This is a genomic window from Cognatundibacterium jejuense (assembly GCF_014284255.1).
GTDB lineage: Bacteria > Pseudomonadota > Gammaproteobacteria > Burkholderiales > Burkholderiaceae_D > Undibacterium > Undibacterium jejuense.
In genome coordinates this window covers 1-115,343 of record NZ_JACOFV010000008.1, presented here as the reverse complement: position 1 = coordinate 115,343, position 115,343 = coordinate 1, and the positions used below count along the sequence as shown (strand labels likewise).

Sequence of the window (115,343 nt, the reverse complement as noted above, 5' to 3'; positions counted from 1 at the left end):
ATTCACAGCTAAAGGTGGCAAAGTATTTTCAACTACCACCGGAAGTACATTTTCAACAGCGGGTACAGTTTCAGGCGTAACAGAATCAGCAACTGGCGGGCTCTTTGTTTTACTTTCTTGCTCAGTGCCAAACAAGCGTTGAAAAAATTGATTGAAGGGATTTGCCACGGGTGCCCTTTCTTTGCCACAGGTTGACATTACAAGGAATGAAATACGCTTAGCTACGTTGCAAAAGAATAGCAGCTTTACACCTGAACTGGATGGTTGTTTGATGACGAAATTTTAATAAAATATACTACAGGGAGTAATAAAAAATGCCCTTTATCTTCTCAGGATAACGGGGCATTTTTTGCTGATACTCCCCTTGGAGACGAGGCTATGGAAGGTATCAGGCGTTTTTCAGATACAGATCAAGTTCATCAAACCAGACTTGTTTTTGCTCATCAGAAACAAAAGCAGCTTCAAAGCTGTTGCGTGCCAGTTGCACTAATTCTGCTTTGCTCAAATCGAGCGCATCGGCGGTAGCGATGAAATTGGTATTCATGTAGCCACCAAAATACGCAGGATCATCCGAATTAATCGTTACACACAAACCATCGCGCAACATACGTGCCAGATTGTGTTCTCGTAAATCTTTAACCACGCATAACTTGAGGTTGGACAAAGGGCAGACCGTCAGCGGCATGCGGGTCTGCTGCAAGCGCTGCATCAATGCTGCATCTTCTTCAGCGCGTACACCGTGGTCGATACGTTCTACTTGCAAGACATCTAAGGCGCCATGAATATAGGCTGGTGGACCTTCTTCGCCGGCATGGGCAACCAGATGCAGACCCATGGCTTGCGCCAACGTAAATACGTGCGTGAATTTTTCTGGGGGATTGCCGACTTCGGCCGAGTCTAAGCCAACGCCTATCCAGACATCTGCATAGGCATCGCGCAAAGGCAGCGCCGCTTCCAGCGTGGCAATCGCGTCTTCTTCACTCAGATGACGCAGGAAGCACATAATCATGGTGCCAGAAAAGCCATGTTGTGCTTTGGCTTCACGCAAGGCACGTGCAATACCGGCAAATACGGTTGCTATCGCAATGCCACGCGCAGTATGCGTTTGTGGATCAAAAAATAACTCTACATGGCGTACCTGATCGGCCAAAGCACGTTGAATATAAGCGTGGGTCAAGTCAAAAAAATCCTGCTCGGTTTGCAGCACCGCTGCACCCGCATAATACAAATCCAAAAATGATTGCAAGTCAGCAAAATCGTAAGCCGCACGGACTTCTTCAACGCTGGCGTAGGGCAGGCTGACCTGGTTTTTTTTGGCCAGCTCGAACATCATCTCAGGTTCGAGTGATCCTTCGATGTGCAAATGGAGTTCCGCTTTTGGTAAGTGTTGAATGAAATCGTGCAAAGAGGTGCTCATAGTTTTACTTCACTTTTTATTGTTGGTGTTGAGATGGCAGAGAGTGTAGGGGGCTTCGCCCAGAGTTGCAATAATTGCGCAGCGACCGCAACGGCAATCACGCCGGGTTCCTTACCATTGATGCCATGAATACCTATCGGACACACCATTGATTCTAAATGTGCTTGGCTTATCCCACGTTCTTGCAGACGGTTTTCAAAGCGCGCCCGTTTGGTTTTGGAACCAATCAGGCCAAACCAGGCAACATCTGGTTGGCGCAAAATATGTTCACTGAGGATGAGGTCGAGCCCATGGTGATGCGTCATGACCAGAAAATACGCACCTTTATCAGCGTTGGCAATGACGGCTTCCGGGGTGTCGGTGGCTTCGGTACTGATGTTGGCAGGTAAGTCAGTCGGGAACAAATGGTCACGCTCATCAACCCAGGTGATGCGACAAGGCACTTGTTGCAAAATATTCACAAGAGCAGCGCCTACGTGGCCCGCACCAAACAGATATAAATGCGGTAAATTGGCTTGTTCTTGTTGAAAAGTCAGTAATTTGTTTTGCCAGTCTGCATAACTCCAGCAATCGACACGTTCCAGACAGAGACTCAGTGCACCGCCACAACACTGACCCAGACTGGGGCCCAATGACAGGTCTATATGTCGCGGTTCTTCATTGACCGTAGTAGCTTCTGCCAGCCACAAACGGGCGCTGGCGATGGCTTTCCATTCCAGATGGCCGCCGCCTATGGTGTCGTATTGATTATTGGCGGTGACTAGCATGCGCGTGCCTGCCCCGCGCGGGGTTGAACCCCGCACTGTCGTCACCGTGATTAAAACTGCCTTATCTGCCGGTGTCAGTCGACGCAAACTTTCCAGCCAATTCATGTTCGTATTCATAGTTATGGCAAGCCTTTTCGGGTAATGAACCCACGATAGCAGCTTGCCATGTCAGCGCCATATATGAACACTGATGCTGCGTATTTGACTAGCAATATTGCCTGTAACAATGAATGGCTGAAATGCGGGCTACTCGCTTATCGATTTAATGAAAATAGACGTTTTGTGCCATCGACGCGTCATATTGACCGAGAAATTCGTCGATTTCTTCGACGCTGGGTTCGCTCGCAATCAGTTGTGTGACGTCATGGCGAAAGTCGATTGCTCTCGCACCGGCAATAAACCATTCACGATGAACGGACTTATCGGTGATTTCGTAGCCGCCAAAGCGCAGGGCTTCGTGATCAGCGTCTGCGCCATACTCAACGACGCTGAAATTTTCGCTGTTGTAGATGAGATTCATTTTTGCATCCTTTCTGGCTTGAGGAAAAACTTCCCCGATTGAACCGGACATGGTGCTAACGGCAGCGGATTTCAAGTGTTATGCAACTAAACGGCACTAAAGAGCGATGGACGACTGGCATGTTTTCTTTCGTCTTGCCTGTAGTAACGGCAGAACCAGTGTCGGTCTTTAGTCTACAAGCAAATAAACGATACTTCCAGTAGCAACTGATCGTAAGGGGGAAGTTTTAAGGTCTGGCGTATGTTGTCCAGATGTTCCGTGCTGGCAACGCTGAGATACAGATGTTGTATTTTTTGCCTGAGTACCCGATTTAGGGTCACGCGCATGGTGAGATTACCAATGCAACAAAAACAACCGGGTGCAATCCGGTGCACGAAAACTTGTGGCGAAGTAGGAAGTAGAAAATTGCCCGATGGCAATCCTTCGAGAATTGCAGCAATCTTTGCATTAGCGGGCTGCGCAGCCAGAAAAGCGGCGCTTGCTTCTGCAATCACTGCTTCTCTTTGCGCGTAATCAGCCCCGCTGACGATGGTCAGCGGTAGGCGTTCAGACATGGACGTTGAAAACGGATGTATAAAGCGGACGTTTATTCGCCGCGCTTCGCGTATTTCACGGACTCAACACCCAATTGCTTCAATTTGCGATACAAGTGTGTGCGTTCCAGACCAGTTTTTTCCGCCACCCGTGTCATGCTGCCGCTTTCGCGATTCAGATGGTATTCGAAATATATTCTTTCGAAGGCATCTCTGGCTTCGCGCAGAGGTAAGTCAAATGACAAACTGGCAAATTGATTCACTGGCGCTGGCGCCGCTACCTGAGCCACGTTGAAAGAACGATTTTCAAAATTGCTGTTCGCTGATTGCAAGTTATGTGCATTGTTCACGTTGTTGCCGTGATCGCTGCTGATAACGCGCAACGGCGGTACTGCAGGACGATTTGTTTCCGGTGTCCGGGTCAAACCCTGCTGTACGGCTTTTAACAGTTTTTGTAAAGCGATAGGCTTTTCTAAAAAGTTCAGTGCACCAATACGAGTTGCTTCGACTGCAGTATCAATCGTGGCGTGACCTGACATCATAATGACAGGCATGGTCAGCAGACCATCGCGTTGCCATTCTTTGAGCAGCGTTACACCATCTGTGTCTGGCATCCAGATATCTAATAGCACCAGATCAGGTTTTGCTTCTTGACGCGCGAGACGTGCTTGCTGAGCATTTTCAGCAAGTTGAACCACATGCCCTTCATCTCCCAGGATTTCCGAAAGTAATTCCCGGATTCCCATTTCATCATCTACGACCAGAATATTTGCCATAAATTTACCCTATTACCGCCCCTATGATTTTACCTTTTTATACCTGCATCTTTCTGCGAAGATGTCAGGTGAATACCTGCACGCTCAAACTGCTTTTGATTCCGGTGCTAACTTTAACAGCAAAATCGCTACTTTTGCACCGTTTGTATCACTACGATTTTGAATATCAATTCTACCGCCATGTTCATCAATGATTTTTTTGACCATAGCCAGACCTAAACCTGTACCTTTTGGCTTCGATGTTGCATATGGTTCAAATGCTCTTGACAGAATTTTCTTGGAAAATCCCGGGCCATTATCAACGATAGACAATCTTACTGCTGACTGTACATCATTCCCTTTCGTGTTATACCGTACCACCTCGGTAATGACGTCGATACGCGGCGCAGCACCAGTATGCGGGTTGTCAGCCACTGCGTCTTGGGCATTTTGTAGCAAATTATGTATTACCTGCCGTAATTGTGTGGCATCCCCCATAATTTTTGGCAGATCAGGCGCCATATTGAGTCGTATGATATCGCGGTCGTCCCCAGCCAGATAAAGATGTAAAACTTCATCAATCAGACCACCCAGATTCAGTTCGGACAAAACGGCAGGCGGCGTCTTGGCGTAATCACGGAAATCATCGACCATGCGCTTCATTGATGCTACTTGATTGACGATGGTGGTGGTGCTCTTATTTAATATCGCGACGTCAGTCTCACTGAGCTTATCTTGCAATTTCATTTGCAAACGTTCTGCCGATAATTGGATAGGTGTCAGCGGATTTTTAATTTCATGCGCTAAACGCCGTGCCACTTCACCCCACGCAATCGACCGCTGAGCCGAAATAATATTGCTGATGTCATCGAACACGATCACATAGCCATTACCAGAACCTACCGGTAAGTGCGAGCCGCGCGCCAGTAAAGTGATGCTGGATTTTTCATCATTCGGCATGGCATCGAAGGCTGGTGCCTGTGTCGCGACGGCATCCGGGCGTGGAACTTCGATTTGTTGTTGCCAATGTTGTTCGTGTTCGTCTTTGCCGCCTGCTGCCGATTGTGCATGTTGTTCGGAAAAAGCCTTGTCAATTTCGGTCGCAAATTCAGTCATTCCGGCGATTTCACCAAGCGCTTTGCCGATTTCAGTCTCTAGGGGGCGTTGCAAAATACGTTCAACAGATTCATTGCAAGTGACCAGATGTCCGGCTTGATCTAATACCATCACACCTGCCGACATGTTTGCCAATACGGATTCCAGATAGGCTTTGGCGTTTTCCAGTTCATTGCGGTTTTTTTCTACTGCCGCACGCGCATCGAATAGTTGTCGCGTCATGGTATTAAATGACTGCGTCAGGCTGCCTAACTCATCGGAACTGGCAACGATAGGTCGTGGTGAGAAATTGCCCTCAGTGACCGCCTTCGTGCCTTCCGCCAGCAACAATAAGGGACGCGCCAGTTGTCCGGAGATCAGAAACGCGCTGGTAATCGCAGCAAAGATCGCCAGCAATAAGGTCAGCGTCAGCGTAAAGATGTACATGGTCTTTAAGCTGCCACGACCCAGAGAGCGGACTTGATATTCGCTCGAGGCGTTACGTAGCGCCTCGGCGTGCATGGCAATGTTGGCCGGTACTGGTTGTATCAATTGCAGGAAATAAGTTTCACGCTGCAGAGACAGGCCAGTATCGACGCCTTCAAGTTGTATCACGACGCGTGAGCGCAGGATTTTTTTGGGTTCCTGCGCTAATACCGGACGTTTGGCACCATTGGTGGCGGCGTCTGTTGCTACGTTATCTGTTCCTGTATCGCTGATTTGTTCATCGGTCGCTGCGTAGATACGCGAACTGCGCGCTTGCCTGATCATATCGGCGGTTGGTAACTCTGGCACTAAGCGATCAAAATTCTGGTTCGCAGCGGCGATCAGGCGGCCTCTGCTATTGACGATGCACGCTTCCTGAACGCCCGCACGTTCACGCAGGTGTGACAATTGCAAAGCAGATGAGCTTGACGGCGAGTTTAATTCGCTCGTCATATCACGGGCTTTGCTTTTCAAATCGGCCAGCAGGAAATCGAGTGCGCTTAACCCCAGATTTTTACCAGAATCGAGAGCCGATTCGACTTTGACGTCAAACCAGGATTCAATTGATTTGGATACAAACGTGACTGAAACCACGTAGATAACTGTGCCCGGCAAAATACCCACCAGCGCAAACAATAATACGAGACGAGTCATGAGTCGTGAGCCAAATTCACGATTGCGGAAGCGATTGAACAGCCGCCCTAACAAAGTGGCGATCAGGATCAGCAAAGCGAAAGCCACCAGGGCATTGGCGCCTAACAGCCAGCCATAGTAATGTTCAAAGCGCGTTGAATTGTCTGCGGCAGTAGTGAGTAAAAAAAGCAAGATGCTCATCAGAGCACCGCCAATAATTAAGGCATACCGCAAAAATTTTGTCACTTTTCTTCGACCTTGAAAGTAAAGCGTTTCCAGTCAGAGGAGAAGCGCCAGTCACTATCGTTGAGTGATGTAATCAGGAAGGTTTTAGGCAGATAGCTGAGATCCAGCTTTAGTTTGATGCCCACGTTATAAACTGCGCCGGGGGTCAGACTACCTTTTTCCGCCACAATCCAGCGCCGTGGCCGAAGCACTAAGGCTAGCGCGTCTTCTAGCGTCGGGAAGTTTTGCTGCAGCCCATTATTGATGGTTGCAGTGTAATTTCTGGTCCAGGGATTGTAGGCAATTCTGACGGTTTGCGTCGAACGTATGGTTTTTTCATCAAACCAATACCAACGCGGCCTGGTCATTTCTACTTCTGTTGTAAAAGACAGCGGAATTTCTTTTGAAATTGCATCGACCAGTCCGCGACTCAGTTCAAAGGAAAAACTTGCGGATATACGATAACCTTCATCCGTTGTTTCTAGTTTGGCAGCGGTCACTTCTGCTTCGGTCGCATGTACTGTGGGAGCAATGAGCATAGCCATTAATGCTAACAATAATGTCAGCATCAATTGGCGTAGCGGTGCGATCAGTCGAAGGAGCATGCAATCTAAAATATGTTCGGGAGTCACAAAATGGACTTTGGCGAAACTGATTCGTCGTTTGATGGGATGTCTTCACCATGCTTTAATGAAACAGTTTTGCATTAGTTCTAATGATAACGTGAAGCTCTCAATTTAGTTAGCTTTGCTCGGGTTTTTGGAACAAGGCGTAGAACAAACCGTCATGTTCGTTGTTTGCATCGGACGAATTGGCCATGGTTGGCAATAATTGTCCGGGGGCATCTAAGCGGATCGCGCCATGTTTTTCTACAAAAGCGGCGGCTTGTTTCTCAGACTCTTGCGGCCAAATTGAGCAGGTGACCATCAACATTTTTCCACCCGGAGCTAACATGCGCCACAGATTGTCAAGAATGCGCGATGACAACGCTGCCAATTGAGCGGTGTCTGTTTTGCGACGCAGCCAACGGCTGTCAGGGTGGCGACGTACCACGCCGGAGGCGGTACATGGCACATCAGCCAGAATCCGGTCGAAGGGTTTGTTGTCCCACCAACCGGAACGGGTCGCATCACCTTGCTTGATATCTGCGGTAAATTTCAGGCGTTGCAGATTTTCATTAATTCTTTGTATCCGTGCTGCGTCAATTTCGAGTGCCAGCAAATCTAAGTCCGCCAACTCCAAAAGATGGCAGGTCTTACCACCAGGTGCTGCACACGCATCCAATACTCGCATGCCTGCTTGCACGTCCAGTAACGGCCCGGCTAATTGTGCGGCCGCATCCTGTACCGATACCATACCTTCTTCAAAGCCGGGAATACTCGTCACTGGTATTGGCTTTGCTAAACGCACGGCATACGGCCCAATTTGCGTCGCTTCTATCTGTTCCGCAGCCAAACGCTCCAGATACGCTGCCGCGGTACTCAAGCGGCGGTTGACCCTTAGCGTTAATGGAGGAGCGTGATTGCCCGTGGTCAAAATTGCTTGCCAGTCTTCCGGGTAGGCGGCTTTGGTCTGATCTACCCACCATTGTGGATAATTCCAGACAGCAGCCGGCTGTTTCATAACCAGCTTTAATAATTCATCTTTTTCGCGCAAGAAGCGGCGTAAAACGGCATTCACCATACCTTTGGCGAACACCATATGCGGGCTGGACGTGGCGGCAGTCACTGCCTGGTCAACCACGACAAAATCTTCGTATGGTGCTGTTTCATCTTCTTTGTTGACCAATAAGGTCAGTGCACAACACAGCAAACCATATAACAGTGCTGGCTCCGGTGCTTTATTCGTCATCGCCTTAAGTAAGGCATCAACCCTGCCGACCTGACGCATCGTACGGTAAGAAATATCCTGAATCGCGCCGCGCGCTTGTGGCAGCGCATTGGTCTGGGTAAACACTTTCGCTAAAGCCTGTGGTAAGGCAGTCCCTTCCAGCACATAGGCAACCGCTTGTGCCGCGCCAATCAGACTAAACGCGAGTGAATCTGGTTTGAGTTCTATTGCCGGTGCTTCCGCAGTGGGCGCCGAAGCGTATCTAGCCGAGGCAGGCGCTGTTGTATGTGGAGCAACAGTTTTGTTGGCGGGTTTACCAAGGATTTTTCTTGAGCGTTCTTGCATATATGTTTTTTATTACCAATTTGATCCGGCAAGCGGTGAATGTGATAAATGCACTGCCGGTAAAGCGTTTCGGCCACCATTTATATTACGAATTGTAAATGCGCGGAGTGCTAGTGTACCAGTCAAACAGTTCGTACTGCCATTTCACACGGAGACTGTGCTGTAAAATTTCTTTTTTTGACAATAAAAACAGTCACCTGATGCGCGTTTCAGTGAGTTTCAATGAATATTACTTCAACTCGTCGCGCTAACCAGACGCTGTCAGACGGCTACCGACTCAGTCAAGACTGGGGTGAATCGCTGTATTTCTAGCCAAGTCCGAATATCGTCAAATACTTGGGTAGCGTCCAGTTCGTTCAATATTTCGTGATAAAAATCAGGATAAAAATGTGCAGTCACAAAATCACGACTTTGCTTGTCTTGCTGTTGATTGCATAGATTAAAAAACCGTTTGCTGCCTTCTGGATCTACCAAATGGTCGTCTAAGGCGACCAGCATTAATAGCGGAATCTGCAGATTCTTTGCATGCTGAAAACTGAAATCCATCGCAGATAACATACTATTCAATAATCGCGCACTGATTTTTGAATGGACCAGGCGGTCATTTTTGTAAGCGCTGATGACTTCGGCATCATGCGACAAATAGCGTGTTTTTAAACCATTTGGTATGCCGATGCCGGGAAATATTGCCGTGGCAAAACGCAATAAGCCACGTTGGAGGTCAGACATATAAATTGCCAGTGCTGGCGAGGATAGTATCAGTGCCCGCAGCGGCGCAATGGCAGCGACGGCAAAGCGCGCTGCAAACAAGCCACCCATGCTGTGGCCTAACAAAATGGGCGGTTCTGCTAACTGACGACGAAAATCATTAACGACCAAGGCGGCATCTCGCAACATCGCTGTATCATCTGGTACGTCGCCGGCATTGCCGCCAGATTTACCATGTCCGCGGTGGTCATAAGTGCGAACCACAAATCCCAGCGCATTAAAAAAACGCGCCACATGTGCATATCGTCCACAGTGTTCACCCAAACCATGCATGATGACCACGCCTTGCACCTTGTCTGAATTCAGCTTGGTCGCATTGTCCTTTGCTGTCACAGGCCAATCACGAACAAAGATAGGTGTTTCGTCGTCAGCGCAAAGCTCGAATTCAATCGTGTTTTCTATATGCGCGGTCACGGGTTAAACCCCCCACATCACTTCTCTTTGCATCTTGTTAGCAGCATGCAACATTTCCAATACAGGAAAAACGCGGGTCGCAAATGTAACGTGTTCTGGCTTTTCGTGTTCGTTGTCATCACCATTTTCATTGTGATGGGCGTTGACGTCACGACTGACTTCGTCAGAAATAGGATGAGCTTTACTGTCAGCGACAGCCGCTTCAATTTTTTCTATGGCGTGCGGCAATTCAGCTGGAGTAATGATGCCACGCTCTACGTCTTTTTCTAACAGTTCCAGAATGCGGCGAGCGTGTTCTTTATACATCGTTACTTCAGTTGCCGCTTTAGATTTAAACGTAATCAACATGTTCAGATTCCCTTGAGAAAAATTATCGAATTTTTATATACTGTTGCCGAAATCATTACGAAGCAGTGAAATTTAGCACCAACGCTTTAGACAATGATAATCCCAAATCGGACGATGCGGTGTTTCAGTTTGCGACGAATGAACTCATAAATGTTTCTATGATTTCCGGTGTCATTTTATTTTGAGGCCCAAGAACGATCACTTGATAGACCCAATTACCGCGGTTTAAAAATCGTGCCGCCATAACAACATCTGAACCACCGGCTTTGCCTTGTACTTCCAAGACCGCATTCGTTGCGCTTACTGGTTTGATGATACGACCCTGAATATTTTTTATCATACCGTTTTGCATCGCTGCCAGAACTTCTGTGGTTTTACTGACATCAGCGAGCTTGAGACTACCAACCGCAAAATTGAGTCCGCCGACATCGGTTGCCGTCATCGTCATTTTGACTGTAACGCCCGCAAGTTGAATATCCTGCGAGAAACTATCTGCTTTGCCAGGCATTAACACACTGAAGGGCGCATCATTGCTATGTATTTCACGCCAGTTAAATTGCGGGTTACAGGCAGATAACAGTAACGCTGATAAAAGTATCAACGCCGACATCCGTAGTTTTTTGATTGCCATAAATCTTCGCCAGAAATAGTTATTTTAAAACGCAAAGAAAAAACCTATCAGACAAGGACAATAACGATCGTCAATCAGAGATTTTTCAAGTCGATAGCATCAGATTTTTTTTAAAAGTATGGCGCTATACAAACACGACGAGTTTTTGATTAGCGCTATCTTCCTTGTTCTGTCTCTTAATTCAATGCTATCGAAACTTGTCTACACTAAGGTATCATAAGTTATTCTTGCAGCTTGCTTTTCGAGTCTCAGACCCGGAAGGCGTTGCTGATTTGCATTTTCTCATACTTAAACTGGTGCCATGATGTTGCCACGCCATTCTGTCTTAATTGCTCTGTTTTCTTTGACTTTGCTGAGTGCTTGCGAGCGTCTGGGTATTGCTGATCCTGCGAAAGAAGCGGAACAAAAAGAAGCCGATGCCCGCGCCACGGGAAGTGCTTGTCGTCATGCAGGGCGAGCGATCGAAGACTGCTATGCGTTAAATCCTGAAGCATCGAGGGCTGCAATCTATGCTGGCTGGAAAGAAATGAACGACTACATGCGCGACAATAAAATTGACGTCGTTAAACCAGAGTTGCCTGCGCATCCGGCGGCAGCCTCTGTACAGGAGGAGGACAGTGCTTCGGAATCAGCGTCGGCGTCCGCTTCTGCCTCTGCTAAATCTAAAAAATAAGTTCAGTCAATGTCATTCAATATCCGTCTGATGCGTGAATCGGATCTGATTGCAGTTCATGCAGTACAGGCCTTAGCGTATATTCCCGAAATGATAGAGTCGTTGCATATCCTCAAAGCGCGCTTGCATGCATCGCCAGAAACGGCATGGGTCGCCGAAAATAAAGATGGTATCGGTGCTTATCTGGTCGCTTATCCTTCTCAACGCGGCAAAATATCAGCTTTAGGCAGTGACTTCGATCTACCGTCGATACCTGATGCTTTGTACGTTCATGATGTTGCGGTTGCACCGCGAATGGCGGGACAGGGCGTCGCCGTGGCATTGGTTCAACGAGCATTGTCTTGCGCGCAGAGCAGAGATTTTCAATATGTATGTCTGGTTTCCGTGCAAGATAGCTTGTCGTTTTGGGAAAAGTTAGGATTTGCGGAGGATAAAGATCTCAGCCCTGAGCAGTCATCTTTATTGTTGACCTATTTCGGTCCGGCGTATTACTGCAGCAAAAAATTATCAAATTAATGCGGACAAGAAATCGCCCCGGCAGTGTTTTGCCAGGACTATTTGAACACAGTTCGTCAGTCAAAAAAAACAGATCTGATTACTCTTCAGTCTTGTCAGCTTTTTCGGATTTTTTTGCTTTATGTTTTTTGTAAATGATCTTTTTGCTCCCGCCCTCGCAGACGCCCACCACACGTAAAGAGGTTTCAGTGTCTTTGGAAATTACTTTGAGTGAGTAATCATTGACGTTTTTATGTTCGAGTTTGGCATTGATTTTATCCATAATGGCATCGCAAGAAGTCACCGCAGCTAATACTGAGGTACTGCTTAGCATCAGACTCAATAGCAGACTTGTTGTTAATACACGCTTGTTCATTTCGTCTTCTCCTTTTCATTGGATGGTTTGCTGCTGTTTAAAATAAGTTGGTGGTAAAACCGAATCATTTCCGCATAATTTTTGATGGAAATACGTTCATTGGTTCCGTGAAATCTTGGCAAATCTTCGCTGCCTGCGCGCACCGGTGAGAATTTGAAGATGTTCTCACTCAAACCTTCAAAATAGCGAGAATCCGTCGCCCCTAGCATCAAACCTGGCGCTACTATGGTGTTGGTAAAGGTCTCGCGAATCGTACGATTGATCGTTTCGTATGCTTTGCCAGTGGTCGGCGATACTTTGGATGGTTCGGAATTTCCCATCAGACTTTGAATATGGATTTTGGTATTGTCTATCGTGCTTTTGACGTGCGCCATCACACTCGCCTGTGTATCACCGGGCAGCGTTCTGAAGTTCACCGTTGCTTGAATATTTCCTGGTAATACATTGTCTTTGTTGCCTGCGTGTACCATCGTCAGCGCGGTTGTTGTACGCAACATAGCATTGGTACTGCCGCTTTTCTCCAGCTCATGCTGTAGCAAAGGACTGAACAACCACAAGTTGGACAAAACGACGCGATTGATACCGTGCATTTCAGGTGCGATGGTGTTGAACATATCCAACGCTACGCCACGTATATCAGCGGGTAACTGATGTTGCTCCAGTTTGCTTAGTGCCAGACTCATCATGCCTATGGCAGTTTGCTGCGGTGGCATAGAGGAATGCCCTGGTGTTGCATCCAGACTTAACTGAACGCTGGCATAACCTTTTTCAGCCACCCCAATTAGTGCTGCTGATTTGTCTAGTCCTTGCAAAATGCCTTCGGTCACCAGCATGCCTTCGTCCAGCACGTATTCAAATTGAATTTGACGTGACTTAAGCAGTTCGGCGACCGCTTTCGCGCCATGCAAACCACTGACTTCTTCATCATGTCCGAATGAAAGATAAACCGTTCTTTGTGGTTGATAGCCTGAAGCCAACAGCATTTCTACTGCCTCCAGGATGGCAAATAAATTGCCTTTGTCATCCCACGCCCCGCGACCCCAGATAAAGCCGTCTTGAATGTTGCCAGCAAATGGTAGTTGTTGCCATGAATGTTCGGTACCAGGTGCGATTGGTACCACGTCCTGATGTGCCATCAATAAAATCGGCTTTAAGCTTACGTCAGTCCCTTCCCATTTGTACAAAAGGCTGTTTGCACCTATAGTTTCACGCTTTAGTGCGGTGCGAATATGGAGGTACGATTGATCCATGAAAGCATGGAGCTTTTGGAATTCAGCAGCGTTTGCATTCTCATCGGTTTGACTGGAAATGGTGACGAAGCGCAGCGAATGTGCGAGACGATCTGCGGCTGCTTGCTCATCAATGGTAACCTGTGCGATTGATCTCACCTCGATTTGCTGCGAACGCTGTAGTAGCGTGTTGCCAGCTAAAACAATGATCAGCACTAATAAAATACTGGCGAGAAAGAAAAAAAAGCGTCTGATCATGGTACTTTCTTATCTGTGTAGGATGGCTGGGTTTTAGCAAACAAATCCAATACTGTCATAACCAAAGATTGGGCGAATTCGGGATGGCATTGCTTCACCTTTGTCGCACTGTATCTAAGCGAAAATTATGCCGGAGCGCTAACAGAATGCATGATTATGAAGATACTATTATTTTACAAACTTTACAATTTAAACAATAAAAGTCGTTGTTATTCAGAAATATTTAAGGCCATTTGCCATTTTGTTTGACGGATAGAAATGTTGACTATGAGATTAGCAGGAATACATGCCAGTCGTATCGCTAACGCGCTTGCCGTGGGCTTGGTTGTTGCAATTTTGTTGGCAGCAGCTGCTTTTATATGGACATTACGTACACAAGAAATTGGTAAATGGGAAAAGCAAACAGAAACCTTCAGTATTGTTCTAGCTGAAAACACCAGTCAGCAAATGGATTTTGCTTATACGGCCCTGAGTAATATTGCCGATCGTATTGAAGACAGATGGAGCATCAGTGCCGAATACTTATCGTCGCAACTTGGCTCGAATGATTTCCATCAGTACCTCAAGGATAAAGTCGCGTTATTTCCAGCCATCGAAGTTATTTCTGTGCTTGATGTCGATGGTAATGTGATTAGTACATCGAGAGAATTTCCGGCACCAACTTATAATCTGGGGGATCGCGATTATTTTCAGGTGCAGCGTAATAATGCAATGCAAAAAATTTATCTCAGTGACCCGGTGCACAGCAAAACCACGGGCCGTTGGATATTCTTTTTAAGCCATAGATTAACTGGCAGCGACGGTGAATTTATTGGTGCCGTCATCATGGGTATTTCACCTGACTTTTATTCTAATTTTTATCAAAAACTTAGCGTTGACGGACACGCAGCCATCAGTTTGATGCGTGATGACTTTATTTATCTTGCTAAATGGCCAGAAAGTGATACCGACATGGGGCGCACAAATCGAAAGGGCAGCGCCTACCATTTGCTCAATGATTTAAAGAGACGTTCCGGCGTCATCATCTCTGAAGCAGATACCCATACCGGTAATCAGACAATGGTTCGCCGTATGGAGGCGATCCAAGCACTGGACAAGTACCCGCTGATCGTGAATTTTTCAATCGATGAAGATTTGTATTTGTCAGATTGGTGGAAAATCAGTGTCGCTATCACAATCGTCACCGCCGCTGCTATCGCTGCCGTGCTGGCGGCGTTCCGTATATTAATTCAGCTATTTTTGCAGCGTGAAACAGATATGCGGGTGATGACCGAACTCAAACGCGAGGCGGATATTATTAATCGCAGTCAAACCGGCCTGTTGCAAAACTTGACCGAACAACAAGGCGCATTGAAAGAGTCTTCTGATCGTTTGCAGGCGATTTTTCAAAATGCGGTTGACGGTATTGTGATGATTGATGAGGAGGGTATCGTGGAAGCGATCAATCCAGCAGCTTCATTGATTTATGGTTATTCAGCTGACGATGTTGTAGGAAAAGATAATCAATTATTTTCTCCCAAAGGGCAAGCTGATTTATTGACGCTGGCCACTAACCAGCGCGAATTTTTAAAGACTGGGCGTCTGTTGCTTGAAACCGAGAGACGCAGAAAAAATGGCGAATTATTTCCGGCTGAGTTGGCTATGAGCGAATATCATCTGGGCGGAAAACAAAAACTCATCGTATTTGTGCGCGACATTTCTGATCGCCGCAAAATTGAACGCATGAAGAATGAATTTATTTCCACCGTCAGCCACGAACTTCGTACGCCACTGACTGCGATACGAGGCGCACTGGGTTTGTTGATGGGGGGCGCAATGGGCGCATTACCGGAAAAAATATTGCCGCTACTGACAATGGCACACAAAAATAGTACCAGCCTGACCCGCCTGATTAATGATTTACTCGATATTCAAAAAATTGAAGCCGGTAAAATGGACTTTTTGATGGAGCGCGTTAATCTCAGTGTTTTACTGCAAGCGGCAGTGCAAAATAATCAGGCCTTAGCCCAAGAACTTGGTGTTGGCTTGTACATTGCAGATGAGGACAATGCCGCCAAACTGACTGCGGTCAATGTGGATCAGGGGCGTTTTCAGCAAGTGATGGCAAACCTGATTTCTAATGCCTGCAAATATTCACCACAAGGTGGCGTAGTTAATTTGCGTGCCAGCAGATTGGGACAGGACACGGTTCGAATTTCGGTGGAAGATCAGGGCAGCGGAGTGCCAGATAGCTTCCGTGACAGGATTTTCCAAAAATTTTCTCAGGCTGATTCGTCAGATACGCGTGCGAAAGGCGGAACTGGCCTTGGCTTGGCAATTTCTAAAGTGATTATTCAACAAATGCAGGGAGATATCGACTTTTATAATCTCCCTGCAGATCAAGGTGGCGGCGCTATTTTTTATGTAGATCTGCCATTGTCGAACCAACAAGGTAGTATTAAATTAAGCCCAGATCCCGTGCTTTAACGCCATTGAACACGGTAGTCAATTGCTGATTGTTCAAACCGTAAATCCGCGAAAACAAGCCACCTAGCACGGCGCGATATTCATTCAATACCGGGAAATCGCGGTTTTGAAATAATTGGCCGGATGTTAGTTTAATCTGGTCGCCGAGGACTTGTCCGCCTTTGACGCCACCACCCATGACCCAATAGACACTACCGTGTCCGTGATCGGTGCCGCGCTTGCCGTTCTCGCGGAAGGTACGGCCGAATTCGCTGATCACGACCACTGTGGTGTCATGCCAGGCGTCGCCCATTTCTTCTTTATAAGCAGCCAGTCCGCGACCAAGTTCTTCAAATTTACCCGCCAATGCGCCTTTCGCACCGCCCTGGTCTACGTGCGTATCCCAACCACCAACATCGATAAAGCCGAGCGCATACTTTTCACGCATCATTTTTGCGATACGTTTGGCTTCCAGTGCAAAACCTTTGGTGGTGATCGCATCGCGATTCGCGGCATTCATTTCATCTTGCATTTCCATCGCGATATCCTGCCTTACTGCAAACCCTTCATTGACTTGCTGGGCTAAGCCGGTTTTGCCGTACATTTTTTGAATGATGTCGGTTTGGCGTGGATCGACGCTGGATTTGGACAAGTTACGCAAAGACGTATTGCCTACGCTGGCAGTGCCTTGCATGGAAATCGGCAATTGATCGGTGAATGCCATCGCCGGAATGCCTTTGCCACCATTGATTACGCTGGCTAAACGATTCATAAAGCCAGAATGGTAATTGCGCGACGTATTCAATGGTTGACCGAGTTCTATCGTATCCTGTGTTTCAAAATGGCTGCGGGTCAGGTCGTCGGTTCCTGCGAAAGGGATAAATGCGACTTCACCATTTTTGTACATGGGATAAATGGTGTCACGCAGTGCCGGATGGAGTCCCCAGTCGGCATTGAGCGCCAGTGCTGATTGCGGATTATCGCTGGGACGGGCAATCGCAATGTTGGGACGGGATTCGTAATAAAAACTGCTGGAAGTAGGTACCAGTAAATTACATGCGTCATAACCACCACGCAAAAAAACCAATAAAAATCGACTTTGCGTTGCTGGTTCTGCCAGCGCACTGGTGCAAAATCCCGTGGCTGGCAATGCAGTCATCGCCAGCATGGATTTAAGCAGGTCACGGCGGTTCATGATGGTTCCTTCAGACTGATAATTGAATGAAATTGAATAAAATTGAATGAAGTCGAATGAATTAGCGTCGCATCATTTCTGGTGAGGCGAGGAAAAAGATATTCCATTCGTTAGGATTCTTCGCTTGTAGCAAAGCGTCCCGGGTTTCTTTGCTAAAGGTATTACTCATGTTTTTGGCATACATAGAGCTGGCCAAAGCGGGTGCTGGTGGTTTTTCTGCTGGCGCCGGCTGATTCTCGATCTTAAACAGACCAGGCGTGCCGAATGCCATAGAGCGAGCAATATCAAAGCGCACACTCATCTGCCCCGGGCTTGCCCAGGCGCTTTCTTGCATAGAATAACCATCTGGCGTCTGATGACCATTGAAAGGCTGTCCCATCATATTGAGCCAGTTCAACATCGGACCAGTATTAACGATGGAATTACCGTCATAAGCAAGACGTACAACACCCACGACGTAATGCAGAGGATCTTTGAATTTGTGACCGAGCGAGGCGATAAATTCCGGCGAGTCAAACATGGTACGTAAAGTGATGGGGATATTGCCATCGCTTTGTAAAAAGCTCTTTGCCATGCTTTGAATCAGCGCATCGGATGGGTTGTCGGACACAAAGTAGGTCGCTAACTCTTTGCTGATGTAGCGTGCGGTAGCTGGCTGTCTGGTCAACATGCTCAACACTTCTTCCATCTCATTTAAGCCGCGGCCGTGAATGGTGGTACCTAAAAACTGCTTATCGCCAAAATCATGTCTTTGCGGATTGAACTCAAATAAACCTCGACGAACATAAAATTTGCTCAGCTCAGGTTTGATTTTCGGGGCATTGCCGTTGAGGTTGATACCGACACCTGTCAGCACCCGCGCCAACTCTTGCACATCCTTTTGTGTGTAGCCGCTATTAACGCCCATGGTATGCAACTCCATGATTTCACGCGCATAGTTTTCATTGATGTGGCCGCTGGCATTGTACTCATTGTCGAGGTAGCGCAGCATTGCAGGATGGTAAGCAGTGGCACGCAATAAATCGCGGAAATTACCTAAGGCGTAAGGACGAATTGCATTTTCTTCAAAGTCACCCAACATGGCGCGGATATTGTGTTTGCCGCTGTGAATATTGAAATGGTTCATCCAGAACCAGGTCATTTGTTCCTGTAACTGGTTGGGGGAATAAATGTCGCGCAACAATGAACGGGTTGCTGCTTCGCGTTGCAGGCGACTCAGTTCTTGCTGGTATTGCTTATTGAGACTGTCATCTACCCCTTTTTGCTGGTCAGCGGCAATCCGTTGTGCCTCCAGCTTGTGTATTAAATCCTCCAGCGAGGTTTGGGAAATCGTCATGGCGCTGATTTGCGTCTGGATCACGTTAGGTACGACGCTGCCACGGGAACGTAATTGCTGATCCAGATAACGGTCCATATTGACAGTTTGCAGTTGCTGGTCAGAAGAAAAGTTACTGCCGAAGGTCAGACGGTTCAATAATTGATTTGGATTGACATTGGCTTTGGTCAGCGTGTTACCAATGGGAGGCAATTCTTTAACGTAGTTGTTCTTTGCGCCCTGTTGCAACAAAGAAGAGGAACATGCACTTAGCAAACATATCAGCGTGGCACTGGCCAACCGTTGTATTGTTGTAGAGGTAAGCATGGGCTTTCTGTTCTCCGGTCACATTCAAAGAATATGAGGATACAACGAATTATCCCCAAAATAGATGACCGGAGCAGAAAGTGGCTGTGTATTTTTTTGTAAATGTGTAAGACTTTATTGAGCAGGCTGTAACGGCTTACGTGTCATCGCTACCGTTATCGCTACTATCATCGGACACGCTATCAAGCGCGGATGCTTGATTTTGACCCTGATCAAAATAACCTGGTATCAAGCCACCATCATTACTGTTATTCAGATTGTTGCCTGGGTTGATGTCACTGAAATTATTTCCCATTCCGTGACGCTCATTGCCACCCATCAGATGGCTGATACCCTCGTATAAAAACGCACCTGCGGCAACGCCTGCCGCTGCGGTGGCAACCGTGCCTAAGACGCTGCCAGTATTGCCACCAAAAAAGCTAGGAGATGCTGACTGAGCATATTGCACGGGCTGGGTGGATTGCACTGGCGCTGCCCCCATGGCCGGATACGCGGCTAATGGCGCCCCTGTGACGGAAGTCGTTGTAGAGGGATAATCGCTGGTGTTACCGATTGGCTGCACATTCAATGGCCGGCTGTGCGCGCTATTTCCCCAGCCACTGACGGCTGGATCCAGAAAGCTGGAATTTGAAGAACCGCCTGAACTCGCGCTGAGTGCTGCAACCAGTGCTTTTTGCTCACGCAAATCCGCTTGCAGGCTGGCAATTTGGCTATTGGCATTGGCCATTGCTTGATCCAGTAACAATGCGCGTTGTACCAATAAATAGCTCGCATCTGCTTGCTTGCTGACGGCAGCCGTGATCATTTCGAGCGCAACCGGGTCTTTATTGACACCCTGAACTTGTATTAATTGATCAAGAAAGTTCTGCAAAATCTGGATTTCCTGCGGGGACATGGTTTTCTCCTGAAGTGAGCGATGTGGCCTGTATCTGGTCATGGGAACACAGATTTCAATCCCGGCGTTGAACTGTGTGAAAAATTCTGTCTTTGAAAATCCAGGGCTGAAATTGAGGTTCATATTTGCTGCCTGATCTTGGGAATGCTGTAAAAGAGTGCGGGGCGCTATGTCCTAGCGTTCTTTCAACGCACGGCGGTATTGAATCGCTTCCGCCACGTGGGGTGCGCAAATGTGTTCGGAGGCAGCCAGATCGGCAATGGTGCGGGCAACCTTGAGCACCCGATGATAAGCGCGGGCTGACCAGTCGAATTTATTCATGGCGTGCTTGAGTATTTTTTCTGCTTCTGTATCGGGCTGGCACAGCGTATCAATCTCTGTTGTGCTGAGCAGATTATTGGCTTTGCCTTGTCTTTGCTGTTGGCGGTCAAAGGCGGCTTCTACACGAGCAAGAATGTGGATGCTTGGTTCGCCGCTGGCTTGTTTGAGCAAATCAGTTTGCGGTAATGCGGCAACCTGGATTTGTATATCGATGCGATCGAGCAAGGGACCAGAAATTTTATCTTGATAACGATTGATGATGTCTGGCGTGCAACGGCACTTACCATTGCTGTGTCCGAAATAGCCGCACGGGCACGGGTTCATGGCGGCGATCAGTTGAAAACGTGCCGGAAAATCCGCCTGCCGCGCCGCGCGTGAGATCGTGATATGCCCCGATTCCAATGGCTCACGTAAGACCTCTAATACTTTACGATCAAATTCTGGCAGTTCATCAAGGAACAGTACGCCACGATGGGCGAGAGAGATTTCACCGGGGCGAGGATTGCCTCCACTGTCAATTCCATTTATTAACCCGATTTCAATTTGCTAATGCCCGTGGTTGTTGCATAATATTACAATGAATTATCCGAATTATTTACAATAAATAAGGCGACTAAATTGAAAATTACATTAATTAAGACTACTGAATCAAAAAACGGTGTTCGCGATGTGATTTCTAATAGGCGCGTATGCACTGGATACGAAAAAATCCCAAATGGTGACTTCGTTCCCTATGAAGGAACACTTGAACGAGACTTCCTTGTATTGGCTAGTTTCGCCGCAAGAACTAAGAAGGTAACCGCCCAGCCTCTCAAGATTCAATACAAAGACGGTAATGGAGAAATCAGGCATTACACACCTGACTTTCTCGTTGAGTTTAATAAGGTGGGAAATAGGCGTGCTTGGACACCTTGCTTATACGAAATTAAGTATCGTGAAGAGCTAGAGGAGCGTTGGGAGCAATTGAGACCAAAATTTCAAGCGGCAGCGCAATTGTGTAAAGAGCGGAATTGGCGCTTTCGTATCGCAACCGATGATTTTATTCGGACGGACTATTTGAAGAATGTATACTTTCTCAAACGATACGTCGAATGGTCAGATTCAGAAAATATGTCTATTGTGCTGCTGGAAACAATGGATGCCTTAAAGATATCCACACCATCTGAACTACTTGCGGCGGCCTTCTGGAATAAGGATCGACGAATGGCTGCCGTAGGAGTTTTTTGGCATTTAATTTATGCTAAAAAGATAGGTGCCGATATAACAAATCCTTTAACAATGGAAACCCAAGTCTGGGCAATTGAGGAAGACGAAAATGACTAATCTTGCCTCAGGCGGTTTTTTCAAGGTTGAGGCTGGCGCTCTGTTCAGCTATCGTGGGCGCCCAGTACGAATAAGACGTGTTTTGTCATTAGACAGTGTCGTCGTACAGTCACTGGATACTGACGAGACGGAGCGAGTGGCCACTGAGGAATTAAGGCCAATAACTGAGGTCATGCCGCGAGAGCTTCAAAAACCAATAACCAATGATCTTGAGGACTATTCGGATAAAGATTGGGCCAAAGCAAAAGAGATCTATGATGTTATTGAGCCTTTGCTGATTGCTAATCGTACTCGCGCACAAGTGGAGCAAGCTGCAATCAGGGCGAAAGTCCATCCTGCGACAGTTTATGAGTGGATCAAATTGTATTCATCTAGCGGTCACATGTCTTCATTGGTACCAATGACACCTGGTCGAAAAAAAGGCATCAAACTAATTGATCCGGATGCTGAATTGATCATTGAGCAAGTAATTGAAGATATATATCTCGATAGTCAAAGACTCAATGCAGCAGAAATCATCGAGGCGGTCCGAGAAAAATGTCGTGACCAAAAAATAAAAATGCCTCACCCGAATACAATCCGAAATCGCCTTGCATCTCTACCTCAGGAAAAAGTATTGCGGGCGCAAGGATTTGTTGAGGATGCCAATAAAATATCTAAAGCGATATTAGGATCATTTCCAGGTGCTGATGGACCACTATCAGTAGTGCAGATTGACCATACACCACTGGATTTCATTGTAGTAGATGAGGAAACACGTGAGCCCTTGAAACGCCCATGGCTTACCTTGGCAGTTGATGTCTACTCAAGAATGATTGTTGGAATCTATATTTCACTGGATGCTCCGTCATACGTAGCCGTTGGTTGTTGCTTGTCAATGGCGATGCTTCCCAAAAAAGACTATCTGGCCAGTCTTGGGATAAGCGGACGCTGGCCAGTGTATGGAAAAATGCAGAAAGTTCATTGCGACAATGGGAAAGATTTTAAAGGGAAAAATTTAACACGTGCTTGCGATCAATACAGCATTAGCCTTCAATTGCGGCCAGTTAAAACTCCTCGTTATGGTGGCCACATAGAGAGGATGATTGGTAATGTAAATAGGGTAGTACATAAGTTGCCTGGAACGACGTTTGCAAAACCCGCTGATCGTAAAGGCTACGATTCGAAAAAGAAGGCCGCATTGACCTTAAAGGAAATAGAGACCCATATCGTTGAATGGATTGTGAATCAATATCATCAAAAGATTCATTCCGCACTCAATATGTCCCCGATAAGGAAATGGGAACTAGCAATTCTAGGCGATGATAAACACTTGGGGCATGGGCTACCATTAATACCTCCTGATCCTCAAAAGCTAGTGATCGACTTTTTGCCAATTACAATGCGAACGGTCCAGAATTATGGCATCCAAATTGGAACAGTGACCTATTACAGTGAGGTACTTAATCGCTGGATTAATGCTCTCAGTCCTGACGATCCAAAGAAAAAAAGGCTTTTTATTTGCAGAACGGATCCAAGACATCTGTCTAAAATATGGTTTTTTGACCCAGAAGCCAATCAGTACTTCGAAATCCCATATAGAAATCTGTCGAACCCTGACATAAGCCGTGCCGAATATACCGAGATCTCGCGTAAATTAAAGCAGGAAGGCCGCGAAAATATTGACGAAGACGTTATCTTTGAATCAATCAAGCGAAATCGTGAAAGAACTGAGCATGCGATCACGCAAACGATAAGTGTTAAGCGAGGGCGCCAGACGAATTCAAAAAAGACTAAAGAAAGAAAAGAAGCCTATACCGTTACTCTGAATAAAACTGAATCGAAAAACGTAGACGAAAGTCAAACTAAAAAGCGGCCAGAACCAAGAGATGAGTTAGACGATTTGTTTGATGCTCCAGTGGCGCCTATACGTAACGTTAGGATTAGTTCATGAGCTTAAATCATCATCTGTCTCCAGCTATATTAGATTACGTTGATCGGGCAAAAGTTGAGAGAATAACCTTCATTCGTAGAGATCACTTTTTGTCATACGACATGGGAGATGCACATCTACGTGAGTTGGAAGATTTGATCAACCATCCCAAAACCAACCGTATGCCCTGCAGGGCATTGATTGGAGATAGCCAAAGTGGGAAAACCACTCTTTTGAAAGAGTTCATCATAAGACATCCAATTTATATGGACTCAGCGAACAAAGAGATATGTCATGTTATTTCGGTTGAAATGCCGCCAGAGCCAGACGAAGGCCGGTTTTGGAGCGCAGTACTTCAGTCCATGCTCATCGTCCATAACCCTGCGGGGATTGTAGAAAAGCTTGAGGCTCAAGCGATGTCAGAATTATTCGACTTGGGAGTGAAAATGATCATTGTGGACGAGTTTCACAATATGCTTCATGGCACGGCTAGGTTACAACGACAGTTTTTAGCCGCATTAAAATCTATGGTTAACAGATTAGGAGTTGTTTTAGTCGTTGCTGGAACATCTGATGTTGCGAGGGCTTTGGCATCCGATAGTCAATTTCTTACCCGTTTCGAACAAATGGCCTTACCGCGATGGAAATTGAATCAACAATTTCGAAATTTACTTGCGACATTTGAATCCATTCTCCCTTTGGCTGAGCCATCTGATCTGGCGAGTAGGGAAAAGACGATAGCAATATTTAACGCTTCGGGTGGTGCAATTGGTGGCGTAAAGAAAATTATTACCCAGGCCGCCGTCAATGCGATTGAGTCAAATCTGGAATCGATTAGCTACACAATTCTCACTGATGCCATTCAATCGTTAAACGAGCGCTCAATGAGCAAGGCTTAGCATTATGTATGTGCCAAAGCGACTAGGACGGATCCCGGCAATAGGTCACGATGAACTGTTGTCATCCTTTTTGATTCGGCTTGCGCACAAACATAAATTAAACTTGCATACGTTTTGTAGCACTGTGCTTCCTGGTCATGAGATTTGGACGCGCGATATTGATCGTTGTTCTAACATGCAACTAGTTAACGATTTATCTCGTAAAACTGGTTTTGATGCTTCTGTCATCTTAGAAATGACACTTCGCCCATTCATGATGATCATGGATGGGCGAATTTGCCGAAATGGTATAAGCAGATGGATATTGCCGTTGGGTGTGTTTCATCGAACTCGGGGAGCATTCGGGCAACAGTATTGTAGTGAGTGTCTCGCAGAGAATGAACCTATTTGTCTCCGTGCCTGGCGACTCGCGTTTAATATTCAATGCCCGGTTCATAACCTCAGTCTCCGGGATTGCTGTCCAAGTTGCGGCGCTCCTTTCCATCCCCACCGGAACGGAAGCCTAATAAATCTCAAATGTCACGTTTGCAGCAATACGTTAATATCATCTGGATCTTCTTGCACTTGTGAAGGTGCTTTGAATTTTCAAAAAAAGATGCAGAATGCTTTGTATTCGGATTCATTGTCACTTCACGAATTCAATAGTTGGCATAGACTACTTTCAATAATTGCACGGAACGATCAATGCTTTGCAGGTGATCCTGGAGGATGGTTTCAGTGGCGACTACTGGCTAGGGTCAGGTTGTTCGAGTTTGCAACCACTTTAAAACAAAATTGGCCAGATTCGTTTTTCTTATGGGCGGAAACACATCGGCTTTCACAGGCAGGGCTCAATGATTTTGATATTGGTCCCGGATGGTTAAAAGATGCAGTAATGCTTCTTCCCGAAAGATATTCTCCGCCCCGTAAAGCAAGAAATAGCGATAGCAGAGCAAAAATACTTCAATATGTCCGTATGCCAAAAGGAGTAGCTAAATCTACCCTCAGGGAAAAAATTCTCCTTGATGAAGCATTTTCCGTAATTCATAAATGGAAATTCACACAGAGCGGTCGGAAGAAAGAGAGCGACCATTGAATATCCTTACAAATTCCGATAATCAAGATACTTCGCGACGATGCGGCGAGTGCGGAGAGAATATTGACAAGGCTCACCGTCTTCATAAAGGTACACCGATTTGCGGTACTTGTTATCCGAAAGTTTTTGTCAAAAAACGTTGCTCTAAATGCGGAAACTTCACTAAGGCGCATCGAAATGATGCGGTACCAATATGTAACTCTTGTATGATCAAGGGCAGGAAATGCTGCCGTTGTGGAAAATTGACACCTAGAGCTGGTCTTACTGTAAATGGCTTGGTAGCTTGTAATAGCTGCGCTCCACATTTCAGAGAAAAGAAAGAGTGCTCACGCTGTAATTCGCTAAGTTCAAGACTTTCTCGGATCACAGGCATTAGTGATGAACCAGTTTGTGAACCATGTCAACGCAAGCTTGCATTTGCTACTTGCTCACATTGTGGGAAGCATAGGAAACAGCATTTTTATCTTATGAATAAACGGCCGATATGTAAAAGTTGTTTGGATAACAGCTTGTCAGACCATATATGTCCTGATTGCGGATGCTGCGTAAATGGGGTTGGCTATGAAAGCTGTCTGCCATGTGCGTCTATACGTAGTTTGAAACTAAAAGGTAAATTTCTTTACACCGCTCTTAGTAAGCCAGCGGTTCAAGAAATACTTAGTCATTTCATGAGTTGGACTCAAAGACAGAAGCATATTGGGCCTATAAGTAAGAGATTTTCTGAGTATGCGCAATTTTTTACGCGATTGAACGAGACAGTTGAAGATTCAATTAATGATGCATTAATTAAGGAAAAATTTACTGCTGAAGAATTAAGGCGTTACGGATATCTGACGAAATTTTTGGCCGAAGAGGGATATCTCACTACATCAAGTCTTTTAAGAGAAGAATGGTCAGAAGAACGTAGAATCGAAGCTACCCTAGAAAAATGCGCAGATAAATCTTGGGGAGATCAAATTGGAAAATTCTATTTGTGGTTGCAGAAAAAAAATGAAAAGCAGCTTGCAAACCGGACGATCCGACTTTATATCCACGCAGCATGTAGCTTAATGGAGCATGCCAATGTTACCTGTGTGGAGAACCTCAGACTTCAGCATCTCAATGCGTACTTAAGAAAGTGCCCTGGGCAACGCGCTTCTTTGCATGCGTTTGTTTCATTTGTTCAAGTGAAATTCAAGGTTCCGCTTAAATTGACTGGCTCTCGGAAAAAGCCTGTCGATAAATTATATGCCTTAGACATCGCTGAATTGCTCGAGATGTCTAGCACTGACTTACCGTTCAAAGAATTTCAAGCGGTCTTGGTTAAATTACTGAGTATTCTCTTTGGAGTACCGTTAAAGCAAGTGTTGAGTATCGGTAAAAATGATCTAAGTTTACTTCCTCATTCTCAAAAAATTCGTCTAAACGAAAATTGGCTAGACCTGGATTCCAGACTTTTGCCAATCATCAGTAAATTTTTACTTATGAAAGTTTCCCTGTCGAATAATGAAATGAGACTATTCCCTGGTCGTGGTGCGATTGATTTTTTGTCAATTTCATCCTTGAACTACCGTCTATCAAAAGCCAGGAAATCGATACTTAAGACGTAGAGAGTTCAATAACCTCATCAATTGCCCCGAGAAGTTTTTCTGGGTCAAGCTGATTCTCTTCAAATTTATGAAAGGCTTTGGTCCAAAGCAGGTCACCTTGAAAGCCAGAAGACGAGTAGTTACTGAACCGCCCTTCTTTTGTAATGCAATGATTGAATAGCCGTTCTATAACTTTGAGCTCTAAAGTTTTACTTGCGGGAACGAAAACCAAAATTGCATATGTATCTGATTTGGATCGAGGCTCGATGTCCAACAAGTATATAAGATGCCCCTTTCGTTCAAGTTGAATCAGCCAAACTAACCGAGAACGAATAAAGGGATCGTACACTAATGACCATTTGTAGTAAATCGTGGCGTCCTTGTCTACTAAGGCACAGTAATTTCGACCTAACTTATTTATAGGACGAACAATCGCATGTTCCTGCCAGTCAGAAATTATATTATTTTTTTTCAAGGTGTTAAGGCAGAGCTCTAACGCCATGAAACGTTCAATAACTTGTTCACTGTCTTGAGAACTGAGACTCGCTTGTGGAAAAGTTCCTTTAGCGCCTTTGCTGCCAGTACTTGCGCGATTTCTTTCCGGTGATGATTGCTGGGCGCGCACTCCACCTGGATACTCCTGTATTTTTCTATACACGCGATTGATTTCAGGGAGACTGTCTCGCAACCAATTGACTGACAGCGATGGCAAATGCAGAATAGCCGCGCCAATTTCTGCGTCTTCGTCACCGATCAATTGAGTTACTGAGCGATGTTTTGCCTCCTTCTCTTGTGTAGAACCAGTTTCAGCATTGGGTTGCTCATTGGTATAAGTTGGAATGTACTTGGTTTCGGATACATGATTGATTTGGTATGGTAGAGATGGAAAGGTCGAGTCGGTAATTCGAAATGCGAAGAACCGGTCTTCTCTGCTTGATTTTCGATGAGAATTTTCCCCTCTTTTGGTTATCCACTTGCCTGCCAATTTTATTTGTATATCGTGGTCAGGAAAAGGAGGTAACGCCTTTATCCAGTGCGTACCCATCGGGTCACTACGCCATTGATTTACAACATCAATGCGAACTGATGTTGCTCGCATTGTCCCCACGTCAGTTCCTAGAAAAAGAGCGAGATAGCGAGCAGCAATTTCTGGAATGTTTTTATTGAGTTCAATTTCAAAGATATTTGAATCCAAATTTGGAAGCTTATAGTGCTTTGCAAGTGCAGCTACTGCGTCGTCAAACCGGTGCGAAAGTAACTCTCTTGCCAACTCAGAGCAAGGACAAAAATAAGCGCGGAAGATTTCATATGGGGGAATAAGTAGCTGCGTACCACACTTAGCGGTGACTCTCACCATGGGGGCTTTTGCAAAATTATGGAATGCGTCACTTACGTCTATTCCGCAAAATTGGTAGCTATGAGTTGGAATCCACATTTCTCGCTGGCTAGAAATGGTGTCTGTGGCAACAACCATGTCCCATAGTTCGTGTGCTCCAATTTCAAAGGATTCGGAAATGTCTTCTGGTACTCCCCCGATTTTTACTCGGTGTCCATCTTGCCAATATGTTCCAATCGCAAGTGATGGAATTGAGCCAGCAGACTCAACGAGAAACGTCAATTCCGGGAAGACAGATCCGTTTTTGGAGATACTTTTTGTAATGAACTCGCCGTGAGAGTTTAAATTCACTTCTGATAGCCAAATACCGACTCTGGGAGTGTGATGTTCGGATTTTGGATGGATATAGCTCCCAGCATAGTGGATTCGGTAAAGGCCTCCTCCTGAAGGAAATTTTTGAAAAAGGACATCTGATTCAACGGAAGCTTCATTTTCATCCATAAGGCAACATCCAAACGTAGACACTGATCAAAATACAAGGCTGGTTTTGTGGACTGCTATGAATTGAATTTATTGCATGCATCGTTAAAACGCTGCTAAAAATCAAGTTCATCAATAAAGCATACCGGATCTGTTTCATTCAGGGAATATAGTGAGTAAAAGTAAATAAATTTCTGCAACCAATGAGAATAGTTAAAAGTTATGAATTTTTTGATTCATAGCATTGTTTAATTGATAATTGTCTGTAAAAATTAACATCACCGACCAATAGCAGAACTTGATCAACAGATGTTTGATTTTAAAAGCTTAGCGACCATAACTTCATCAGATGCACCTGCAACACTTGCGGCATTATTTGAACAGCTTGACCGTAAGGCTACTCATACTAGTTTAAGGCCACCGCAGTTGTCGGCATTGGGTTCACTTGATACAAATTCAGAGATTCGCGATCTTGTTATAAAGATGAGCACCGGATCGGAGAAAACGTTTTTTGGCCTGGCTTATGCAGAAATGATGCGTCGTCGCTATATGCGCAAGCCTGTGGTCTATCTTTGTCCGACTACGCAATTGGTAGAACAAGTACTTCGGACAGCACATGCAATTGGAGTACCTGTTTCAACTTTTGCTCCCAAAGGCCTGCCATATGATGCTCTGCAAGGTGACTCTGAACTTCCCCGAGTTTTGGACTTCCGCTAGTTTAGTAGAAATTTCATAATGTCGAAACTAAGAAGGGAAAAATCCAAATGGGAAATAATCGCTACACAGCAGAACTCAAAGCAGAAGCAATTTAGCAGGTTATTGATCGCGGGCATGGTGTTGTGGCTGCTATCAAGCGACATGGCATTTTCGATAAAAGTGGTGATACGAATAAAAACTTGGATAAATTTTCTCAAGCTTCGTACGTACAACTGTCATTCGAATAAAGCCAGACCTGCTCTTCAGGTTTAGATCGAGTGAACTTTTTAGCTTTTCTGGCAACGACTAGTTGCAGCGTTAATTTGCTCATAATAATACTCAAAATCTATCTATTGAGTATCAATGTACTCAAATGGTCCTGTTTGTAGACTAATTTTTTTACCATTTAAGTGACAAAAGAAGAAATCCGATTAACGTTGTTTTATAGCGGTTTTTTGAGCAAAATCGCATAGGACGTTACCTATGTGCATTGGCATCAAATGAGCCGTTAATTGACAATGTAAATAAGCGAGTGATTAGCATTTCAAATAAGCCGCCAAATGACAACTGAAATAAGCCAGATATCGGTTTTATCCGGAATCTTTTCAAGCTCTATCTCCAACGGTCGCTGTCATTGCAAATCGCCTAAAAAAAATAATTGCTGCAGGCGAGTACGTAATAACATTTTGTGTCACTTGCTCAAAATTTCCGTGGACGTCACCACAAAGGAAGATCATCTAACGAGCCTTTTTCATTCATCATTAACCAAAATCCTTACGCACATTGGTTTGTTAGTAATTCATCGTATATTTCAAAAAAGCCCAGATCCTTCATGATTTTTCTTCAATAAACGCAATGCAATTTGCTCTTGCATCGTATAACGCGTGATGTCTTGGCAATCGGCTTCTTTCATAAAACTCATACCGCGAAATTTCATTGATTTGTTCAGCGACTAAACATGCGGCACACCATTCTGGGACGCAATAATCAAGCGCATCGGCAAACAAATCCCAGTCGGTCTGATAATCAAAACAGATGTTGACTCGTTGCCCAATCGGGCGCAATGATGATAGCCAATCTAACATTTTCGTTTGTAAATCCTTCGCTGAAAAAATGCACTGCGGGTATTTTCCAAGCAAAGGAATGACGGCTTCTCGAACAAAGGGTGAGCACGCATTTTCAGGGTAAGGAACTTCAGCATAGAACTCCTCTCCTTTCGCCGTCACCATACCGATGCTGATTAAATGCGTATCAATGAAATCTGTAAATTCAGTATCGATAAAAATATTTACCATCGCTTTTCTCAATCTAAAATATGCATTACGTCAAACCGATGCGATAACTAATACAAATCCGTGGAAGAACAAAATCATTGAAGAAATCTTTGTTCAAAATTACCTGCATCAATCAATAATAGTTCAAATGCTTTTGACGGCGAACTCAAATCTCAATAATCAAATTCGGATTGAAATTGACGTTTTCCGGTGTGCCACCTTTTGTCTGATAACCACACGGATTGCATACCATTCTGCATTGATCAATGCTGTAATCAAAGGACTCATGCATATGTCCATGTATCCAAAGGTCTGCTTTTGCAGCAAGAGCGTCTAAATTTGAAGCGTACGCCGCTGATACCAAGTCATTAGCGTAATATGTCGAGACCGATTTTATCGATGGTGCCATGTGACTCACCACTGAATTTTATTAAAAATAGTGTCTCACAATAGTTGTTTTATATTTAAAATAATCAAATAAAAAATAATAGAGAACCTCATATGCCCTCCAAAGATGACGTAACAGATATTTCCAATAAAAATATGCAGTTTTCTAAACTATTTACATATTTTCACGAAAAAACAGAACAATATACGACTGAAATTGATCGATTTTATGATGACCTCATAGGTTTTGAAAAAGCAATTGGCGAATCCAAACAAATTGGAAAAAACTTGGAAGGATATGCTCAATTTATCAAAATTCAATTGTCAAAAATATCTGATGTCGAGAACAGAATAGATTCAATTGTCAAAGTTGCCGGAGAAAATGCAGGAACTGTAGCTACGACGAAGGCGAAGGAAGTGGGAAAAGGCATCTTGCGAGATATTACAGATGCTGAAAAAACAGTTGATGTCGTTAACTTAAAACTAGAAAAACAAATAAATCGTATTTCAATACTTATGATTCTTTATCCTATTGTTTTAATTATTTTTACTGCCGGAGCTGCATATTTGACGCATTTATTTTATTTAGATCGTATAGTTAATCCGATCGATTTACAATATATCGAACAAGGTAAGGTCCAAGAAATTTTGATTACAAATGCGAATGCAAATGAAAAAAAAATTATCGAAACTATTTTAAAGCGTGGTACCCAATCGAATAGAAAAAGAGAAGACAAGAAATAAGGTTTGGAGAGTGTCAAAATTTAAGCACGTAAATATGATTGCTTTTGAAGTGTAATATAAACTGTCAATTCTATAAAATTAAATTGAGGGTGACCAGTCTTGTGACTTACCTATTTCACGCTCGATTTCTTTCTTTCTTTCAATTTTTATTTTTGAATTTCGTTCCAATCTCATTAAATATTCATTATCAAAATGAATGGTTAATTTCATTAGATGTTCAAAACTTGAGAATTTTAATACTTGAATTTTACTGCTAATTCCATTTGTGGGCGGAACCCAAACACATATTGACCCCTGAAAATTTTCTAGACCTTCGGTACCTGATGTTCCGGCAATTTCGTAAAGATCTTGAAGGTATCTTTTAAATCTTTTAAGACCTCCTCCATTGGTCATACTTTCTAGAAAGGTTGATATAAAATCCTCAGATTGCCATTCTTTGCATTTAATATTTGGAATTTCTTTGTTAAGAATCTTTGCAATTTGGGGTATATAGCGGCAAACAGTTATTTGAACTTGTGATTGGGGGGCAACCAATCCAGGTATAGTAATTTCTGTAAGCTCACCCCAAGCAGCACAATGCATAGCTTGTGACCGCGCCCGTAATGCCGAATTAGTTTCGCAAGCGTCCAATAATTTTACGCGTAATTTCTTTTCTCCTTCGGACGACAGTGCGTTTTCATTTGCTTTAAATTCAATAAGGGTAAATCTACTATTTGCAGCAATTAGGTAATCAGCTAGGGCTTGATCTTGCCCACATAGGGCCGTTCCAACAACATATGGTAAAACGTCGCCATTTTTATTTATTTCAAGAAATTTAGACTGAACTTGCCCTGAAAAAATCTGGATGATGTCTTGCTCCATGTCACGGATGAACTTATCGTTGCTAGTCATTTTTTATGTTTCGTAATTCATTTAAATTTTAGTTATGCGATTGTACGATCTACTGCGCTTAGAACTTTTTACGGATCAATCAATTTGCCCTCAATATCATTTAATGCTTTTTCCCAGACAAACTCGCTTTGCAGGCCTGCGTTAGGGTCATTGGTGAAACGAACTTGTTTATATTCACAACGATGAAATAATCTTTGCGCTAACGTTGCGTCAAGTAATCCTCCCAAAGTTACAAACACTAAAATCGCATATTTGTTATTTTTGTGTCGCTTTTCTATGTCAAATACATATTAAACGCAATCATCTTTCTTGATTTCTAGCAAACAAGTTTGGCGCGAACGCTGACTTGATGAATAGACAAACGCCCATGCGCTATAGGTCGTGTCATGTATATCGACGGGTGCACAAAAATTTCTATCTCAGCGCGAGCTCTGAATCTTCGTTTCGATCATTGATGAATGAATTCGACTAGATAGAAACGTGTCAGTTCCGAAATGAACACAGTAATATTTTTATTGTCGTATCTATAGATCGAGGTCTTTGTGCGTTAATCAAAAAATTGCTAACTCTTTGCAGATAGGCGATAGTCGCAGGTGGTATTTCTTGCTCGTTCGCAATTTTCCTTACATGCGCACGCAGGCTTCGAATGCTGACGGATCTTCCATCTCTAAAACTAAGGTTACGTAATATTCTATATAAAGTTGACGAACTTACATTCGTACGTCTCTTTGGGGGGATTAGGGGAAGTCCTTGTTCTGGAAGTCTCCGGTTCGGTGACAATCCGTAAAATTTATACAACCAAGTTACTACATGCAGAGGTACGGATGCAGTTACCTCTTCGTTAGAGTTTCCTAAATTTAATGTAATTTCGGCTGTGTTTTCATGCTCTAGAGTAGCAACTAGCCTAGCCTTTGCTATTTCTTCAAGATTTAATCCAGTCCATACAATTAAGTTACAAATTAATGCGCTCTGTTGATATTTTTCCTGACAATTTGTAATTGGTTTGCCCAATATATCATCAACTCTTGCGCCATCTGCCCCCCCCAATTTAGTAGTTTCTTTATTGTTGCTTAATGCAGTTATTTGAGGATTTAAAATTGGACTTGATGGCAATTTTATACCCCAAGATGGACTTCGGATCAAAAGGCCATGCTCAACTGCCCACTGGAAAAAATTTCCTGTAATCCGCTGAATTTGTACGACGCTTGGGTGAGAAAGGCCGCGCCCTCCGTCGTAAGAGGTATTTGAAAGCCACTCGAGAAAATTTTCGTAGCTTGAAGTTTTCATTTCTCCCAAAGTTTCTCCGGATTGAGCTAGCCAGTTACTCAGTCGACGCATCGAATTGGTATAGCTTCGCAAGGTATGAGGGGACAATGACTTTGTCGCGAGCCATTCATCCACTAGTTCTTCAAGATCACGTTGTTTGTCGCTCATATTTTTTGCTCCGAGTACATATTTCATTTGCAATTTAATCAAAGATTATTATAATAATCAAGTAAAAAATAAGGCGACAAAATGCGAACCTCATACGTAAGTAATCGGCAAAAACTTGGTCAATTCTTTACACCTGAAAGAATTACTGATTTTATAATCAGTTTTTTGGATGCAGATACAACGAGTATTTTGGAGTTGGGATGTGGGGAGGGGACGTTTGGCAAGTCTGCCTTAAGCCGATTTCCAAACATGAATTATGTCGGCGTTGAGTTAGACCGAAAATGGCACAAATTGGCGATTGGTAAAATTCCTGAAAAGTCCGTGCTTTTAGGAGATGCGTTATCTATGAGGACTTTTCGTAAGTTACAGCACTGCGCACCTTTTAGCGCAGCTATTGGAAATCCACCTTACACACGCCATATATTAAACAGCAATTCACTAAGCCAAATATACCGGGCATTTCCTTCTATAAGAACCATCCCTATAAACAAGTTGTCTCGTTTGGATCTTGCTTTTCTAGCTGCCAGTCTGTCGTTAATTCAACGAGGGGGAGTTCTAGCTTTTATTTTACCTAAGACATTTTTTTCTGATCCTGGGTTTCGCATGTTTCGCCAAGATTTAGTGAAGCGTTACCAGTGTGACTTTGTGGCCGAATTAGACTCTGCTACTTTTGAAGGGATAGAAGTCGATACTACCTTCCTATTATTGCGAAATCAGGCGCCTACCATTAACAATGTACGATTAGGGAAAGTGAACCTTGAAGGTGAGGTTGTAGCAGACCTATCAGTATCATTTTCAAGTGCTATTGATAGAATGGACTTCTCTCATTATAAATTGCTTCAAGAACTTAATTTAGCAGATGAATCTTCGATGCTACGACTAGCTGATGTTGTTCAAGACTTTCAGCGCGGGTCATTAAGTAAAATAGAATTCGTTAAAATGGGACGAGAACATTTTCATACGACAGATTTCCCATCGGATTTTGATGAAATAGATTTTGGAGATGCATCAGAGATTTCTGGGGTTCATGCTCGTGCCGGCGACATTCTAGTTCCTCGTGTTGGTTCTCGCTGTCTTCTTAGGCAAGCTATTGTTCAGAGGGGTGGTCGCTCCATAACAGACTGTATTTACCGAATTCGACCAAATGAAGGGTTTGCAGAAACTATTCTCCAATCATTGCAGCATGAAATTGGCCAGCGTTGGCGTCAAGCTCATGCTCGCGGTACGTGTGCAAAATATTTGACAGTTACGGACATAATGCAGATGCCTTTAATCACGTAGATTTAACTTAATATTCGCCAAGTTCAGCACCGTCGGCTTGAACAACAAAGAGATGCACTTTCCCTACTCCTTTGGTGCGTCCGGAAGATCTTTTGGGGTAGTCGTAACGGATGCCAACTTCTCTGTGGCAACCTGCAAACACAGCACAAGCAATAGCAGCCGGCTTAGTTCCAAGAGGAGATAGTTCAAAAACAACGCTGGGATTCCTAGTTGCTTCGTAAAGTTTTTGAATGATGTTAAAACATGAAAATGGGTTGTTCGCACCTGCGTAGAGGATATCATCGCGGCCAATATCGTCTAAAACGTGGCAATTCTCAATCAAAGAGTGGTTCTCCCAGACAGTTCGGTATGGAGGAACTCCAAATACGAGGTTGTAGTGTTTCCTATCTTCTGCTTCTGCATCAGCAATTAGATTTCTCAATCGACGTCCCTCAAAACCGAGAAAAACAGTAATCCATGCTTGACTTTTATTACCGCGATTTAAAGGCGTGAAACCAGGTATAGGGTGATGTTCCGCCTCGAATGAATCGCTGAGCACAAAATGTGGGGCATCGTTTTCATCTTCAGAGGGCTTAGTCTGATATTCTTCAGGTTCAGCGTATAAAAAGGAAAAGCAAACTTTTTTTCGTTGTGAAACATATGCCCTGATAATTAAGAGAATGTCAGGAAAATCTAAAGTCGTTGCGTCGAGGAGGACGTTTAGAGCAGGATAAGTTGCGACAACTTTTTCAAGTTGGTTTGGGCGAACAGTAAGATCATCAATATTGAGTATAAACGTTTTAGGATCGTAGGAAATTTTGCATGTTTTCCTTGCTAAGTATTTGGCTTCCTCAATTGTGAACTCCCCTCTTTGATCAAGTGGTTCAGCAATAAAAGCGACGTCGAAAAGATCACCGCATCTATCACGCACATAAGTGGACTGCATTTGGAATTCAATCATGTAAATAGGTCGTAATTTTTGCGTGAATCGTTTTCAGAATTTATCTCCCATTTTTCAGTATAAGACCTGAGTAAGTTCTGATATTCCATACCAGTTCCAAGAAAGATGGTATTTATCTCAACTGCAGTAAGCGCCAATTTACGTTTTTTACGATAGCTAATGCCAAAGTAGGGTGCATAAATAGGATTTGGAACATAGTCATTTTGTACGATATCGTAATCAACCTTATTTTTAGTGTCGTCTGTGCGGTATAAAACAGACCACATAAGTGCATCTTTAAGTAATAAGCTCACTTCATTCTTTAAACCTATGCTACCAGCGTCATCAATTGAAAAATGGTTTACTTCCGACTCTCCCTGACTTGGCCTGCGCTGAGCAGCCTCGAAAAGATGCCCAAGTCGCATAATCAATTTGTGTAAATTTTTGCCGTTTGCACCAGCTCTCTCTACTTCATTTAATAATTTTGTACTTACTTGCTTTGCCGCAAAAGCCTGAATTTCAGGGGACACAACCATTGGTACTAAGCTGTCCTTACGTAGCTCTGACTCTAAAAAAGCCTGATGACAGAGCTCCTGGAAATATCGCAGATTAGGACGAGTCATCCCGCAGTAACGACCAAATCCGCTATAAAGTAGATTTTCTCTATTGGGTAAACCTTTGTACAAGTACAGGATTGATCCATGCAGCGTGTTTTCTACCCAACCACCGTCTCTTTTTGTAAATTCGCTTCTTTCAGGACTACTAATGGACAACTCCAGCTGCTCAAGGATGTAACTGGTCTTCAACTTACCACGATGTAGAACAGATGCCGCTACAATACTGACAGTTGGATGAACTTTGTCGAAAAATATATCGGTCGTGATGTCATGAATACCCCTTTGTTTCAAGGCTAATTTAATTGTTTTCTCTAACCGATTTTTTAGCGCCGGATCGTTACAAGCGTGGGAAGCAATCTCGCTAACAGATGTTTGAGGAAAAATTTCCTTTACACGATTTAATACCGCTGATTTATATAGATCTTCATTTCTTTCTGGCAGAAATCTTGGGTCAAATAAAAATTCTCTTTTAAAGTTCGGAAACTGAATATCGAAGCCTTCATTACTGAGTCTGAGTAAAACAACTTCAGCTGCAAGTAATTCGAAATTCTTTCGACCACCCTTCAAAAGTTGTTCTTCGATATTTATAGTTCGGTAATCATGAGGATCTATAAGTTGTTCGTCAGTACTAGTAAAAAACTCAGAAATTGCATGCGAGCGAACAGAGAAACTAACGCAAAATAGTGTTTGAGGTTGTTTGATATAGTCGTTAATAATACGCTGCTGAGACGGTTGTAAATTTTCAAATTCATCTACAAAAATTCGATAAAAACTGTCTTTTAATCGCTTGTCCGCATTCAAAAATACTTCAAGAATATTATTTAAAACATCCTTAAATCCGAACATTAGTGGTCTTTCTAGTTTAGGATTTTGCACCCAAAGATCTAGAGCACTCCGTTCACTCTTAATATGGTTACGTAGCAAATCAAACGTCAAAATATCTTTTGGAAAATATGAACGCAGCGTATTTGGCAGGGCAACTTTCCGCAAGTCTAGGATGCCGCTCTCAAAATCAGCCATGGCCATACTTTCGACACAATCACATAATGCCTCCAGAACGCTGATGGTGAAGTAATGAGCGAAAGCTACATCCGCCTCGTCTCCGAGCCAAGCACTTTTAAGAAGCTTACAAAAACGAATATCTGGTTTCCAATATAAGCCAATGAACTCTAAAGCACTGTCAGGAATTAATTTCCTTTTACGACTAAAGGTGGTCGAATGGCATAGATACCGCATTAACATTGTTTTACCACACCCACGTCCACCCTCGATCTTGACCGCTTTTTTTTCTTTTAGAACCGGGGAACTACCAATGAAATGAGGGACAACAAACTGCCCCCAAACATCATCCGGAAGTAGCTCAGCTCTGTTTTTTAAAAAAGCTTCTGAATAGTGCTGGTTTTTCATTTATCTACTCCTTATGGGAGACCATTGACCTTTGTCACTCCAGTAAGCTTTAAGTGTATTGTTTGGGACTGACATCGAAGTTACTACTGTTAAACCTAGGTCAAATAATTTGACCGTATCGGAAATTCCTTTTTTCTTTAATACTCCGTCATAAAACTTTTTTACGTCGTCAACGCTGTTATAGGAGTCACGTCCCCACAAATTGCTATCGATTTTTGAAGCGGCAAAAAAATTATTTGCTGTTGATAATAATTCGCCGCAACGAAGCGTTATATATGGAAATTTGTCTTTTATTGATTTGAGTCCGTCCTCGTAAGCCATATAAGAGAGATAAATGAGCTTGAATTTTTTAGCCCAAGATTCAATATCATAATGATTGGCAAATTTTTCGAATTGTGAACCTGTTCCAACGAAATCGTCGATCATCACTAAATATTTAATTTTATCTGGGAGCGTGACAACATTTTCTGGTCTAACTGTCTTAATTTTGTTAACCAATCCAGAGTCACGTAAATCTCGGATTATTGCAGCACCAGACTTACCTGGTACTCGATCAAATTCTCCGTCTAAAGCGACGAATTTGATCGAGCCATTATCAGATGCACTGGATAGTGAATCGAGAAAATTTCTCATTGAAGATGATGTGTCGTAACCACACTCCTCCAATGCTGCTGGAAGTTCCATTTCCAGCAAATGTCTCAACATACTTTTGAGCATATCGTCAGAGCGGTAAATCATTGCGTCAAGCAAATGAGCCGCTAAATATTGTTCGCGCGTACTCTCAAAATTGTTGAGCCACGCTCTTAGCTGGAAATGTTTTATTCCGACAAGAATATTGTTCTTTATTAATAACTCAGTTTTTCTACATACTGAGTTGTAATATTCTGATCGTGAATCAGTAGGAACTTCAAAAGACATATTTAGACGCTCACCAATTTTGATGGGCGTTTGCTTTTTAAATAACAATCAAAAAAAAATATCATTATTTTTCGAATATTTAAGATCTAAGGTAAGAAGCGGACGTATTTTATTAAGGTTTTTAACGAGTGTCTCGAAAAATGATTTGGCTAAGATCTTTTGTTAAGAAAAAATTATACTTTAAATTAGCAGCTAAATTTTCATATTTACATGCTTTTTATGCAAATATATATACCAATTTTCTTCATCGTGCTCTCGTAGTCGTGCGATGACTTCTATAAAGGCTGCTTCATTGTGATGTACCATTGAAATTTACGTATTGCTAACGGCAAACGAGTGAATTATCCGTGTTTATTTGCATGAATCACAAACAAAGCAAATAGTATCTTTCAGTTCTCCTACTTAAGTTATTTATGACGAGTGTGTCTGTGGTTAACTAATAAAGCACCATTCAAGTGTGTATTGATATGGAGTTTTTTAATTTACTTAACCTAATTTTTGCAGGTTAAAAAAATGATCTTGTTTTTAGATTTTGATGGCGTTTTGCATCCAGAACCCTGCTATGAAGAGGCACAGCTATTCTCCTGTCTTCCTCGATTGGAAAATGTTTTAAGAGATTTCCCTGAAGTACAGATTGTTATTTCTAGTACATGGAGAGACAAACGCTCACTTATAGAACTTAAAGCATTCTTCTCAGAAGATATCGCTGACAGGATCATAGGTACTACACCAGCATGGAGAGAAATTCCAGAGATTATGGATACCATCGGGTATCAGCGGCATGCTGAAATTGAAGGTTGGTTGAGAAAGTCTTGTCGGCCTTGGATAAACTGGCTGGCGATTGATGATAAACCTTATCTTTTTAAACCGTTTCTAAAAAATCTAATTAAAACCAATTCCCCGACAGGCTTCGACGAACAAGCCGAAGGGCGATTGAGGAATTGTCTTTCAATATCCTCACGACCAATATAGGTTATTACCTTCATTGTTTGTAATTAAAAAAATGACGACGAACAACAGATAGACTGATGACTCATCGTGTCTGACGGTCAATCATCGCGCATCATCTTTTCGTGCACATGATGATGGTATCCGCAAAGTCCATCATTAAACTGGTCATCCTGTCGGAGTGCCTCTCCGCAGAGGTCACATTCCGTGTAAACAAGTTCTGCTTCGCACCATAAACAGTGTTGCTCGCCAATAATGAACGTATCGCGCTCGCATTCATTGCAGGTCTCGATACCAGGTTCTTCACCATCACGAGGATCGTAGTCATAGGCGTCATCGAGATTCTTAATCATCAATGGCCCGATGAGATCGGAATGGCTGCAGGCGACGCAGACGTACCTGAACGCGTCATCGTGCCCTTCAACACTTATACCGTTTTCTATATCTTCAGCATGAGGGCGTAGCAGCGACGAACTACAATCCTCACATTGGCATTCATCAAGCCAGTGCTGCATCAGATCAGGTACGCCAGCCTCTTTCCAGGCGGTGACACACTCCACTTTGGTATCCATAAAGAATGTGTGATGCTCAAGCATGATCAACCATGCTGCACCCAACAGTTCCGCAGGTTGTTCGTTCATCTGTGTCTGAACAAAATCACGCAATATCGGAAAAAGCTCGGCAACAAAGTCTGCAACCTCACCAAGCGTATTCGCTGGATGCAAGTGTTCCAGATGGTTGCGGCATTCTTGCAGTTTGTCGATCGTGGCCCAATCCATTTCAATGGCGAAACCTTCGAAGCGTTTTTTTATCGTTGCCACATCAATGGTTGTGCGTTTGAACTTTCCTACGGGCTGCCATTCAACTCCGCCATTTCCATCAGATTGGGGTAACACCTCGGGCGGGTTAAAGATGAGGGTGGTGGCATCCTCCGGATCATCGACTGACGTGGCAATCTTGTATTTAAATAAAAGTAAAACACCCGCAAATAAATTGCGTATGGCTGATAGAGCGCGAGCAGGGTCGCCGTTTTGTTCCGGTGCAAGGCGGCTGCGCTGAAAATCTTCAATTCCAAGACGAATTGATGTCAGTGCGTTTTCCTTTAATTTTTCTGCATCCAATGCTGGCATCGCCATTTCATATACTCCCTCTGTGCTAAATCCAAACAGTGCGCCTGCCTGGTTTTAATCAAATATTGATCTTCATTATTTTCAATGACTGCTTTCGCCGACGGATTCAAACGAGTCCTCTGAGTTTATCGTGTAAGAGACCGCCCTGACTTCTACTATCATTACATCATAAACGTCGATTTGAACATCAAACTTTGCTAGCTAGCTCAGTTCGCTGTGCGTGAGGGCGAAAACGGTCGGGGAGATCCGAGGGAGGGCGGAGCCCGTCCGAGAGTTCGCATCGCCGGGAAGCTATAAAAGCTGCTGGAGGGCTCACGGAGCTTGGCCCGAGCCTAGTGGGGGCGGATGATTTGGTAGCGAAGATCCTTGAAAGCAAATCCGGCCACAACCGTAAAAGTTGGTTCTCCGAATTACCCGTCGCTGCTCTTCGAAAGAAGGTCGACAGCATAACGATGGGCGATAAGTAGGCCCGACAAACCTTCCAAGACTCGCCTCCACAAATTCCGAAGGCGGTTCGCAATTCGTCGGAAAAGCCCATCTCTCTGCGAAGGAGGCGGGGTCGGGAGCGTTGTGTCGGGACTCGCAACAGGAACTTCCGCGGGAAGGGGATCTTGCAGCGCAATTCCGAAATCTTTTTCGGGCCAACCGTGAGTCGAATAATCTGTGAACTTGCCCTTGTATCCAATGGCGAGAAACACCAGCTTGTGCAAGAAGGTGGACGCTTTGTAGACGCCATCGAGTAGTTCCTGGTAACTCTTGTTCGAGCCATGCAGGTTTCCATGGGCCGCCTTGTTGCGCAGGTTTTTCCAATTGGTGATATCGTTGTCCGAGACCTTGCCTCTGTCGCGCAAGTCGAAGAGCTTGTCCGTGATCCGGCTATCTTTCCAGCCGCCGAGCGAGCCCTTGGCGCGGTTCTTAGCGGCTTCCGCGATGTCGAGGTCCTTGATCGCGCTCTGGATCACTTGCAAATCTGCGAGCATCGCAGGGTTTGGCTTTCCAAATTCCTTGAACTCATGCTGGACGACGCTCTCGATTGCCACGCAAATCAACAGGGCGATCGCATCCAACGATGCCTCGCCTAAGTTGTAGAGTGGATGCATCGCCTGCGAGATGAAGCTGAAATCGCCGTTCGGCTGGTCCTGCAATGAATATTTGAAATAGCAGTCCAATAGATGGTAAAAATCTTTGGCGAGGTCGCGGCGGTCCCTCAGCGGCTCGGGAAAGAGGCCCTTTTTCAATTCTCGCGGCTTCGCGATCTCGAAGGTCCGGACGCCGCCGTGAATGGTTTCGCTTACGAAAAATGTCACCACGCTTGCGGTCATGAACCTGATGGTTTCGATGATCTTGGTGGCGAATACTTGTGGCAGGGCACCTTCGATGGGCTCGGCAATGAGCTCAAAGCACTCTTCGGGCGCTTCGTGATGCCGGTATCGTATTTTCGCTCCGGCGGCTTGGCCGCTCGATCCGATGCCCTTGACCTCGTGCAACAGCCTTCCGTCTCTCTTGACCTCATGGTGCTCAAAAGCATTCGGTGGAAACTCGATTGCGCTCGTGAGAAGGATGTGGACGGTATCCTTCTGCCCTTCGGCTGAGGTCTGCTTCTTTATCCAATCGCATTTGAATTCGACGACGGAGTGCTCTCTGTGCTGCGCGACCTCGACTCTGACGTCATCGCAGGTCCATACCTCGCCCGTTGCTTCGACGGCGTGCAGGCTGTAGTAGTGGTCGTCTGGAAAGATCTGACCGGATTTTACTTTCTCGATGTTTATCAATCGCTCGATGAGGCTTTCGGTTGGGTCGCACGGTTGGAACAAGATGAAGCGCGACGAAATGCCGGAGCTGGCGCTCGCAATGATCGTCCCTGGGCCCGAGTATTTCTTCGGCGCGTCGACTCCGTTTTGTGTGAGCAAAATATCTTTGCAGTCGATGGCGATGGTGTCGACCAAGAAGGCTTTTCGGAATTCTTTGTTAGACAAAAGGGAAGGCATCGGCCGCTCCAGGTGGTCGAAATTTGTTGGCGATATTGTGGCCCAATAGGCGGAATCGATTGTCTTGACGACGATCGATTCTTATTCGAGGGACAAATTGGGGCGGCGCTTGTTTTTCAAAGGGGGGATGAAACTTATTTTGGATTTTTCGCCCAATGAAAAACCGGCATTGAGGGCTTCACTGCACTTAGCAAGTCCTAGACACGCTAACCAAGGTAGAAGCGGGGAGATAATCAAAAGACGGTGGAATTAATATTCGACACGAACATTACCCCTGAAATTACCAGAGAGATTGATCCTAGCAGACCATTGTGTGAAATTGATTGTTGCCAATCGCGTGATAAAATTTTTTGACAAAAATAATAGAAATTTTAATCACAAAATTATTGCAATATTTACATAAAAAGACTTCTTACTGTTTCTAAAAATCAAGTAAAATAATTTTTTATTAACAAATTTGAATACGGTACGGCATGTGCAAACCACGGTGGGCACGTTGTCATTCCAAACTTCGATACTTGGTGTATAAGAAGAGAATTATGACGGTAATTGATACTGATATATTTAGTGAGTTTGGCGAATTGGTTGAGTTCAATTCAGCACTACACAGAGATGATGTTGAGCTGTTACGTGCGCAAATCGTGCGAAAAGTTTTTTCACCGCATGTTCATGACGGCTACGTGATCGGCGTGGTCGAGACGGGTGTTGAGCGTTTCCATTGGCGTGGTGCGGAGCGCTACGCAACGACAACGGATTTGGTATTCATCAATCCGGACCAAATGCATACCGGCGGAGCAGCTGAGCGACATGGCGTCACCTATCGTAATATTTTCGTATCCACCGATGCAATGAAAAAGATAACAGGTTCTACTATTTACTTTCCTGAACCTGTTGTTCACGATCCAATGCTGGGCAAGCGCTTGAAACTTGCGCTTGACACACTTGCGAGAACTACAGAGCCACTTGCGTACGACAGCATCATGGAGGCATTGATTTTCGATATAGCCGAGCGCTACGGCCGCGGCTTGCGAAGTGAAGTGGCGGAAGGGCTTCACGATTTTCCACGTATTTCTACGATCATTCAGTACGTCGACGCTAATTTAGGGGAAACGCTGAGGGTCGACGAGCTGGCCGATATAGCGAATATGAGTCGCTTCCACTTCATCCGGCGGTTCCGGAAATCGATAGGAGTTACTCCCATTGCATTTGTTCAGGCACGTCGTACATCTATGGCAAAATCTCTGTTACGACAGGGTGGCAACCTATCATCAATCGCACTCATAACTGGTTTCGCCGATCAAAGCCATTTGACACGTTGGCTAAAAGCTTGCTACGGAGTGACACCTGCTGTCTACAGGGAAAATAATAAGTTAACTATGCCGTAGTTGTTCAAATAATCTATACTTTTATTATAGGTTCGCACTTTATTGTCACATATAAATAGAAATGACTATGCACTTATCGACTATTTCTTCCTTGAGCACATTTCCGAATAAACTCGAAGAATTGTACGCTGTTTTCCCTGAAACCTATACCTGTTGGATTCCATCCTCTTGGGATGGGATTCCAAGCGAAACATTCACAGCTGTTGAGCAAATCTGCCATATCCGCGATATCGAGGTTGAAGGCTATCATTTACGTCTACACCGCCTGCTTAATGAAGACAAGCCGGTTCTAGTATCGATCGACAGTTATCAAATGGCGAGGCATCGCAAGTATCCCGATGCGCAAATACACGATATATTTTCCGCATTCCGCGATGCTAGAAAAATGACGGTGAACTTGCTCGAATCACTCACAGAAAACCAATGGCGTCGCAGTGGCTTTTTTGATGGCTATGGCTCAGTAACGGTCGAAGGCTTAATGCATTTTCTGTGTAGCCATGATCAACAACATCTGGCAGGATTATATTGGCTATTGGGCCAGATCAAATCTGGCCCAAAGTCAATCACGGTGTGAGAACTAACACGCAATGCAAGAGGTATCCTCCATTGCGCATGATGACGCCTTAGGCATGACGTGTTCCAGATCGACAACATGCTGACTCATATGTGGTATAAAAAAATGTGATCTCTCTAAAAACATCTTCCTAACCTCTTCCAGTATGGATGTTTCGTGGCGCTTAAGAGGCGTCTTTGTATGCACGAGGAAGGAGTTACCATTGCTCCAAAATATTAGACCTCTCCCACGGGCGGGAATCCAACCAGTGTATCGCGTCAGAATAACCACTCGATCTTTGATCTCATAAGTCAGTGGCAAAATGGAAGTTTTAGCCGTTAATTTCATCACATAAACCAAACATTACTTGCTGCGAAAAATGCAAGAAAAACACCAAGGAATAAGTCAATGGCACTGTTAAACTTCAAATAAAGGCGTCTAATTCCTTCTTGTCCGAAAACGAATGCGACAAACGAGTACCAGAAAATTTCAAACGAACTACAAATGGCGATAATCGTCACCTTATCTATAACGGTTGAAGAGTGTGCTAGGAATGACGAGAAAATACTGATCATAAATGCAATTGTCTTTACATTCATGATATTGGTGGTAAATCCCATCTTGAAGCTCTTAAAGAAGGATGTGCTGAGTGGTTGAACGCTAGTTGATTGTCCGCTTGAGTTTGAATTTTTATTTCTCCGGCTCAGCAATGCGCTCTTGATGAGCAAAAACGCAATGTACAAAAGATAGATGGCTCCTAATATAGACGCGATTCTGCTTAAGGCGGGAAATTGATTAAGCAGAAGCGCGAGTCCTAATATTGACGATGTAGAAAAAATCAGTCCAACGCACCAAATACCTAGTGAAGCACCAATTCCAGAAAGGATCGAGTTGGATGCAGCGAATCGGCTTACAAGGATAAAGTTTGGACCAGGGCTAATCACAGCGGTAATGTACACGAGTGCAGGTGAAAACATTTTCAATCTCCTATTTAGTGAATCCGAGGGTCAGTTTGTCCACGAATTCACATAAAAATACATTGTAATAAAAGTAATGTAATTAAATTACTCTTCGAGAAGTGCTTCGAGTTCTGGTTGATCACTCGCCAAATTTAACACTTGAGTTTGACGTGTCAGGCGAGGTGCAAGCAGGCTTTCGGTAATCACTTTGGCGCGCAATGACACGAGGCTAAACGAACCGGCATCACCCAATCCGTGGGACGATTCGCACAGACCATTTAGAAATAGGCGCGGGGATACCGGATCTTTAAGAATGACACTGTAGTCACGCGATACGGCCACGACACCGTTGTCGTCTAGAGGAAGCAAATTAGAGACTGAGTCTAAAATACGTGGATACGGCTCGCCACGTGGTGCCTTTGAAAAGTCGAGGAAACCAGTTGCTAGAACCAGGGCGTTAAGTTCAACTGAAGATGATGCTCCGGTATTTACCTCCCGCAATTGAACTGCGATACCGTCGTTGGATATGGTGGCGCTGTCGATGGCCTGGTTAGTTAATAGGTGAAATCGATTTTTTCCATGCAATTTTTCTTCATAAATCCGAACGTAAAGCTGATGTATCACATCTGCATCCGCCGACGAGTAATTGGTCCCGCGCAATTGGTTACTGAGATTAGATTTCGCAGCGGAAGACAAACCATAAAAATAGTCAATAAATTCCGGGAAATAAACGCGATCGCTAAACGGACTGGTGTCCTTCAGACGGAATCCGAAACCTCGTTGCAATGAATAGATTTCCTTGTCTGGGAATCGGTCCATCAAATCGAGCAACAGTTCCACCGCACTCTGACTAGCACCCAGTACGCCAATCTTCTTGCAACTATAGGGAAGTGCGGAAACATGGCTCAAGTATTTGGTCAGATGGAAAACATTTTTCCCTTGTAGGGGTGCAAATACTTCCGGAATGTTCGCCGTCCTGCCGGTTCCCACGACGACTGACCGTGCTAGCAGCCGCTCCCCGTCATTGCAGATAACTTCCCACACGTACTCTTGGTTAATCACCCTGATATTCATTGACTCGGCGCGCGTGTTGTATTGAACGAAAGGCGCAAAACTTGCTGAAACCCACTCAATATAGTTGGAGAATTCCTTGCGAAGGGGATATTCCAAGCCCAAGTTTAAATACTCCAGAAGACGGTCATTTTCCTTAAGGTAGTTTATAAACGTGTAGTGACTTTTCGGATTACGCAGCGTAACCAGATCCCGGATCGGGTTATTTTGGATATCCGAGCCGTTTAACAACATATCCTTTTGCCATACGGCGCTCTCCTGCCCTTCAATAAAGCGCACATTCGTAAGCGCGGCTTCCTCTTCTAGACAAATTGCGAGTGCCAAGTTGGATGGTCCAAAACCAATTCCTAATAGATCATAAATATTCGATGTCATTGTTTTTCTTCTATTTAAGTGTGACGTGAGTTTGTTCATCCGGGGTATTCGCCAATGTATGCAATGGATAGTGATAGTAATAATAGCCTCGGTTACGAATGAAGCCGAACCGCTCGTACAAACCGCAGGCTCGAATATTATCGATGGCCCCCTCAATAAAAAGCTGTTTTGCTCCAGCCTGACAGGCAAAATCAGCAGCTCCCTCGAGCAATTTTTCACCAACACCAAGACTACGGAATGCTTGCGTTACATACAGGTCATTCAAAATCCAGAGGCGCTGCATGGTCACGCTAGAAAAGCTCGGAAAAAGTTGGGTAAAACCTACGATCTCATCCAAAATTACCGCAACAATAATTTGCGACTCACCAAGGAAAACCCGCTCACGCAGGAAATGCAATGAAGCAACATAATTTGACTTTTCGCCGTAGAACTGCCTGTAGGAATCGAAGAGAGAGGCAATCTCCTCTATGTCATCCAGAGTCGCGTACCTAATAATTACTTCTGAATTGGAAGTCATGCCGTTTTTTCCTCACAATATGAATAAAAGCCGAGCACTTGGTCAAACGCAGTCTCAAGAATATCGAGCCCTTGAGCGAGAATATCTAATTCGATAGTTAATGCTGGTAGCAATTTAACAACTTGCCCATGTACGCCACAGGTCTCGACAATAAGACCTGCGGAGAATGCTGCCTGGGAAATTTTTGATGCGATATCTTCGCTTCCTACTGAAATACCACACATGAAGCCACGGCCAAGAAAGTGAGCTTCAGGAACGAGCAAACGGGTTCGCTCGGCAAGTGCTTCTAGTCTTACGTGCAAATACCCTATTTTCTGATGTAGAGCCTGCTCAAACACTGGCTCGCTCCAGAATTCCTCGACAGCAGCCTTAGCTGTCACAAACGCTAGGTTATTACCTCTGAAAGTGCCGTTGTGCTCACCAGGCTCCCATATGTCGAAATCTGGGTTGATCAAATTCATGGAAAATGGCAGTCCGTAGCCACTCAGCGATTTAGATAAACAGATGATATCGGGAGCCACGTCCATTTCCTCGAAGCTAAAGAAACGTCCACTGCGGCCACAGCCAGACTGGATATCGTCAATAATTAATAAAGCACCATGTTCACGCGCCAGTGCCTGCAATCTTTGTAGCCAGTTCGCGCTAACACAACGCAAACCACCTTCGCCCTGGATGGTTTCTATCAAAAATGCTGCCGGCGCCTCAATGCCACCGCCAGGTTTGAGCATTTGATCGATAAAATCTAGGGAGTCGTAATGCTCGCCTAAATATCTTTCGTAGGGCATAAATGTAACGCCACCGAGAGAAACACCGGCGCCCTGACGCTTTTTGGGATTTGAAGTGGCGGCCAATGAGCCTAAACTCATTCCGTGAAACGCATTAGAAAACGCAATCACGTTGGTTCGCTTAGTGACTTTGCGCGCAAGCTTAAGGGCAGCTTCTACCGCGTTAGTACCGGTCGGACCAGTGAATTGAACCTTGTATCTCATGTTGCGAGGTATGAGGATTTTTTCTTGAAAAGTTTTAATAAAATCCTCTTTGGCTTCCGTATAGAAATCTAGACTATGCGTGACGCCATCATCGTCAAGGTAAGCCATGAGTTTTTTCTTCAATGGCTCGCAATTGTGGCCATAATTTAGTGCACCAGCTCCGGAGAAAAAATCGATATAAGAATAATTTTCAACACTGTGAATGACCGAACCTTTAGCGCGATGAATTTTTACAGGAAAGTCGCGACAGTATGAGCGAACCTTTGATTCGTAAAATTCAAAAATACTGAATTTTTGATCAAGCATTACAAGATTATTTGACATAAAAATACCCACATCCAGTTGTTTAGGTCCGGAAAGAATATTTGGTTTAATTCAACGTTTATAGAACCAAATTGCTCTTTTAAAGGTATTTTTTGAAAACGAAATTTCTAATTACATGAAAAAATCGTGATGTCACAATGTTGATGTTCGGTATCATTGTTTTATATCGAAGCGGTGTGAAAAATCTGTTTTCCACCGAAAGAAAAATAAGAGCGAGTTTTTAAATGAAAAAAAACCGTAGGTTAGAGAAAATGATTTCTTTGCTAATTGATTGCTGTTTTGATGCAAATACTCAATTTTTCATATAATTTGATCAATTAACTTGAAATTTTGCTGCGTACCCCTATTTCAGTTTTTGAGCCAAACTGTTTCGCAAATGGCTTGACGCAGATTGAACGCTAAAATTTTCCAAGAGAAAGGGCATTACATGAAGCAACCAGGACTAGATAATCGACATCGCGACCAAGACGGTACAATACATAAAAAACGCAGCGATACTCTGAACAAGAATTTGCCAGGTGGTCAAATTCCAGAGTTTGGGCCAAATCAGACCTTAAAAGTGATGCGTGAGAAGACGGGCAAAGAGAGTGAGCACGATGTCCGGAAAGCTGCGAAAAAAATACGTTGAATTTCCAAAAAAGGCCTAGGCAATATATCTAGGCCTTTTTAGTTTCAATTTAAGTCAATTCCGCTACTTAGTTAACTCGGATCGCTACTTTCATTAAGAAGAAAGTCATGACAGATAAATACTTATTTAAGTGCTTAATTCCCTTAGAGTTGCGACGTCGGCATCCTGATACTGCTGGACAAATGCTAGCAATACTTGCCTGGAAAAATCTTTTTTCGTCAATGTTTCGATGGACTTAGTAGACTGGACTGAAATTAAGTTAAGCTCCAAAAAAATAACATACAGCAGTCGCCTTTTTTATTGTGCGATCGTGTAATTAGATGGAATTAACATCCACCACCGACCAATGCCACTGCCGATGCAGTGTGATGAGGTGAGCGGAAGGGACGAACTTTCCACTTTTCTATGGAAAATCCTGAAGTCAGCGATTGCACCGCTGCCGATTCCAGTGCCTCCTGATCTGTCATGGTCGGCAAAATGCTGGCAAAACGGGCTGCTAACATTGATTTACCGGTTCCTGGCGGACCGACCATTAACACCGAATGGCTACCTGCGGCTGCCACTTCTAGCGCGCGTTTCGCCTGTAGCTGGCCTTTGACTTCGCTAAAATCCGGGTAGTTGGCTTGCTTGCGGTTTTGCGAAGGACGATGACGTGAAAGCTTGCTGTCATTATCGATTGCAGCAAAGTGAGCGCAAACTTGTAGCAATGAGTCTGCGGGGTAAATTGCTGCTTCGGTGACCAGGGCAGCTTCGTCTGCATTGGCTGAAGGTAAAATAAAAGCAGCTTTGCGCCCGGATTCTTGCTTTGTTTCGTGACTGCTTTGGCAAATAGCAAAAGTCATCGCCAAGGCGCCGCGAATCGGGCGCAGTTCGCCGGAAAGTGAAAGCTCACCGGCAAATTCGTAATGTGCAAGCATTTCAGCCGGGATCTGGCCAGATGCCGCTAAGATGCCTAGTGCAATGGGCAAATCGAAGCGCCCGGACTCTTTGGGTAAATCAGCCGGGGCGAGATTAACAGTAATACGTTTAGCAGGAAATTCAAACCGCGCATTTTGTAATGCTGCACGCACCCGGTCTTTGGATTCTTTGACTTCGGTTTCCGGTAAGCCAACTATCGTAAAAGCCGGAAGCCCGTTGGCCAGATGCACTTCCACGGTTACTTGCGGAGCGTGCATGCCGTTTAAGGCGCGACTTTTGAGAACCGCCAACGACATAAGGCAGTCTTATTTTTGCGAGATCTGTGCTTCCAAGGCAGCCACACGTTCCTCTAGTGCCTCCAGCTTAGCGCGGGTTTTAGCTAAAACTTGAGCCTGAATATCGAATTCTTCACGAGTGACCAGATCCAGCTTAGAAAAACCTTGCGTCATCATGGCTTTGACATTTTTTTCTATGTCTTTCGCTGGTGAATTTTCAAATGCCTGGCTGATTTTTGCCTGCATGTCTTCAAAAAAATTTTGTTTGTTCATCGTCTTTTATCCTCATTATAGGGTCGTGTGCACGTTAATGGTGCGCCGCAATTTGCTGTTAGTTTATCCAAAATCGCTTGCCGCAAATTGGTGCAAATTAAGTCTATTCCGTGCAAAGGCACTTATTGCTGTTTTGCCTAAACAGAAATCATAACCTAAAGCTAGCTTACTTCCCATCTTCTTCCAAATTCAACTATTACAAGGCGTAACAAGGGTGTCATTTAGCTAGACTAGGCTACGAGTAGATGCAAAAAAAACATGTAACAAATTTAAATATATTTCTTTTGAGGAAGCTGGCACGACTTCTGCTTATACGGAGACAACAGGCATTACCGAGTTCATTTCCCGCGGGGTCACGGATGATCTTCTGACTTTGTGTTGAGGTTCACGGAGTGAGTTCAACGCAGTTTCTTACCAACATTTATGTTTTTTACATTTTAGGGGAAGCACAATGAAGAAATCTCTACTTGCTGTTGCAGTTGCCTCAAGCTTCTTAACCGGTTTTGTGCATGCAGAAGATGCCAAGCCAGACAATGAAGTCAGCTTTAATGTTGGGGTCGCAAGTGACTATCGCTACCGTGGTATTTCTCAAACACGTTTAGACCCGGCATTGCAAGGTGGTGCTGACTATACACATAACCCGACGGGTTTTTATGCTGGAACCTGGTTGTCCTCAATTAAATGGACGAAAGATGCAGGCGGTGGTGGTGATGTTGAATGGGATTTGTATGCCGGTAAAAAAGGCGAGATTGTCAAAGATGTGAGCTACGACGTGGGTGTGTTGAGCTACGTTTATCCATCGAATGGTTTGGATAATGTTGCTGGTTTAGTCAACGCAAACACAACTGAAATCTATGGTCAGATCGGTTACGGTCCTATGTATGCGAAGTATTCAAGTTCCGTTACCAATTTGTTCGGCAATCCAAACAGCAAAAACAGTGGTTATCTGGATCTGGGTGCAAATATTGAGCTGCCGGACACGTACACATTGGTGCTGCATGCTGGTCGCCAGATGATTAAAAACAATTCGGCCTATTCGTACACAGACTGGAAAGTCGGCGTTACTAAAGAATTTGTCGGCGTTGCCTTTACGCTGGCAGCGATTGGTACAAATGCAAATGACGCCTTGTACGTAACACCAGCAGGTAAATTCACTGGCAAGACAAGTCTGGTCTTGACTGCCGTTAAAACTTTCTGAAGACCGAGGATAGTATGAAACTCATTACCGCCATTATTAAACCCTTCAAGCTCGATGAAGTTCGTGAAGCTTTATCTGAAATGGGCGTTCAGGGGATCACCGTGACCGAAGTCAAAGGTTTTGGTCGTCAAAAAGGCCATACCGAGTTATATCGTGGTGCCGAATACGTGGTCGACTTTTTGCCGAAAACAAAAATCGAAGCGGCAGTGGATGATGCGATTGTAGATCGTGCAATCGAAGCAATCGAAAGCGCAGCTCGTACAGGAAAAATTGGTGACGGCAAGATTTTTGTCTATGACTTGCAACAGGTTGTGCGTATTCGTACCGGTGAAACCGGCAACGACGCGCTCTGATGCACTCAACTCGACTCACGGGGAAATTCATATGAAAAATGTATTCAAACAAATCCTGGTCGCGGGCGCTTTGCTTGCTTCAGTGGGGATGACATCGGTCGCGTTTGCGGATGACGCACCGGCCAAACCTGAAGCCGCTGCGGCAAGCGCCGCAACGGCTGCCAGTGCAACGGCCACCGCTGCCGTGGTAACGCCAATTCCGGCGCCAAACGTGTCAGTGGCATCCTTGCCAGCTGCTACGGCAGATGCAGCGGCGGCTTCTGCTCCTGCTGTTGTTGCCAACAAAGGCGATACTGCATGGATGTTGGTATCGACCTTGTTAGTGATCTTGATGACGATTCCAGGTCTGGCGTTGTTCTACGGCGGTCTGGTCCGTTCCAAAAACATGCTGTCGATTTTGATCCAAGTGTTTATGATCTTTGCGGTCATTATCGTGTTGTGGTGCATCTACGGTTATTCACTCGCATTTACTGAAGGCAATTCAGTGATCGGTGGCTTTGATCGTGTGTTCCTCAAAGGTATCTGGGATCCGGTCAAAGGCACATTTGCAACTGCAGCGACATTCAGCAAAGGCGTCGTGATTCCTGAGTTTGTCTATGTGGCATTCCAGGCGACTTTTGCGGCAATTACTTGCGGTCTGATTATTGGTGCGTTTGCTGAACGTGCAAAATTCAGTGCAGTGCTAGCGTTCGTGGTGTTGTGGTTCACATTCAGCTACTTGCCTATCGCTCACATGGTCTGGTTCTGGACTGGTCCTGATGGCATTAAAGATGCCGCATCCGCAGCAACTGAGTTGGTCAAAGGCGGCTTCTTGCAACAAAAAGGTGCGCTTGATTTTGCTGGTGGAACCGTGGTGCATATCAATGCGGCGGTCGCTGGTCTGGTTGGTGCGATCATGATCGGTAAGCGTGTTGGTTACGGTAAAGAATCGATGGCGCCACACTCGCTGACAATGACGATGATTGGTGCTTCCTTGTTGTGGGTGGGCTGGTTTGGTTTCAATGCCGGTTCTGCTTTAGAAGCGGGCGACATTGCAGCATTGGCTTTCGTGAACACCTTGTTGGCAACCGCCGCAGCAGCAGTATCCTGGGTATTTGGTGAATGGATGTCTAAAGGCAAACCATCGATGTTGGGTGGTGCTTCCGGCGCGGTGGCTGGTCTGGTAGCGATTACCCCAGCTTGCGGCTTCGTAGGTCCAATGGGTGCATTAGTTATCGGTTTGCTGGTGGGCGTGATCTGCTTGTGGGGTGTGAATGGCCTCAAGCGCATGATCGGTGCGGACGATTCACTGGACGTATTTGGTGTGCATGGCGTTGGTGGTATCTTCGGTGCCTTGGCAACGGGTGTGTTTGCAGCACCAGCGTTGGGTGGTCAAGGCATCATGGATTATGTTGCTAACAAAATGTCGGCTGATCCATACGTGATTTTTGATCAGGTTAAAGTGCAGGCCATCGCCGTGGGGACGACAATCATCTGGTCAGCAATCGTTTCTGTGATTGCTTACAAGTTGGTTGATCTGGTTATCGGTCTGCGTGTACCAGAAGATGAAGAACGCGAAGGTCTGGACATCACCAGCCACGGCGAATCTGCTTACCATTCCTGATACGAGTGGTTGGTATAAAGAATTGATGGAGTAAAGCTAGTATCCTCAGTACGGTGTATAGAGCGCACGGTGCTGATTTATAAGCGGTTTAGCGTCATGGCTAAACCGCTTTTTTTTTGCTTCTAGCGGTTCGATTATTCAGGTTGGCAGAAAAATACGCATAAAAAAACCTGTGTGACGTCCGACGTCAACACAGGTTTTTAATTGTTTAGATATGTATTATTTTGCTGCCGGCGCTGCGGGTGCTTTATCCGCAGATTTTTCTTCCATTGGACGTACTTTCAGCCACAATTTTGCGATATCAGCTGCGCCATCTGTGCCTTGCAAACTGTTGAAAATTTCAGTTGCTTTGTCACGGTTACCCGCTTTCAGATAAGCCATGCCTAAATGCAATTTAGCTTCTTCTGCTGACTTCAATCCACCTTTGGCGATACCTTGTTCGATCAAACCAATACCTTTTTCGGATTGGCCGTTGATCACATAGTTGTAACCAATATTGACCAGACCTACGCCAGTCTTGGCATTCTTCGCGGCAGTTTCGCCTGCATCCAAAGTTTTAATGTCTTCGGCAGCTTGTTTGTAGACGCGGTCACGCAATTGTTTATGTTTTGCAGCATCTTTGCCTGTTCCCAACAAATTGGCGGCATAACCAGCGTCAACCGCTGTTTTGGCTTCAGTTGGCAAACCTGCGAGCAAAGCTAATTCAGTCATTTCAACATATTGGCCAGGATCGTCCATATTGTTTGTGACCAACATCAAGCGATACAAGTCGAGACGCAAGCGGTCGGAGAAGCCAGCTTTATGTTCTGTGCGGTAGAGCAAATCACCCCAATATTCTCTGGTAGGATGGTATTCGACCATCATTTCCAATACGGATGTGTAGCCAGCATTGTCTTTAGATTGCTGATAGCTGCTTGCTAACAAACGCAGGTTTTCTTCTGTAGGGATACGCTTTGCTTTTTGATCTTCAGCAAGGATGACCTTCAGTTCCTGAATTGCGTTGGCAAAATCGCCTTTGAGGTAGTTCGCACGTGCCACCATGTTGTGTACCTGAGGGCTGCTGCTGTCTTTTTCCAAGTAGCGCTTACCCCAGTTGATCGCCAAATCATACTTTTTCTCATTGAAATAGGTACCGGCCATGCCTTCTATCAGGCGCAGTTTTTCATTGTCTTTGAGGAAGTCGGAATTAACCATGACTTCGAATGCACTGGCCAATAGCTCAGTATTGCTGGTGCCGGAGGCAACAATGGCACGCATACGTGCAACGACAAAAATTTCATAAGGTGTTTGCTTTTCAAACACACTCAATGCATTGATTTTTTCTAATGCAGCCGGAAATTGCTTCTGGTCGAGTAAAGTTTGAATTTCTGTTAATGGTTTACCCATTTCAGCACGGACAGTTTGTTGTTTGGCTTTGTCCGCCGCTTCGTCTGCATGTGCAATACCCATAGTCACAGGAGCGATACCTGAGCCGATTGCCGCGAACATCATCGCAGCGAACAAGAAAGAAATTTTTTTCATGGAATATCCGGTAAAAAATAAGGAAGACCGCACTAGCACGGTTCTGAGAGTAACGCTCAGCGTATCAAGCCTGTTGACTGTGGATGTGCGGAAGCGGGCATTATAACTGAGGTCGGGAGTGCTATCACCACTTACAGACCTTATCACTGATGGCGCTTGCTGCCAAAGGAATAATCGCCAGCAAGCCAAGACCAGAATATGCCTGGCGGCAATCTTTTGCCTGCGCCTTTCTAACGCCCTCTCCGAGCTGCTTTTCAAAGCTATCGTCCCGTTTAAGGCTATCCTGAATTTTTTCTATTTCGCCTCGGCGACGTTGTTTTTCCATCGCAACTGCCGATTGCCGCAGGGCGTCAAGATCGAGATGCGGGCTCACTCCAGGTAGTTGTTGAGATTCCTGTTGTGACTGCACATCGGGGATCGCTTCATGAGGCGCTACTGTGATTGCTTCACTGACGGTACGGGCAGAGTTAGCGTTAGATACCAGCGCTTTTTTTGTAACGGTGTTTGCGGTTTTAATGGATGTCGCCAGAGCAGGCGTTAATTTTTCAGATGCTTGCTTTGGAATCGGTTGAGAGGATGGAACTTGTAAAATTTGCAGGTACGAAGTCCGGTCTTCATGTGCCAGCTTAAATTTGCTTTGTGCTTGCCAGGCGAGCCACAGCATGAGATGCAGCAATAGCATCAAACTCATCACACTGAGGCGCTGGGGTAAAGACGTCGTCTGAACTGTGCTAACTTGCATAGATGAACTCCGGTACGCGTGTACGGATAAGATTCAATCTAATGTCAAAAGTTCATTTTATATACTGGGTATAGTATCAACTATTGGTCTCTGAAGAGGCTTTATTCATAATAACATTGACTAATAAAACCCGAATACTCCCTCGCCTGCCGATTTTTTAAGCCTCAGGGCGATGTTGTACCAAAATCCATGGTTTGACCACGACGGTCCACAACATCAGATTTTGCTCCAGCCATGCCTGCGCCTGAGTATCACTGACTTTGGCGATTTTTCCCTGACTCAGTAAAGGTGCAATGATGGTTGTATTGTCGGTCGCCATCGCTTCAGCAATATCAACCAGATCAAGGTCTGCATCAATAGCAATGACAGTGCCAGTAGCGAATTGCTTAAGGAGTTCGCTCCACGGAAATCTGGCGGTTTCCTGATTAATTTTGGTGCGTAAGGAAAGATCTTCAGACATAAAAAGTTAAAAAATTGAATTAAAAATGAAACAAAGCGGGAAAATCACTCATACCTTGAGTCTGACTTGCCCCTTAAGTGTTTCTGTTAGTTCGGCATTGATGAGATCCAGATATTTTTCTTTGACGCTAACCTGCATGACGGCATTATCCGCATAGCTGACCTCGTTCACAAGTGCCTGATATTTTTCAAGTATCCGTCGGACTTGTGATTCATTTGAAAACGCCACCTGGATGGTAAGTTGAGTCATGCTTTCTACAGCGATTAATTCTGCTTTCTTAAATGTCTCAGAAATCGCCTGACCGTAGGCTCGCGTTAAGCCGCCTGCACCAAGTTTGACGCCACCCCAATAGCGCACGACTACCGCCAGCACATTGGTCACATCTTTATGCACTAAGACGTTATACATAGGTTTGGCAGCAGTGCCGGAAGGTTCGCCATCGTCATCTAATCCAGATTCCCCGGTACATACCAGCGCCCAGCAAACGTGGACTGCGTTTGGATGAGCAGCGCGTATCAGCACCAGTTGTTCGCGTGCTTCAGCACGGCTGTGCAGGGGATAAAGTTGCCCCAGAAAACGACTTTTTTTGATCTCAATTTCCGCGAAGGCGGGAGCTGCCAGTTGATGCATGAAAAAATATCAGCTCTATATCGTGTTAGGCAGCAATGTTGCTGCGTTGATAAAAAAACTGGCGTACCAGTAAATACACTGCACGTGCATTGTTGGTCGTACCAGTTTAATTTTTACTTATTGAATGACAAAATTGACTAAGTAAACGTCGGTGACGCCATCATGTTCCTTGACCTCTAACACGTGATTAATTTTTTCTTTAATCTCGTTGATCAATTCATGTTTTCCGGACGCATTTTGAATGTCTGCTGACTCTTTTCCACTCAATAGCATGATCATCGAATGTCGCACCAGCGGCATTTTAGCTTTGATTTTCTCTGCCATTTCTGGATTGCCGAGCTGCAAAGTAATACTGATTTGCAGATAGCGATCAAAGCTTGATAAGTTGACAGTGAAAGGCTCTAACGCCGCAACAGACGAAGCGCCTTCTCCACCACCCTCTTTTTTCTCGTTGGCTGACACCGGGCTTGAAATCAGGGTCAGCGCGTAAAAAAGACTGATCAAAAGGAGATGCTTGTACGCAGTTTTCTTGTACGCAGTTTTTCTCATGACATTTCTCTCACAAGGGTTACTGATAAGCTGAGAAGAGCAAGAACATCAAGAACAGCAAAAATAATTCATGCTCATCTCAGGGGCAATGGTTTATACCGTTAAAGGCTTATAGCGTATCCGTTTAGGTTTAGCACCTTCTTCACCCAACCGTTTTTTCTTATCTGCTTCGTATTCCTGATAGTTACCGTCAAAGAAACTGACTTGGGAATTACCTTCAAACGCCAAAATATGCGTTGCAATACGATCAAGGAACCAGCGATCATGTGAAATGACCATCACGCTACCAGCAAATTCGAGCAGCGCATCTTCCAAAGCACGCAGGGTTTCAACGTCCAGATCATTTGATGGTTCATCCAGCAGCAACACGTTACCGCCTTGCAGCAGTGTTTTTGCCAGATGCAAACGGCCGCGCTCACCACCGGACAAATTGCCGACGATTTTTTGCTGATCGCCACCTTTGAAGTTGAAGCGTCCCAGATAAGCGCGGGATGGCATTTCAAAGCGACCTACCGTCAGAATGTCAGCGCCATTGGCAACATCTTCAAATACGGTTTTGGTATTGCCCAAATCTTCGCGCGACTGATCGACCAGCGAGATTTTTGCAGTTTGTCCCAGTACGACTTCGCCGCTGTCTGGTTGTTCCAGACCTTTGATCATTTTGAACAAAGTTGATTTACCTGCGCCGTTAGGACCGATAATACCGACAATCGCGCCAGGTGGGATCTTAAAGCTCAGGTTGTCGATCAATAAACGATCGCCAAAGGCTTTAGAAACGTTTTTAAATTCGATAACTTCATTACCAAGACGTTCTGCAACAGGGATGAAAATCTCCTGTGTTTCGTTACGCTTCTGGTATTCATGTTCACTCATCTCATTGAATCGCGCCAGACGCGCTTTGCTCTTTGCCTGACGGGCTTTTGGATTCTGACGTGACCATTCTAATTCTTTTTGCAGCGCTTTTTGACGCGCAGATTCGGTCGCTTCTTCTTGCTTCAAACGAGCTTGCTTTTGGTCCAGCCAGGAAGAGTAATTACCTTTCCATGGAATACCATGTCCACGATCCAGCTCAAGAATCCATTCAGCAGCATTATCAAGGAAGTAACGATCATGCGTAATCGCCACCACAGTGCCAGGGAATCGCAATAAAAATTGTTCCAGCCAGTCAACCGATTCTGCATCCAGATGGTTGGTTGGTTCATCGAGCAGCAACATGTCTGGTTTAGACAACAACAAACGGCACAACGCGACACGACGTTTTTCACCACCGGACAAGACACCGATTTTGGCATCCCATGGTGGCAAACGCAGCGCATCAGCGGCCATTTCCAGTTGCAATTCAACGTTGTCACCGGACGAGGTGGAAATGATCGCTTCCAGGCGTGCCTGCTCATTTGCTAATGCATCGAAATCGGCATTTTCATCAGCATAGGCTGCATACACTTCTTCGAGTTTTGCTTTTGCTTCAAACACTTCGCCCAGCGCAGATTCAACCGCCTGGCGCACGGTTTGTTCCGGATCAAGTTGTGGCTCTTGCGGCAGATAACCAATGTTCAGATTCGGCATCGGTACTGCTTCGCCCTGAATATCTTTATCGATGCCTGCCATGATTTTGAGAAGGGAAGATTTACCTGAGCCGTTCAAACCCAATACGCCAATTTTGGCGCCGGGGAAGAAGGACAGAGAGATATCTTTCAGAATTTGACGTTTCGGCGGAACAATTTTGCCGACGCGGTTCATGGTGTAGACGTAATTAGCCATTTTTTTTGATGTTTTCAGAGGTAAAGACAATGAACGCAAGGATACCTCAAGCGGACGGACAACGGCACTTTTTGCCAAATTTTTGAAAAAATTGTGCCATGCATCAAATTTGATGTAGCGCAAAATGAGGCTTGAAGCACGGAACTACACTTTGCTCATCTTAATTCGAAACCCAAAAGGAAATTAAAATGAAAAAAGTAATCCTCGCCCTCTCTTTGGCAGCAATTGGTTTTACAGCAACACAAGCAATGGCTGATGAAGCGCAAAGCCCATGGATGGTTCGTGTACGCGCTGTAAATATCAGCCCGGCAAATAGCTCCGATCCTATCGGCGGTGTTGGCGCCGCAGACCGCCTTACCGTGAGCTCAAAAACGATCCCTGAAATCGATTTCACTTACTTCGTGACACCAAACTGGTCTGCTGAATTGATTCTCACTTATCCACAAAAACACGATGTTATGCTCGATGGTGCAAACATTGGTAGCTTCAAACATTTACCACCAACTTTGACTGCGCAATACCATTTTATTCCAGAAGGAAAGATTAACCCTTACCTTGGTGCCGGTGTTAACTATACCCGTATTTCTAATGTCAATTTGTTGAATGGCGCCGCTAATCTGGACAACAATAGCTTTGGCCTGGCATTGCAAGCGGGCGTTGATTTTAAAATCGACAAAAATTGGTCTGTGAATCTGGATATCAAAAAAGTACAAATTCGCAGCGACGTGACTTTGAATGGTGCAAAAATTTCCAACGTTAAAGTTGACCCATTGTTAGTTGGCGTAGGCGTAGGTTATCGCTTCTGAATTCCCGGCTGAATTACTTACAGCCCGATTCTGACAGCCCGAGAAAGCCAGTCTTTGTGACTGGCTTTTTTAATGCTTTGCGGCAATCGAAGACTTATGTGGTTTTTTGCCTGTCACACGCGGATCATCAACTAGCCCTATAATCGAGCCCGGTTTCTTGTTCCACCTAATGGAGAATCACGATGGCGATTTCTATGTACACTGCCTCAGTCCCAGTTTTGACACAAATGTTGGATAGTTTAAGCGATGTTTTGGGTAAAGCTGAAGCGCACGCAACAGCAAAAAACATTGCACCGGAAGTTTTTTTACAATCCCGTTTGTTCCCTGATATGTTTGCTTTAGTACGTCAAGTGCAGATTGCTGCGGATTTTGCCAAGGGCATTGCTGGTCGCCTGGCAGAGGCAGAATTGCCTGCCTACGAAGACAACGAGCAAAGTTTTGCCGATTTGCTGGCACGCATCGCCAAAACGAAAGCATTTATTTTATCTTTGGATGCGGCTAAGTTCGAGGGTAGCGAAAACCGTGACATCGTTTTACGTCCAGGTACGCCTAAAGAGAAAAAATTGAGCGGTCATGCTTACTTGTTGAACTATGGCCTTCCGCAGTTCTTTTTCCACGTGACGACGACGTATGCGATTTTGCGCCATAACGGTGTAGAACTCGGTAAAAAAGACTACATGGGTTCCTACTGAGGAATTAGATTTAGTTTAGATTTAGTTTAGATTCAGTTGATGCCATCAAAAAGCCGCATTTTGACTTTTTAGAAAATGCGGCTTTTCAGTTTAAAACGTACTTATTGTTGCGCTGATACAGCGTTCATTCCTTGATCGCTTCCACATTGAAGTACAAAGTTACTTCATCGCTGACAAACGGAACGTAGCGCCCGACCTTGAAATCGCTACGTAATATCTTGGTGTAACCATTCGCACCGCATGCTTCTCTGAGATACAAAATCATAAAACGGCAATTGAATTGCGTCACTTCTATCGTGACGGGCAGCGTGGTGTTTTTAATCGTCAGTTTACCTGTGACTTGTGTCAGCTTATCCTCATTGAAGATCATCTTATCGGAGCTGAAGCTGATTTTTGGGAATTTGTCCGTGTCGAAAAAATTCGATGAGCGCATTGCACGGTTAAATATGTCTGATCCAGTGTTGACGGAGTTGGCATCGATTTCCAGATTAATGGAACCACTCTTGTTTTCCGTATCCATACTGATGCTGCCAGTATTTTTATCGAAGCGACCACGTTGCGTCGATAAACCCCAATGCTGATATTCAAAACTGCTAAAGGTGTGTTCGGGATCGATTTTGTAAGTGTTTTCTGCGAAAACGGCGCTGCTTATGAGGCCGGATATTAGCAACACAATATGCTTAAAGAGTAGTCGAATAGGCATCACAGCTCCTGATTTGTATGACATCAGGTGTGCTGATGTCATACCATTGCCTGAGGTTTCAACCTGAGATTAATTTTCAGGGTTTGACGAACTTCAAAGTCATCCTATCACTTTCACCTATCGCCTCGTAGCTGGCTTTGTTGCTTTCTTTATTGGCAAAAGTAGGAGGCAATGCCCAGACGCCGCCTTCATGGTCTGCGTGATCTTTAGGGTTGGCATTGATTTCTGATTTACCGGCAAGTTTGAAACCGACGCTCTGTGCCATCTGAATCACGTAGCTCTCATGGACGTAACCACTGCTGGCTTTATCATCTTGTTGCATATTTTCTGGTAAGCGGTGCTCGACCACGCCAAACACGCCGCCCGGTTTTAGGGAATCAAACGCAGATTGAAATGCCGCTTTGACGCTGCCATTTTCATTTGCAATCCAATTGTGGACGTTGCGAAACGTCAGTACCATATCGACGCTATGCTTGTCAGCATAATGAATATTTGACGGTGGTTCGAATACGCCGAGTATCACTTTATCAAAGACCGCTGGTTTAGCATCCAACCTTTGTTTGAAGCGTTGGTAGCCTTTTCTGACGTTTTCATTCGCATTGTTCGGGTCGTTGGCGGTGGCAATCATCAAACCGTCAGCCCGTAAGTAGGGGGCGAGAATTTCCGTGTACCAGCCAGCGCCTGGGGCAATTTCCACCACTTTCATATCCGGGCGAATGCCAAAAAAGCTCAAAGTTTCATAGGGATGACGATAAACGTCGCGCACGACGTTGTCAGGCGTACGTTGTGCACCGTTGACGGCAGCTTTCAAACCATCATCAGCATAAACTGAACCACAGCAAGCAAGAACAAGAGCAGAGGAAAGCAAAAGACGTTTCATACGTGAGACTCCGGAAAGAAAGCAGATCAGACGACAAAAGCGAATAGAAGTTTCATTCGCCGACATTTTCATGCTTTTAGCATAAGCCCTGAAAGAATTAGACCGCGCAGCTAACATTATTTGACTGTGACTATATCTCTTTTCATCGGTGCCAGTCGGGCGATTAATTTATTTTGAACGGAAAACGGGATTTCGCATTTTTCCATTGCGATCTGTAAGTCTTCTGCCAGAGCATTAAATTGAGCGCTGGTGATCCCTAATTTTTCATGAACGATTTTCATGTCGTCACCGCTGTACTTGCATGGGCCGTCTGCAAGCACGCAAAATTGCTCCTTGAGCAGTGAAGCCAGGCGCTTCATGTTGGTCTCTTTGAAGCCATCTTTGATGCGACTGTCGTTGAGGATTTGTTGTGCTGTTTCATCGACGATACGGCTGATGCCCGCATCTTGACCGAGATCTTCATACAACGTGCTGGCTTGCGCCTGGGGGGATATCCCGATTGCACTGATAAATAAGCACAGAAATAAGCACAGAAAAATGCGAACTAGTGTTTGGGGAAAGATGTTCATCTAGACTTATCCTTCTCTATCAATGACCGATTTGCACAGACAAATACCAGCCGTGCTGATCTTTAGTGTTAAATGCCGTAATGTCACCGATATCAACGTAAGCCAAAGTCACGGACACATTTTTATTCGGAAACCAGGCCAGGAAACCATCGTAATAGGCTTTTTCATGGTCGATGCTGAGATTGTTAGGTTTTTGCCGGTATTCTGCGCCGAGCGCCAGCTTGCGATTCAGCAGATAAGCTGCCGACACCTCTGGCATGACTTGATAACGATTGTGCAGATCACCACTAAAACCGAGTAAGCCCATTTGATTTGCTTTGGTCATCCTGAGTGTGCCATTGAGCAGCAAACTTTGTGCCAGAAATAGCTTGGTCGCGGACAGATAGTAATCCGTACCCTGGTTACTTTTTGCGCCTAGCTGAGTAACCTGTGTCACCCCCAGTGCATCGAGTCCGGTAACGTTTTGATCACGTTTATACATGGCACCGATCGCAATTTGTGGCCGCCAGTTATCCTGATCGGCAATCAGGTCACCCGCCAGCTTTAATTTGACGCCAACAACATCCTGACTCAGTTTTAATTTGTCTAATGGTGTCAGACTGCCACTAAATTCTTGTTTTGATAGTGACAGTTCTAGTTTGTCACAGATTCCTAGGGCAACGCCGTAAGTGCTCAACTGATAATCCTGGGTATTGAGCTGCGTCACATGGGCATTGAAGCCGTAGCTATCTTCCGTGCCGTAGCCAGTAATGACCGCCCACGGCACCAGACCAGCGCCGGCGGCTCCTTCGACTTGAATTACGCCAGCAGTGGCAAGTAATTTACCTTGGTCTGGCACAGGCAGGCTTTGTGCCCGGATCGCTTCTGTATTGAATCCGATTAGCCATATAGCGAAGCAAAATGGTAGGTGACGTAGGCGCATGGGATGGCAGTAATGTCGTGGTGTGACCGCTATGCTATCGCAAGTCAGTCAATTTTTTATCGGGTCATAAGCGGGTAATCGTGTGCAGGTAGTATTTAAAAAATAGAAATGTATCAGTCTTTGGCATCCGCAATCGTCGTTTTGCTAGCGTGACTGTGTCATAAACAACGTCTGATACTTTATTCTAAGGTAAATTTTTTCCGGCTATGGTTTTGCCTGTATTTTTGACGCAGTTATTATCGTTTTTTATTGATGACCGTATTCTCACAACAACATCCTAATCACACTTAATAACAAATGAATTAACATCGAATCGCGATTCTGAGGCTTGAATACATCTTGAAGTTAACGACGAATATTTGCCTTGCTTAGGAGAACTGATTTCGCGTATCTTCGTATAATTCTCTATTAGTTGCATTAAATTGCATGAAATTTCAATTTTTCTTTGTGAAACTGGCACAGTTCCCAATCAGTACATTGCTACACGACTGGTTCTAATCGAACAAAATTTATTTATATATTTATATATTTATTTATTTATTTATTTATTTATTTTTCGTTGTGAGTTTTTTAGTCACTTTATGAGTCGTTCTTCTTTACGTCGCGAGCTGGTTGTCCCAATTACTGCTGTGGTGATTGGTGTTGCCGTTGCGATCGGCTGGGTGTCGATGAAGGCAGGAAGTGACGCTGTTTTTTCATTGACCCAGCGTGTCTTGGTCGACATGGTTAGTCGGATTAATGTTGCCACAGAGAAGCATCTGGATGGTGCATTAACTGCACTTGAGTCCATTGCGCCTAGTTCAGCGCATATGCCAAAAGAACACCATTTCAACCCTGACCTACAAGTACTGGAAGATAAATTCTGGACTGCCAGTGGATTATTCATGGATATGAATAACTACGTCTATTTTGGTGGAAAGGACGGTAGTTTTCTTGGCGTTTATCGTATCTCGCAGAGCGACGTGCAATTATTTTTGCGTAGTCCTATTGATCAACGCAGAAGTGTCTATCAGGTGAGCGGAGTTGGTGATCGATCTCATTTAATTCGTACTGACGAATTTGATCCACGCAAGCGCCCCTGGTACCAGGCCGCCCGTAATTCAGAAGCCCCGGTGTGGTCGGGTATTTATAATAATTTTTCTTTTCATTACCCAACGATTACCCTGGCCAAAGCAGTTTTTGAAAAAAATCACGAATTTGCAGGTGTGGTTGCCACCGATGTGACGCTCAAAGAATTGTCTAACTTCTTGAGTAAGCTAGACATCAGCAAAAATAGCGTTGCCTACATTGTCGATGAGGATGGTTACATTGTGGCGACATCCGGGAAAGAGATTCCTGAGCGTACCGTCAATGGTATGCCCGAACGTATGCGTGCAGTTGATATGAAAACGGTTCTCATTAGCAGTACTTACGCCAAACTGAGTCAGTTAAATGTGAAAACACCAGAAACCCGGGAATTTGATTTGCCTATGGGGTTGGTGGACATGGCGATCTCTCCTTTGGGAAATAAGCAAGGCTTGCACTGGCAAACCATTGTGGCTGTGCCGCGCTCCGATTTTATGAGTAGTATTAATGAGGGTTTCTTACAAAGCGTGGCGATCGCCATTGCTTGTATTTTATTCGCACTGACCATAGGATTGACCATCGTTGAGCGCGTGATACGTGACATACGGAAGTTGACCGCAGCTGCAGAAAAATTTGGCAATGGCGAGGCCATGCCTAAGTTAGATATTCGTCGTACAGACGAGATTGGTATTCTCGCGCAGACTTTCACTGAAATGGAAAATAAACTGCGCTTTGATAAATTGACGCAAGTGGCCAACCGTGAATCCTTATTTGCCCAGATCAATCACTTACAAATCATGGCGAAGGAGCAGCCAGAAAACTTTAGCGGATTTACGTTGCTGTTCGTGGACTTAGACCGGTTTAAAAATGTGAACGATAATCATGGGCATGATGCTGGGGATAAAGTGTTGGTGATTACTGCAGCACGGTTGCGTTCAGCGATTCGTGATACGGATGAGGTCGCACGTTATGGCGGCGATGAATTTGTTTTGTTATTGAAAAATACGAAAACCACAATAGACATTCACAACATGGTGGAAAAAATATCGGTGTTAGTCGAAGAACCCATTGCGCTTGAAAATGCGATGGTGGGCATCGGCGCATCAATAGGCTGGGCCAGTTTCCCGGAAGATGGTGATGATTACGTGCGGCTCATCAAAATAGCTGACAGCCGCATGTACAACCGCAAACGTGACCGGAAAACGGCATCCATCGTTCATGCCGTTTGATTTGATTTCCATCTTTCAAGCCACGCCGGCATATTTCCCGCTGGCATAGGTTTACTAATGAAGTAGCCTTGAGCCTGATCGCAGCCAAGTTCTTTCAACAGCGCTAACACTTCTGCATTCTCTATTCCCTCGGCAACAACCCGCAATCCCATATTGTGCCCAAGATCGATCGTCGACTTAACGATCTTAGTATTGTCAATGTCCTGTTCCATTTTCAGGACAAAGGACTTATCGATTTTTAATTCATCCACCGGTAGGCGCTTCAGATAAGCGAGTGAAGAATAACCAGTGCCAAAATCATCGATCGACAATTCCATTCCCATGGCATGTAGCTTATCGAGGGTCAGATGGGCACGCACCGGGTCATCCATGATCGCGCTCTCAGTGATTTCCAGACAAAAACACTCAGGGAGCACCTGGTTTTTTTGTAGAATTTCAGCAAATTTCTCTGGCAATTCCTGATCCAGTAAATCACGGGTAGAAATATTGACCGAAATCTTTATATTAATGCCAGCGTTCTGCCATTGCTGACAGCACGCTGCCGCCGCATTCATTACCCAACGTGTGAGTTGGCGGATAAAACCGGTTTGTTCTGCAAACGGGATGAACTGATCTGGAAAAATCATGCCTTTTTCAGGATGGAACCAACGAACCAGTGCCTCGACTGCCACAACTTCATTACTAATGACCGAAACTTTCGGTTGTACATAAAGCTGAAAATGGTTTTGTTCCAATGCCGTGCGCATTTCTGTGAGCAAGGACAAACTTTGCTGGCTGGATTTGTCTATGGTTTGTGAATACAGCACGGCGCCGTTTTTGGCGAGTTTTGCTGCGTACATCGCCACTTCTGCATGACTCAATAAAGTTGCCGTATCATTCGCATGATCAGGATAACCCGCAATCCCAATACCGGCGCTGATGTCGACGGTCTGGTCTTCAATAGAAATTGGTTGTTCCAGCGTCAACAAAATTCTATTTGCCAGTTGCTGTGCCTGATCAACATTGGTGGCTGGTAAGAGAATCGCAAATTCATCCCCACCCAGACGTGCCGGTCGGCTATTGCCTGCTCCCAGTTCAGCACTGAGTCTGAGCGCAACCTGTTGGAGTAACACATCACCAAAGCGATGTCCCATGACATCATTGACGTGTTTGAAACGGTCCAGATCCATCATCAGTACAAAACAAGAATTGCCGCGTGATTTGGCGACACTGATCGCTTCATCGACCATATCAGTAAATAAGGCGCGGTTCGGTAAGGTCGTCAGATTATCCCAGTAAGCCAGTCGGCTGATTTCTTTCTCGCGTAGTGCAATTGCATCACGCATATGCGAAAAACTATTGGCAAGATCACCGATTTCATCATTTTGTTTGATGTCTATCGTGGTTTTGTAATCGCCAGTTCCAAGACGGCGCGCCGTTTCTGCCAATTGTCTGACTGGATTGGTAATGCGACGTGCGGTAATTGCGCTGAATATGCTGGCAATGATGCCGCCTAAGATGGTTAAGAAAAGCAAGTTTCTTTGTAATTTTTTATACGGTGCAACGGCCTGATTGATCGATAATTGCAATACGGCGACGGTCGCACTTTTTTCATTTTTAGCCAGCGGTAAGATGCGCTCACTATAGTGATCATCGTTGAGATTCAAGTCGCGAATAAAAGTCGATTTGGTGATTGCTGAGGGTAACAAGGCCGCTAACTTGTATTCTTCTTGTTCGTCTAATGTTGAGACATTAGGCATCCACGGACCATTATTTTTGGACGTAAATATACTAATTTGCATCGCCGATAATTCCCGCATGTCGTTGACTAATCTGCGGTCTATCGGAATCGCCATGGCGACCCAACTAATGGTGACCGGCGCGTTGACCGGTACCATGACCATTTGATATGGTTTGCCATCGACGATATCGGTACTGGATGCACTGCCTTTTTCTGTCGCGCTTTTGATCAGGTCGTAGACGCTTTTTTGAAAACCATGTGCCAGAGTATCACTGCTAGCAACGATGATTTTTCCATCTAACCCAACTACCATCGTCAGGTCGGCTTTGATGCGCTCACCATGATTGAGTAATGCGGACACCATAGTCTGTGTATCATTGGTACCGATCGCCTGGCGAAATGCATAATCTTTCGATAATAACGTGGCACCTTCTATGAGATGTTGTGCATTTTGTTCCAATAAATGCAGAAAAATTTTCTCGTTAAAAGCGAGACTGCTTTCAATCTGCGCACGAGCGTTGTCATCAATTGACCGGTCGATAAAGAAATATCCGGCCAATTGCAAACTCAGTAATAAGCTGATGAATAAGGTTACTACCCGGCTTTCCAGACTACGCAAGCGCATTTTTTCTCTTTCTTCAGGCTAGATTGATTTGGTACTTGATAATTCACGCAATGTTATCCTTGGGCTTGTACTTTTACGAAGGCAATCAATGAGAGTGCTTGAGGTTGCTTCGTCCTAAAGCGTAATTTAGCGCAGCTTAAACTTCAGGTGTAATGCAATGAGAGTTGATTCCGTACCGATTTTCATTTCTTCTGCCTGTGGTTCACTGCCAGTGGCTTGCTGGTAGTGCCAGACCTTCAGTATATATTTTCCTTGTGGCAATCCTGATAGGGTAGCGTTACCGTGGGCATCTGTTTTGGCAAAAAAAGGCGTATTGACGACGTGTATATAGGCCAACATCTGATCATGAATGTTGCATCCCACCGTTACCGTGCCGGCTTTATCAAATAACAGCGGTTCTGACGGCTTGCCTGAATACAGTTTTAATTCAAAAGTTTTGGCCGGTGAAAATGAATACGCCTGATGCTTGACCGTATCGTTATTCGGAAAAGAAATCAAAGTCCCGGTTTGTACCACCGTCACTAAGGGGATGAATTTCTTATTTTTTTGTTCGATGACCGCTGGCGCAGGTTTACTGTTGTTGATTGTAAACGTTGGTTCGGCGTAAACAATAGCATCTTCTACCGTTTGCCCGCTATTATCAGTCACCGTAACAATGGTATTAGCACGTGCACTATTGTTTGCTCCGGCGCATAGTAGTAAAGTGAGGGCAAAGAAACCTAAGAATTTAGCTGACATTGGCGTATCTCTCATGGGCGGCAAAGGCAGAATGTGCGAAATAGCTTCTTCTATCCTGGACTTGCATCAAATTTTTTGTAAAAACTTGTGAATACCTTATAAGCCTATCATTATTTGCTACACTGAATCAGCACATCAGATAAATTCCTTTATTATCCGGATGATGAGATAGTAATCCGATTTTTAAATGTTGCCTGGTGGAATTTTCACCCTCTTTTTTGGCTGTCTTTCGAGTACATTGCAGGGATCTCGAACATGGAATCCATTATCAAGCATTTGGTAGAAATTACCGGCTATCGCGACCATGATTTGCTCAATATCTCGATAGCGTCATCGTTACGCGAAATCTTCGCCGCCCGGTCGGCACGCATTTCTGAACTCAGTTATGACGGTACAAACTCTTTTCTTACTTCCAAAGTGGATATTACGGCGACTGGCGTCGATGTGATCGATCAGTCCGAGCCTATACCATTGTCGGATAAATTGAGCGAAATTCCGGAACTGAAAACGGCCATTGCCGGGCGTCAAGCGGTGATTGAATGTGTCACTGATAATGAGCCGCGTATATGCTTGTTGCTCTGGAATGCAGAGCAGTTGGAAGCATTGATAGAGCTGATTGGTCCAGGCAACCGTAATCTCAACACCATGGAAGTATTGCGTGGGATGCTGATTGTTTATAAAAATTTCCTGGCATTGCTAGACTACAACGAACGCGATTCGTTGACAGGTTTGCTGAACCGAAAAACCTTTGACGACAGCTACACCCGGATGTTGCGTATGAACGTCGGTCACCATCCTCTGGCGGAGGCTGAAGTTGGCGCTGATCAGTCAGAAACCGAAAATAAAGTGGAACATTACCATTGGCTGGCCGTGGTTGACATTGATTATTTCAAACGAGTCAATGACCAGTTTGGTCATTTGTATGGCGATGAAGTATTAATCTTAATTGCCAATATTATGCGCAATTCATTCCAGCCCAACGATCATTTATTCCGCTTTGGTGGCGAAGAGTTTTTGATTTTGGTGCATTCAAGTAGTCTCAGTGACGCACACAGAGTTCTGGATCAATTCCGTACCAATGTGGAGCAATACCATTTTCCGCAAGTCGGACAGGTCACGGTCAGCATAGGGTTCGCGCGGATTGATACGTTTGAGCCAGCCGTCGCGACAGTTGGTCGCGCCGATCAGGCTTTGTATTACGCAAAAACGCATGGTCGTAACCAAACCTGTCACTACGACATGCTGGTGGCGAATGGAGATTTACATCAGGAATATTCTAACGATATTGCCGAATTTTTCTAAACTGATGTTCATTTGGCGAGCTTGCGTGAGGTAGTTAACACAATCACGCTGCCAAGAATGATTGCCATCGCAAACATCGCTTTGCCTGATATGTGTTCGCCACCGAAGCTTGCTCCCAGTGCAACTGCAATCACTGGATTCACATAAGCATAACTGCCCGCCAGTCCAGTATGTACTTTTGACAGCAAATACATATATGCGGTGAAGGCGAGCAAAGAACCTGCGGTCACCAGATAAAACCAGGCGGCTACTGCTTTGAAAGTAACGGCACCCGTCGCATGTTCACCAATGATAGCGCTACACAGCACCAGAAAAATACCGCCTACCAACATTTCACTGGCAAAACCCATGCCGCCAGCCGCCATTTTTAATTTTTTCTGCGACAAAATTGAACCTACGTCCCAGCTCAAAATAGCTGCTAGCAACAAAATGATACCGATAGGTTTCGCCGCAAACTCACCGTCAGAAGCAAGCAACACCGCACCGGCAAAACCGCACACAATACCCAGCCATTCACGACGTTTGGGCCAGTCACCAAAAAGACCAGAAAGACCAGACAATATCATCGGTGAGCATGCAATAAATACCGCCGTTAATCCGGACGACACATATTGTTCGGCGCAGGCGGTTAAGCCCGTTCCGCCGCCTAGCATTAAGATGCCAACGATTCCGCCATCGCGCCATTCCCGCAGAGTCGGAATACGCGCACCACGCCACAGTTGCCACGCAAAGAGTATGGATCCAGCAGCAACGAAGCGCGTGCCTATCATCATTAATGGCGGGAATGACTCGAGTGCGACTTGAATCGCAAAATAAGTCGACCCCCAGACGATATAGACGGTGAGTAAGGCAATTAAAACAGAACGAGGCAAATGGCGCATAGTATTGGTGCTGGAATGAAACTAGGGATACAACAGTGTATGTGAGTCAGGAGCGATTTTAAATGGATAAAGCAAGGTAAATCAGGTACATTTCTTTTAAATCGACTGAAAAATCAAGGTTTTACCATGAAGATAGAATTTGACCTGATGGACGCAAAAATCCTCGATATTTTGCAGGCAGATGCCAGAGTCACGCTGGCCGAAATCGGTCGCCGTATTCATTTAAGTCAGCCAGCGGTTGCGGAACGTATCAAACGGATGGAGGCAGCGAATGTGATTACTGGCTATCACGCGCATGTCAATCCGGAAGCGCTTGGCTATGGCATTACCGCTTTTGTGCGGATAGCCAGCCGTTCCAGCGATATGCCAGTTGTCAAAATCGCGGAACAAGTACCAGAAGTGATCGAGTGCCACGCAATTACGGGCGAAGACTGCGTGATCGTTAAAGTTGTTGCACCATCGGTCAAAGAATTGGAGCGCGTCATCACCAGCCTCGCGCGTTGTGGCGTCACCTCGACTTCATTGATCTTATCGTCGTCGATCGAGCGACGGGCGATCAAACCTGTGGAGTAGGGTATGGAATTACGCCAGCTACGCTATTTTGTTGCTATCGTTGATCACGGATCATTGTCGCGTGCTGCCAAGGTCTTGCATATCGTGCAGCCTGCCTTGACGCAACAATTGCAGCAATTGGAAGAAGAACTCGGCGCGACTTTATTGCATCGTTCAGCACAAGGTATGCAGGCAACCGATGCTGGCAAAGTGTTTTATGAACATGCGCTGGCGATCTTAAAACAAGTCAGTGACGCCAAATCTGCAGTCGCGCAATCGACGGATAAGCCCAGCGGAACTGTTGCCCTGGGCATCCCGCAAAGTGCCTCCGGTGCGTTGGCATTTCCTTTACTGACAGCGGTACGAGCGGCATATCCAGATATCGTCTTTCAATTGACGGAAGAACTGACTGGCAATCTGACAGAACAGTTGCGCTCGGGGCGCTTAAATCTGGCGATTTTATTTGATGATGGGCAGCTCAGTAATTTTGCCACCACCGCGTTGGTCGAAGAAGAGATGATGTTCATCACGCGTGCCGGATCACAATTCGCTTGTAAGCGCAAATCGATCAGTCTGGAAAAAGCGCTGCAAGTGCCTTTGATTTTACCTAGCATTCAGCATGGCGTAAGGCCGCGCATAGAACAGGTCGTCAGGCAGCAAGGCTTGCGTATCGAAAACGTGATCGATATTACCTCAATAGCGATTTTGAAATCGGCACTCATGGCAGATATGGGGGCGACGATTTTACCGGTATCGCCATTGGTGGCAGAAATCGAGCGTGGTGAAATGATAGCGACGGCAATCAGCGACGTGCAGTTATCACGCACCGTCAGTTTATGCGCTTCAAAAAATATTCCGCTGACCAACGCCGCGATGGCAGTGGAAAAATTGGTTCTCGAACTGACGCGAGATTTATGTCAGAGCAAAAAATGGCTGGGAACTAAAAGTTTGATGGCAGACGTATCAGTGCGAGCAAAATAAATTTGCCCGCGCTGAGCTGAACGATGCCGCGTTTTTCTCAAGCTGCCAGCGCAGAGGGGGCTTGTTGGAGTAGGGCTGACAAACCAATAAACGCCGGATAGGGCTCGGTAATCACAAACACCGGTATCTCGGACAAATATTGCGTGAAACGTCCTTTTTGTTCAAATCGCTGACGGAAGCCTGAACGCAATATATAGTCACCCAGTCTGGGCACGATACCACCGCCGATATAGATGCCACCGCGTGCACCGAGTGTGACCGCCAGATTGCCCGCCATGGTTCCTAACATGTCACAAAAGCTAGCCAGTACGTCACTGCAAATCGGGCATTGTTGGTTCAGTCCACGTTGCACAATGTCTGGTGCTTCGATGTCTTCGGCAATTTGTTGTTGACTGGCAGCGAGCGCGCGATAAATCAATTTCAAGCCAGGACCAGACAACAACCGTTCGGCAGACACATGATCAAATTCTTGCCATGCAAATTCCAGAATATCAATTTCCCGTCGGTTTGCTGGTGTGAAACTGACGTGACCGCCTTCGCTGTGCAAAGGTTTCCAGCCATCGGCGGAAGGAATTAAGCCAGACACACCTAGTCCGGTACCTGCACCCAATAAACCAATCGCGCTATCTGGAATCGCTGTACGACCACCCACCTGCGTCAATTGTTGCATACCAAGAAGAGGCAGAGACATGGCTAAGGCGGTGAAATCATTGACTACATCCAGACTCTCCAATTGAAATAGCTGGCGTGTTGCTTCGATAGAGAAACTCCAATGATGATTGGTCATTTGTACCCAATCCCCGTGGATAGGATTGGCAATCGCAATCCCGGCATTTTTTACCTGATCAGCACCTGCTGCTCTCGCTTCGCTCGTCTGTAAATAGTGGTGCATCGCATCGGCAAGTTGCGGATAGTCAGCGCAAGCAAGTACCTTCACCGCCGCCAAAACACCAGGTGAAGTCTCCAAGGCAAAGCGGGCATTGGTGCCACCAATGTCTGCAAATAATTTAGGAAAGCGCATGTTTAGCTCCTTAGCACTGTTTATTACTGCTTAAAGCAGACTTTGCTCAGTTTCCGGATCAAAAAAAACTGCCTTCGATAAATCAAAAGCCAGTCGCATCGCCTGACCGGGTTTCGCCGCCGCACGTGGATGGGTGCGGCAAGTAATGCGTTCGCCATTAAAGCTGGAGAACACCAAGGTGTCGGGGCCGGTTGGTTCCGTCAGATCAATGACGCAATCGACTTCAGTGGGGTGATAGCCATTGGCTGATTCAGAGCGGCGCGCGCTTTCAGCATCAGTGACGTGTTCAGGGCGGATACCTAAAATGATGTCGCCGTCTTTGTTGCGTAAGCCTTTAACCGCCTGCAGATGAGACGTAGGAATAGGTAATACCGTTTGCTTACCCGCGTGTTCCACTGCAAAACCCAGACCATCTTGATGAGTTTGTAATTTGCCACGTAAAAAATTCATCGATGGTGAACCGATAAAACCTGCAACGAACATATTTGCTGGTCTGTCGTAGATTTCTTGTGGGCTGCCAAATTGCTGAACTACACCATCTTTCATCACCGCGATCTTGTCGCCCAAGGTCATCGCTTCTACCTGATCATGCGTCACATAGACCGTGGTGGTTTTCAGACGTTGGTGCATCAGTTTGATTTCGGCACGCATTTCTACGCGCAGTTTTGCATCCAGATTTGATAAAGGTTCGTCGAACAAAAACAGTGAAGGGTTGCGTGCAATCGCTCGCCCCATCGCTACGCGCTGGCGCTGACCGCCAGACAAATGCGCTGGTTTGCGATCGAGTAAATGCGTCATTTGCAACGTCTCGGCAACGCGATCAACAATTTTCTTTTGCTCTGCTGCCGGCACTTTGCGTATGCCTAAGCCGAAAGAAATGTTTTCACGTACTGTCATGGTTGGATACAGCGCGTAGGACTGGAACACCATTGCAATATCGCGCGACTTGGGTGGTACGTCGTTGACGCATTTGTCGCCAATGTAAATGTCACCTTCAGAGATTGGTTCCAACCCAGCAATCATGTTTAATAACGTAGATTTGCCGCAGCCAGAGCCGCCAACCAATATCAGAAATTCGCCGTCCTTAATTTCTAAGTTGATGCCTTTTAAAATTTCTGCACCGTTCGGATAGACCTTACGTACACCGCGGATGGATAAGCTAGCCATGTTTTATATCTCCTGATTTCTTATTGCAGCACGTCGTCATAGTTGGACCGTGCGGCGATCTATCTTTGTTTTGGTAGGTGTTAAGTTGTATACACTCAGCACTACAAAATTTAGCCTTTGACTGCACCGGCAGTTAAGCCGCGTACAAAATATTTTCCAGCCAATAAATACAATCCTAACGTTGGTAGCGCAGCGATAATTGCGGCCGCCATATTGACGTTGTATTCAGTGACGCCAGTGGAAGTATTGACCAGATTATTCAAGGCAACTGTCACTGGTTGTGCATCGGTACCACCAAACACGACACCAAATAAAAAGTCATTCCAGATTTGTGTGAATTGCCAGATAAAGCACACCATAAAAATCGGCAAGGACAATGGCAGTATGACGCTGCGATAAATCCGGAAAAAGCCTGCACCATCGATCCGCGCTGCTTTGACTAATTCATCCGGAACGCTGATGTAGTAATTGCGGAAAAACAAAGTGGTAAAAGCAACGCCATACACCACGTGAACGAACACCAGACCCATCGTGGTATTGGCGAGTTCGGCTAAACCCAACAATCGCGCCATCGGCAAAATCACAACCTGGAAAGGGATAAAGCAACCTACCATTAATGCCGTGAAAATAATTTCTGAACGTTTGAATTTCCAGTGCGCGAGTACATAACCGTTGAGCGAACCGATCAGGGTAGAAATCAATACCGCAGGCACCGCCATCTTGACCGAGTTCCAGAAATAAGGTGACAAACCATCGCAACGCACACCAGTACATGCACCGCCCCAGGCTTTTTGCCATGCATCAAAGGTCGGGTGACGTGGAAAATCGAGCAAATTACCGCTGCGGATTTCATCCAGCGATTTAACCGATGTCGTCAGCATCACATACAAAGGAGCGAGGTAATACAGCGCGCAAAATATCAGCAAGGCATAAATGAAAATACGTCCCGGACTGAAAGTGAATTTGGAATCAGTGCCCATGTTTGGCCTCCTTACTTTCCAGATAAATCAATGGCACCAAGACTGCCAACACGGTCATCAACATCATCATGGCGGAAGCAGCGCCCAAACCAAGCTGACCGCGGGTGAAAGAAAATTGATACATAAAAATCGCTGGTACGTCGGATGAAGTACCTGGTCCACCCGCTGTCAATGCCATCACCAAATCGAAACTCTTAATAGCGATATGCGATAACACTAACAACACGCTAAAAAACACAGGGCGCAAGGCAGGAATCACAATGCGGCGATAAATGGTCGGCAAACTCGCCCCATCGACCATCGCGGCTTTGATGATGCTATCGTCGACACCGCGTAAGCCTGCGAGGAACAGCGCCATCACAAAACCAGAAGACTGCCAGACGCCCGCAATGACAACGGTATAAATCGCCATATCAGAATTGACCAACCAGTCCATAGAGAAGTCAGGAAAGCCCCACTCACGCACCATTTTTTCTAAACCCAGACCAGGATTTAAGATCCACTTCCACGCTACACCGGTAACGATGAAGGATAGTGCCATCGGGTACAGATAGATGGCGCGTAGGGCGCCTTCCATACGAATTTTTTGATCCAGAAAGACCGCCATCAGCAGCCCAACGACCAGGCAAAACAGAATAAACAAACCACCAAAAATACCCAGATTGGCCGCTGATACCCACCAGCGATCCAATTCAAACAGGGCTTGATACTGACCAAATCCGGTCAGCTCGTAATTTGGCATCAGACGCGAATCAGTCAAAGAAAGATAGGCGGTGAATGCGATAAAACCATACACAAACAGCAACGATGCAAATACCGTTGGCGATAACACCAGACGCGGCAACCAGACATCTGCGAAAGCTTGCAGACGATTTGGCATAGAAGCTTTTTTGGGTGAATAGGGAATTTTTATTTCTGACGGGGATGTAACCGACATGCTTGTCTCCGGGGGGTGAGCTGAGCTGATGCAGGGGGGAGGTTCTGCATCAGCTCACCAGCGAGGTCATTGACTAAGCTGGTACTCGGGTGAAACCTAAGGAATCTTTACTTCGTTTTTGCAGCTTTCGCCAATGCTTGCACTGCTGCTTGCGATGTCATGTTGGAATTCATGAATTTCGCAATCACGTCTTGAATTGCACCAGCTTTAGCGGAGTCAATTGCCATACCGTGCGCAAAACTAGGTACAAAACTGCCTGCTTTGCTGCTTGCATCCATATCGTCCATGGATTTCAAAGCGCAGCTATCGAACTTCGCACGAGAAACACCTGCACGAGCTGGGATGGAACCTTTGTTCAAGTTAAATACTTCCTGAAATTCCGGGCTCATCACCGCGCCAGCCAAAGTCAGTTGGGCTTTTTGTGCGTCGGCACCTTTGACGGCAAACATCGTCAGAGAGTCGACGTTAAACGTGAAAGATTTTTCTGTGCCAGGTGCTGCAACACACAAGAAATCTTTACCTGGTTGTTTGCCAGCAGCGGTAAATTCTCCTTTTGCCCAGTCACCCATGAATTGCATACCGGCTTTGCCATTAATGACCATCGCTGTTGCCAAGTTCCAATCACGACCTGCAGAGTCTTTGTCGATGTACGTTTTGATTTTTGCCAGGGTATCAAAGGTTTTGATCATCGTCGGACCAGTCAGACTTGCCTGATCCAATTGTACAATCGCTTTTTTGTAGAAATCGGCACCGCCTACACCCAAGGCGACAGATTCAAATACCGTCGCGTCTTGCCAGGGTTGGCCACCGTGGGCAATTGCGACGTAACCAGCTTTTTTGATTTTGTCTGCGGCGTCAAAGAATTCAGCAAAATTCGTTGGTACTTTAGCGCCCGATTTTTTCAATACTTCTGGATTGACCCACAACCAGTTAACACGATGCACATTGACCGGTGCTGCGACATAGTGGCCTTTGTATTTCATGATATTGGCCAGCATAGGTGGCAGGGATGCATCCCATTTACCTTCAGCTGCTGCCGCATCAATATTTGCCAATACGCCTTCATTGCCCCATTCCTGAATCGATGGGCCTTTGATTAATGCTGCGGTTGGCGCGCTACCAGCGATAACGCGGGCTTTGAGTGCGGTCATGGCGTTTTCACCAGCACCACCGGCCACCGCGAAATCTTTCCATGCCACGCCCTTGGCTTCCATCATTTTTTTCAATTCAGCGACCGATTTGGCTTCGCCACCTGAGGTCCAGTAATGCAATACTTCAACTTCTGCTGCCTGGGCAACGCTAGCGCCTGCGAGTAACGTGGTGCCTGCCAGAACTGCGAGTGTCAGTTTTTTGAGTTTCATTTGAGTCTCCGTCTTGTTTTATTGACTGAATATGGACTGATTATTGACTACATCATTGAATAACTACCTGAATCGAGCACCTGGCAACTTAGCTAGTGTGCTCGCAGAATTTTTCAGGTGTATTACCACCATGCCTCGACTTGAACGCCAGCAGAGGTGCCGCTGGTACCGTTGTTGTAGACTGGGCCGGAGTTATTGCTGGCGTTGACGGCGGCAGTTGCCGCGTTATTCCATTTGCCGTAACTGACAAAGAAACGCAGTTCAGGGCGTGACCAGTAGCTTTCGCCCATAGAGATTGCTGGAGCAAAAGTCAGTTTGGTCAGGCGGGCATCAGGGCCGCCTGTTGCGGACGTCACACGGTCAGTACCCAGTTCCAATTGCAATTTCAGATGCGGCATGATGGCGTAGACAGGGCGTACACCCAGACTGGTCCATGTTGTGGAGCCGGCATTAGATTTATCTCTTTGCATCAAAGCCACAAACTCAGCACTGAATTGTTTAGTAGGTTGAACCACCAAATCGTCAAAAATACGGGTACGGGTAACATCAGAACCCAGCAAGGTACTACCTGAGGAACCCATACGGTCATTGCCGACACCAATGCCTGTGCCAGGGCCTACGCCGTATTGGATGCCCAACGTATTACCACCACCCCAGACATCTTGTTTATGCATCACACTTAACTGCCAGCCGCTATGGGTATTGGTTCCCTGGGATTTAATCGCGGTCAACACTGCATCGACTTTGCCGCCTTCATTAACTGGCAGACCTTCGTAGATAAAGTTTTGACGAATAGCGGCAGAGGTGTTGGTGACCAAACCTGTAGTTGGGTCAATATTGTTGGTATCGTTGTCTTTGAAGATGGCGTAGCTGAATTTACCCGGGCCAGCCTGGATGCCGTCTAAACCACCGCCAGTACCATTCAGATTCACGAATTGCAAATCCAGCATATGAATATCTGGGCGGTAGTAGTAACGCTTACCTATCCAGGCTACGCCGCCATTTAAGAAATCAACGTTTTTAGCTTCAACGTAAGCTTTAGCGATTTTCAGCGAAGCATTACCAAAGTCAGAACTTGGGCTCCAGGCATTGGCCCATAAGGTACCTGTGAATGTGACGCCATCAACTGCTTTTGCCAGCGTGGAAGTGTAGCCGCCTTCGAAATACGCATCACATTCGTTACCGAGACGGTATTTCATAGTATTGCCGCCAAGACCAAAACAGCTTTGTGGACCACCGGAAGAACGAGTGCCTGCGCCATCACGCAAATAGCCATGAAAACCATCTTCATCATGGCCAGCATCAGCGTAAGTCAGTCCGGAAGTGAGCGCGAGTGCCAGCGCCAAAGGCAATGCTTTGAGTGTAGTACGAGTCATTTTGTCTCCGTGATAGTTGAGTGAACAATGCTCAACAAAGTCTGTGCTTTTTTATTTCTTGCTTTGAGCTTGTTTTTTTATTGCATGTCGTTTGACAGCGATCGGACAGTAACACCGCTATGAATGTGATTTCAACATCACGGGCTGACGATGAGGCTTGAATGTTAAGGTATTGATTTATAAGGATTTTGTATTTTTTTATTTTTTGACGGCCTTACGTTTCCTTACATAAGTCCTGCGAAAATTTTTAAATCAAATGGACTTTCACAGAGGTGCAAGTGAAATCAGGCTATTGTGAGTAGAATCATAAAAACTCATAAAAACTTACGTTTCTTTACAAATAGCTAGCGTTCATTACGGTGGTAATGCCACTTTGGTCTTCAGTTGGGCTATAGTGTTCGCCGAGACAAGGAAGGACCCCTCAGGTGCAAAAAGAAAAAAAAATATTCTTGCCCTATGCGGAATTTGCCGATGAAGCACAGCCAGACACACAAAAATATCTCGTCTATCTCGTTTATACGGGACTATTTTTGCTCGCTACTCTTCTATTGATGGCAAATGCGCAAGCTCAGACCGTGCAGGTGCTGCATTGGTGGACATCCACCAGTGAAGAAAAAGCGATTGCAAGTTTGTCCGGGCGTATGGCACAAGAAAATATCGTTTGGAAAAATGCTGTGATTCCCAGTGGATCAGGGATAGGTGCTGGCATCGTTTTGAAAAGCCGCATGCTGGCCGGTGACGCGCCGGAAGTGGCACAACTCAATGGCGTAATCATTTCTGAATGGGCGGATCTTGGTTTATTGCAGGAATTAGATCCTGTCGCCAGTAGTGGAAAATGGGAAAAGTCACTGTTTCCAACAGTGTGGCGTCTGATACAGCCAAAAGGCCACCCGGTTGCTGTGCCGCTAGGAATTCATCGCATTAATACCTTGTTTTACAACCGTAAAATTTTCGCCAAATTCGATCTCAGTCCGCCGTCGAACTGGGATGAATTTGATGCGCTTGCCAAGAAGCTGCAACAAGCGGGTATTACGCCGCTGGCGCAAAGTTCTGAGCCGTGGCAGCTTGCTACTTTATTTGAAACCCTGGTTTTGTCAGAATCCGACGCTAACTTTTATCGCGACGCCTTTGTGAAGAAAAGCTCGCAAGCCTTTGTTGATCCGCGCTTTGGTCGTGCCTTGAGTCGTTTGCGAAGTCTGAAAAAATATATGCCTGCTCCCTTAACTGAACGCACATGGATTGCTACCACTCGTATGTTGGCCGATGGCGATGCGGCGATGCTGGTGATGGGGGATTGGGCGAAAGGTGAACTGAACTCCTGGGGTATCGCCACCGACATTGGGTTTTCATGTGCCGCCGTACCCAATACTGCGAATTACCACTTATACGATATTGATACGCTGGTCATGTTAGATAAGGGCGCGGCAGCTCGCAGTGCTCAGGAAAAAATCGCCCAGATTGCAGTTTCACCAGTGGTGCAAACTGAATACAATCAGATCAAGGGTTCGATCCCGGTATTACGCAATCCCGAACTGAACAAAATGGATAGCTGCTCGCAAACTTCATGGAAGATATTTTCGCGCGGTAGCGCAGTACAAGTACCTAGTCTGGCACACCGCATGGCGACCGACGAAATATCAAAAGATGCCATCATCGCGGAAATCATGCGTTTCTTCTCGAACGACAGCTTGTCTGTCAGTGATACACAAAAACGGCTGGCAGCGATTTCCCGTACTCTACCAAAATGAAAATCTGGATATGACACGCAAGATACTTATCGTCGATGACGACCAAAAAACCCGTACTCTACTGAAAGCCTATCTCGAAAAGAATCAATACGAGGTCAGACTTGCACATAACGGGGAATCGTTTCTGGCGGAATTTCAGCGTTATGTTGATGAACTGTCGATGGTGATACTTGACGTGATGTTGCCTGATACTGATGGTTTTGCTTTATGTAAAATCGTGCGCCAACGTTCAAATATTCCCATCATTATGCTGACCGCCAGCTCCGACGAAACAGATCGCGTGGTTGGTTTGGAATTGGGGGCTGATGATTACATTGGCAAGCCATATAGTCCGCGTGAATTGTTAGCGCGTATCAAGGCGATCCACCGACGCATGGGTACCGAAAGCAATGCGCCACCGCGCTTCTATCGCTTTAATGGATTTACCCTGGATGCTGTCGAACGCACGGTGGTCAATGCTGAATCTGAAATTGTTCCATTGACCGGACTGGACTTTCAGTTGCTGAAATATTTTGTAGAGCACCCGGGCGATATCCTCGATCGCGGGATTTTGTGCGAAGAAACCCGTGGACGTGATTCAGGTCCGCTGGATCGGTCATTAGACGTGCAGATTAGTCGCTTACGTCTACGTTTAAATGATGATGGTAAGCAGCCATTCATTATCAAAACGGTGCGCGGTGCTGGCTACGTTTTTTCTGCTGATGTCAGTGTGTCCAATGTCTGATCAAATCCGCCAGCGTTCATGGACGCAGCGCATTTTGCCCTCTTCTCTGCTTGGGCGTTTGTCCGTCGTCATGGTCGCCGGGGTGATGCTGACGCAATTTGTTGGCAATGCGTTCTGGGCGGCGCAAATGCGCAAAGAGTCGCAGATAGAAGTGACGGAGTCATCGCAGCATTTAGCGCAAAGTGCTGCGAGCACGATTCGCTTTTTTATGAGCCCGCCGCCAAATTTCCGGTCGCTGATCATTCAACAATTTCGTGAAATGGGTGGCACCCGTTTTTACGTCAATTTAAATAGCGCACCGATTACCATCAAGGATATTCCTGAGCAAGCGTTGACAGCACTCGCCAAAGAAAAATTTTCAGCGGCGCTCAAAAAAGTCCTGCCGAATATTTCAAAAACCCAGCTGAATTTTACCTGGCCTGATGATCTGGTCTTGTCAGAAGACGGTGCAGGGATTGGTGATGTACCTGACCGTTGGGTGCAGCATATTCTGGTCACCAAGCCAAATCCGGCACCGATATTGGTGTTGCAAGTCGAAATGGAACCTGGACATTGGTTATATCTGGCGACCTTGATGCCGAACCCATATTTTTTGGATAGCAATGATCCTTTATCTGGTGATCGCGTCGTTTTACAAGCCTTATCCTTAGCTGCGGTGTTGCTATTATCGATTTTGGTCGTGAGCTGGATTACCCGTCCTTTGGCCGCTTTATCAGAAGCTGCATCAGCATTCGGCAATGGTGAGTCCGCACCAGAATTGCCGGAAACCGGTAGCCGTGAATTTGTGAACACCGCACGCGCCTTCAGTGCCATGCGCGAACGCATCGCCCGCTACATTGAAGACCGTGAACGCTTATTTGTCTCGATTTCGCATGATTTGCGCACCCCGATTATGCGCTTGAAATTACGTGCTGAATTATTGGATGATGATGACATTCGTAGTGAGTTTCATGACGATCTGGATGAACTCGATATGATGGTCAAAGGCGCTTTGCAATGCGTGAAGGATAGCGACATTTACGAGAATCCGACTGAGATACGCTTAGACCCATTAATTGGTCGCATGGTGCGTGGCGTTGGTTTGGCCGGGCATCAAATATCGTTTCAAGAATCCGGTCTTTCCGTGTCCGCGAAACCATTGGCCTTAAAACGGGCGATAGGTAACTTGTTAAATAATGCGATTCATTATGGGAAGCAAGTCGAAATTTCGGCGATAGAAACAGAGTTTGCAATAGAAATTCAGATCCGTGATCACGGCCCTGGTGTTCCTGAGGAAGCTTTAGATCGATTGTTTGATCCTTACGTGAGGCTCGATCATGGCCGCCAGCAAAATCAAACGGGCCTTGGCCTGGGCTTAAGTATTGCGCGTGACATTGTGCAGGCGCATGGTGGCAAGTTGTTGTTGAGCAATGTAGTTGGTGGTGGGTTGTTGGCTTGCATACAATTGCCTAAGCACGGCTGATTTCATCGTTAGCTCTTCATAGGACTAGTTGCACCTGAGCACAACGGACAACATAGAATGACATGCCCCATCATTTTTCCTGATACCCCTATTTTTATTCCGTATTTTCCTAAAACCCTTTCCCGCTCTACACTGTATTCACAGCAGATTTCAAAGGAAGTCGAAGAAGCGCTGCAGCGAAATTTCGAAAGCTTCTTTTGATGTCTCTTTGATTCGGCCAACATCGATGGTGATGAACTTATCGCAATCTCCTAGGCAACCTGGACGAGTTTATTTGGGTAAATGTGATGCCAATGCAGTGGGGATGCAATAAGGTAGCGTCTTGCTATCGAATTTTGTGTCGAATTCGAATAAAATGGCTGCTATCTCAGCCAACGCAACGAGAACCTATACCCGATACCTCGCTATAGGTTACGAGCAAACTTGTGTCTTACCGGATGCAACGCATGTTCTTTGCGATCTAAATTACAAATTTTGGAGCCACACATGTCATCCGACACCAATCTGGAGTCTGCTGGACTCACGTCCACGTCTTCCTCTGCGCAAAACATTGCATCACCAGTCAGCGCAACCGAAAACACTACCCCTCAGCTACACGACGTCAAACTCGACGATAAATATACCTCCAATAGCGGTACGATTTTTTTATCCGGCATTCAGGCATTAGTGCGCTTGCCGATGATACAAAGACAACGTGATCTTGCTGCGGGTCTCAATACAGCTGGGTTTATATCCGGCTATCGCGGTTCGCCCTTGGGTGGTCTGGATGAAACATTGTGGAAAACCAAAAAATTACTCGAACAAAGCCATGTGCAATTTGTTCCTGGCGTCAATGAAGATTTAGCCGCCACCTCGGTCTGGGGTACCCAAACCGTTGATCTGATTGGCCCAGCCAAATACGACGGTGTGTTTGCGATGTGGTACGGCAAAGGCCCTGGTGTTGATCGTAGTGCCGACGTGTTCAAGCACATGAATCACGCGGGTACCGCCAAACACGGCGGTATTTTGTTAGTCGCCGGTGATGATCACGGTGCATACTCTTCGACATTACCGCATCAGTCCGACCATATTTTTTCTGCGTGCATGATCCCGATGTTGTACCCAGCCAATGTGCAGGAATACCTGGATCTCGGTTTGCACGCGTGGGCGATGTCCCGCTTCTCTGGTTGCGCCGTGGGCTTTAAAGCTCTGGCTGATACGGTTGAGTCCACTTCTTCTGTCGACGCAGATCCTTTCCGTCTGAAGATTACGATTCCAGAAGATTTTGTCATGCCTGAAGGCGGTTTGAATACGCGTTTGTCACTCGACACGCTCGGCATTCAGGCACGTAAGCAAGAAGCACTGATGCAGGATTATAAAATCTATGCAGCATTAGCTTATGCGCGCGCGAACAAACTCAATCACGTCACAATTGATAGCCCGAACGCTAAGCTCGGTATTGTGGCTTCGGGTAAGTCTTACTTAGATGTGTTGGAAGCATTAGAAGAACTCGGGATTGATGAAAAATTTGCCGCCGACATCGGCATTCGTCTATACAAAGTGTCGATGCCATGGCCTTTAGAGCCGGATGGCGTACGTGAATTTGCGCAGGGGCTAGACGAAATTCTGGTGGTGGAAGAGAAGCGCCAGATGGTTGAATACCAGCTCAAAGAACAACTCTACAACTGGCGCGATGACGTACGTCCACGCGTAATTGGCAAGTTTGACGAAAAAGGCGAATGGGTACATCCACGCGGTGAATGGTTGCTGACATCTAAAGCCGATTTCTCGGTCGCACAAATTGCTCGCGTGATTTCTTCACGTATTGCCCGCTTCCATACCAGCGATCTGATCAAAGCACGTCTGGCATTTTTGGAAGCCAAAGATGTGGTGCTGACCAAACAAGTCAATACACCGGCACGTCCCGCTTACTACTGCTCAGGTTGCCCACACAATACCTCAACCAAAGTACCAGAAGGTAGTCTGGCGTTGGCGGGTATTGGTTGCCACGTCATGGCGACAGCGATCTATCCTGAATTTAATAAGCTCACTACCCATATGGGCGGCGAAGGTGCACCGTGGATTGGTCAGGCGGCGTTCTCGACCTTACCGCATGTCTTCCAAAATCTGGGTGATGGCACGTATTTCCATTCTGGTTATCTGGCGATCCGCGCGGCAGTTGCTGCTAAGGTCAATATCACCTACAAGATTTTGTACAACGATGCGGTCGCCATGACCGGTGGTCAACCAGTGGACGGCATTATCAGCGTGCCAATGATGGCGCAACAAATGGCCGCCGAAGGTGTGAAGCGCATTGCGCTGGTGACCGAAGATTTATCTCGCTATTCCGATCGTTCTAATTTGCCAGAATTTTTGACTTTGCATGATCGTAAAGACATGGATGCGGTACAGCGCGAATTGCGTGAATTGCCAGGCTGCAGCGTCTTGATTTACGACCAGACTTGCGCCGCCGAAAAACGTCGCCGTCGTAAAAAAGGTGAATTCCCCGACCCAAATCAGCGCATGTTCATCAATGAAGCCGTGTGCGAAGGGTGTGGCGATTGTGGCGTGCAGTCCAACTGTACGTCCATCATGCCTGTAGAAACCGAATTCGGCCGCAAACGTAGCATTGATCAGTCCTCCTGCAACAAAGACTATTCTTGCGTCAAAGGTTTCTGCCCAAGTTTTGTTACGGTAGAAGGTGGCAAATTACGTAAATCTAAAACTGGCACCGCCAAAACTGATGATTTCGGCGCCTTGCCAGAGCCCGTCTTGCCAGCTTGTGCGACTTCTTACAATATTTTGCTCAATGGTATCGGTGGTACCGGCGTGATTACGGTTGGTGCTCTGTTGGGTATGGCGGCACATCTGGAAGGCAAGGGCGCATCCGTGCTTGATATGACGGGGATGTCGCAAAAAAATGGCTCGGTCACTTCGCATATCCGTATCGTCAATAACGGCAACAAATTACGTGCGCAGCGCATTGCGACCGGTGAAGCGGATCTGATTTTAGGTTGCGATATATTGACTGCCGGTGCGCATGATGCGATCTCCAAGATGCGCGCTGGCCGCACTCGTGCGGTGATCAACACGAATGAACAACCAACTGGCCCGTTCGCTAAAAATCCAGATTGGCAGTTCCCATTGGAATCGACCGAACATTTAATTTCTGAATCGGTCGGCGGCAACGTCGACTTTATCAATGCAACCAAAATTGCGACCGCCTTGATGGGTGATTCAATCGCAACCAATTTGTTCATGCTCGGTTTTGCGTATCAAAAAGGTGCGATTCCAGTCTCAGAAGCCGCGTTGTTACGAGCGATTGAACTCAATGGCGTAGCGATCGAATCGAATAAAAAAGCCTTCTTGTGGGGTCGTCGCGCTGCCTTTGATCTGGCACGCGTAGAAAAAATCGCGATTCCTGCTCAGGCAATGGTTGTCCAGATGCCACAGAGCCTCGACAGCGTCATCAAACGCCGCGTGGATTATCTGACCGCGTATCAAAACGCGACATATGCAGAGCAATACACGGCATTGGTCAATCGCGTGCGTGCTGCGGAAGCCACATTGGGCGTGGGCAACAAGTTGACCACGGCAGTGGCGAAGTATTACTTCAAACTCATGGCCTACAAGGATGAATACGAAGTCGCACGTTTGTACACGGATGGCCAATTCACTGAAAAGCTGAAACAGCAGTTTGAAGGGGATTTCAGCCTGAAATTCAATATCGCGCCACCGTTATTCTCGAAGAAAGATGCTCAAGGGCATCTGATCAAAGCGCAATATGGTTCCTGGGTCTGGCATGCATTTGGCATTCTCGCCAAGTTAAAAGGCTTGCGTGGTTCTAAGCTGGATGTTTTTGGCTATACAGAAGAGCGTAAAGCTGAGCGTGCGATGATTGTTGAATATCGGGCAACCATAGAGCAACTGCTGACGAATCTGAACGCCGATACGCTGGAAACTGCCATCGCGGTCGCCAATTTGCCAGAAAAAGTACGCGGTTTTGGCCATGTGAAAGAAAAAGCCATGCAAGCGTATCAGGCTGAAAAAGCAGCGTTGTTAAATAAACCAGCCAAACGCGCTGCGGCGTAAGACTTCGCTGTTGGGTTTTTGCTGGCCCTCTCCTATGATGGGAGAGGGTAGCAAGCCCCCAATAAAGCCACCGTAATACAAAATAAGCGTTAAAACTACAAATCGCTCAACCTATTATTTATGCGGCCTTCCAGACATTTTCACTCTGAGAGCATTGCTGGTATTAGGGGAAGCATATTTAAATATTCGTATTGACGTTTACGTTAACGTCATATAAGTTAGCTGATCAATTCGCTAGCAATAACCACCCGATGAAGCATATGTAGGCGTATGCTTTACCGAAAAATAGACTGTTGAGGAAGACATGACCGACCTGTCCGTAGCCCAAAATCTGACCGAATACAAACCAGCGAATAAGGTGCGTTTCGTCACCGCCGCTTCTCTGTTCGATGGCCATGACGCCTCGATTAACATCATGCGCCGTATTTTGATGGCGAATGGTGCAGAAGTGATCCATCTCGGCCACAACCGTTCCGTCGAAGAAATCGTTACCGCGGCGTTGCAAGAAGACGCGCAAGGTATCGCCATTTCCAGTTACCAGGGCGGCCACGTCGAGTACTTCAAATACATGATTGATCTGTTGAAGCAACGCGGCGGCGCACATATCAAAGTTTTTGGCGGTGGTGGTGGTGTGATCGTGCCTGAAGAAATTGCCGATCTGCATGCCTATGGCGTGACCCGTATTTTTAGCCCGGAAGATGGTCAGCGCATGGGGCTGGTCGGCATGATTTTGTCGATGATCCAGGCGTGCGATGTTGATCTGTCCACCTATGCCCCAACCAGCCTGAGTGTATTGCAAGAAGGCGATATCGCCGCCAAACACCGTCCATTAGCCCAACTGATTACGGCGCTGGAAAACGACAAAGTCTCTCCTGCCTTGCGTGCTGAGATCACCAAAGCCGCGGAACAAATTAAAATTCCGGCATTCGGTATCACCGGCACGGGTGGCGCTGGTAAATCCTCGTTGACCGATGAACTGATTCGCCGTATCCGTCTGGATCAAGATGACAACCTGAACATCGCGTTGATTTCGATTGATCCTTCACGTCGTAAATCTGGTGGTGCTTTGCTGGGTGACCGCATCCGTATGAATGCGATAAATCCATGGAAAGGCAATGTCAAAGTTTTCATGCGCTCGCTGGCAACCCGCGAAGCAGGTTCCGAAATTTCTCAAGCCTTACCTGACGTGATTGCCGCTTGCAAAGTAGCGGGTTTTGATCTGGTCATCGTTGAGACCTCTGGTATCGGTCAAGGTGACGCTGCGATTGTGCCGCACGTTGATGTATCGATGTATGTCATGACGCCGGAATTTGGTGCTGCATCCCAATTAGAAAAAATCGACATGCTCGATTTTGCTGATTTCGTTGCGATCAATAAATTCGATCGCAAAGGCGCTCAGGATGCCTTGCGCGACGTGGCGAAACAATATCAACGTAACCGCGAATTGTGGACTAAAAAGCCAGACGACATGCCAGTCTACGGCACGCAAGCTTCCCGTTTCAATGACGATGGCGTCACTGCCTTGTACCAGGGCTTGTTGCCTGCGCTGGCAGCACGCGGATTGAAAACCACCACCAGCAAATTGGCGCTGGTGGATGTCAAATTCTCCAGTGCAAAAAATGTGATCGTACCGCCAGCACGCAGCCGCTATCTGGCTGAGATTGCCGATACGGTACGCCATTATCACAAGCAAACTGGCAAACAAGTTAACCTCGCGCGCGAGCGTCAGCAACTGCAAGAAACCAAGCGCATGCTGAGCAAATCCGGCAAAGCCCAAGATGCATTCGGTTCCATCGATGAATTGATTACAGAGCGTGACGTTCACCTGAACGCCGAATCCAAACAACTCATCAACATGTGGCCTGACATGCAAGCCGCGTACGCTGGTGATGAATATGTCGTCAAAATCCGCGACAAAGAAATCCGCACTCGTTTAACGCAGCAAACTTTATCTGGCACCACGATTCGTAAAGTCGCATTGCCACGCTTTGTCGACCATGGCGAAATCCTGCGCTGGTTGTTGCTGGAAAATGTTCCAGGCTCGTTCCCATTCACCGCTGGTGTATTTGCGTTTAAACGCGAAGGCGAAGACCCAACCCGCATGTTTGCTGGTGAGGGTGACCCGTTCCGTACGAATCGTCGCTTCAAATTAGTGTCGCAAGGCATGGATGCGAAACGTCTGTCGACCGCGTTTGACTCTGTGACTTTGTACGGTGCTGATCCAGCGATCCGTCCAGATATCTACGGTAAAGTCGGTAACTCTGGCGTCTCCGTAGCGACTTTGGAAGACATGAAAGTCTTGTACGACGGTTTTGATTTGTGCGATCCGGCGACTTCCGTTTCCATGACCATCAATGGCCCGGCACCAACCATTCTGGCGTTCTTCATGAACACCGCGATTGATCAGCAAATGGAAAAATTCCGCGCTGATAACAAACGTGAGCCAACCGCCGATGAAGCTGCAAAAATCCGTGCATGGGTGTTGATGAATGTACGTGGTACCGTACAAGCCGATATTCTGAAAGAAGACCAAGGTCAGAATACCTGTATTTTCTCGACCGAATTCTCACTCAAAGTGATGGGTGATATTCAAGAATATTTCGTGCATCATCAAGTACGTAACTTCTACTCTGTATCGATTTCTGGTTATCATATTGCCGAAGCCGGAGCGAACCCGATTTCGCAATTGGCATTCACTTTGTCGAACGGCTTTACGTTTGTGGAAGCGTACCTCGCACGCGGTATGCATATCGATGATTTCGCCGCTAACTTATCGTTCTTTTTCAGTAACGGGATGGATCCAGAATACACCGTTCTTGGTCGGGTCGCCCGTCGTATCTGGGCGATTGCGATGCGCGATAAATACGGCGCCAATGATCGTAGTCAGAAGTTGAAATACCATATCCAAACTTCCGGCCGTTCTTTGCATGCGCAAGAAATTGATTTCAATGATATTCGCACCACATTGCAAGCATTGATCGCGATTTACGACAACTGCAACAGCTTGCATACCAATGCCTACGACGAAGCGATCACTACACCAACCGACGAATCTGTGCGTCGTGCATTGGCGATTCAGTTGATCATCAACCGCGAATGGGGTCTGGCGAAAAACGAAAATCCAATTCAAGGTAGCTTCATCATCGAAGAATTGACTGATCTGGTTGAAGAAGCCGTGATGCAAGAATTTGAACGCATCGCCGAACGTGGCGGCGTGTTAGGTGCGATGGAAACCGGCTACCAACGCGGTAAGATTCAAGAAGAATCCATGCACTACGAACATCTGAAACACGACGGCACTTTACCTATCATCGGCGTCAACACCTTCCGCAATCCTAAGGCGGGCGATACTCCACAGAAGATAGAATTGGCGCGTTCTACCGAGGAAGAAAAACAGTCGCAATTAACGCGCCTGGCTGACTTCCATCAACGCCACGCCGACGTGGCACCGCAAGCATTGGCGGCATTGCAGCAAGCGGCAATCAACAATGAAAACGTGTTCGCCAAACTGATGGACGCCGCCCGCGTGTGCTCATTGGGTCAAATCACGACAGCGTTGTTTGAAGTAGGTGGACAGTATCGTCGTAACATGTAACTGACCTGCTATTAAATTGAATTCGCGGGCGAGTCGCCGCATTGCCAATACTCGCCGTACCGACGTATTGCTGCGATTTTTGCCTTGCTCTGCATCACGCGAATTTAATTTTTTGGGATGTTATGTCTGGGGCACTTTGATTCTTTTTAGATCCTGGAATCTAGGGTCTAAAGAAATAAAAAAATCTCGGAACTTTGTCCGAGATTTTTTTAATAGCTACTCCTCTCTAAGAGTGATATTTCTCGGATGATGTGTCGAATATTGTTTTTGAACTGGACTACCTGCAAAATTGCTCAGAATTTTTTTGGACGGAATTGTTTGGGGCTAAAAATCGATATTTAAGACTTTCCGCGTTACTTTTTAAAAATATAGAACTAAAACTAATTGCCTTAATAATAGCCGTCAGATATATTTTCAAAAAATCAATTCAATTCTTTGTGAGATTAAGCAAATATTAAGTTGATCTTGCGCAATTGACCACTTAATTTAAGAAAACGAGAGATGTCAAATGTTATTCGATTGGTCTATAAAAATTACGGATATTGCAATCATTTTTTCTACACTGCTTGGTCCTATATTAGCAGTACAAGCACAAAAATGGATCGAGCGACGTGGTGAAAGGAAAGTTAGACAGATGCAAATATTTCGAGTCCTTATGGCAACTCGTGCATCAAGTTTATCAAGTGCTCATGTAGAAGCTCTAAATGCCGTCCCTATAGAATTTTATGGAGAAAAAAATATAGTCGAATCGTGGAAATTTTATTTGGATCATATGGCGAGTGATACAACATCTCCAACATGGCTCGACACAAGAGTCACGCTCTTAGTGGATATGTTGCACGGGATGGCATCGCACCTTGATTATTCATTCAACAAAGTAGAAATCAAGAATGAAATCTATTCACTTAAAAAACATGGTGATATTGAATCTGATCAAGACATAATTCGACGTGGATTGGCAATGTTATTAAGTGGTAAATTTGCTTTACCAATGGATATTAAAAGCCTACCTTTGAATGATGTCGCATTGAAGGAGCAAGATGACTTAAGGAAAGAATTGCTTAAGCTTCTCGGCGGGAAAATTTCATTAAATGTACAAGTGGAATCTAAACAAAATTAAATTTAAATTTTTGTTCACTTTGATATTTGAAAACGCTTAATATACATAGCCGCACATATCAAGTTTAATTGTCGCAGATTAAGTCTTTAGTAGTGATAGGATAGATGTTAGTTATGTAAGGCATGTGCAACTCCTCAATACGGTACAGATAACGTTTCACGTAGGTTGTACACGCTCAAAAAATATTTTGCATATATTATGATCAAAACGCCGCAATTCTGCGGCGTTTTGTTTTAAGGAGAACATGTTGCATTCAATGTGGATGGTGGTAGCAGGATTTTGTTTTGCTTTGATGGGCGTGTTGATTAAGCATGTGTCGGACAAACTGACGGTACCTGATGTCCTGTTTTATCGTTCTCTGATCAATCTGGTGATTGTCATTTTCTTGATGCGTCAACAACGTATTGCGTTCTCTACTCAAGTACCGCTATTACATGTGCGGCGTGCAATGATGGGTAATCTGGCGCTGGTATTTATGTTCTATGCGATAGCACATTTGCCTATCGCTACTGCGACCACACTGAACTACACCAATCCAATTTTTCTCGCCTTGCTGTCTATATTTTTGTTCAAAGAAAAACCGACCTGGCTGGTTTATGTCGCGGTGTTGATAGGGTTCGTTGGCATCGTCACGATATTGCGACCATCATTTTTACCAGATCAATATCTCGGTGGTTTGGCCGGCCTGACTAGTGGTCTGCTCACAGCCATCGCGTATTACAGCGTTGGTGTGCTAGTCCGCCGCGGTGAGTCAGAATTAAGAGTGGTTTTTTATTTCTCACTGACGGGTGTTGCATTAGGATTGGTATGGCTGCTCAGTACGCAATTTGCGTATGTTGATTTGGTAACCGTGCCTTACATCATTGGTTTTGGTGTCCTTGGGTCGCTAGGGCAGTTGTGTATGACCCGCGCCTACGGTTTAGGAAAGGCACTGACGACCAGTGCTTTGTCGTACACGACAGTGATTTTTTCTGCTTTGCTGTCGTGGTTGCTATTAAATGATACGCCTGCATTGAGTAGCGTGCTGGGAATCGTTTTAATCATCGTGGGTGGGGTGATGAGTATGGTTTTTAATTCGGATACGCGTCGAACTTCTTAGTAAAATAAATCCGCCAATTGAAATAAAAACAGCAAGAAACAACAACTCATATTGTTTTTGATTGAGAGTTTACTTATAGTCGTTGTCATAGAATTTGTCTGTTAGTTTTTACTTCTTATTTTTCCATTACTCAACGTTTGGTTATTTTATGCGCTTACTTTCTATTGTTATTTTGGTTTTGATCTCATTTATCCATCAACCGGTATTCGCTTCGAGTGAATCGGAAGCATTAGGGAAATGCCTTGGCGATTTCACGAATGGTAAAGAACGTAAGGAACTGGCACGCTGGGTTTTTATCGCGATGACTTCTCATCCTGAATTGCAAAGTGTTTCCGCGGTGAAGGACGCTGATCGTGTTGAAGCGAATCAAGAAATGGCGGCATTGGTGACCCGGCTGATTTCTGAACAGTGTGTCGCGCAGACCAAGGCCGTGATTAAGTCCGATGGTAAAGAAGGATTTGTCGCAGCATTTAAAATGCTGGGAGAATTAGCGATGGCTGAAATCATGGGAAATAAAGAAGTAATAAAATCAATTTCAGATTACACCAAATTTCTTGATCAGAAAAAATTGAATAGTGTTTTCGGTTCTAAATAACGCCTATTTGGATCGCACAGTAAACGAACGAAGTTAATCAAAAAATCCGGATTTGCTCCGGGTTTTTTGATTGGGCGATAAAATAATAGTGTTGGGCTTTAACCGCAAATTTCAGTGGTGTGGCCTGGATGCTCCGGTTGTATCGGCTCAATTATCCTTCTTTGCATTTTGTTTAGTAAACATCCTAAACTAATCCCATTTTTCTATTCTTGATTGACCCCAAATTTCTCCCGCTGTATAAATGTCGCTAAAGAGCGGCGCCAATTGATGATAACTGGTGCTTGAATAAATCGTTTAGTACAGTCAATCGGGGGAGTATTGCATGGCGGTCAGCATCAGAGATATTGCCTCTCAAACTGGGCTGTCGGTCGGCACAGTGTCGCGTGCGCTCAAGAATCAGGAAGGCTTGACTGAGGCGACCAGAGTACGGGTGAGTGAGGCGGCGCATGCGCTGGGCTACGACTTTTCTCGCTTAAAGCAAGGCAAGATACGGCGTGTGGTGTTTGTCTTGCATAGACAGCATGAAGGCGAATCTGCGAGTCAATTTTTTTCACCGGTTCTGCAAGGTGCTGAATCCGCATGTCGTCAGGCTGGCATCGCACTGTCCTTGATGACCAGCGGCCCGGCTGAGCCACTACTCGAACACATCCGTCTGCATCAGGCCGATGCAATCATCTGCGCTGGCTACGTTGAGCCAGAAATTCTCACTGCCTTACGCCACACGAATAAGCCGATGGTTTTGATCGATGCGAGACAGTCTGGTTTTAGTTCCGTATGTCCTGATCATCGCTTGGGCGGTTGGTTGGCAACGCGTCATCTAATACAAAGTGGTCGCAAACGTATCGCCATGCTCAGTGGTTCGCTTGCGCATTTCAGCATCGCAGAACGCGCACGTGGGTTCCGGCAAGCCTTGTTTGAAAATAAGATGCTGGCCGATCCTGCGCTTGAAGTATGTCTCAATGATGTACATGCATTAGAACAAAGTGTCGCTGCGGCAATGGAACTTTTGCGCAGATTGCCACAGCCTGTGGATGCGGTATTTTGTTATAACGATAGTACGGCGATAGAAGTACTCAAATATTGTGAACGGCACGGTATCAAAGTCCCGTATGAGATGGCGGTGATTGGCTTTGATGATATTGCGTCAGCGGCGCAGGCAATGCCACCGTTGAGTAGCATTCGCGTCGATAAGCAAGCTTTGGGTTCACTCGGTATTGACTTACTTCTCAAACACACTCCTGCGACTGATACGCCGTTGACCGAATCGATTCAAACAGTCACTCTGGTCGTGCGCGAGAGTAGTAGCGACGACTAATTTATTTCATTTTTCAATTTCAATCTAAGGCTATGGAATTTACCTCAGTCGACTTCTTTTCCGCAGATACTATCTGCAGCCACATCGCCAAGACCATGGATTTTTACCATCCGCGTTGCATTGATCCTAGCGGTGGCTTTTATCATTACTTTAAAGATGACGGCACTGTCTACGACGTACATCACCGGCATTTGGTCAGCAGCACACGCTTTGTGTTTAATTATGCGATGGCATACCGCCATGTTCCAAAACCTGAATATCTGGAACAGGTCAGACATGGCGTGAAGTTTTTACGTGAAGTTCATCGTGACGACCGCACTCGCGGTTATGCCTGGCAACTCGAATGGCGTGATGGTGTGAAGCAAGTGACGGATGCTGATAACCATTGCTATGGCTTGGCCTTTGTCGTTCTCGCGTACGCACATGCGCTGATGGCAGGTGTCAGTGAAGCACGTGCGTATCTGGATGAAACGGTACAACTCATGGATGAAAAATTCTGGAGTGTCACTCATGGTCTTTACGCTGATCAAGCCAGCGCTGATTGGCAAACCGTCGATCGCTATCGCGGACAAAATGCCAATATGCATGCGTGTGAAGCGCTACTGGCTGCTTTTCATGCGACCGGCACAGTGGCATATTTGCATAGAGCTGAGACGCTCGCACTACACATCACGCAACGTCAGGCAGGTTTAGCGCACGGCATGATCTGGGAACACTATGATGCCAACTGGCAGATTGACTGGAATTACAACCTGCACGACAAAGCCAATTTGTTCCGACCATGGGGATATCAGCCCGGGCATTTTACCGAATGGGCTAAACTCTTAATACTGCTAGAAGCCGAGCAAGATCACCTGGCCATGGAGAGCAGCTGGATGATACCAACCGCCGAACATTTATTTAATACTGCTTTACGCAATGCCTGGGATGATCAGCATGGCGGCATTTGCTACGGTTTTGCGCCCGACTTAAGTATTTGTGATGGTGATAAATATTTCTGGGTACAGGCAGAATCATTTGCTGCCGCCGCTTTGCTCGCCCGCCGCACTGGTAAGGAACAATACCGGAACTGGTATGTGAAGATTTGGGAGTACAGTTGGCAACACATGATTGATCATCGTTATGGTGCGTGGTACCGGATACTGTCACATGATAATCAGAAATACAGTGATGAAAAAAGCCCGGCCGGTAAGACTGATTATCACACTATGGGTGCTTGCTACGACGTTTTAAAATGTCTGCCTGGCATGTCTGCGGATATGTTTTCCGGAGCCAGTCATGCCACATAAATTTCCCGCCATTTTATGTGCTGGCGAAGCGTTGACGGATATGATTGCCATCAGTGGAGACGCCATCAATACCTGGCGTAGTCTGGCCGGTGGTGCCCCCTGGAATGTCGCACGCAGCCTTGCCAACGCCGGGATTCGCACTGGCTTTGCCGGGGCCATCAGCAACGATGTCTTTGGCAATCAATTGTATGCCGCCAGCGCCGAAGCTGGTCTGGATTTGCGTTTGTTGCAAAGAAATTCCCATGCGCCTTTATTAGCAATCGTCGCGCAGAGTTTACCACCCAGTTATTTTTTTATTGGTGAAAATAGCGCTGATTTGCATTTCGATCTCAGCTTGTTACCCGGGGGGTGGAGTGATGAACTGGTGTGGGCACATTTCGGTGGCATCAGCCTCGCCCGCGAGCCTTTGGCTTCGACCTTGATCGCACTGGCAACGCAGATCAAATCACGAGGCGTTAAAATCAGCTATGACCCTAACTTCAGAAATGTGATGGACGCGCGTTATGACGCCGTTCTGCAAACGATGATCGGGCTGGCCGATATCATCAAGGTCTCAGATGAAGATTTATGTGGCTTATTCAGAACCACAAACGCTGATGATGCACTTCAAAGTTTGCGGGCAATGAATCCGAAAGCCGTCTGTTTGTACACCCGCGGTGCAGACGGAGCGTCTTTGTATGTTGGTGATGATATCTGGCACGCAGCAACACCGCGCATCGATGTGGTTGATACTGTCGGTGCAGGCGATGCAAGCATGGCGGGCTTGTTGTACAGTTTGTATCAGCATGCCGATCGAAATTGGCAAGCACATTTGCATTATGCGGTTGCCAGTGGCGCTGCCGCTTGCACAGCTGCGGGTGCGCAAATGTTGGCGCCAGAACGGGTCGCTATGCTTTTTTCTGAGCTGCAAACGACAAATGTAATTTGATTTTTTTTAAGATTTTCTTATGTTAAAACGTATTCACCACGCTGCGATTATTTGTTCTGATTATGCTGTGTCGAAACATTTCTATGTAGAGCTATTAGGTCTGAAAGTGCTGGCAGAAAATTTTCGTGCTGCGCGTCAATCATACAAGTTGGATCTGGCTTTGCCTGATGGCGGTCAGATAGAATTGTTTTCGTTTGCTGATGCTCCTGAACGGCCATCGTATCCGGAAGCGCTTGGCTTACGTCATCTGGCTTTTGTGGTAGATGATGTGGCAAAAGCCAAGCAATTGTTGGAAGCGAAAGGCATCGCGATGGAAGATATCCGGATAGATGAATATACGCAACGCCGGTTTGTTTTTTTTGCTGATCCAGACGGTCTGCCTTTGGAATTGTACGAGGCTTAAGATCTGTCTGACTTGACTGCACAGGCAGTCATCGCAATCACATTTTGTAAATTTTTACGATGCACGTCAAATTGTTTTAAGATGAGGCTTCGTACTCACTTCTTTGATGGCATTCTATGAACTTGCATACCTGGTGGTTATTTGTCACGGCGACATTTTTTATTTCTGCGGCTCCCGGCCCCAATATGTTGCTAATTATGAGCCAGAGTGTGCGTTTTAATTTTCGCTCGGCGATGTGCGGTGCGATGGGTTGCCTGACGGCATTGTTTTTGATGATGTCAGCCTCTGCAGCAGGATTAGGGGTGCTGTTGCGCAATGCACCGGCTTTATTTGATATCTTACGCTGGGCGGGTGCTTTGTATCTTGCGTATCTTGGCTATAAGGTCTGGACTGCGCCTGTCAGCGAAGCCACTGTTGATGAGTCAGCAAATTCGGCAATTGTTAAAGCGAGTGGGTGGGAATTGTATCGTGTTGGTTTTGTGACTGCCGCCAGCAACCCGAAAGCTTTATTGTTTGCAGCTGCTTTTTTGCCGCAATTTATTCAGCCGGGTTTGCCACAATTGCCGCAGTTTGGCATCTTATTGGGTAGTTTTACCGTGATAGAGATGAGCTGGTATCTGATTTATGCCCTTGGTGGTTTTAAATTATCAATGTATCTTAAAAAAGCCAGCGTATTGAAAACCTTCAATCGTGTTACGGGCGGCGCATTTATTGGCTTTGCTGCATTAATGGCAGGCATGAAGTCTTGAATAAGGTAAAGCTCATTAGATCGTTTTGAAGGTGGTATTGCCATAAAGCTTATATTGATGTTGTCTGGCGACATTCTTTCTCTGTGAAGTTTGCAAAAAAAATCCGTCGCCATGCTAGTATAAGCAGAGAATATTATGATCGGCGGCATTGCAGTTTTACCGGCCGAAGTCTGCGTAGCTTTTCCGTATCTGGCATTACAAACTTTCGTGTAGCTTTCACCTTTTAGGCGAGAAATTTTATGACAGCGACGATCTTTGTCAGTTCAACACCATTTGATCTGGCTTTACATAGAAAAAAGATTATCGATAGCTGCGGTCAGCCAGGTAGTGCCAGACCAGATGTGACGGTTGTCGCTACTTTGCCCGAGACTTCTGTAGAAAACCGGCTTCACCTTGTTCGGGCAGCTAAGGCGTATATTGGGATTTTCGGGATGATGTTTGGTGATGTCGACCCTGTCACTAAAAAATCTCTGGTTCAGCTTGAGCTTGAGGAAGCATTGGCGCAAAAAATTCCGATGTTGATTTATATCATCGATGAAGATGAACATTGGGTGCTGCCTAAGCATGTGGATACGGGTGAGTCGGCACAACATTTGAGCCAGTTGAAAGGTTTGCTGAGTCAATTTCAGGATGTGCGTTTTTTTGATTCAGCCGATGATCTGGTTGCCAAAGTTCATAATGATTTGTTCCGGGTTTTAGGTGCGGTTGGTTCTATTCCAGCAGCGTCAGCAAAGTCTGCCCCTGTAGCGCCAGTCACGGTGGCAACTAAGCCAGTATCAGAAAAGAAAAAAGCAGAACCAGCCGCACCGGCAGCAAAAACAGCTGCGTCCGAACCTGTAGCGGTAAAAACGGCCACGCCAGCGTCCGCCGCAGGTACGCCCGTCGCTACCCCCGCCGGGGGAGCGCCATTAGCACCTGTTGCTGCAACATCCGCTCCTGTAAAACCGGCTCAGGCAGCCCCTGCACCAGCGGTGCCTGCTTCTAGCCTTGCTTCTAAACGCTATGTTTTATCCCAACCAAAGTTTGAATTTTTCAAAGAAAAGGTCAAACATCTGTTTGGACCTTACATGTCTGATACCGTATTAAAAGACGTGCTGGAATATGTGTTGGCGGGCAACACTATGTCTGCTTCGTCAACGCTGGCGCGTGGTACGAGTCTGTCTTTAGAAGATTCGATTGAAGAAATTCGTAAAACCGAATTGATTATTCTCGATACCGTACAACGTCACGCGGCCCAAAATAACGATCATAAGTAATTGTCGAAAATAATTGTTTTAAAATGAAGCAAGCGGACGGATAGTGTTGAACCACTGTCCGTCCGTTTTTTTTTAGATACCCACTCTTTTACCCACGTTTTTATTTTCCATGACTATTCAGATTGCCAAAGAATCACGCAAAGAAGCGATTGCTTCGATTGAACGTTACGCACGTGAAAATTTTCCTGAACCCATAGGCAGCCTGGAAGCAGATAGTTTGCTGAGTTTCTTTCTGGAGGAAATAGGCCCTTTGGTTTACAACAGAGCTGTTGCTGACGTGCAAGAGCGCTTACAAGCACGTATCATGGAAGTAGATATCGAGGTACATGAGAACGAGTTTCAGTATTGGCGCAGGCAGGATGCGAAGCGACAAAGAAAATAAAGTCTTTGTGTCATTGAAACTGCGTAGGGCGGATGTACCCGCCCTACGTGCAAGTAGTCGTCTCAGGTTTATTTTTTAATCTTTACCGGACGTACCCAGTTTTCTATCGTCAACTGTCGGGCGCGGGATACGGTTAATTTTCCGTCTGGTGCATCTTTGGTCAAGGTTGTGCCAGCACCTAAGGTCGCGCCTTTGCCTACACGCACCGGGGCGACTAATTGACTATCGCTGCCGATAAATGCATCGTCTTCAATGATAGTGCGGAATTTGTTCGCGCCATCATAATTGCAGGTAATCGTACCTGCGCCGATATTCACGCGACTACCAACCGTGGCATCGCCAACGTAGGCCAGGTGATTGGCTTTGCTGTGTGCTGCGATCTGGCTGTTTTTAATTTCAACGAAATTACCGATGTGGACGTCGTCTGCTAATTCAGTACCCGGACGCAAACGTGCGTAAGGACCGATTTGCGATTGTGCGCCGACCTTGGCTTCTTCGATGTGACAGAAGGCTTTAATGTTTGCGCCCGCAGCGATATGCGCGTCTTTGATCACGCAGTTAGCGCCTATCGTTACGCCGTCTTCCAGCGTGACATTGCCTTCAAACACGCAACCTACGTCGATGCTCACGTCGCGACCACAAACCAGAGTGCCGCGCACATCAATGCGTGCCGGATCAAGCAAGTGCACGCCTTGCTCCAGCAATTTACGGGCGATATTGAGTTGATGAATTCTTTCCAATTCTGCCAATTGCACTTTGCTATTGACGCCGAGCGTTTCCCAGATGGCATCTGGCTGGGCAGAAACGACCTTGACTCCATCAGCAACTGCGCGGGCAACGATGTCAGTCAGGTAGTACTCGCCTTGCGCATTATTGTTCGACAGTGTGCTCAACCATTGCTTTAGTTGCTTGGTTGGTGCGATCATGATGCCGGTATTGATTTCAGTGATCCGGCGTTCTGCTTCGTTGGCATCTTTTTGTTCAACGATGCGTTTTATTTCACCGTTTTCACGCACGATACGACCTAAGCCCGTCGGATCTGCCATATCTGCGGTCAGGATCGCTAAACGGTCGTTCCCGGCGACATCTATCAGGCGCTGCAAACTGGCGGCAGTGGTCAACGGCACGTCACCGTACAATACTAACGTCGGCATGCTTTCATCCAGCACAGGAATTGCTTGTGCAACAGCGTGTCCGGTTCCCAACTGTGGTTCTTGTTTGGCAAAACGTAAATCATCCGCTGCAACGCTACTGAGTACTTGCTCACCGCCATGGCCATAGATCACGCAAATTGACGCCACCTTCAGACTGCGGGCAGTATCAATCACATGTAGGAGTAAGGCTTTACCTGCCAAAGGGTGTAAAACTTTTGGCAGAGAAGATTGCATACGTTTGCCCATACCGGCAGCGAGGATCACGACGTTCATAGTGGTGTTTGCGGGAAGAATCGCTCAATAGTGAAGCTTAAGATTTTAACATGCCACCCGGTCATCCCCCTACTTTGTATAGGGGCTCGGTCATTCTAAAAAGACCTGTAAGCGAAAATTATTTAAAAGTCGCGACTTTCGCAGGTTATAATTGAGAATCATTATTATTCTCAATTGCATACAATATTTAAAAGAAAATGGCGTTCCCAGTTTCCCCTTCTCATTCTGATCAGCAGCGACGTGCTTTTTGGTTACGCCATTTACATCAATGGCATTGGATCAGTTCTGCTTTATGTCTCACGGCCATGCTGCTGTTTGCGGTGAGCGGCATCACGCTGAATCATTCAGCACAAATCCAAGCGCATCCGAGAATTTTAAAAAAAGCGGTGCATCTACCCGCTCCGGTTTTGCAGCAATTAAAGCAAGCACAGAGAGACGATAGTCAGACGCTGCCTGAAAACGTACGTGACTGGCTCAAATCGCAACTTGCGATACGCGTCGAGCAGCAAGTGCCAGAATGGACACCGGAAGAGGTGTATGTCGCACTGCCACGCCCCGGTGGTGATGCCTGGTTACGTATAGGTCTTGGCGACGGCGCGCTCGAATATGAACTGACAGACCGCGGTTGGATCGCGTACATCAATGATCTGCACAAAGGCCGCAATACTGGTGTGGTATGGAATTACCTGATCGATGCCTTTGCTGTGTTGTGTCTGATATTTTGTATGACGGGTTTCTTTTTATTGAAGATGCACGCAAAGAACCGCCCTTCGACCTGGCCCATCGTCGTTTTTGGCGTGGTGCTGCCTATGTTGCTGGCACTGACTTTTATTCATTAATTTCGCAATTTTTTCCGTTTTAAAGGACTTTTCATGCAAAAAATCCTCCCGTTCGCCATCGGTACTCTGCTGGCAGCACCTGCTATTGATGCGGTTGCAGCGGACATGAGTTTGAAAATTGAAGTGCCGCGTCTGAATGTCGCTGAATACCATAAACCTTACGTTGCTATCTGGTTAGAAAAGCCAGATCAGACTTTTGCCGGCAATCTGGCGGTTTGGTATGACCTCAAAAAACGCAATAACGAAGGTACCAAATATCTGAAAGACTTGCGCCAATGGTGGCGCCGTAGTGGTCGCGAATTGACGATGCCAGTAGACGGTATCAGTGGTGCAACCCGTACGACAGGCGAACATAGCCTCAGCTTTGCTGGTGACAAAGGTGCGCTGGCTAACTTGCCTGCTGGCGATTATCAATTGCTGATAGAAGCAGCGCGCGAAGATGGCGGTCGCGAAGTTGTCAAAATTCCTTTCCATTGGCAAGCTAAACAAGAGCAAACCTTGCAGGCGCAAGGGAAGACTGAGCTTGGCATGATTTCACTCAATATCAAGTAAGGCACCGCTATGTCATTTGCTTCCTCTTCCTTCATACGTCAGACAATCACTATTTGTGTGCTGGCTTGTACCAGCTTGACGGCACATGCACATCATCCATTTCTGGTGCCTTCATCGACGGTAGTTTCGGGCGATGCCCCGTGGGTATTGGTTGACGCTGGTGCTGCAAGTAATGTGTTTGAATTTGATCACGCACCTTTGCAGTTTGATAATCTGGGCATTATTGGTCCTGATGGTCGCCAGATAGCACCTGACAATATTACCCGTACTCGCTTTCGCAATAGTTTTGAGCTGCAACTCAAACAAGTGGGTAGCTATAAAGTCGACATCCTCAATCAAGGTTTCTTTGCTACCTATAAAGATCAGGGCGAAATAAAACGTTGGCGTGGCGCAGCCTCAGCAATCAGTAAAGAAATTCCGGCAACTGCCACTGAACTGCAAATCAATGAGCGCATTAGCCGCGTTGAAACCATCGTCACCAACGGCAAACCCGGCGGCAAAGCGATGGACGCCAACGGCAAGGGATTAGAGCTCGCCTTCATTTCACATCCGAATGATTTGGTCGAAGGCGAAACAGCCCATTTCCGATTGCTGTTAGATGGCAAGCCGGCAGCGAACGTGCCAGTGGAGATTATTCCTGGTGGAAAGCGTTATCGTCAACAATTAGAGAATCAGAGCCTCGTCACTGATAAGGACGGTAATGTGAATGTTAATTGGAAAAACGCTGGCTTGTATTGGCTGCAAGCGGAGGTCAAAGACAACAACAATGCAACGCCGCCAGCCACTTCACGCATCGCTAGCTTCGTCATCACGCTGGAAGTTTTACCGCAATAAGACTGTTCACCTTAACTATCAAGCATGCGCCACATTTACATTCCCATCGAGCCGACAACGCCACGCGACTTGCCAAAGCATCTGCAAACACTGCACTTGCATGGCGATAGCATGGGAACGACGTGGAGCGTGCAACTCATAGGTGATGCGAGTCTGTCAGCTCTTTTCCTGCAACAAGGTTTGCAAGAAAAATTAGATCAGATCGATTCACAAATGAGTACTTGGGATGTCAATTCTGATCTGTGCAGATTTAATCATGCTGCTGCAGGAACCTGGCATCAACTGCCATCAGAATTTTGTCAGGTACTCGACTATGCCATTTATCTCGCGCGCCAAACCACTGGCGCTTACGATCCTGCGGCAGGTAAGTTGGTCGACCTATGGGGCTTTGGGCCGCGAGCGCGAGGTAAAGACTTTCCAGACGCCGATAGCATCAGCAAAGCAATGTCGGGATGCGGTTGGCGTGATGTAAAGTTTGAAGCCATCACAGGCCGCTTGTTACAAGCAGGCGGCATCAGTCTGGATCTTTCTTCTATCGCCAAAGGCTATGCCGTTGATCAGCTGGCACGATTTTTGGACGCGCAAAATGTATCTGGCTATTTGATCGAAGTCGGTGGAGAGCTCCGTGGTGCCGGCATCAAACCTGATCACTCACCGTGGTGGGTTAGCATAGAACGGCCTGACAGTGCATCGCTGACCGGGCGACCTGAACATATGGTGGCATTACATGACCTATCGATCGCTACATCAGGAAATTACCGACAGTTTTTTGAACATGAAGGAAAACGTTATTCGCATACGATAGATTCACGTACTGGCTACCCGGTCGATAATCATCTGCTCTCTGTGTCGGTACTCCACCGTGAATGCATGGTCGCTGATGCGTTGGCAACCGCCTTTACTGTAATGGGGTCTGACGCAGCACTGGTGTACGCGAATCAGCATCAGATTGCAGCAATATTTTATGAACAGGAAGGCGATACCATTTCTGAAAAATTGAGTGCCGTCATGGTTGCCATGCGAGATGAATAAAATATGCATGTTTTTTTTCGAAATGCGACACCTTTGCCAAGAATTTTTTTGACTGCATGCGTTGTCTTACTGGTCCTCAGCGTGATGAGTTTATCAGGTCTGAAGTATGCTTTTCTTCAGCATGAAGGCCTAGCTCAGATATTCATTACAGCGACCTATGCATGTTTTTGTTTTTACTGTTTCTTGCAGCACCAAGCCAGACAACACCAAAGTAGCCAATTTGCTTCGCAAAGCAATCAGAGCGAACCGGAAAAACATTATTGCATCACCTACGCGAGTCAGACTGGCTATGCGGCACAACTTGCTGAAAAAACTGCGCAATATCTACAACAGGCCGGGATGTCAGTTGAGGTGCTTACGCTCAATCAACTGTCACTCGTCAAATTGACAGCACAAAAAAACATACTGTTTATCGTCAGCACCACGGGCGAGGGCGATGCACCTGATAATGCCGACTTATTCACCAGAAAAATTCTCTCTGATGCAATCAATTTGCAGCATTTACGTTATGCGATATTGGCTCTTGGTGATCGTCATTACCAGCACTATTGTGCATTTGGTTTGCGGCTTGAACATTGGCTGCAGCACCATCAAGCTAGAGCTTTATTTGATCTGGTCGACGTCGATAATGGCGACGAAGCCGCATTGCGCCATTGGCAGCACCAACTCGGTGTACTCAGCGATCATACAGAAATCGCTGACTGGAATCCGCCCATTTATACAGCATGGACGCTCAGCGAACGGCATCTGCTCAATCCAGACAGTCTCGGTGCGCCTGTATTTCATCTTCGCTTAACGCCACCGGATTTGTCCGCGCAAGATTGGCAAGCAGGGGACATCGCTGAGATTGATCCCGAATACGTTTTTGAAGCAGAGGTATCAGGCAAGCAGCAAGTGCGTTTGCCACACCGCGAATATTCAATTGCGTCTATTCCGAAGGATGGGCAACTTGATTTACTGGTGCGCCAGATGCGCAGGCCGGATGGCACTCTGGGATTGGGATCTGGTTGGCTGACTGCCCATGCGCAGATAGGGCAGGCGATTGCAGTACGTATCAGGAGCAACCCGCACTTCCAGGCACCGGCAGATGATTGTCCATTGATTTTGATCGGCAACGGAACTGGTATCGCCGGTTTGCGAGCGCATTTAAAAGTACGCGCGGCGAGAGGCATAGGTGCCAACTGGCTATTTTTTGGCGAACGTCAGCAAGAGCGTGATTTCTTTTTTAGCGAAGAAATTCTGGACTGGAAAAACGGCGGTATTCTTACTGAACTCAATCTGTGTTTTTCACGTGATCAGGCTGATCGCTACTATGTGCAACATGCACTGAAAGAACGCGCTGCCAACGTACGGAATTGGGTAGAACAAGATGCTGTGATATTGGTCTGCGGTAGCTTAAAAGGTATGGCAGAAGAGGTTCACAGTAGCTTGCTAGAGATACTTGGTACTGAAAAGTTGGATCAACTCATCGCAAGTCATCGTTACCGACGTGACGTTTATTGAACGGCAGGCTTTGATTCTGAATGCGTGATACCACTGTGTATCGTCTTATTTCCATCACTCCAGAACACTTTTTGGACAATACGGCTGATGCGCCATCCTTCACTTTGGCGACTGAGACCAAACTGATACAGACAATGTGTATGCAAGGTTTCGCCTGAAGCGTTCTTTCTATAGATGACCATCGATACCTTGGCATTTGCTTCATCACCGTTCACATCGATTTCCGTATTCGTACCTAAATGATGGGTTTGTAATTCATGCAGCGCAGATCGACGCATGTCGGCGAACTTTGCTGGGCTCATTATTTCTGGCGGCGTGCCACGTAAATCGGAATAGTCAGTGTAAATGCTGTCGCAAAGGCAATTTTGTAGACCAGCCCAATCTTTAAGATCAAAGCAATTCGCAAATCTGGCCAATAACTGTTGAATATGGAATATGTCAGAAAAATCGTGCATCATGCTCGTATCCACATAAAAAAAGACAGTCAATATTATGCCGCAAATTAGCTTTACAATCATGCTACGATTTTAGTGCTTCTTTATTGGTATCCATCTTGGTTTTCGCATTGAATGAGCACACAGAATATGACGACTGACAATCTGGAAAAGCTGTTTTTGGAAGGCAATGCACTCATGAATTCGGGCGACTTTGACGCTGCAGAACAATGTTTTTTGGCAGCGTTAAAGATCGATGCGCAATGCGGTGAGGTGATGGCGAATCTGGCTTACCTGCACGAGCAGCGTAGCAATTTTATCGAGGCTGAAAAATTTTATCGCCAGGCACTAAGGCTGTTGCCACAAACAATTCAGATTTATCTGAACTACGGCGTCATGTTGGTCAAGCAAAAGCGCTTTGCCGACGCAGAACTGATTTATCAAACTGCCTTACAAATTGCGCCAGAAACGCCGTCCACCTGGTCAAACTATGGCGTGTTACTGGCTTGTACCCATAGGGAGTCAGAAGCGGAAGAATGCTACAGGAAAGCATTGTCAATTGATGGCACCTATCGCAAAGCAAGATTTAATCTTAGTTATATCTTATTGCGGCAAGGTCGGTATGAAGAAGGCTTTTTCTGTCTTGAGTCACGCGATTGGCAAGATCTTTTTACGAGCTATTTTGATTTTCCGCGTTGGCAAGGTGAATCTTTACAAGGCAAGTCTATCGTGATTTGTTTTGAAGGCGGTTATGGCGACATGATACAGTTTTGTCGCTACGCATCGGAATTGAAAGCGAGAGGTGCCAGCAAGGTCAGCATTATTTGCCATCCTGCCTTGACCGAATTACTTATCCGTATAAATGATGTTGATGAGGTTTATTCTTACGAACTGAATGTGGATAAATCAGGCTGGGATTTTTGGACGCCCATCATCAGCTTGCCCTATTTTTGTGGTACCCATCTCAACACGATACCAGCGTCATTACCTTATCTGAGCGCTGATCCCGATAAGGTGGCAGCATTGAACACCTTATTTTCAAACGACAAATTTAAAGTTGGCATTGTCTGGCAAGGAAATACCTTATTTGAAAACAATGAAGATCGTTCAGTTGCGCAGCTTGAAACCTTAAGACCGATACTCGAGGTGGCAGGCATACAATTCGTCAGTCTGCAAAAAGGCGCTGGCGAAGTGCAAGTGCGCGAGTACACCGGTACTGCGCCGCTAGCAGGTGGCGCAGTTATTCAAAATTTTTCGGATACCGCCGCCTTGATTGCGCATCTGGATTTGGTAATCAGTGTCGATACTTCCGTCGCCCACCTGGCTGGTGCCTTAGCTAAACCATGCTGGGTTTTGTTGCCTCAATACCGGACCGATTGGCGTTGGCTCAAATATCGTCTTGACAGCCCGTGGTACCCCGAAGTGATGCGCCTATTCCGACAGATGCCTGATGAAGACTGGTCGGCTGTCGCACATAGAGTTGCGTTGGCATTAGAAATTTGGAAAGCAGAACAACTTTTGAATCTCCATAAATAAAAACCGGCGAGGCAAATAACTCCGCCGGTTTTTTGATCAGATCAGAGTCTGATCAACACCAAACTTCGCTCTTACACCTTTTTAAGGTAGCAAGCTTTGAGCATAAAACTACCGCCATCCATCTTGCAGTCCACCTCGTGATCGCCACCAACAATGCGTATACTTTTGATTTTGGTGCCCATCTTTAAGGTCGTTGATGAACCTTTAACTTTCAGGTCCTTAATTAACACTACCGCATCGCCATCAGCTAATACATTGCCGTTTGAATCTTTAACGATGCGTTCGTCATTATCATCCGCGCTGGCAGCGGCGACTTGCGGCCATTCGTGACCACAATCGGCGCAGACGTAATTGTCGGCATCAGGGTAGGTGTTTTCCATGCCGCATTGTGGGCACGCAGGTAAGCTGGACATGTTGATCTCTTCAAATTGCATAATAGAGCCGACAGTATACTCGACCCGTTACCGACACCCGAATTTTTGGTAAAGAGCTTGTGTTAGTTCAATGTATTGATGTTGCAATATCTATCTGAAAACGCGGGCATCATTAGCTATGAGTTGAAAGTCCGATTGACATTGGCGGGTTGCACCTGCCATTCACTCCGCATGCGTTATAACATCACCTTGCGATCTTCATTCGCTTTTGACCAATGCAGGATGTCGTAACTTTGTCGCAAACCACCAATATAAAAAGGATCGGTCTTCAATAGCTCTTCAAGTTGATTTTTTGAATCCGCCTCCGCGATCCAGAGTCCACCTTTTGGTACTTGTCCTAATTCTTCACGTAATGATCCACCGATAGGGATGATGTGCTTGTTCATTTCCAGCCACTCAATATGTGCACTCAAATTCTCTAAGCGCACATGGGCTTTTCCTGGTTGATCGGTGAATATGACGGCAAATAACATGGATGTATCTTCCTGTGACTATTTAATGGTGACCTGAGCTTAGATATGAAGCCTTAAAATACTACATTGAAGGTCGTTTTAGGAGCGCGCGCTTACTTGCGTCGTAAAATAATTTCACCTTTGAGTATGCTTAAACTATTAGCAACGTCATGTATACTCTTTGCAAAAGGAGACCACATGAGTAATGATAAAGTGCCGTTGCCAGTGAGCAATTTTAAACGAGCCAATTTCGCGCGTGGTGCACGAGATACGATTCCCATGTTGTTGGGCGCTGCGCCGTTCGGCATGATTTTTGGCACCTTGGTTTCTGCCAGCCCTATGATGCCTTGGCATGGGCAATTGATGTCCTTATCAGTGTATGCGGGATCGAGTCAGTTCATTGCCACCGGACTCATTGCCAGCCATGCTGGTATGTTGGTAATCTGGCTGACAACGTTTATCGTCAATCTCAGGCATATGCTGTACGCGGCAACCTTGCTGCCGCACGTCGCCCATTTGTCAGCACGTTGGCGCTGGTTACTTGGTTTTTTATTGACTGATGAAACCTTCGCAGTGGTTGCCGGACATCATCAACAAGCTTTGACCGTCGATGAGCGTCGTTACGCGCATTGGTATTTTCTTGGATCAGGGTTGGCGATGTATAGCAATTGGCAGTTGTGGACGCTGGTTGGTTTGTTGTTTGGTACCTTGTTTCCTGGTCTGCAAAACATGGGGCTCGATTATGCGATGGTGGCGACGTTTATTGCGATCATCGTACCGCAGTTAAATCGCTTACCGTATTTTGCTGCTGCGATCGCAGCGGGTAGCTTTGCATATCTTTTGCAAAATCTGCCGTATAAATTGGGTTTGCTCAGTGCAGTTTTTGTTGGGGTGATGGTCGGGGTAGTGCTGTCACGTTCTTCAGCAATCGGGAAGGAGGCAGCATGAATTTCACTTTGCTGATACTGGGCATGGCGATCATCACCGTATTGATCAAAGCGATTTTTTTTATCTTAGGCGATAGGCTGGTATTTCCTGCATGGTTGAATTTGGCATTGAGTTTTGTGCCCGTGACGGTGTTGACGGCGATTATTACACCAATGATTTTGTCACCACATGGGAAAGATTTAGAGCTGAATTTGCGCAACCCACAATTGTTAGCGTCGTTAATTGCAGTGCTTATTTGCCTGATCAGCCGACGACAATTGTTGACCATTGCCGTGGGCTTGCTAAGTTTCTTCTTTTTTCAATGGTATTTTTCGACGTGACAATTGTCGCTCACGATGTCAGGTATCAATGTGGGCGAACTTCTTTTTTTAATGCCGTCATTGCCAGCTTTTCAACCAGACCAGGTACGATGAGTTTCAACCAGCGCGCTAATTTTCCTTTGCCAGTCATGACGACCTCGCGTTTGTTTTTCTCCATGCCTTCAATAATCAAGCGTGCACATTCGGCGACGGCCATTGCATTGTCTTCTTTTAAGCCACTGCTACCGGCAGGATTTCCGGCTGCGTTGTAACCGTGGTAACGGATACGGGTGGCAACCACGCCGGGGTAGGCGAGGGTAATGTGTACACCGGTTTCACTGATCTCGCTGCGCAGGCTTTCAAAAAAGCCATTCATGGCAAATTTGCTGGCGCTGTAAGCGGTACGGCCTGGCACTCCTACTAAGCCCGCGAGTGAAGATACGGCAACAATATTGCCGCGCGTTTGCTTTAAAAATGGCAGTGCTGCGTGCGTGCACCAGACACTGCCCCAGAAATTAATCCGCATCAGTTCTTGATACCAGCCAAGGTTCTCAACATCGCTAAACAATGCCTGCGCAGATTTTCCGGCATTGTTAATCAAACCGTCTATACTGCCGAAGTTTTCTATCGTCGCACGTATTAGCCGACGACATTCTGCTTCTGAACCAACATCCGTCTTGACGACCAGGCAGGCACTGCCAAATGCTTTGCATTCTGCAGATACTTCCAAGAGTGCATCCTGATTTCGTGCTGCCAACACTAGCCCTAATTTGACACCATATTTTTGTGCTAATTGGCGCGCTATCTCCGCGCCTATCCCATCTGATGCGCCAGTAATGATAATGACTTTGTGCCGTTCTATCATGATGCATAGCTTTCATCGATACGGTTGAGTTTCCGAATGAGCGAAGGCCAGACAAACGCGCCGCCAAGGCCGCCAGTTTGGACCCGCATAGCTTCGGCGACGCCTTTGACGATCTCGGGATGTACTTGCACCAATTCACCTCCGGCTTGCGCTGATAATTGAATCTGACAAGCGGATTCAAAGGTGTACATCGATAAAAAGGCATCTGCAATAGATTTTCCTGCAGTTAATAAACCATGATTACGCAGCATCATGAAATTTGCTTTGCCCATATCTGCTTGCAGACGTGGTTTTTCATCATCTCGAAATGCGACACCCTCATAATCATGATAGGCCAAAGATGCCAGCACAAAAGTTGATTGTTGCGAAATCGGCAGGATCCCACATTTTTGTGCACTGACAGCAACACCTGCGCGGGTATGCGTGTGGATGACGCATTGCACGTCCTCTCGCGCCGCATGGACTGCGCTATGAATCACAAAACCAGCTGGATTCACTGGGAATGCTGACTCAATAACTTTATTGCATTGCTGATCGACTTTGATCAGGGATGACGCAGTAATTTCATCGAACATCAAGCCATAAGGATTGATCAGAAAATGATGGTCTGGTCCGGGGATGCGCACGCTGATGTGTGTGAATACCAGATCGCTCCAGCCATATAGGGCGACCAAACGGTAGCAGGCAGCAAGATCCACCCTTAATTGCCATTCTTCAGGGCTGACTTGATTTTTTAGTGAAGGGATAAGCATTTTGTCTCCAATTGTTTTTGCTTTTTAGATTGAAAGAAATCGCGAGATATTTAATTTTTGTCAGTCAGTGCTGCCTGATAAATAGTATTTTTAGGCTGTGCAAACAGGCGTCTCAACATCGGCTCGAATTCAATAATCGGAAACGTTTCTGCGTGTGGATCAAAGGAAGGGTTGTCGTAGAGTGCACAGAATTCTGCTGTTTTTTCAAAATGGGGATGCGTGCGGAATTGTTCTCGCATGTCGCGATCCATTCCTAAGTGATGGAAAAAATAATGTCCCTGAAAAATGCCGTGATGTTGCACCATCCACAGGTGTTCTTCGCTGACAAAGGGTTTCAGAATCGCGGCGGCAATGTCGGGATGATTGAAGCTGCCTAAAGTATCGCCAATATCGTGTAGCAGCGCGCAACAAACATATTCTTCACTCTTGCCATCCCGCAATGCACGGGTTGCTGTTTGTAATGAGTGGGCATAGCGGTCGATAGGAAAACCGCCATAATCACCTTCTAATAATTGCAAATGTTTAATAATGCGGTCAGGCAATTTTTTGGTAAATTGCATGAATTCACCACCGATGATTTGCCAGTCTTGCTGGGTGCTGTCCTCCATGCGGACGAAATGGGCACGATGTAGCATTGGTCTCACTCCTGTTGAATATTCTGACACCAGCGTATAGCGACGAAGAACAGCATACTGCCAAATATTCTACATTTGATTTTCACTTTATTACGTATGAATGATCGTAACAAAATGTCAGTACTGTTTCTAATGAGGTAAAGCAGTCGATTCTCGTCAGCGCACATACTTTTACTACTCAGGCGTGATCCATCCGGGTTTATTGTAGTTTGCATAGAACGATCAGCAAATGAGGGTTTCTAGTTGTAGAACCTTGATCCCTCATCTATTCTGACAGAGTGTCTATGTTGACAACCACGAGCCCTGAAGATGCTATTTCGCCGATTTCACTTCTTTTTTTTATTCTTCGGACTAAATATTTTGTTTGCGCAGGGTGTTGTTGCGCGGTGTTCGCGTTCGGTTAACGTTGCCTTTTCTTTATCTGGTTTTCAAGTCGCGCTGAAAGATCAAGTTCTTGTTGGTGTCTATCCTGATGTGTTAAAACGGATATCGAGTAAAGACGGTTGTGAATTTGTTTTTTCCGTTGTCCCAAGAGCGAGACAGGAATTGATGTTTAAAAATGGTCAGACTGACCTGATGATTCCTGCCATCCGAACGACAAGACGTGACGAGAACGGTATTTTCGTACGTTTAGTATATAGCCGTGCAACTTTGATTTCGATTCATTCCGGGTGGCCGGCGATTTCGACAAGTTTTTGTTTGGAGAAATCAAAGACGATCCCCGGGTGAGTGATTTGGTCAGTAAATTGCATTACGACACGATTTCAGAAATTCCGTGGATGGAAAGCGGTGTCTATTTATCCCGTAGGTCGTTAAATAATGAGGGCGAATTCTAGGATGAAGTGCAATTTATGAACGGTATCGGTTAATGAGGGCAAGATGCGATAGCATTTGTGCCTTTTTGACCGGCCAGTCGAAATTGCATAATGAACTACACACATCTCACCCAAA

Annotated in this window: 105 protein-coding genes and 3 pseudogenes (1 of these 108 running past the window's edge); 49 read left to right on the top strand and 59 right to left on the bottom strand. The window is 45.8% G+C overall.

The features are described 5' to 3' along the window. From H8K32_RS10155 to H8K32_RS10100, 12 genes are all read right to left on the bottom strand, one after another. Positions 1 to 168, bottom strand: partial view of an HDOD domain-containing protein gene (locus H8K32_RS10155; RefSeq protein WP_186912385.1) — the 5' portion only. The gene continues 1,011 nt to the left of window position 1, outside the view; the window shows 168 of its 1,179 coding nt (coding positions 1–168); it begins with the start codon at positions 166 to 168; the stop codon falls past the left edge of the window. 220 nt (positions 169 to 388) lie between these two features. After that, a complete protein-coding gene (locus H8K32_RS10150) occupies positions 389 to 1,417 on the bottom strand; it encodes an adenosine deaminase (RefSeq protein ID WP_186912384.1) in 1,029 nt (342 codons plus the stop codon). Further along, the gene (gene xdhC / locus H8K32_RS10145) at positions 1,414 to 2,289 is read right to left on the bottom strand and encodes a xanthine dehydrogenase accessory protein XdhC (RefSeq protein ID WP_186912383.1); all 876 of its coding nucleotides are present in this window, start codon (positions 2,287 to 2,289) and stop codon (positions 1,414 to 1,416) included. Before xdhC ends, H8K32_RS10150 begins: the two co-directional genes overlap by 4 nt. Positions 2,290 to 2,446: 157 nt before the next feature. Continuing rightward, positions 2,447 to 2,704 (bottom strand): BTH_I0359 family protein, encoded by a 258-nt coding sequence (locus tag H8K32_RS10140; protein WP_186912382.1) that lies wholly within the window; start codon positions 2,702 to 2,704, stop codon positions 2,447 to 2,449. 173 nt (positions 2,705 to 2,877) lie between these two features. Then, complete coding sequence (locus H8K32_RS10135; RefSeq protein WP_186912381.1) at positions 2,878 to 3,258, bottom strand: GTPase; 381 nt, start codon at positions 3,256 to 3,258, stop codon at positions 2,878 to 2,880. Between the two features lie 32 nt (positions 3,259 to 3,290). After that, positions 3,291 to 4,013, bottom strand: coding sequence for a response regulator (locus tag H8K32_RS10130; protein WP_186912380.1), 723 nt, complete (start codon positions 4,011 to 4,013; stop codon positions 3,291 to 3,293). A gap of 84 nt (positions 4,014 to 4,097) precedes the next feature. Continuing rightward, positions 4,098 to 6,452, bottom strand: coding sequence for an ATP-binding protein (locus tag H8K32_RS10125; protein WP_186912379.1), 2,355 nt, complete (start codon positions 6,450 to 6,452; stop codon positions 4,098 to 4,100). Then, positions 6,449 to 7,036, bottom strand: coding sequence for a DUF4390 domain-containing protein (locus H8K32_RS10120; protein WP_246447258.1), 588 nt, complete (start codon positions 7,034 to 7,036; stop codon positions 6,449 to 6,451). Before H8K32_RS10120 ends, H8K32_RS10125 begins: the two co-directional genes overlap by 4 nt. Positions 7,037 to 7,172: 136 nt before the next feature. Continuing rightward, positions 7,173 to 8,606, bottom strand: coding sequence for a 16S rRNA (cytosine(967)-C(5))-methyltransferase RsmB (gene rsmB / locus H8K32_RS10115; RefSeq protein WP_186912378.1), 1,434 nt, complete (start codon positions 8,604 to 8,606; stop codon positions 7,173 to 7,175). Positions 8,607 to 8,867: 261 nt separating this feature from the next. Beyond that, the gene (locus tag H8K32_RS10110; protein ID WP_343067977.1) at positions 8,868 to 9,788 is read right to left on the bottom strand and encodes an alpha/beta hydrolase; all 921 of its coding nucleotides are present in this window, start codon (positions 9,786 to 9,788) and stop codon (positions 8,868 to 8,870) included. Between the two features lie 3 nt (positions 9,789 to 9,791). Beyond that, a complete protein-coding gene (locus H8K32_RS10105; protein WP_186912377.1) occupies positions 9,792 to 10,136 on the bottom strand; it encodes a DUF1840 domain-containing protein in 345 nt (114 codons plus the stop codon). A 124-nt stretch (positions 10,137 to 10,260) separates the two neighbouring features. After that, positions 10,261 to 10,767, bottom strand: coding sequence for a hypothetical protein (locus H8K32_RS10100; RefSeq protein WP_186912376.1), 507 nt, complete (start codon positions 10,765 to 10,767; stop codon positions 10,261 to 10,263). Positions 10,768 to 11,068: 301 nt separating this feature from the next. Between H8K32_RS10100 and H8K32_RS10095 the strand changes: the two genes are divergently transcribed. Continuing rightward, positions 11,069 to 11,440 (top strand): hypothetical protein, encoded by a 372-nt coding sequence (locus tag H8K32_RS10095; RefSeq protein WP_186912375.1) that lies wholly within the window; start codon positions 11,069 to 11,071, stop codon positions 11,438 to 11,440. 9 nt (positions 11,441 to 11,449) lie between these two features. After that, entirely contained in the window at positions 11,450 to 11,956 is a 507-nt protein-coding gene (locus tag H8K32_RS10090; RefSeq protein ID WP_186912374.1) for a GNAT family N-acetyltransferase, read from the top strand. A gap of 79 nt (positions 11,957 to 12,035) precedes the next feature. Here the strand turns inward: H8K32_RS10090 and H8K32_RS10085 are convergent, their stop codons facing one another. Then, a complete protein-coding gene (locus tag H8K32_RS10085; protein WP_186912373.1) occupies positions 12,036 to 12,311 on the bottom strand; it encodes a DUF1161 domain-containing protein in 276 nt (91 codons plus the stop codon). Further along, on the bottom strand, positions 12,308 to 13,798 hold the full coding sequence (locus tag H8K32_RS10080) for a M20 family peptidase (protein ID WP_186912372.1): 1,491 nt from the start codon (positions 13,796 to 13,798) through the stop codon (positions 12,308 to 12,310). The genes H8K32_RS10085 and H8K32_RS10080 overlap by 4 nt, the downstream gene beginning before the upstream one ends. A gap of 258 nt (positions 13,799 to 14,056) precedes the next feature. Between H8K32_RS10080 and H8K32_RS10075 the strand changes: the two genes are divergently transcribed. Continuing rightward, the gene (locus tag H8K32_RS10075) at positions 14,057 to 16,264 is read left to right on the top strand and encodes an ATP-binding protein (protein ID WP_186912371.1); all 2,208 of its coding nucleotides are present in this window, start codon (positions 14,057 to 14,059) and stop codon (positions 16,262 to 16,264) included. Here H8K32_RS10075 and H8K32_RS10070 read toward each other — a convergent pair. The 4 genes and pseudogenes from H8K32_RS10070 to H8K32_RS10055 all read right to left on the bottom strand — a co-directional run. After that, positions 16,236 to 17,438 (bottom strand): DUF1501 domain-containing protein, encoded by a 1,203-nt coding sequence (locus H8K32_RS10070; RefSeq protein WP_186912370.1) that lies wholly within the window; start codon positions 17,436 to 17,438, stop codon positions 16,236 to 16,238. The two genes, H8K32_RS10075 and H8K32_RS10070, sit on opposite strands and share 29 nt — an antisense overlap. Before the next feature lie 61 nt (positions 17,439 to 17,499). After that, positions 17,500 to 19,080, bottom strand: coding sequence for a DUF1800 domain-containing protein (locus tag H8K32_RS10065; protein WP_186912369.1), 1,581 nt, complete (start codon positions 19,078 to 19,080; stop codon positions 17,500 to 17,502). Between the two features lie 136 nt (positions 19,081 to 19,216). Beyond that, complete coding sequence (locus H8K32_RS10060; RefSeq protein WP_186912368.1) at positions 19,217 to 19,975, bottom strand: DUF2076 family protein; 759 nt, start codon at positions 19,973 to 19,975, stop codon at positions 19,217 to 19,219. Between the two features lie 174 nt (positions 19,976 to 20,149). Further along, positions 20,150 to 20,815, bottom strand: a pseudogene (locus H8K32_RS10055) (ATP-binding protein); the annotation flags it as partial. Between the two features lie 99 nt (positions 20,816 to 20,914). Between H8K32_RS10055 and H8K32_RS10050 the strand changes: the two are divergent. The 6 genes and pseudogenes from H8K32_RS10050 (at position 20,915) to H8K32_RS10030 (ending at position 27,094) form a co-directional block, all read left to right on the top strand. Then, positions 20,915 to 21,619 (top strand): TnsA endonuclease N-terminal domain-containing protein, encoded by a 705-nt coding sequence (locus H8K32_RS10050; protein WP_186912367.1) that lies wholly within the window; start codon positions 20,915 to 20,917, stop codon positions 21,617 to 21,619. Further along, positions 21,612 to 23,552, top strand: a complete 1,941-nt coding sequence (locus H8K32_RS10045; protein ID WP_186912366.1) for a Mu transposase C-terminal domain-containing protein — start codon at positions 21,612 to 21,614, stop codon at positions 23,550 to 23,552. The genes H8K32_RS10050 and H8K32_RS10045 overlap by 8 nt, the downstream gene beginning before the upstream one ends. Next, positions 23,549 to 24,430, top strand: a complete 882-nt coding sequence (locus H8K32_RS10040) for a TniB family NTP-binding protein (RefSeq protein ID WP_186912365.1) — start codon at positions 23,549 to 23,551, stop codon at positions 24,428 to 24,430. The genes H8K32_RS10045 and H8K32_RS10040 overlap by 4 nt, the downstream gene beginning before the upstream one ends. A 4-nt stretch (positions 24,431 to 24,434) precedes the next feature. Further along, positions 24,435 to 24,866: pseudogene (locus H8K32_RS20715) on the top strand (TniQ family protein); the annotation flags it as partial. A gap of 141 nt (positions 24,867 to 25,007) precedes the next feature. Beyond that, positions 25,008 to 25,505, top strand: a complete 498-nt coding sequence (locus H8K32_RS20360) for a hypothetical protein (protein WP_246447256.1) — start codon at positions 25,008 to 25,010, stop codon at positions 25,503 to 25,505. Between the two features lie 668 nt (positions 25,506 to 26,173). Beyond that, positions 26,174 to 27,094, top strand: coding sequence for a hypothetical protein (locus tag H8K32_RS10030; protein ID WP_186912363.1), 921 nt, complete (start codon positions 26,174 to 26,176; stop codon positions 27,092 to 27,094). On the opposite strand, the gene H8K32_RS10025 is transcribed toward H8K32_RS10030, so the two are convergent. After that, positions 27,084 to 28,910: a hypothetical protein gene (locus H8K32_RS10025; RefSeq protein ID WP_186912362.1), complete on the bottom strand. Its 1,827-nt coding sequence runs from the start codon at positions 28,908 to 28,910 to the stop codon at positions 27,084 to 27,086. The genes H8K32_RS10030 and H8K32_RS10025 overlap by 11 nt on opposite strands. A 288-nt stretch (positions 28,911 to 29,198) precedes the next feature. On the opposite strand from H8K32_RS10025, the gene H8K32_RS10020 reads away from it, so the two are divergent. Then, positions 29,199 to 29,606 carry a DEAD/DEAH box helicase family protein gene (locus H8K32_RS10020; protein WP_186912361.1) on the top strand — a complete coding sequence of 136 codons (408 nt, stop codon included), beginning with the start codon at positions 29,199 to 29,201 and terminating at the stop codon, positions 29,604 to 29,606. An 809-nt stretch (positions 29,607 to 30,415) separates the two neighbouring features. Here the strand turns inward: H8K32_RS10020 and H8K32_RS10015 are convergent. After that, on the bottom strand, positions 30,416 to 30,880 hold the full coding sequence (locus tag H8K32_RS10015; RefSeq protein WP_186912360.1) for a 3'-5' exoribonuclease: 465 nt from the start codon (positions 30,878 to 30,880) through the stop codon (positions 30,416 to 30,418). 480 nt (positions 30,881 to 31,360) lie between these two features. Here H8K32_RS10015 and H8K32_RS10010 point away from each other — a divergent pair, with 480 nt between their 5' ends. Then, positions 31,361 to 31,990 (top strand): hypothetical protein, encoded by a 630-nt coding sequence (locus H8K32_RS10010; RefSeq protein WP_186912359.1) that lies wholly within the window; start codon positions 31,361 to 31,363, stop codon positions 31,988 to 31,990. Between the two features lie 78 nt (positions 31,991 to 32,068). On the opposite strand, the gene H8K32_RS10005 is transcribed toward H8K32_RS10010, so the two are convergent. Continuing rightward, entirely contained in the window at positions 32,069 to 32,881 is an 813-nt protein-coding gene (locus H8K32_RS10005; protein WP_186912358.1) for a hypothetical protein, read from the bottom strand. A gap of 483 nt (positions 32,882 to 33,364) precedes the next feature. Beyond that, positions 33,365 to 34,315 carry a site-specific integrase gene (locus H8K32_RS10000; RefSeq protein WP_186912357.1) on the bottom strand — a complete coding sequence of 317 codons (951 nt, stop codon included), beginning with the start codon at positions 34,313 to 34,315 and terminating at the stop codon, positions 33,365 to 33,367. 81 nt (positions 34,316 to 34,396) lie between these two features. On the opposite strand from H8K32_RS10000, the gene H8K32_RS09995 reads away from it, so the two are divergent. Beyond that, the gene (locus tag H8K32_RS09995) at positions 34,397 to 35,596 is read left to right on the top strand and encodes an N-6 DNA methylase (protein WP_186912356.1); all 1,200 of its coding nucleotides are present in this window, start codon (positions 34,397 to 34,399) and stop codon (positions 35,594 to 35,596) included. Positions 35,597 to 35,603: 7 nt separating this feature from the next. On the opposite strand, the gene H8K32_RS09990 is transcribed toward H8K32_RS09995, so the two are convergent. From H8K32_RS09990 to H8K32_RS09980, 3 genes are read right to left on the bottom strand one after another with little or no spacing between them, the layout of a single operon-like run. Then, a complete protein-coding gene (locus H8K32_RS09990) occupies positions 35,604 to 36,536 on the bottom strand; it encodes a hypothetical protein (protein ID WP_186912355.1) in 933 nt (310 codons plus the stop codon). Beyond that, positions 36,533 to 38,539 (bottom strand): ORC-CDC6 family AAA ATPase, encoded by a 2,007-nt coding sequence (locus H8K32_RS09985; protein ID WP_186912354.1) that lies wholly within the window; start codon positions 38,537 to 38,539, stop codon positions 36,533 to 36,535. The genes H8K32_RS09990 and H8K32_RS09985 overlap by 4 nt, the downstream gene beginning before the upstream one ends. Beyond that, complete coding sequence (locus H8K32_RS09980; RefSeq protein ID WP_186912353.1) at positions 38,540 to 39,457, bottom strand: phosphoribosyltransferase-like protein; 918 nt, start codon at positions 39,455 to 39,457, stop codon at positions 38,540 to 38,542. Positions 39,458 to 39,970: 513 nt separating this feature from the next. Between H8K32_RS09980 and H8K32_RS09975 the strand changes: the two genes are divergently transcribed. After that, on the top strand, positions 39,971 to 40,429 hold the full coding sequence (locus H8K32_RS09975; RefSeq protein WP_186912352.1) for an HAD domain-containing protein: 459 nt from the start codon (positions 39,971 to 39,973) through the stop codon (positions 40,427 to 40,429). A 77-nt stretch (positions 40,430 to 40,506) separates the two neighbouring features. On the opposite strand, the gene H8K32_RS09970 is transcribed toward H8K32_RS09975, so the two are convergent. Both H8K32_RS09970 and H8K32_RS09965 read right to left on the bottom strand, forming a co-directional pair. Then, a complete protein-coding gene (locus H8K32_RS09970) occupies positions 40,507 to 41,541 on the bottom strand; it encodes a hypothetical protein (RefSeq protein WP_186912351.1) in 1,035 nt (344 codons plus the stop codon). A 404-nt stretch (positions 41,542 to 41,945) separates the two neighbouring features. Then, the gene (locus tag H8K32_RS09965; RefSeq protein ID WP_186912350.1) at positions 41,946 to 43,523 is read right to left on the bottom strand and encodes a hypothetical protein; all 1,578 of its coding nucleotides are present in this window, start codon (positions 43,521 to 43,523) and stop codon (positions 41,946 to 41,948) included. Positions 43,524 to 44,062: 539 nt separating this feature from the next. Here H8K32_RS09965 and H8K32_RS09960 point away from each other — a divergent pair. Together H8K32_RS09960 and H8K32_RS09955 are read left to right on the top strand one after the other, a co-directional pair. After that, entirely contained in the window at positions 44,063 to 44,908 is an 846-nt protein-coding gene (locus H8K32_RS09960; RefSeq protein WP_186912349.1) for an AraC family transcriptional regulator, read from the top strand. Between the two features lie 67 nt (positions 44,909 to 44,975). After that, positions 44,976 to 45,482, top strand: coding sequence for a DinB family protein (locus H8K32_RS09955; protein ID WP_186912348.1), 507 nt, complete (start codon positions 44,976 to 44,978; stop codon positions 45,480 to 45,482). 326 nt (positions 45,483 to 45,808) lie between these two features. Here H8K32_RS09955 and H8K32_RS09950 read toward each other — a convergent pair whose 3' ends face one another. The 4 genes from H8K32_RS09950 to ectB form a co-directional block, all read right to left on the bottom strand. After that, positions 45,809 to 46,438, bottom strand: coding sequence for a LysE family translocator (locus H8K32_RS09950; RefSeq protein WP_186912347.1), 630 nt, complete (start codon positions 46,436 to 46,438; stop codon positions 45,809 to 45,811). Positions 46,439 to 46,525: 87 nt separating this feature from the next. Then, on the bottom strand, positions 46,526 to 47,866 hold the full coding sequence (locus H8K32_RS09945) for a SidA/IucD/PvdA family monooxygenase (RefSeq protein WP_186912346.1): 1,341 nt from the start codon (positions 47,864 to 47,866) through the stop codon (positions 46,526 to 46,528). A 10-nt stretch (positions 47,867 to 47,876) separates the two neighbouring features. After that, the gene (locus H8K32_RS09940; protein ID WP_186912345.1) at positions 47,877 to 48,383 is read right to left on the bottom strand and encodes a GNAT family N-acetyltransferase; all 507 of its coding nucleotides are present in this window, start codon (positions 48,381 to 48,383) and stop codon (positions 47,877 to 47,879) included. Next, positions 48,380 to 49,678, bottom strand: coding sequence for a diaminobutyrate--2-oxoglutarate transaminase (gene ectB / locus H8K32_RS09935; RefSeq protein WP_186912344.1), 1,299 nt, complete (start codon positions 49,676 to 49,678; stop codon positions 48,380 to 48,382). Before ectB ends, H8K32_RS09940 begins: the two co-directional genes overlap by 4 nt. A 445-nt stretch (positions 49,679 to 50,123) precedes the next feature. Here ectB and H8K32_RS09930 point away from each other — a divergent pair, with 445 nt between their 5' ends. Beyond that, complete coding sequence (locus H8K32_RS09930; protein WP_186912343.1) at positions 50,124 to 50,324, top strand: hypothetical protein; 201 nt, start codon at positions 50,124 to 50,126, stop codon at positions 50,322 to 50,324. Positions 50,325 to 50,656: 332 nt separating this feature from the next. Here the strand turns inward: H8K32_RS09930 and H8K32_RS09925 are convergent. Beyond that, positions 50,657 to 51,538 (bottom strand): annotated as a pseudogene (locus H8K32_RS09925) (YifB family Mg chelatase-like AAA ATPase); the annotation flags it as partial. Positions 51,539 to 51,547: 9 nt separating this feature from the next. Beyond that, positions 51,548 to 51,790, bottom strand: a complete 243-nt coding sequence (locus H8K32_RS09920; protein WP_186912342.1) for an accessory factor UbiK family protein — start codon at positions 51,788 to 51,790, stop codon at positions 51,548 to 51,550. Positions 51,791 to 52,241: 451 nt separating this feature from the next. Between H8K32_RS09920 and H8K32_RS09915 the strand changes: the two genes are divergently transcribed. From H8K32_RS09915 to H8K32_RS09905, 3 genes are read left to right on the top strand one after another with little or no spacing between them, the layout of a single operon-like run. Then, positions 52,242 to 52,988, top strand: a complete 747-nt coding sequence (locus H8K32_RS09915) for a TorF family putative porin (protein WP_186912341.1) — start codon at positions 52,242 to 52,244, stop codon at positions 52,986 to 52,988. A gap of 14 nt (positions 52,989 to 53,002) precedes the next feature. Continuing rightward, positions 53,003 to 53,341, top strand: a complete 339-nt coding sequence (locus H8K32_RS09910; RefSeq protein WP_186883931.1) for a P-II family nitrogen regulator — start codon at positions 53,003 to 53,005, stop codon at positions 53,339 to 53,341. 31 nt (positions 53,342 to 53,372) lie between these two features. After that, a complete protein-coding gene (locus tag H8K32_RS09905) occupies positions 53,373 to 54,944 on the top strand; it encodes an ammonium transporter (protein WP_186912340.1) in 1,572 nt (523 codons plus the stop codon). A 219-nt stretch (positions 54,945 to 55,163) separates the two neighbouring features. Here H8K32_RS09905 and H8K32_RS09900 read toward each other — a convergent pair whose 3' ends face one another. From H8K32_RS09900 to ettA, 6 genes are all read right to left on the bottom strand, one after another. After that, positions 55,164 to 56,465 (bottom strand): tetratricopeptide repeat protein, encoded by a 1,302-nt coding sequence (locus H8K32_RS09900; RefSeq protein ID WP_186912339.1) that lies wholly within the window; start codon positions 56,463 to 56,465, stop codon positions 55,164 to 55,166. Positions 56,466 to 56,589: 124 nt separating this feature from the next. Further along, entirely contained in the window at positions 56,590 to 57,207 is a 618-nt protein-coding gene (locus tag H8K32_RS09895; RefSeq protein ID WP_186912338.1) for a hypothetical protein, read from the bottom strand. Positions 57,208 to 57,364: 157 nt separating this feature from the next. After that, a complete protein-coding gene (locus H8K32_RS09890; protein WP_186912337.1) occupies positions 57,365 to 57,667 on the bottom strand; it encodes a DUF2288 domain-containing protein in 303 nt (100 codons plus the stop codon). A gap of 48 nt (positions 57,668 to 57,715) precedes the next feature. Further along, complete coding sequence (locus H8K32_RS09885; protein ID WP_186912336.1) at positions 57,716 to 58,297, bottom strand: IMPACT family protein; 582 nt, start codon at positions 58,295 to 58,297, stop codon at positions 57,716 to 57,718. Between the two features lie 117 nt (positions 58,298 to 58,414). Beyond that, entirely contained in the window at positions 58,415 to 58,801 is a 387-nt protein-coding gene (locus tag H8K32_RS09880) for a flagellar basal body-associated FliL family protein (RefSeq protein WP_222613075.1), read from the bottom strand. A gap of 138 nt (positions 58,802 to 58,939) precedes the next feature. Further along, complete coding sequence (ettA, locus tag H8K32_RS09875) at positions 58,940 to 60,607, bottom strand: energy-dependent translational throttle protein EttA (protein WP_186912334.1); 1,668 nt, start codon at positions 60,605 to 60,607, stop codon at positions 58,940 to 58,942. Positions 60,608 to 60,795: 188 nt separating this feature from the next. On the opposite strand from ettA, the gene H8K32_RS09870 reads away from it, so the two are divergent. Next, complete coding sequence (locus H8K32_RS09870) at positions 60,796 to 61,413, top strand: OmpW/AlkL family protein (protein WP_186912333.1); 618 nt, start codon at positions 60,796 to 60,798, stop codon at positions 61,411 to 61,413. A gap of 182 nt (positions 61,414 to 61,595) precedes the next feature. Further along, complete coding sequence (locus H8K32_RS09865) at positions 61,596 to 62,105, top strand: DUF1993 domain-containing protein (protein ID WP_186912332.1); 510 nt, start codon at positions 61,596 to 61,598, stop codon at positions 62,103 to 62,105. 124 nt (positions 62,106 to 62,229) lie between these two features. Here H8K32_RS09865 and H8K32_RS09860 read toward each other — a convergent pair whose 3' ends face one another. From H8K32_RS09860 to H8K32_RS09845, 4 genes are all read right to left on the bottom strand, one after another. Continuing rightward, positions 62,230 to 62,808 (bottom strand): YceI family protein, encoded by a 579-nt coding sequence (locus H8K32_RS09860; protein ID WP_186912331.1) that lies wholly within the window; start codon positions 62,806 to 62,808, stop codon positions 62,230 to 62,232. Between the two features lie 76 nt (positions 62,809 to 62,884). Next, positions 62,885 to 63,688 (bottom strand): class I SAM-dependent methyltransferase, encoded by an 804-nt coding sequence (locus tag H8K32_RS09855; RefSeq protein WP_186912330.1) that lies wholly within the window; start codon positions 63,686 to 63,688, stop codon positions 62,885 to 62,887. Between the two features lie 116 nt (positions 63,689 to 63,804). After that, on the bottom strand, positions 63,805 to 64,257 hold the full coding sequence (locus H8K32_RS09850) for a group I truncated hemoglobin (protein WP_186912329.1): 453 nt from the start codon (positions 64,255 to 64,257) through the stop codon (positions 63,805 to 63,807). A gap of 19 nt (positions 64,258 to 64,276) precedes the next feature. Further along, entirely contained in the window at positions 64,277 to 65,179 is a 903-nt protein-coding gene (locus H8K32_RS09845) for a DUF3034 family protein (protein ID WP_186912328.1), read from the bottom strand. Between the two features lie 581 nt (positions 65,180 to 65,760). Here H8K32_RS09845 and H8K32_RS09840 point away from each other — a divergent pair. Beyond that, entirely contained in the window at positions 65,761 to 67,473 is a 1,713-nt protein-coding gene (locus H8K32_RS09840) for a diguanylate cyclase (RefSeq protein WP_186912327.1), read from the top strand. Here the strand turns inward: H8K32_RS09840 and H8K32_RS09835 are convergent. Then, complete coding sequence (locus H8K32_RS09835) at positions 67,461 to 69,818, bottom strand: bifunctional diguanylate cyclase/phosphodiesterase (protein WP_186912326.1); 2,358 nt, start codon at positions 69,816 to 69,818, stop codon at positions 67,461 to 67,463. The two genes, H8K32_RS09840 and H8K32_RS09835, sit on opposite strands and share 13 nt — an antisense overlap. A gap of 126 nt (positions 69,819 to 69,944) precedes the next feature. Continuing rightward, on the bottom strand, positions 69,945 to 70,556 hold the full coding sequence (locus H8K32_RS09830) for a methylamine utilization protein (RefSeq protein WP_186912325.1): 612 nt from the start codon (positions 70,554 to 70,556) through the stop codon (positions 69,945 to 69,947). A gap of 255 nt (positions 70,557 to 70,811) precedes the next feature. Here H8K32_RS09830 and H8K32_RS09825 point away from each other — a divergent pair, with 255 nt between their 5' ends. Further along, complete coding sequence (locus H8K32_RS09825; RefSeq protein WP_186912324.1) at positions 70,812 to 71,858, top strand: GGDEF domain-containing protein; 1,047 nt, start codon at positions 70,812 to 70,814, stop codon at positions 71,856 to 71,858. 8 nt (positions 71,859 to 71,866) lie between these two features. Here H8K32_RS09825 and yedA read toward each other — a convergent pair whose 3' ends face one another. Further along, positions 71,867 to 72,739, bottom strand: a complete 873-nt coding sequence (gene yedA, locus H8K32_RS09820; RefSeq protein ID WP_186912323.1) for a drug/metabolite exporter YedA — start codon at positions 72,737 to 72,739, stop codon at positions 71,867 to 71,869. A gap of 126 nt (positions 72,740 to 72,865) precedes the next feature. On the opposite strand from yedA, the gene H8K32_RS09815 reads away from it, so the two are divergent. Together H8K32_RS09815 and H8K32_RS09810 are read left to right on the top strand one after the other, a co-directional pair. Then, positions 72,866 to 73,312: an Lrp/AsnC family transcriptional regulator gene (locus H8K32_RS09815; RefSeq protein WP_186912322.1), complete on the top strand. Its 447-nt coding sequence runs from the start codon at positions 72,866 to 72,868 to the stop codon at positions 73,310 to 73,312. Between the two features lie 3 nt (positions 73,313 to 73,315). Beyond that, positions 73,316 to 74,272, top strand: coding sequence for a LysR substrate-binding domain-containing protein (locus H8K32_RS09810; protein WP_186912321.1), 957 nt, complete (start codon positions 73,316 to 73,318; stop codon positions 74,270 to 74,272). Between the two features lie 37 nt (positions 74,273 to 74,309). Here the strand turns inward: H8K32_RS09810 and H8K32_RS09805 are convergent, their stop codons facing one another. From H8K32_RS09805 to H8K32_RS09780, 6 genes are all read right to left on the bottom strand, one after another. Beyond that, positions 74,310 to 75,293 carry a glucokinase gene (locus tag H8K32_RS09805; RefSeq protein WP_186912320.1) on the bottom strand — a complete coding sequence of 328 codons (984 nt, stop codon included), beginning with the start codon at positions 75,291 to 75,293 and terminating at the stop codon, positions 74,310 to 74,312. A gap of 30 nt (positions 75,294 to 75,323) precedes the next feature. Then, positions 75,324 to 76,460 carry an ABC transporter ATP-binding protein gene (locus H8K32_RS09800; RefSeq protein ID WP_186912319.1) on the bottom strand — a complete coding sequence of 379 codons (1,137 nt, stop codon included), beginning with the start codon at positions 76,458 to 76,460 and terminating at the stop codon, positions 75,324 to 75,326. Between the two features lie 110 nt (positions 76,461 to 76,570). Continuing rightward, positions 76,571 to 77,440, bottom strand: coding sequence for a carbohydrate ABC transporter permease (locus tag H8K32_RS09795; protein WP_186912318.1), 870 nt, complete (start codon positions 77,438 to 77,440; stop codon positions 76,571 to 76,573). Beyond that, the gene (locus H8K32_RS09790) at positions 77,430 to 78,320 is read right to left on the bottom strand and encodes a carbohydrate ABC transporter permease (protein ID WP_222613081.1); all 891 of its coding nucleotides are present in this window, start codon (positions 78,318 to 78,320) and stop codon (positions 77,430 to 77,432) included. The genes H8K32_RS09795 and H8K32_RS09790 overlap by 11 nt, the downstream gene beginning before the upstream one ends. 164 nt (positions 78,321 to 78,484) lie before the next feature. Next, complete coding sequence (locus H8K32_RS09785) at positions 78,485 to 79,738, bottom strand: ABC transporter substrate-binding protein (RefSeq protein WP_186912316.1); 1,254 nt, start codon at positions 79,736 to 79,738, stop codon at positions 78,485 to 78,487. Positions 79,739 to 79,860: 122 nt separating this feature from the next. Then, complete coding sequence (locus tag H8K32_RS09780) at positions 79,861 to 81,114, bottom strand: maltoporin (protein WP_186912315.1); 1,254 nt, start codon at positions 81,112 to 81,114, stop codon at positions 79,861 to 79,863. 425 nt (positions 81,115 to 81,539) lie between these two features. Here H8K32_RS09780 and H8K32_RS09775 point away from each other — a divergent pair, with 425 nt between their 5' ends. From H8K32_RS09775 to H8K32_RS09705, 15 genes are all read left to right on the top strand, one after another. Continuing rightward, positions 81,540 to 82,862 carry an ABC transporter substrate-binding protein gene (locus tag H8K32_RS09775; protein WP_343067969.1) on the top strand — a complete coding sequence of 441 codons (1,323 nt, stop codon included), beginning with the start codon at positions 81,540 to 81,542 and terminating at the stop codon, positions 82,860 to 82,862. Between the two features lie 10 nt (positions 82,863 to 82,872). Continuing rightward, positions 82,873 to 83,586: a response regulator gene (locus H8K32_RS09770; protein WP_186912314.1), complete on the top strand. Its 714-nt coding sequence runs from the start codon at positions 82,873 to 82,875 to the stop codon at positions 83,584 to 83,586. Next, positions 83,579 to 85,048, top strand: a complete 1,470-nt coding sequence (locus H8K32_RS09765) for a sensor histidine kinase (protein WP_186912313.1) — start codon at positions 83,579 to 83,581, stop codon at positions 85,046 to 85,048. Before H8K32_RS09770 ends, H8K32_RS09765 begins: the two co-directional genes overlap by 8 nt. A gap of 486 nt (positions 85,049 to 85,534) precedes the next feature. After that, on the top strand, positions 85,535 to 89,119 hold the full coding sequence (locus H8K32_RS09760) for an indolepyruvate ferredoxin oxidoreductase family protein (protein ID WP_186912312.1): 3,585 nt from the start codon (positions 85,535 to 85,537) through the stop codon (positions 89,117 to 89,119). A gap of 304 nt (positions 89,120 to 89,423) precedes the next feature. Continuing rightward, positions 89,424 to 92,714 (top strand): fused isobutyryl-CoA mutase/GTPase IcmF, encoded by a 3,291-nt coding sequence (icmF, locus tag H8K32_RS09755; RefSeq protein WP_186912311.1) that lies wholly within the window; start codon positions 89,424 to 89,426, stop codon positions 92,712 to 92,714. 508 nt (positions 92,715 to 93,222) lie between these two features. After that, on the top strand, positions 93,223 to 93,834 hold the full coding sequence (locus H8K32_RS09750; RefSeq protein ID WP_186912310.1) for a DUF6680 family protein: 612 nt from the start codon (positions 93,223 to 93,225) through the stop codon (positions 93,832 to 93,834). Positions 93,835 to 94,078: 244 nt separating this feature from the next. After that, entirely contained in the window at positions 94,079 to 94,933 is an 855-nt protein-coding gene (locus H8K32_RS09745) for a DMT family transporter (RefSeq protein ID WP_186912309.1), read from the top strand. A gap of 148 nt (positions 94,934 to 95,081) precedes the next feature. Then, a complete protein-coding gene (locus tag H8K32_RS09740; RefSeq protein ID WP_186912308.1) occupies positions 95,082 to 95,528 on the top strand; it encodes a hypothetical protein in 447 nt (148 codons plus the stop codon). Between the two features lie 322 nt (positions 95,529 to 95,850). Continuing rightward, positions 95,851 to 96,843 (top strand): LacI family DNA-binding transcriptional regulator, encoded by a 993-nt coding sequence (locus H8K32_RS09735; protein ID WP_186912307.1) that lies wholly within the window; start codon positions 95,851 to 95,853, stop codon positions 96,841 to 96,843. Positions 96,844 to 96,875: 32 nt separating this feature from the next. Next, positions 96,876 to 98,132, top strand: a complete 1,257-nt coding sequence (locus tag H8K32_RS09730) for an AGE family epimerase/isomerase (protein WP_186912306.1) — start codon at positions 96,876 to 96,878, stop codon at positions 98,130 to 98,132. Beyond that, positions 98,122 to 99,060, top strand: a complete 939-nt coding sequence (locus H8K32_RS09725) for a carbohydrate kinase family protein (protein WP_186912305.1) — start codon at positions 98,122 to 98,124, stop codon at positions 99,058 to 99,060. The genes H8K32_RS09730 and H8K32_RS09725 overlap by 11 nt, the downstream gene beginning before the upstream one ends. 19 nt (positions 99,061 to 99,079) lie before the next feature. Further along, complete coding sequence (gene gloA2 / locus H8K32_RS09720; protein ID WP_186912304.1) at positions 99,080 to 99,463, top strand: SMU1112c/YaeR family gloxylase I-like metalloprotein; 384 nt, start codon at positions 99,080 to 99,082, stop codon at positions 99,461 to 99,463. Positions 99,464 to 99,579: 116 nt separating this feature from the next. After that, positions 99,580 to 100,212 (top strand): LysE family translocator, encoded by a 633-nt coding sequence (locus H8K32_RS09715; protein WP_186912303.1) that lies wholly within the window; start codon positions 99,580 to 99,582, stop codon positions 100,210 to 100,212. A 239-nt stretch (positions 100,213 to 100,451) separates the two neighbouring features. Continuing rightward, entirely contained in the window at positions 100,452 to 101,468 is a 1,017-nt protein-coding gene (locus tag H8K32_RS20575) for a DUF4062 domain-containing protein (RefSeq protein ID WP_186912302.1), read from the top strand. Positions 101,469 to 101,577: 109 nt separating this feature from the next. After that, positions 101,578 to 101,850 (top strand): DUF2164 domain-containing protein, encoded by a 273-nt coding sequence (locus H8K32_RS09705; protein WP_186912301.1) that lies wholly within the window; start codon positions 101,578 to 101,580, stop codon positions 101,848 to 101,850. A gap of 68 nt (positions 101,851 to 101,918) precedes the next feature. Here the strand turns inward: H8K32_RS09705 and glmU are convergent, their stop codons facing one another. Continuing rightward, positions 101,919 to 103,277 (bottom strand): bifunctional UDP-N-acetylglucosamine diphosphorylase/glucosamine-1-phosphate N-acetyltransferase GlmU, encoded by a 1,359-nt coding sequence (gene glmU, locus H8K32_RS09700; RefSeq protein WP_186912300.1) that lies wholly within the window; start codon positions 103,275 to 103,277, stop codon positions 101,919 to 101,921. 197 nt (positions 103,278 to 103,474) lie between these two features. Between glmU and H8K32_RS09695 the strand changes: the two genes are divergently transcribed. The 5 genes from H8K32_RS09695 to H8K32_RS09675 are packed head-to-tail and all read left to right on the top strand — an operon-like array spanning position 103,475 to position 108,037. Next, entirely contained in the window at positions 103,475 to 104,116 is a 642-nt protein-coding gene (locus H8K32_RS09695) for a PepSY-associated TM helix domain-containing protein (RefSeq protein WP_186912299.1), read from the top strand. A gap of 33 nt (positions 104,117 to 104,149) precedes the next feature. Then, positions 104,150 to 104,668: a DUF2271 domain-containing protein gene (locus H8K32_RS09690; RefSeq protein ID WP_186912298.1), complete on the top strand. Its 519-nt coding sequence runs from the start codon at positions 104,150 to 104,152 to the stop codon at positions 104,666 to 104,668. Positions 104,669 to 104,677: 9 nt separating this feature from the next. Further along, complete coding sequence (locus tag H8K32_RS09685; protein WP_186912297.1) at positions 104,678 to 105,502, top strand: DUF4198 domain-containing protein; 825 nt, start codon at positions 104,678 to 104,680, stop codon at positions 105,500 to 105,502. Between the two features lie 24 nt (positions 105,503 to 105,526). Then, entirely contained in the window at positions 105,527 to 106,534 is a 1,008-nt protein-coding gene (locus tag H8K32_RS09680; RefSeq protein ID WP_186912296.1) for an FAD:protein FMN transferase, read from the top strand. 48 nt (positions 106,535 to 106,582) lie between these two features. Further along, positions 106,583 to 108,037, top strand: a complete 1,455-nt coding sequence (locus tag H8K32_RS09675; RefSeq protein ID WP_246447253.1) for a sulfite reductase subunit alpha — start codon at positions 106,583 to 106,585, stop codon at positions 108,035 to 108,037. Here the strand turns inward: H8K32_RS09675 and H8K32_RS09670 are convergent. Then, the gene (locus H8K32_RS09670) at positions 108,031 to 108,495 is read right to left on the bottom strand and encodes a nuclear transport factor 2 family protein (protein WP_186912294.1); all 465 of its coding nucleotides are present in this window, start codon (positions 108,493 to 108,495) and stop codon (positions 108,031 to 108,033) included. The genes H8K32_RS09675 and H8K32_RS09670 overlap by 7 nt on opposite strands. 111 nt (positions 108,496 to 108,606) lie before the next feature. On the opposite strand from H8K32_RS09670, the gene H8K32_RS09665 reads away from it, so the two are divergent. Continuing rightward, entirely contained in the window at positions 108,607 to 110,007 is a 1,401-nt protein-coding gene (locus tag H8K32_RS09665; RefSeq protein WP_222613074.1) for a tetratricopeptide repeat protein, read from the top strand. A gap of 71 nt (positions 110,008 to 110,078) precedes the next feature. On the opposite strand, the gene H8K32_RS09660 is transcribed toward H8K32_RS09665, so the two are convergent. Both H8K32_RS09660 and H8K32_RS09655 read right to left on the bottom strand, forming a co-directional pair. Next, positions 110,079 to 110,420, bottom strand: coding sequence for a zinc ribbon domain-containing protein YjdM (locus H8K32_RS09660; RefSeq protein ID WP_186912293.1), 342 nt, complete (start codon positions 110,418 to 110,420; stop codon positions 110,079 to 110,081). 197 nt (positions 110,421 to 110,617) lie between these two features. Next, positions 110,618 to 110,914 carry a YciI family protein gene (locus H8K32_RS09655; RefSeq protein WP_186912292.1) on the bottom strand — a complete coding sequence of 99 codons (297 nt, stop codon included), beginning with the start codon at positions 110,912 to 110,914 and terminating at the stop codon, positions 110,618 to 110,620. Between the two features lie 177 nt (positions 110,915 to 111,091). Between H8K32_RS09655 and H8K32_RS09650 the strand changes: the two genes are divergently transcribed. Together H8K32_RS09650 and H8K32_RS09645 are read left to right on the top strand one after the other, a co-directional pair. Further along, positions 111,092 to 111,841: an AzlC family ABC transporter permease gene (locus tag H8K32_RS09650; RefSeq protein WP_186912291.1), complete on the top strand. Its 750-nt coding sequence runs from the start codon at positions 111,092 to 111,094 to the stop codon at positions 111,839 to 111,841. Beyond that, positions 111,838 to 112,161: an AzlD domain-containing protein gene (locus H8K32_RS09645; RefSeq protein WP_186912290.1), complete on the top strand. Its 324-nt coding sequence runs from the start codon at positions 111,838 to 111,840 to the stop codon at positions 112,159 to 112,161. The genes H8K32_RS09650 and H8K32_RS09645 overlap by 4 nt, the downstream gene beginning before the upstream one ends. A 25-nt stretch (positions 112,162 to 112,186) precedes the next feature. On the opposite strand, the gene H8K32_RS09640 is transcribed toward H8K32_RS09645, so the two are convergent. From H8K32_RS09640 to H8K32_RS09630, 3 genes are read right to left on the bottom strand one after another with little or no spacing between them, the layout of a single operon-like run. Further along, positions 112,187 to 113,005 (bottom strand): SDR family oxidoreductase, encoded by an 819-nt coding sequence (locus H8K32_RS09640; RefSeq protein ID WP_186912289.1) that lies wholly within the window; start codon positions 113,003 to 113,005, stop codon positions 112,187 to 112,189. After that, positions 113,002 to 113,757 (bottom strand): class II aldolase/adducin family protein, encoded by a 756-nt coding sequence (locus H8K32_RS09635; protein WP_186912288.1) that lies wholly within the window; start codon positions 113,755 to 113,757, stop codon positions 113,002 to 113,004. The genes H8K32_RS09640 and H8K32_RS09635 overlap by 4 nt, the downstream gene beginning before the upstream one ends. Positions 113,758 to 113,807: 50 nt before the next feature. After that, positions 113,808 to 114,392, bottom strand: coding sequence for an HD domain-containing protein (locus H8K32_RS09630; protein ID WP_186912287.1), 585 nt, complete (start codon positions 114,390 to 114,392; stop codon positions 113,808 to 113,810). A gap of 309 nt (positions 114,393 to 114,701) precedes the next feature. Here H8K32_RS09630 and H8K32_RS09625 point away from each other — a divergent pair, with 309 nt between their 5' ends. Then, entirely contained in the window at positions 114,702 to 115,121 is a 420-nt protein-coding gene (locus H8K32_RS09625) for a type 2 periplasmic-binding domain-containing protein (RefSeq protein WP_186912286.1), read from the top strand. Positions 115,122 to 115,343: the final 222 nt, after the last annotated feature.

Bases quoted from the DNA above. Each gene is read 5' to 3' on its own strand.
- H8K32_RS10000 (WP_186912357.1), bottom strand. From the start codon at position 34,315: ATGAGCGACAAACAACGTGATCTTGAAGAACTAGTGGATGAATGGCTC.
- H8K32_RS10065 (WP_186912369.1), bottom strand. From the start codon at position 19,080: ATGCTTACCTCTACAACAATACAACGGTTGGCCAGTGCCACGCTGATA.
- H8K32_RS09690 (WP_186912298.1), top strand. From the start codon at position 104,150: ATGCAAAAAATCCTCCCGTTCGCCATCGGTACTCTGCTGGCAGCACCT.
- H8K32_RS09940 (WP_186912345.1), bottom strand. From the start codon at position 48,383: ATGACTTCCAATTCAGAAGTAATTATTAGGTACGCGACTCTGGATGAC.
- H8K32_RS09670 (WP_186912294.1), bottom strand. From the start codon at position 108,495: ATGATGCACGATTTTTCTGACATATTCCATATTCAACAGTTATTGGCC.
- H8K32_RS09625 (WP_186912286.1), top strand. From the start codon at position 114,702: ATGCTATTTCGCCGATTTCACTTCTTTTTTTTATTCTTCGGACTAAAT.
- H8K32_RS09745 (WP_186912309.1), top strand. From the start codon at position 94,079: ATGTTGCATTCAATGTGGATGGTGGTAGCAGGATTTTGTTTTGCTTTG.
- H8K32_RS09780 (WP_186912315.1), bottom strand. From the start codon at position 81,114: ATGACTCGTACTACACTCAAAGCATTGCCTTTGGCGCTGGCACTCGCG.
- H8K32_RS09860 (WP_186912331.1), bottom strand. From the start codon at position 62,808: ATGCCTATTCGACTACTCTTTAAGCATATTGTGTTGCTAATATCCGGC.
- H8K32_RS09660 (WP_186912293.1), bottom strand. From the start codon at position 110,420: ATGTCCAGCTTACCTGCGTGCCCACAATGCGGCATGGAAAACACCTAC.
- H8K32_RS09885 (WP_186912336.1), bottom strand. From the start codon at position 58,297: ATGCATCAACTGGCAGCTCCCGCCTTCGCGGAAATTGAGATCAAAAAA.
- H8K32_RS10030 (WP_186912363.1), top strand. From the start codon at position 26,174: ATGAGTTGGACTCAAAGACAGAAGCATATTGGGCCTATAAGTAAGAGA.
- H8K32_RS09655 (WP_186912292.1), bottom strand. From the start codon at position 110,914: ATGTTATTTGCCGTCATATTCACCGATCAACCAGGAAAAGCCCATGTG.
- ectB (WP_186912344.1), bottom strand. From the start codon at position 49,678: ATGCTTGATCAAAAATTCAGTATTTTTGAATTTTACGAATCAAAGGTT.
- H8K32_RS09785 (WP_186912316.1), bottom strand. From the start codon at position 79,738: ATGAAACTCAAAAAACTGACACTCGCAGTTCTGGCAGGCACCACGTTA.
- yedA (WP_186912323.1), bottom strand. From the start codon at position 72,739: ATGCGCCATTTGCCTCGTTCTGTTTTAATTGCCTTACTCACCGTCTAT.
- H8K32_RS09980 (WP_186912353.1), bottom strand. From the start codon at position 39,457: ATGTCTTTTGAAGTTCCTACTGATTCACGATCAGAATATTACAACTCA.
- H8K32_RS09640 (WP_186912289.1), bottom strand. From the start codon at position 113,005: ATGATAGAACGGCACAAAGTCATTATCATTACTGGCGCATCAGATGGG.
- H8K32_RS20575 (WP_186912302.1), top strand. From the start codon at position 100,452: ATGACAGCGACGATCTTTGTCAGTTCAACACCATTTGATCTGGCTTTA.
- H8K32_RS09790 (WP_222613081.1), bottom strand. From the start codon at position 78,320: ATGCCAAATCGTCTGCAAGCTTTCGCAGATGTCTGGTTGCCGCGTCTG.
- H8K32_RS09825 (WP_186912324.1), top strand. From the start codon at position 70,812: ATGGAATCCATTATCAAGCATTTGGTAGAAATTACCGGCTATCGCGAC.
- H8K32_RS09915 (WP_186912341.1), top strand. From the start codon at position 52,242: ATGAAGAAATCTCTACTTGCTGTTGCAGTTGCCTCAAGCTTCTTAACC.
- H8K32_RS09895 (WP_186912338.1), bottom strand. From the start codon at position 57,207: ATGCAAGTTAGCACAGTTCAGACGACGTCTTTACCCCAGCGCCTCAGT.
- H8K32_RS10075 (WP_186912371.1), top strand. From the start codon at position 14,057: ATGTTGACTATGAGATTAGCAGGAATACATGCCAGTCGTATCGCTAAC.
- H8K32_RS09730 (WP_186912306.1), top strand. From the start codon at position 96,876: ATGGAATTTACCTCAGTCGACTTCTTTTCCGCAGATACTATCTGCAGC.
- H8K32_RS09835 (WP_186912326.1), bottom strand. From the start codon at position 69,818: ATGCGCTTGCGTAGTCTGGAAAGCCGGGTAGTAACCTTATTCATCAGC.
- H8K32_RS09795 (WP_186912318.1), bottom strand. From the start codon at position 77,440: ATGGGCACTGATTCCAAATTCACTTTCAGTCCGGGACGTATTTTCATT.
- H8K32_RS10085 (WP_186912373.1), bottom strand. From the start codon at position 12,311: ATGAACAAGCGTGTATTAACAACAAGTCTGCTATTGAGTCTGATGCTA.
- gloA2 (WP_186912304.1), top strand. From the start codon at position 99,080: ATGTTAAAACGTATTCACCACGCTGCGATTATTTGTTCTGATTATGCT.
- H8K32_RS09930 (WP_186912343.1), top strand. From the start codon at position 50,124: ATGAAGCAACCAGGACTAGATAATCGACATCGCGACCAAGACGGTACA.
- H8K32_RS09955 (WP_186912348.1), top strand. From the start codon at position 44,976: ATGCACTTATCGACTATTTCTTCCTTGAGCACATTTCCGAATAAACTC.
- H8K32_RS09910 (WP_186883931.1), top strand. From the start codon at position 53,003: ATGAAACTCATTACCGCCATTATTAAACCCTTCAAGCTCGATGAAGTT.
- H8K32_RS10130 (WP_186912380.1), bottom strand. From the start codon at position 4,013: ATGGCAAATATTCTGGTCGTAGATGATGAAATGGGAATCCGGGAATTA.
- H8K32_RS09685 (WP_186912297.1), top strand. From the start codon at position 104,678: ATGTCATTTGCTTCCTCTTCCTTCATACGTCAGACAATCACTATTTGT.
- H8K32_RS09850 (WP_186912329.1), bottom strand. From the start codon at position 64,257: ATGAACATCTTTCCCCAAACACTAGTTCGCATTTTTCTGTGCTTATTT.
- H8K32_RS09695 (WP_186912299.1), top strand. From the start codon at position 103,475: ATGGCGTTCCCAGTTTCCCCTTCTCATTCTGATCAGCAGCGACGTGCT.
- H8K32_RS10150 (WP_186912384.1), bottom strand. From the start codon at position 1,417: ATGAGCACCTCTTTGCACGATTTCATTCAACACTTACCAAAAGCGGAA.
- H8K32_RS10135 (WP_186912381.1), bottom strand. From the start codon at position 3,258: ATGTCTGAACGCCTACCGCTGACCATCGTCAGCGGGGCTGATTACGCG.
- H8K32_RS10005 (WP_186912358.1), bottom strand. From the start codon at position 32,881: ATGACTAGCAACGATAAGTTCATCCGTGACATGGAGCAAGACATCATC.
- H8K32_RS10060 (WP_186912368.1), bottom strand. From the start codon at position 19,975: ATGTCCCCGCAGGAAATCCAGATTTTGCAGAACTTTCTTGATCAATTA.
- H8K32_RS10010 (WP_186912359.1), top strand. From the start codon at position 31,361: ATGCCCTCCAAAGATGACGTAACAGATATTTCCAATAAAAATATGCAG.
- H8K32_RS09705 (WP_186912301.1), top strand. From the start codon at position 101,578: ATGACTATTCAGATTGCCAAAGAATCACGCAAAGAAGCGATTGCTTCG.
- rsmB (WP_186912378.1), bottom strand. From the start codon at position 8,606: ATGCAAGAACGCTCAAGAAAAATCCTTGGTAAACCCGCCAACAAAACT.
- H8K32_RS09800 (WP_186912319.1), bottom strand. From the start codon at position 76,460: ATGGCTAGCTTATCCATCCGCGGTGTACGTAAGGTCTATCCGAACGGT.
- H8K32_RS09990 (WP_186912355.1), bottom strand. From the start codon at position 36,536: ATGATTGAATTCCAAATGCAGTCCACTTATGTGCGTGATAGATGCGGT.
- H8K32_RS09950 (WP_186912347.1), bottom strand. From the start codon at position 46,438: ATGTTTTCACCTGCACTCGTGTACATTACCGCTGTGATTAGCCCTGGT.
- H8K32_RS10020 (WP_186912361.1), top strand. From the start codon at position 29,199: ATGTTTGATTTTAAAAGCTTAGCGACCATAACTTCATCAGATGCACCT.
- H8K32_RS09830 (WP_186912325.1), bottom strand. From the start codon at position 70,556: ATGTCAGCTAAATTCTTAGGTTTCTTTGCCCTCACTTTACTACTATGC.
- H8K32_RS09975 (WP_186912352.1), top strand. From the start codon at position 39,971: ATGATCTTGTTTTTAGATTTTGATGGCGTTTTGCATCCAGAACCCTGC.
- H8K32_RS09840 (WP_186912327.1), top strand. From the start codon at position 65,761: ATGAGTCGTTCTTCTTTACGTCGCGAGCTGGTTGTCCCAATTACTGCT.
- icmF (WP_186912311.1), top strand. From the start codon at position 89,424: ATGACCGACCTGTCCGTAGCCCAAAATCTGACCGAATACAAACCAGCG.
- H8K32_RS10015 (WP_186912360.1), bottom strand. From the start codon at position 30,880: ATGGTAAATATTTTTATCGATACTGAATTTACAGATTTCATTGATACG.
- H8K32_RS09905 (WP_186912340.1), top strand. From the start codon at position 53,373: ATGAAAAATGTATTCAAACAAATCCTGGTCGCGGGCGCTTTGCTTGCT.
- H8K32_RS09845 (WP_186912328.1), bottom strand. From the start codon at position 65,179: ATGCGCCTACGTCACCTACCATTTTGCTTCGCTATATGGCTAATCGGA.
- H8K32_RS09995 (WP_186912356.1), top strand. From the start codon at position 34,397: ATGCGAACCTCATACGTAAGTAATCGGCAAAAACTTGGTCAATTCTTT.
- H8K32_RS09715 (WP_186912303.1), top strand. From the start codon at position 99,580: ATGAACTTGCATACCTGGTGGTTATTTGTCACGGCGACATTTTTTATT.
- xdhC (WP_186912383.1), bottom strand. From the start codon at position 2,289: ATGAATTGGCTGGAAAGTTTGCGTCGACTGACACCGGCAGATAAGGCA.
- H8K32_RS09985 (WP_186912354.1), bottom strand. From the start codon at position 38,539: ATGAAAAACCAGCACTATTCAGAAGCTTTTTTAAAAAACAGAGCTGAG.
- H8K32_RS09735 (WP_186912307.1), top strand. From the start codon at position 95,851: ATGGCGGTCAGCATCAGAGATATTGCCTCTCAAACTGGGCTGTCGGTC.
- H8K32_RS10080 (WP_186912372.1), bottom strand. From the start codon at position 13,798: ATGATCAGACGCTTTTTTTTCTTTCTCGCCAGTATTTTATTAGTGCTG.
- H8K32_RS09960 (WP_186912349.1), top strand. From the start codon at position 44,063: ATGACGGTAATTGATACTGATATATTTAGTGAGTTTGGCGAATTGGTT.
- H8K32_RS09865 (WP_186912332.1), top strand. From the start codon at position 61,596: ATGGCGATTTCTATGTACACTGCCTCAGTCCCAGTTTTGACACAAATG.
- H8K32_RS09760 (WP_186912312.1), top strand. From the start codon at position 85,535: ATGTCATCCGACACCAATCTGGAGTCTGCTGGACTCACGTCCACGTCT.
- H8K32_RS10095 (WP_186912375.1), top strand. From the start codon at position 11,069: ATGATGTTGCCACGCCATTCTGTCTTAATTGCTCTGTTTTCTTTGACT.
- H8K32_RS09635 (WP_186912288.1), bottom strand. From the start codon at position 113,757: ATGCTTATCCCTTCACTAAAAAATCAAGTCAGCCCTGAAGAATGGCAA.
- H8K32_RS09650 (WP_186912291.1), top strand. From the start codon at position 111,092: ATGAGTAATGATAAAGTGCCGTTGCCAGTGAGCAATTTTAAACGAGCC.
- H8K32_RS10040 (WP_186912365.1), top strand. From the start codon at position 23,549: ATGAGCTTAAATCATCATCTGTCTCCAGCTATATTAGATTACGTTGAT.
- H8K32_RS10140 (WP_186912382.1), bottom strand. From the start codon at position 2,704: ATGAATCTCATCTACAACAGCGAAAATTTCAGCGTCGTTGAGTATGGC.
- H8K32_RS09965 (WP_186912350.1), bottom strand. From the start codon at position 43,523: ATGCCTTCCCTTTTGTCTAACAAAGAATTCCGAAAAGCCTTCTTGGTC.
- H8K32_RS09970 (WP_186912351.1), bottom strand. From the start codon at position 41,541: ATGGCGATGCCAGCATTGGATGCAGAAAAATTAAAGGAAAACGCACTG.
- H8K32_RS09725 (WP_186912305.1), top strand. From the start codon at position 98,122: ATGCCACATAAATTTCCCGCCATTTTATGTGCTGGCGAAGCGTTGACG.
- H8K32_RS09680 (WP_186912296.1), top strand. From the start codon at position 105,527: ATGCGCCACATTTACATTCCCATCGAGCCGACAACGCCACGCGACTTG.
- H8K32_RS09810 (WP_186912321.1), top strand. From the start codon at position 73,316: ATGGAATTACGCCAGCTACGCTATTTTGTTGCTATCGTTGATCACGGA.
- H8K32_RS09770 (WP_186912314.1), top strand. From the start codon at position 82,873: ATGACACGCAAGATACTTATCGTCGATGACGACCAAAAAACCCGTACT.
- glmU (WP_186912300.1), bottom strand. From the start codon at position 103,277: ATGAACGTCGTGATCCTCGCTGCCGGTATGGGCAAACGTATGCAATCT.
- H8K32_RS09815 (WP_186912322.1), top strand. From the start codon at position 72,866: ATGAAGATAGAATTTGACCTGATGGACGCAAAAATCCTCGATATTTTG.
- H8K32_RS09890 (WP_186912337.1), bottom strand. From the start codon at position 57,667: ATGTCTGAAGATCTTTCCTTACGCACCAAAATTAATCAGGAAACCGCC.
- H8K32_RS10070 (WP_186912370.1), bottom strand. From the start codon at position 17,438: ATGAACCGCCGTGACCTGCTTAAATCCATGCTGGCGATGACTGCATTG.
- H8K32_RS09870 (WP_186912333.1), top strand. From the start codon at position 60,796: ATGAAAAAAGTAATCCTCGCCCTCTCTTTGGCAGCAATTGGTTTTACA.
- H8K32_RS10045 (WP_186912366.1), top strand. From the start codon at position 21,612: ATGACTAATCTTGCCTCAGGCGGTTTTTTCAAGGTTGAGGCTGGCGCT.
- H8K32_RS09805 (WP_186912320.1), bottom strand. From the start codon at position 75,293: ATGCGCTTTCCTAAATTATTTGCAGACATTGGTGGCACCAATGCCCGC.
- H8K32_RS09945 (WP_186912346.1), bottom strand. From the start codon at position 47,866: ATGACATCGAATATTTATGATCTATTAGGAATTGGTTTTGGACCATCC.
- H8K32_RS10100 (WP_186912376.1), bottom strand. From the start codon at position 10,767: ATGGCAATCAAAAAACTACGGATGTCGGCGTTGATACTTTTATCAGCG.
- H8K32_RS09855 (WP_186912330.1), bottom strand. From the start codon at position 63,688: ATGAAACGTCTTTTGCTTTCCTCTGCTCTTGTTCTTGCTTGCTGTGGT.
- H8K32_RS09765 (WP_186912313.1), top strand. From the start codon at position 83,579: ATGTCTGATCAAATCCGCCAGCGTTCATGGACGCAGCGCATTTTGCCC.
- H8K32_RS09645 (WP_186912290.1), top strand. From the start codon at position 111,838: ATGAATTTCACTTTGCTGATACTGGGCATGGCGATCATCACCGTATTG.
- H8K32_RS09750 (WP_186912310.1), top strand. From the start codon at position 93,223: ATGTTATTCGATTGGTCTATAAAAATTACGGATATTGCAATCATTTTT.
- H8K32_RS09900 (WP_186912339.1), bottom strand. From the start codon at position 56,465: ATGAAAAAAATTTCTTTCTTGTTCGCTGCGATGATGTTCGCGGCAATC.
- H8K32_RS10120 (WP_246447258.1), bottom strand. From the start codon at position 7,036: ATGCTCCTTCGACTGATCGCACCGCTACGCCAATTGATGCTGACATTA.
- H8K32_RS09665 (WP_222613074.1), top strand. From the start codon at position 108,607: ATGAGCACACAGAATATGACGACTGACAATCTGGAAAAGCTGTTTTTG.
- ettA (WP_186912334.1), bottom strand. From the start codon at position 60,607: ATGGCTAATTACGTCTACACCATGAACCGCGTCGGCAAAATTGTTCCG.
- H8K32_RS09920 (WP_186912342.1), bottom strand. From the start codon at position 51,790: ATGAACAAACAAAATTTTTTTGAAGACATGCAGGCAAAAATCAGCCAG.
- H8K32_RS10105 (WP_186912377.1), bottom strand. From the start codon at position 10,136: ATGTTGATTACGTTTAAATCTAAAGCGGCAACTGAAGTAACGATGTAT.
- H8K32_RS10090 (WP_186912374.1), top strand. From the start codon at position 11,450: ATGTCATTCAATATCCGTCTGATGCGTGAATCGGATCTGATTGCAGTT.
- H8K32_RS10025 (WP_186912362.1), bottom strand. From the start codon at position 28,910: ATGGATGAAAATGAAGCTTCCGTTGAATCAGATGTCCTTTTTCAAAAA.
- H8K32_RS09630 (WP_186912287.1), bottom strand. From the start codon at position 114,392: ATGCTACATCGTGCCCATTTCGTCCGCATGGAGGACAGCACCCAGCAA.
- H8K32_RS09740 (WP_186912308.1), top strand. From the start codon at position 95,082: ATGCGCTTACTTTCTATTGTTATTTTGGTTTTGATCTCATTTATCCAT.